This window comes from Tigheibacillus halophilus (assembly GCF_042683165.1).
Classification (GTDB): domain Bacteria; phylum Bacillota; class Bacilli; order Bacillales; family Amphibacillaceae; genus Tigheibacillus; species Tigheibacillus halophilus.
Window position 1 is genome coordinate 895970 of record NZ_JBHUIZ010000003.1, and the last position, 115343, is coordinate 1011312.

The 115343-nt window shown below is 40.0% G+C and carries 118 protein-coding genes, 5 tRNA genes, 1 other RNA gene, 2 pseudogenes and 1 riboswitch (2 of these 127 running past the window's edge); of the genes and pseudogenes, 57 read left to right on the plus strand and 69 right to left on the minus strand.

The window, feature by feature from the left end:
• The 6 genes from dinG to nth all read left to right on the plus strand — a co-directional run.
• Positions 1-638 carry the final stretch of an ATP-dependent DNA helicase DinG gene (dinG, locus tag ACFSMW_RS05045; protein ID WP_390353563.1) on the plus strand. 2158 nt of this gene lie to the left of the window's left edge, so the window shows 638 of its 2796 coding nt (coding positions 2159-2796); its start codon lies off the left edge, out of view; its stop codon occupies positions 636-638.
• Positions 639-872: 234 nt separating this feature from the next.
• Positions 873-1421, plus strand: a complete 549-nt coding sequence (locus ACFSMW_RS05050) for a cell wall elongation regulator TseB-like domain-containing protein (RefSeq protein WP_390353565.1) — start codon at positions 873-875, stop codon at positions 1419-1421.
• A 33-nt stretch (positions 1422-1454) separates the two neighbouring features.
• Positions 1455-2636, plus strand: coding sequence for a pyridoxal phosphate-dependent aminotransferase (locus ACFSMW_RS05055; RefSeq protein ID WP_390353567.1), 1182 nt, complete (start codon positions 1455-1457; stop codon positions 2634-2636).
• A 36-nt stretch (positions 2637-2672) separates the two neighbouring features.
• Complete coding sequence (asnS, locus tag ACFSMW_RS05060; protein WP_390353569.1) at positions 2673-3965, plus strand: asparagine--tRNA ligase; 1293 nt, start codon at positions 2673-2675, stop codon at positions 3963-3965.
• A 104-nt stretch (positions 3966-4069) separates the two neighbouring features.
• On the plus strand, positions 4070-4753 hold the full coding sequence (locus tag ACFSMW_RS05065; RefSeq protein ID WP_390353571.1) for a DnaD domain-containing protein: 684 nt from the start codon (positions 4070-4072) through the stop codon (positions 4751-4753).
• Positions 4754-4756: 3 nt separating this feature from the next.
• Positions 4757-5431: an endonuclease III gene (gene nth, locus ACFSMW_RS05070; RefSeq protein WP_390353573.1), complete on the plus strand. Its 675-nt coding sequence runs from the start codon at positions 4757-4759 to the stop codon at positions 5429-5431.
• A 48-nt stretch (positions 5432-5479) separates the two neighbouring features.
• Here nth and ACFSMW_RS05075 read toward each other — a convergent pair whose 3' ends face one another.
• Both ACFSMW_RS05075 and recU read right to left on the minus strand, forming a co-directional pair.
• Positions 5480-8269, minus strand: a complete 2790-nt coding sequence (locus ACFSMW_RS05075) for a transglycosylase domain-containing protein (protein WP_390353575.1) — start codon at positions 8267-8269, stop codon at positions 5480-5482.
• Positions 8270-8286: 17 nt separating this feature from the next.
• Entirely contained in the window at positions 8287-8868 is a 582-nt protein-coding gene (gene recU, locus ACFSMW_RS05080; RefSeq protein ID WP_390353577.1) for a Holliday junction resolvase RecU, read from the minus strand.
• Positions 8869-9487: 619 nt separating this feature from the next.
• On the opposite strand from recU, the gene ACFSMW_RS05085 reads away from it, so the two are divergent.
• From ACFSMW_RS05085 to ACFSMW_RS05115, 7 genes are all read left to right on the plus strand, one after another.
• Positions 9488-9700: a hypothetical protein gene (locus ACFSMW_RS05085; RefSeq protein WP_390353579.1), complete on the plus strand. Its 213-nt coding sequence runs from the start codon at positions 9488-9490 to the stop codon at positions 9698-9700.
• Positions 9701-9791: 91 nt separating this feature from the next.
• Positions 9792-10145: a DUF1798 family protein gene (locus ACFSMW_RS05090; RefSeq protein WP_390353580.1), complete on the plus strand. Its 354-nt coding sequence runs from the start codon at positions 9792-9794 to the stop codon at positions 10143-10145.
• Positions 10146-10212: 67 nt separating this feature from the next.
• A complete protein-coding gene (locus ACFSMW_RS05095) occupies positions 10213-10611 on the plus strand; it encodes a cytidine deaminase (protein WP_390353581.1) in 399 nt (132 codons plus the stop codon).
• Between the two features lie 133 nt (positions 10612-10744).
• Positions 10745-11053, plus strand: a complete 309-nt coding sequence (gene gpsB / locus ACFSMW_RS05100; protein ID WP_390353582.1) for a cell division regulator GpsB — start codon at positions 10745-10747, stop codon at positions 11051-11053.
• 51 nt (positions 11054-11104) lie between these two features.
• An RNA gene (gene rnpB / locus ACFSMW_RS05105) (RNase P RNA component class B) lies at positions 11105-11483 on the plus strand.
• 203 nt (positions 11484-11686) lie between these two features.
• Positions 11687-12817, plus strand: a complete 1131-nt coding sequence (locus ACFSMW_RS05110) for a THUMP domain-containing class I SAM-dependent RNA methyltransferase (protein WP_390353584.1) — start codon at positions 11687-11689, stop codon at positions 12815-12817.
• A 17-nt stretch (positions 12818-12834) separates the two neighbouring features.
• Positions 12835-14310, plus strand: a complete 1476-nt coding sequence (locus tag ACFSMW_RS05115; protein ID WP_390353586.1) for a carboxypeptidase M32 — start codon at positions 12835-12837, stop codon at positions 14308-14310.
• Positions 14311-14370: 60 nt separating this feature from the next.
• On the opposite strand, the gene ACFSMW_RS05120 is transcribed toward ACFSMW_RS05115, so the two are convergent.
• The 3 genes from ACFSMW_RS05120 to ACFSMW_RS05130 are packed head-to-tail and all read right to left on the minus strand — an operon-like array spanning position 14371 to position 16726.
• A complete protein-coding gene (locus tag ACFSMW_RS05120; RefSeq protein WP_390353588.1) occupies positions 14371-16056 on the minus strand; it encodes a b(o/a)3-type cytochrome-c oxidase subunit 1 in 1686 nt (561 codons plus the stop codon).
• Positions 16056-16559 (minus strand): cupredoxin domain-containing protein, encoded by a 504-nt coding sequence (locus ACFSMW_RS05125; protein ID WP_390353590.1) that lies wholly within the window; start codon positions 16557-16559, stop codon positions 16056-16058. Before ACFSMW_RS05125 ends, ACFSMW_RS05120 begins: the two co-directional genes overlap by 1 nt.
• A 29-nt stretch (positions 16560-16588) precedes the next feature.
• Positions 16589-16726, minus strand: coding sequence for a cytochrome c oxidase subunit 2A (locus ACFSMW_RS05130; RefSeq protein WP_390353592.1), 138 nt, complete (start codon positions 16724-16726; stop codon positions 16589-16591).
• A 261-nt stretch (positions 16727-16987) separates the two neighbouring features.
• Here ACFSMW_RS05130 and ACFSMW_RS05135 point away from each other — a divergent pair, with 261 nt between their 5' ends.
• Entirely contained in the window at positions 16988-18073 is a 1086-nt protein-coding gene (locus ACFSMW_RS05135; protein ID WP_390353594.1) for a type III polyketide synthase, read from the plus strand.
• A complete protein-coding gene (locus tag ACFSMW_RS05140; protein WP_390353596.1) occupies positions 18073-18603 on the plus strand; it encodes an isoprenylcysteine carboxyl methyltransferase family protein in 531 nt (176 codons plus the stop codon). The genes ACFSMW_RS05135 and ACFSMW_RS05140 overlap by 1 nt, the downstream gene beginning before the upstream one ends.
• 127 nt (positions 18604-18730) lie before the next feature.
• Here ACFSMW_RS05140 and ACFSMW_RS05145 read toward each other — a convergent pair whose 3' ends face one another.
• Positions 18731-18931 (minus strand): cold-shock protein, encoded by a 201-nt coding sequence (locus ACFSMW_RS05145; RefSeq protein ID WP_390353597.1) that lies wholly within the window; start codon positions 18929-18931, stop codon positions 18731-18733.
• Between the two features lie 311 nt (positions 18932-19242).
• Between ACFSMW_RS05145 and ACFSMW_RS05150 the strand changes: the two genes are divergently transcribed.
• Both ACFSMW_RS05150 and ACFSMW_RS05155 read left to right on the plus strand, forming a co-directional pair.
• Positions 19243-20910: a formate--tetrahydrofolate ligase gene (locus ACFSMW_RS05150; protein ID WP_390353599.1), complete on the plus strand. Its 1668-nt coding sequence runs from the start codon at positions 19243-19245 to the stop codon at positions 20908-20910.
• On the plus strand, positions 20911-21519 hold the full coding sequence (locus tag ACFSMW_RS05155) for an HD domain-containing protein (protein ID WP_390353600.1): 609 nt from the start codon (positions 20911-20913) through the stop codon (positions 21517-21519).
• 42 nt (positions 21520-21561) lie between these two features.
• On the opposite strand, the gene ACFSMW_RS05160 is transcribed toward ACFSMW_RS05155, so the two are convergent.
• Complete coding sequence (locus ACFSMW_RS05160) at positions 21562-21924, minus strand: DUF2512 family protein (RefSeq protein ID WP_390353602.1); 363 nt, start codon at positions 21922-21924, stop codon at positions 21562-21564.
• An 82-nt stretch (positions 21925-22006) separates the two neighbouring features.
• The gene (locus ACFSMW_RS05165) at positions 22007-23098 is read right to left on the minus strand and encodes a C40 family peptidase (protein ID WP_390353603.1); all 1092 of its coding nucleotides are present in this window, start codon (positions 23096-23098) and stop codon (positions 22007-22009) included.
• A gap of 136 nt (positions 23099-23234) precedes the next feature.
• Here ACFSMW_RS05165 and ACFSMW_RS05170 point away from each other — a divergent pair, with 136 nt between their 5' ends.
• From ACFSMW_RS05170 to ACFSMW_RS05220, 11 genes are all read left to right on the plus strand, one after another.
• A complete protein-coding gene (locus tag ACFSMW_RS05170; RefSeq protein ID WP_390353605.1) occupies positions 23235-24191 on the plus strand; it encodes a thymidylate synthase in 957 nt (318 codons plus the stop codon).
• Between the two features lie 16 nt (positions 24192-24207).
• Positions 24208-24699 carry a dihydrofolate reductase gene (locus tag ACFSMW_RS05175; RefSeq protein WP_390353607.1) on the plus strand — a complete coding sequence of 164 codons (492 nt, stop codon included), beginning with the start codon at positions 24208-24210 and terminating at the stop codon, positions 24697-24699.
• Between the two features lie 17 nt (positions 24700-24716).
• Positions 24717-25295 (plus strand): molybdenum cofactor guanylyltransferase, encoded by a 579-nt coding sequence (gene mobA / locus ACFSMW_RS05180; RefSeq protein ID WP_390353609.1) that lies wholly within the window; start codon positions 24717-24719, stop codon positions 25293-25295.
• 102 nt (positions 25296-25397) lie between these two features.
• Positions 25398-25592, plus strand: a complete 195-nt coding sequence (locus ACFSMW_RS05185; protein WP_390353611.1) for a twin-arginine translocase TatA/TatE family subunit — start codon at positions 25398-25400, stop codon at positions 25590-25592.
• A gap of 25 nt (positions 25593-25617) precedes the next feature.
• Positions 25618-25788 (plus strand): twin-arginine translocase TatA/TatE family subunit, encoded by a 171-nt coding sequence (locus tag ACFSMW_RS05190; protein WP_390353613.1) that lies wholly within the window; start codon positions 25618-25620, stop codon positions 25786-25788.
• A 71-nt stretch (positions 25789-25859) separates the two neighbouring features.
• Entirely contained in the window at positions 25860-26615 is a 756-nt protein-coding gene (gene tatC, locus ACFSMW_RS05195; protein WP_390353614.1) for a twin-arginine translocase subunit TatC, read from the plus strand.
• A 26-nt stretch (positions 26616-26641) separates the two neighbouring features.
• Positions 26642-26863: a YozE family protein gene (locus ACFSMW_RS05200; protein ID WP_390353616.1), complete on the plus strand. Its 222-nt coding sequence runs from the start codon at positions 26642-26644 to the stop codon at positions 26861-26863.
• Positions 26864-27165: 302 nt separating this feature from the next.
• On the plus strand, positions 27166-27681 hold the full coding sequence (gene vrrA / locus ACFSMW_RS05205; protein WP_390353617.1) for a VrrA/YqfQ family protein: 516 nt from the start codon (positions 27166-27168) through the stop codon (positions 27679-27681).
• A gap of 77 nt (positions 27682-27758) precedes the next feature.
• A complete protein-coding gene (gene msrA / locus ACFSMW_RS05210) occupies positions 27759-28709 on the plus strand; it encodes a peptide-methionine (S)-S-oxide reductase MsrA (protein WP_390353619.1) in 951 nt (316 codons plus the stop codon).
• Between the two features lie 149 nt (positions 28710-28858).
• Positions 28859-29062, plus strand: a complete 204-nt coding sequence (locus tag ACFSMW_RS05215) for a DUF6501 family protein (RefSeq protein ID WP_390353620.1) — start codon at positions 28859-28861, stop codon at positions 29060-29062.
• A gap of 217 nt (positions 29063-29279) precedes the next feature.
• Positions 29280-29519: an indolepyruvate ferredoxin oxidoreductase subunit alpha gene (locus ACFSMW_RS05220; protein WP_390353622.1), complete on the plus strand. Its 240-nt coding sequence runs from the start codon at positions 29280-29282 to the stop codon at positions 29517-29519.
• 58 nt (positions 29520-29577) lie between these two features.
• Here the strand turns inward: ACFSMW_RS05220 and ACFSMW_RS05225 are convergent, their stop codons facing one another.
• On the minus strand, positions 29578-29880 hold the full coding sequence (locus tag ACFSMW_RS05225; protein WP_390353623.1) for an acylphosphatase: 303 nt from the start codon (positions 29878-29880) through the stop codon (positions 29578-29580).
• Positions 29881-30156: 276 nt separating this feature from the next.
• Here ACFSMW_RS05225 and ACFSMW_RS05230 point away from each other — a divergent pair, with 276 nt between their 5' ends.
• The 10 genes from ACFSMW_RS05230 (at position 30157) to ACFSMW_RS05275 (ending at position 41615) form a co-directional block, all read left to right on the plus strand.
• The gene (locus tag ACFSMW_RS05230) at positions 30157-30573 is read left to right on the plus strand and encodes a hemerythrin domain-containing protein (protein ID WP_390353624.1); all 417 of its coding nucleotides are present in this window, start codon (positions 30157-30159) and stop codon (positions 30571-30573) included.
• A 15-nt stretch (positions 30574-30588) separates the two neighbouring features.
• Entirely contained in the window at positions 30589-30888 is a 300-nt protein-coding gene (locus ACFSMW_RS05235) for a hypothetical protein (RefSeq protein ID WP_390353625.1), read from the plus strand.
• Positions 30889-30904: 16 nt separating this feature from the next.
• On the plus strand, positions 30905-31156 hold the full coding sequence (locus ACFSMW_RS05240) for a hypothetical protein (RefSeq protein WP_390353627.1): 252 nt from the start codon (positions 30905-30907) through the stop codon (positions 31154-31156).
• A 19-nt stretch (positions 31157-31175) separates the two neighbouring features.
• Positions 31176-34856: a nitrate reductase subunit alpha gene (locus ACFSMW_RS05245; protein ID WP_390353628.1), complete on the plus strand. Its 3681-nt coding sequence runs from the start codon at positions 31176-31178 to the stop codon at positions 34854-34856.
• Positions 34846-36342, plus strand: coding sequence for a nitrate reductase subunit beta (gene narH / locus ACFSMW_RS05250; RefSeq protein ID WP_390353630.1), 1497 nt, complete (start codon positions 34846-34848; stop codon positions 36340-36342). The genes ACFSMW_RS05245 and narH overlap by 11 nt, the downstream gene beginning before the upstream one ends.
• 3 nt (positions 36343-36345) lie before the next feature.
• The gene (gene narJ / locus ACFSMW_RS05255) at positions 36346-36948 is read left to right on the plus strand and encodes a nitrate reductase molybdenum cofactor assembly chaperone (protein ID WP_390353631.1); all 603 of its coding nucleotides are present in this window, start codon (positions 36346-36348) and stop codon (positions 36946-36948) included.
• A 25-nt stretch (positions 36949-36973) separates the two neighbouring features.
• Entirely contained in the window at positions 36974-37660 is a 687-nt protein-coding gene (gene narI / locus ACFSMW_RS05260; protein WP_390353633.1) for a respiratory nitrate reductase subunit gamma, read from the plus strand.
• Positions 37661-37817: 157 nt separating this feature from the next.
• On the plus strand, positions 37818-39344 hold the full coding sequence (locus ACFSMW_RS05265) for an FAD-dependent oxidoreductase (RefSeq protein ID WP_390353634.1): 1527 nt from the start codon (positions 37818-37820) through the stop codon (positions 39342-39344).
• Positions 39345-39434: 90 nt separating this feature from the next.
• A complete protein-coding gene (locus ACFSMW_RS05270; protein WP_390353936.1) occupies positions 39435-40409 on the plus strand; it encodes an NAD(P)H-quinone oxidoreductase in 975 nt (324 codons plus the stop codon).
• A 300-nt stretch (positions 40410-40709) separates the two neighbouring features.
• Entirely contained in the window at positions 40710-41615 is a 906-nt protein-coding gene (locus ACFSMW_RS05275) for a tyrosine-type recombinase/integrase (RefSeq protein ID WP_390353635.1), read from the plus strand.
• A 45-nt stretch (positions 41616-41660) separates the two neighbouring features.
• Here ACFSMW_RS05275 and ACFSMW_RS05280 read toward each other — a convergent pair whose 3' ends face one another.
• Complete coding sequence (locus tag ACFSMW_RS05280) at positions 41661-43079, minus strand: tyrosine-type recombinase/integrase (RefSeq protein ID WP_390353637.1); 1419 nt, start codon at positions 43077-43079, stop codon at positions 41661-41663.
• A gap of 349 nt (positions 43080-43428) precedes the next feature.
• The gene (locus ACFSMW_RS05285; protein WP_390353639.1) at positions 43429-43743 is read right to left on the minus strand and encodes a hypothetical protein; all 315 of its coding nucleotides are present in this window, start codon (positions 43741-43743) and stop codon (positions 43429-43431) included.
• 938 nt (positions 43744-44681) lie between these two features.
• Between ACFSMW_RS05285 and ACFSMW_RS05290 the strand changes: the two genes are divergently transcribed.
• Positions 44682-46124: a hypothetical protein gene (locus ACFSMW_RS05290; protein WP_390353640.1), complete on the plus strand. Its 1443-nt coding sequence runs from the start codon at positions 44682-44684 to the stop codon at positions 46122-46124.
• Positions 46125-46289: 165 nt separating this feature from the next.
• Here ACFSMW_RS05290 and ACFSMW_RS05295 read toward each other — a convergent pair whose 3' ends face one another.
• The 18 genes and pseudogenes from ACFSMW_RS05295 to ACFSMW_RS05380 all read right to left on the minus strand — a co-directional run bounded on the left by ACFSMW_RS05295 (position 46290) and on the right by ACFSMW_RS05380 (position 63833).
• Positions 46290-46964, minus strand: a complete 675-nt coding sequence (locus tag ACFSMW_RS05295) for a hypothetical protein (protein ID WP_390353642.1) — start codon at positions 46962-46964, stop codon at positions 46290-46292.
• Between the two features lie 62 nt (positions 46965-47026).
• On the minus strand, positions 47027-48856 hold the full coding sequence (locus ACFSMW_RS05300) for a UvrD-helicase domain-containing protein (protein WP_390353644.1): 1830 nt from the start codon (positions 48854-48856) through the stop codon (positions 47027-47029).
• A complete protein-coding gene (locus ACFSMW_RS05305) occupies positions 48837-50729 on the minus strand; it encodes an ATP-dependent nuclease (RefSeq protein WP_390353646.1) in 1893 nt (630 codons plus the stop codon). Before ACFSMW_RS05305 ends, ACFSMW_RS05300 begins: the two co-directional genes overlap by 20 nt.
• 292 nt (positions 50730-51021) lie before the next feature.
• Positions 51022-53572, minus strand: a pseudogene (locus tag ACFSMW_RS05310) (type I restriction endonuclease subunit R); the annotation flags it as partial.
• A gap of 20 nt (positions 53573-53592) precedes the next feature.
• Entirely contained in the window at positions 53593-54372 is a 780-nt protein-coding gene (locus ACFSMW_RS05315) for a hypothetical protein (protein ID WP_390353647.1), read from the minus strand.
• 548 nt (positions 54373-54920) lie between these two features.
• A complete protein-coding gene (locus tag ACFSMW_RS05320; RefSeq protein WP_390353648.1) occupies positions 54921-55172 on the minus strand; it encodes a TIGR04104 family putative zinc finger protein in 252 nt (83 codons plus the stop codon).
• Positions 55162-55569 carry a VOC family protein gene (locus ACFSMW_RS05325; RefSeq protein WP_390353650.1) on the minus strand — a complete coding sequence of 136 codons (408 nt, stop codon included), beginning with the start codon at positions 55567-55569 and terminating at the stop codon, positions 55162-55164. The genes ACFSMW_RS05320 and ACFSMW_RS05325 overlap by 11 nt, the downstream gene beginning before the upstream one ends.
• Positions 55570-55860: 291 nt before the next feature.
• The gene (locus tag ACFSMW_RS05330; protein ID WP_390353652.1) at positions 55861-56118 is read right to left on the minus strand and encodes a DUF1572 family protein; all 258 of its coding nucleotides are present in this window, start codon (positions 56116-56118) and stop codon (positions 55861-55863) included.
• A gap of 190 nt (positions 56119-56308) precedes the next feature.
• Positions 56309-56992 carry a VC0807 family protein gene (locus ACFSMW_RS05335; RefSeq protein WP_390353653.1) on the minus strand — a complete coding sequence of 228 codons (684 nt, stop codon included), beginning with the start codon at positions 56990-56992 and terminating at the stop codon, positions 56309-56311.
• Between the two features lie 363 nt (positions 56993-57355).
• Positions 57356-57868, minus strand: coding sequence for an AAA family ATPase (locus tag ACFSMW_RS05340; protein ID WP_390353655.1), 513 nt, complete (start codon positions 57866-57868; stop codon positions 57356-57358).
• A 194-nt stretch (positions 57869-58062) separates the two neighbouring features.
• Positions 58063-58938: a GNAT family N-acetyltransferase gene (locus tag ACFSMW_RS05345; protein ID WP_390353657.1), complete on the minus strand. Its 876-nt coding sequence runs from the start codon at positions 58936-58938 to the stop codon at positions 58063-58065.
• Positions 58939-59314: 376 nt separating this feature from the next.
• Positions 59315-59631 (minus strand): annotated as a pseudogene (locus ACFSMW_RS05350) (VOC family protein); the annotation flags it as partial.
• 21 nt (positions 59632-59652) lie between these two features.
• Positions 59653-60417, minus strand: a complete 765-nt coding sequence (locus ACFSMW_RS05355; protein ID WP_390353659.1) for a DeoR/GlpR family DNA-binding transcription regulator — start codon at positions 60415-60417, stop codon at positions 59653-59655.
• Between the two features lie 293 nt (positions 60418-60710).
• Entirely contained in the window at positions 60711-60917 is a 207-nt protein-coding gene (locus ACFSMW_RS05360; RefSeq protein WP_390353660.1) for a DUF1657 domain-containing protein, read from the minus strand.
• A gap of 94 nt (positions 60918-61011) precedes the next feature.
• On the minus strand, positions 61012-61740 hold the full coding sequence (locus tag ACFSMW_RS05365; RefSeq protein WP_390353662.1) for a DUF421 domain-containing protein: 729 nt from the start codon (positions 61738-61740) through the stop codon (positions 61012-61014).
• 229 nt (positions 61741-61969) lie between these two features.
• Positions 61970-62287, minus strand: coding sequence for a class I SAM-dependent methyltransferase (locus ACFSMW_RS05370; RefSeq protein WP_390353663.1), 318 nt, complete (start codon positions 62285-62287; stop codon positions 61970-61972).
• 60 nt (positions 62288-62347) lie between these two features.
• Complete coding sequence (locus ACFSMW_RS05375) at positions 62348-63178, minus strand: ABC transporter permease (protein ID WP_390353665.1); 831 nt, start codon at positions 63176-63178, stop codon at positions 62348-62350.
• Positions 63168-63833, minus strand: a complete 666-nt coding sequence (locus ACFSMW_RS05380; RefSeq protein ID WP_390353667.1) for an ABC transporter ATP-binding protein — start codon at positions 63831-63833, stop codon at positions 63168-63170. The genes ACFSMW_RS05375 and ACFSMW_RS05380 overlap by 11 nt, the downstream gene beginning before the upstream one ends.
• A 137-nt stretch (positions 63834-63970) precedes the next feature.
• Between ACFSMW_RS05380 and ACFSMW_RS05385 the strand changes: the two genes are divergently transcribed.
• Positions 63971-65104: a zinc-dependent alcohol dehydrogenase gene (locus tag ACFSMW_RS05385; protein ID WP_390353669.1), complete on the plus strand. Its 1134-nt coding sequence runs from the start codon at positions 63971-63973 to the stop codon at positions 65102-65104.
• 1 nt (position 65105) lies between these two features.
• On the opposite strand, the gene ACFSMW_RS05390 is transcribed toward ACFSMW_RS05385, so the two are convergent.
• The 12 genes from ACFSMW_RS05390 to gcvT all read right to left on the minus strand — a co-directional run bounded on the left by ACFSMW_RS05390 (position 65106) and on the right by gcvT (position 80490).
• Positions 65106-65969 carry a 5'-3' exonuclease gene (locus ACFSMW_RS05390; RefSeq protein ID WP_390353671.1) on the minus strand — a complete coding sequence of 288 codons (864 nt, stop codon included), beginning with the start codon at positions 65967-65969 and terminating at the stop codon, positions 65106-65108.
• Positions 65959-69690 (minus strand): dynamin family protein, encoded by a 3732-nt coding sequence (locus ACFSMW_RS05395; protein WP_390353673.1) that lies wholly within the window; start codon positions 69688-69690, stop codon positions 65959-65961. The genes ACFSMW_RS05390 and ACFSMW_RS05395 overlap by 11 nt, the downstream gene beginning before the upstream one ends.
• A 139-nt stretch (positions 69691-69829) precedes the next feature.
• Positions 69830-70288, minus strand: coding sequence for a CBS domain-containing protein (locus tag ACFSMW_RS05400; RefSeq protein WP_390353675.1), 459 nt, complete (start codon positions 70286-70288; stop codon positions 69830-69832).
• A 129-nt stretch (positions 70289-70417) separates the two neighbouring features.
• Positions 70418-71947, minus strand: a complete 1530-nt coding sequence (locus ACFSMW_RS05405; protein WP_390353676.1) for an acyl-CoA carboxylase subunit beta — start codon at positions 71945-71947, stop codon at positions 70418-70420.
• A gap of 65 nt (positions 71948-72012) precedes the next feature.
• The gene (locus tag ACFSMW_RS05410; protein ID WP_390353678.1) at positions 72013-72795 is read right to left on the minus strand and encodes an enoyl-CoA hydratase-related protein; all 783 of its coding nucleotides are present in this window, start codon (positions 72793-72795) and stop codon (positions 72013-72015) included.
• A gap of 117 nt (positions 72796-72912) precedes the next feature.
• Positions 72913-73125 carry an acetyl-CoA carboxylase biotin carboxyl carrier protein subunit gene (locus ACFSMW_RS05415; protein WP_390353680.1) on the minus strand — a complete coding sequence of 71 codons (213 nt, stop codon included), beginning with the start codon at positions 73123-73125 and terminating at the stop codon, positions 72913-72915.
• Positions 73112-74491 (minus strand): acetyl-CoA carboxylase biotin carboxylase subunit, encoded by a 1380-nt coding sequence (locus ACFSMW_RS05420; protein WP_390353682.1) that lies wholly within the window; start codon positions 74489-74491, stop codon positions 73112-73114. Before ACFSMW_RS05420 ends, ACFSMW_RS05415 begins: the two co-directional genes overlap by 14 nt.
• A 29-nt stretch (positions 74492-74520) precedes the next feature.
• The gene (locus tag ACFSMW_RS05425; protein WP_390353684.1) at positions 74521-75663 is read right to left on the minus strand and encodes an acyl-CoA dehydrogenase family protein; all 1143 of its coding nucleotides are present in this window, start codon (positions 75661-75663) and stop codon (positions 74521-74523) included.
• 72 nt (positions 75664-75735) lie between these two features.
• Positions 75736-76356, minus strand: a complete 621-nt coding sequence (locus ACFSMW_RS05430; RefSeq protein ID WP_390353937.1) for a TetR/AcrR family transcriptional regulator — start codon at positions 76354-76356, stop codon at positions 75736-75738.
• Positions 76357-76565: 209 nt separating this feature from the next.
• Positions 76566-78023, minus strand: coding sequence for an aminomethyl-transferring glycine dehydrogenase subunit GcvPB (gene gcvPB / locus ACFSMW_RS05435; RefSeq protein WP_390353686.1), 1458 nt, complete (start codon positions 78021-78023; stop codon positions 76566-76568).
• Positions 78013-79365 (minus strand): aminomethyl-transferring glycine dehydrogenase subunit GcvPA, encoded by a 1353-nt coding sequence (gene gcvPA, locus ACFSMW_RS05440; RefSeq protein ID WP_390353688.1) that lies wholly within the window; start codon positions 79363-79365, stop codon positions 78013-78015. The genes gcvPB and gcvPA overlap by 11 nt, the downstream gene beginning before the upstream one ends.
• Positions 79366-79377: 12 nt before the next feature.
• Positions 79378-80490, minus strand: coding sequence for a glycine cleavage system aminomethyltransferase GcvT (gene gcvT / locus ACFSMW_RS05445; protein WP_390353939.1), 1113 nt, complete (start codon positions 80488-80490; stop codon positions 79378-79380).
• 191 nt (positions 80491-80681) lie between these two features.
• A riboswitch (glycine riboswitch) is annotated at positions 80682-80778 on the minus strand.
• 192 nt (positions 80779-80970) lie between these two features.
• Between gcvT and ACFSMW_RS05450 the strand changes: the two genes are divergently transcribed.
• A complete protein-coding gene (locus ACFSMW_RS05450) occupies positions 80971-82590 on the plus strand; it encodes a DEAD/DEAH box helicase (protein ID WP_390353941.1) in 1620 nt (539 codons plus the stop codon).
• The gene (locus ACFSMW_RS05455; RefSeq protein WP_390353690.1) at positions 82577-83377 is read left to right on the plus strand and encodes a YqhG family protein; all 801 of its coding nucleotides are present in this window, start codon (positions 82577-82579) and stop codon (positions 83375-83377) included. Before ACFSMW_RS05450 ends, ACFSMW_RS05455 begins: the two co-directional genes overlap by 14 nt.
• Positions 83378-83407: 30 nt before the next feature.
• Here ACFSMW_RS05455 and ACFSMW_RS05460 read toward each other — a convergent pair whose 3' ends face one another.
• Positions 83408-83593, minus strand: coding sequence for a YqzE family protein (locus tag ACFSMW_RS05460; protein WP_390353691.1), 186 nt, complete (start codon positions 83591-83593; stop codon positions 83408-83410).
• 26 nt (positions 83594-83619) lie between these two features.
• Positions 83620-84129 carry a shikimate kinase gene (locus ACFSMW_RS05465; protein ID WP_390353692.1) on the minus strand — a complete coding sequence of 170 codons (510 nt, stop codon included), beginning with the start codon at positions 84127-84129 and terminating at the stop codon, positions 83620-83622.
• A gap of 98 nt (positions 84130-84227) precedes the next feature.
• Here ACFSMW_RS05465 and comGA point away from each other — a divergent pair, with 98 nt between their 5' ends.
• From comGA to ACFSMW_RS05510, 9 genes are all read left to right on the plus strand, one after another.
• On the plus strand, positions 84228-85247 hold the full coding sequence (gene comGA, locus ACFSMW_RS05470; RefSeq protein ID WP_390353694.1) for a competence type IV pilus ATPase ComGA: 1020 nt from the start codon (positions 84228-84230) through the stop codon (positions 85245-85247).
• A complete protein-coding gene (locus ACFSMW_RS05475) occupies positions 85201-86247 on the plus strand; it encodes a type II secretion system F family protein (protein ID WP_390353696.1) in 1047 nt (348 codons plus the stop codon). The genes comGA and ACFSMW_RS05475 overlap by 47 nt, the downstream gene beginning before the upstream one ends.
• A 13-nt stretch (positions 86248-86260) precedes the next feature.
• Complete coding sequence (comGC, locus tag ACFSMW_RS05480) at positions 86261-86569, plus strand: competence type IV pilus major pilin ComGC (protein WP_390353698.1); 309 nt, start codon at positions 86261-86263, stop codon at positions 86567-86569.
• On the plus strand, positions 86535-86987 hold the full coding sequence (gene comGD / locus ACFSMW_RS05485; protein WP_390353700.1) for a competence type IV pilus minor pilin ComGD: 453 nt from the start codon (positions 86535-86537) through the stop codon (positions 86985-86987). Before comGC ends, comGD begins: the two co-directional genes overlap by 35 nt.
• Positions 86977-87330: a hypothetical protein gene (locus ACFSMW_RS05490; protein WP_390353701.1), complete on the plus strand. Its 354-nt coding sequence runs from the start codon at positions 86977-86979 to the stop codon at positions 87328-87330. The genes comGD and ACFSMW_RS05490 overlap by 11 nt, the downstream gene beginning before the upstream one ends.
• Positions 87278-87727, plus strand: coding sequence for a competence type IV pilus minor pilin ComGF (locus ACFSMW_RS05495; RefSeq protein ID WP_390353702.1), 450 nt, complete (start codon positions 87278-87280; stop codon positions 87725-87727). The genes ACFSMW_RS05490 and ACFSMW_RS05495 overlap by 53 nt, the downstream gene beginning before the upstream one ends.
• Positions 87699-88076 (plus strand): hypothetical protein, encoded by a 378-nt coding sequence (locus tag ACFSMW_RS05500; RefSeq protein ID WP_390353704.1) that lies wholly within the window; start codon positions 87699-87701, stop codon positions 88074-88076. The genes ACFSMW_RS05495 and ACFSMW_RS05500 overlap by 29 nt, the downstream gene beginning before the upstream one ends.
• A gap of 102 nt (positions 88077-88178) precedes the next feature.
• A complete protein-coding gene (locus tag ACFSMW_RS05505) occupies positions 88179-88871 on the plus strand; it encodes a helix-turn-helix transcriptional regulator (protein ID WP_390353705.1) in 693 nt (230 codons plus the stop codon).
• A gap of 86 nt (positions 88872-88957) precedes the next feature.
• Positions 88958-89200 carry a DUF2626 domain-containing protein gene (locus tag ACFSMW_RS05510; protein ID WP_390353707.1) on the plus strand — a complete coding sequence of 81 codons (243 nt, stop codon included), beginning with the start codon at positions 88958-88960 and terminating at the stop codon, positions 89198-89200.
• A 116-nt stretch (positions 89201-89316) separates the two neighbouring features.
• On the opposite strand, the gene ACFSMW_RS05515 is transcribed toward ACFSMW_RS05510, so the two are convergent.
• A complete protein-coding gene (locus tag ACFSMW_RS05515; protein WP_390353708.1) occupies positions 89317-89955 on the minus strand; it encodes an MBL fold metallo-hydrolase in 639 nt (212 codons plus the stop codon).
• 156 nt (positions 89956-90111) lie between these two features.
• Here ACFSMW_RS05515 and ACFSMW_RS05520 point away from each other — a divergent pair, with 156 nt between their 5' ends.
• Positions 90112-90291, plus strand: a complete 180-nt coding sequence (locus tag ACFSMW_RS05520) for a DUF2759 family protein (protein WP_390353710.1) — start codon at positions 90112-90114, stop codon at positions 90289-90291.
• Positions 90292-90372: 81 nt separating this feature from the next.
• On the opposite strand, the gene ACFSMW_RS05525 is transcribed toward ACFSMW_RS05520, so the two are convergent.
• Both ACFSMW_RS05525 and ACFSMW_RS05530 read right to left on the minus strand, forming a co-directional pair.
• The gene (locus ACFSMW_RS05525) at positions 90373-91338 is read right to left on the minus strand and encodes an ROK family glucokinase (RefSeq protein ID WP_390353712.1); all 966 of its coding nucleotides are present in this window, start codon (positions 91336-91338) and stop codon (positions 90373-90375) included.
• A 19-nt stretch (positions 91339-91357) separates the two neighbouring features.
• Entirely contained in the window at positions 91358-91543 is a 186-nt protein-coding gene (locus tag ACFSMW_RS05530) for a YqgQ family protein (protein WP_390353714.1), read from the minus strand.
• Between the two features lie 271 nt (positions 91544-91814).
• Here ACFSMW_RS05530 and ACFSMW_RS05535 point away from each other — a divergent pair, with 271 nt between their 5' ends.
• Positions 91815-92672 carry a hypothetical protein gene (locus ACFSMW_RS05535; RefSeq protein WP_390353715.1) on the plus strand — a complete coding sequence of 286 codons (858 nt, stop codon included), beginning with the start codon at positions 91815-91817 and terminating at the stop codon, positions 92670-92672.
• A 55-nt stretch (positions 92673-92727) separates the two neighbouring features.
• Here the strand turns inward: ACFSMW_RS05535 and ACFSMW_RS05540 are convergent, their stop codons facing one another.
• The 4 genes from ACFSMW_RS05540 to rpmG form a co-directional block, all read right to left on the minus strand.
• A complete protein-coding gene (locus tag ACFSMW_RS05540; protein WP_390353716.1) occupies positions 92728-94278 on the minus strand; it encodes a rhomboid family intramembrane serine protease in 1551 nt (516 codons plus the stop codon).
• 17 nt (positions 94279-94295) lie between these two features.
• Positions 94296-95303, minus strand: a complete 1008-nt coding sequence (locus tag ACFSMW_RS05545; RefSeq protein ID WP_390353718.1) for a ThiF family adenylyltransferase — start codon at positions 95301-95303, stop codon at positions 94296-94298.
• Between the two features lie 2 nt (positions 95304-95305).
• Positions 95306-95875, minus strand: a complete 570-nt coding sequence (locus ACFSMW_RS05550; protein WP_390353720.1) for a 5-formyltetrahydrofolate cyclo-ligase — start codon at positions 95873-95875, stop codon at positions 95306-95308.
• A 123-nt stretch (positions 95876-95998) separates the two neighbouring features.
• The gene (rpmG, locus tag ACFSMW_RS05555; RefSeq protein ID WP_050353076.1) at positions 95999-96148 is read right to left on the minus strand and encodes a 50S ribosomal protein L33; all 150 of its coding nucleotides are present in this window, start codon (positions 96146-96148) and stop codon (positions 95999-96001) included.
• A gap of 177 nt (positions 96149-96325) precedes the next feature.
• Between rpmG and ACFSMW_RS05560 the strand changes: the two genes are divergently transcribed.
• Complete coding sequence (locus ACFSMW_RS05560; RefSeq protein ID WP_390353723.1) at positions 96326-96556, plus strand: hypothetical protein; 231 nt, start codon at positions 96326-96328, stop codon at positions 96554-96556.
• A gap of 19 nt (positions 96557-96575) precedes the next feature.
• Positions 96576-97142: a hypothetical protein gene (locus ACFSMW_RS05565; RefSeq protein WP_390353725.1), complete on the plus strand. Its 567-nt coding sequence runs from the start codon at positions 96576-96578 to the stop codon at positions 97140-97142.
• A gap of 85 nt (positions 97143-97227) precedes the next feature.
• On the opposite strand, the gene ACFSMW_RS05570 is transcribed toward ACFSMW_RS05565, so the two are convergent.
• The 10 genes from ACFSMW_RS05570 to ACFSMW_RS05615 all read right to left on the minus strand — a co-directional run bounded on the left by ACFSMW_RS05570 (position 97228) and on the right by ACFSMW_RS05615 (position 104905).
• On the minus strand, positions 97228-99315 hold the full coding sequence (locus tag ACFSMW_RS05570) for a peptidoglycan D,D-transpeptidase FtsI family protein (RefSeq protein WP_390353727.1): 2088 nt from the start codon (positions 99313-99315) through the stop codon (positions 97228-97230).
• A 94-nt stretch (positions 99316-99409) separates the two neighbouring features.
• The gene (locus tag ACFSMW_RS05575; protein WP_390353729.1) at positions 99410-100687 is read right to left on the minus strand and encodes an MFS transporter; all 1278 of its coding nucleotides are present in this window, start codon (positions 100685-100687) and stop codon (positions 99410-99412) included.
• A gap of 165 nt (positions 100688-100852) precedes the next feature.
• On the minus strand, positions 100853-101464 hold the full coding sequence (locus ACFSMW_RS05580; RefSeq protein WP_390353731.1) for a superoxide dismutase: 612 nt from the start codon (positions 101462-101464) through the stop codon (positions 100853-100855).
• A 163-nt stretch (positions 101465-101627) separates the two neighbouring features.
• Positions 101628-101700 (minus strand) — tRNA-Phe (locus ACFSMW_RS05585).
• 80 nt (positions 101701-101780) lie between these two features.
• Positions 101781-101873, minus strand: a tRNA-Ser gene (locus ACFSMW_RS05590).
• A gap of 4 nt (positions 101874-101877) precedes the next feature.
• Positions 101878-101954 (minus strand) — tRNA-Ile (locus ACFSMW_RS05595).
• A gap of 32 nt (positions 101955-101986) precedes the next feature.
• Positions 101987-102063, minus strand: a tRNA-Met gene (locus ACFSMW_RS05600).
• A 3-nt stretch (positions 102064-102066) separates the two neighbouring features.
• Positions 102067-102141, minus strand: a tRNA-Asn gene (locus ACFSMW_RS05605).
• A gap of 220 nt (positions 102142-102361) precedes the next feature.
• The gene (locus ACFSMW_RS05610; protein WP_390353733.1) at positions 102362-103999 is read right to left on the minus strand and encodes a Na/Pi cotransporter family protein; all 1638 of its coding nucleotides are present in this window, start codon (positions 103997-103999) and stop codon (positions 102362-102364) included.
• A gap of 273 nt (positions 104000-104272) precedes the next feature.
• Complete coding sequence (locus tag ACFSMW_RS05615) at positions 104273-104905, minus strand: NfeD family protein (RefSeq protein ID WP_390353735.1); 633 nt, start codon at positions 104903-104905, stop codon at positions 104273-104275.
• 67 nt (positions 104906-104972) lie between these two features.
• Here ACFSMW_RS05615 and ACFSMW_RS05620 point away from each other — a divergent pair, with 67 nt between their 5' ends.
• A complete protein-coding gene (locus tag ACFSMW_RS05620) occupies positions 104973-105305 on the plus strand; it encodes a hypothetical protein (protein ID WP_390353737.1) in 333 nt (110 codons plus the stop codon).
• Positions 105306-105342: 37 nt separating this feature from the next.
• On the opposite strand, the gene ACFSMW_RS05625 is transcribed toward ACFSMW_RS05620, so the two are convergent.
• Complete coding sequence (locus ACFSMW_RS05625) at positions 105343-105699, minus strand: hypothetical protein (RefSeq protein ID WP_390353739.1); 357 nt, start codon at positions 105697-105699, stop codon at positions 105343-105345.
• A 179-nt stretch (positions 105700-105878) separates the two neighbouring features.
• Here ACFSMW_RS05625 and ACFSMW_RS05630 point away from each other — a divergent pair, with 179 nt between their 5' ends.
• Positions 105879-106166, plus strand: coding sequence for a DUF2624 domain-containing protein (locus ACFSMW_RS05630; protein ID WP_390353741.1), 288 nt, complete (start codon positions 105879-105881; stop codon positions 106164-106166).
• Between the two features lie 35 nt (positions 106167-106201).
• Here the strand turns inward: ACFSMW_RS05630 and ACFSMW_RS05635 are convergent, their stop codons facing one another.
• The 8 genes from ACFSMW_RS05635 to ACFSMW_RS05670 form a co-directional block, all read right to left on the minus strand.
• The gene (locus tag ACFSMW_RS05635) at positions 106202-107098 is read right to left on the minus strand and encodes a deoxyribonuclease IV (protein ID WP_390353743.1); all 897 of its coding nucleotides are present in this window, start codon (positions 107096-107098) and stop codon (positions 106202-106204) included.
• Positions 107099-107145: 47 nt separating this feature from the next.
• Complete coding sequence (locus tag ACFSMW_RS05640) at positions 107146-108459, minus strand: DEAD/DEAH box helicase (protein WP_390353744.1); 1314 nt, start codon at positions 108457-108459, stop codon at positions 107146-107148.
• A 28-nt stretch (positions 108460-108487) separates the two neighbouring features.
• Positions 108488-109603: a Nif3-like dinuclear metal center hexameric protein gene (locus ACFSMW_RS05645; RefSeq protein WP_390353746.1), complete on the minus strand. Its 1116-nt coding sequence runs from the start codon at positions 109601-109603 to the stop codon at positions 108488-108490.
• Positions 109581-110303, minus strand: coding sequence for a tRNA (adenine(22)-N(1))-methyltransferase (locus ACFSMW_RS05650; RefSeq protein WP_390353748.1), 723 nt, complete (start codon positions 110301-110303; stop codon positions 109581-109583). Before ACFSMW_RS05650 ends, ACFSMW_RS05645 begins: the two co-directional genes overlap by 23 nt.
• A gap of 89 nt (positions 110304-110392) precedes the next feature.
• On the minus strand, positions 110393-110776 hold the full coding sequence (gene cccA, locus ACFSMW_RS05655) for a cytochrome c550 (protein ID WP_390353750.1): 384 nt from the start codon (positions 110774-110776) through the stop codon (positions 110393-110395).
• Positions 110777-111133: 357 nt separating this feature from the next.
• The gene (rpoD, locus tag ACFSMW_RS05660) at positions 111134-112252 is read right to left on the minus strand and encodes an RNA polymerase sigma factor RpoD (RefSeq protein ID WP_390353752.1); all 1119 of its coding nucleotides are present in this window, start codon (positions 112250-112252) and stop codon (positions 111134-111136) included.
• 31 nt (positions 112253-112283) lie between these two features.
• Positions 112284-114098: a DNA primase gene (gene dnaG / locus ACFSMW_RS05665; protein WP_390353754.1), complete on the minus strand. Its 1815-nt coding sequence runs from the start codon at positions 114096-114098 to the stop codon at positions 112284-112286.
• A gap of 642 nt (positions 114099-114740) precedes the next feature.
• Positions 114741-115343 carry the 3' portion of a pyruvate, water dikinase regulatory protein gene (locus ACFSMW_RS05670; protein WP_390353755.1) on the minus strand. 216 nt of this gene lie beyond the right edge of the window, so only the last 603 of its 819 coding nucleotides appear in the window; its start codon lies off the right edge, out of view — the gene reads right to left on this strand; its stop codon occupies positions 114741-114743.

The window sequence follows — 115343 nt, forward strand, 5'->3', positions numbered from 1 at the left end:
TTCAGCTATTTATTCCCAACGATTTTCCAGACATCCGCTTTGGTAATCAAGAGGAATTTATAGCTGCAACTTGTGAAGCAATTCTTTCATTGGCTGAAATTACAAAGGGAAGGATGCTCGTACTTTTCACTTCTTATGAAATGTTGCGTAAAGCTCATCAATTGTTGAAAGAGGCAATTTTGGAGCAAGAGTTCATTTTGATTGCACAAGGAATTACAAGCGGCAGCAGAGCCAGACTGAAAAAGAACTTCCAATCATTTGATAAAGCTATCTTACTTGGCACTAATTCCTTTTGGGAAGGAGTGGACATTCCCGGGCAAGATTTATCCTGTCTGGTCATCGCACGTTTGCCTTTTGAGGTGCCGGACCATCCCTTATTTGCAGCAAAATCTCAACAGTTGCAAGAAGCGGGTAAAAATGCTTTTTTTGACTTATCATTGCCAAATGCTGTTATTCGATTTAAACAAGGGTTCGGCCGGTTGATCCGATCCCAAAGCGACCGCGGTATCGTTTTCGTCTGTGATTCCAGGATTATAAAAGCGAAATATGGCAAGTTTTTCACAAAGTCCATTCCTGATGTCCCGGTAGTCTTCGATTCCACGCGTGAAATAATGGAAAAAGCCCGCTCTTGGTTTTAAAATAGAAAAAGTACTGATGCCATTTAGCATCAGTACAAGAAGAGGTAAGGGTTGGGTTATTTTGTTGAAATAAGTTACCGGATTAAAAATGACCCTTTCGGATTTAATTCAACGTTAACCATAGTGTTTGTTATCAGAGACATGATATGACTAGTAAATATTGATAAAACAGCCATTTGTATTGGGGAGGAAAATGGACGTGAAATATATAATGAAAAAGGCTATGATAAACATATGAGTTACAATCATTGGCAAGATGAAACAAAAAAGTGGCCGGCATGGTTGGCTTGGACTTCATGGATTCTCTGTATAGCGATAGTGGCTTCTCTTGCGTATTGTATTTATTTATACAACGATATTCAGCACAGTAAAATGGCTGGAATCACGAGTACTAAGAAGGCAGTCGCAGCTAAGACAGATGTGACAGATATTTCTAAGGTTACTCTTTTTAATGGTTTCGAACAGTATCATGTTGTCGAGGGGAAGACAAAAAAAGGAAAAAAGAAACTTGTATTTGTCCCTAAGAATAAAAAAGATAAAAAAGCAAAATTCGTAGTTGTTCCAAGTGAAAAAATACTTCCCAAAAATGCAATTCAAAAGCAATGGCAGCAACAGTGTGACAGCTGCAAATTGGTTAAAATTACACCAGCTATTTCCAAAAAACATCTGCCATTGTGGGAAGTGGCTTATCATGATCGATCAGATCGTTATATTCTTGATTACTTCAGAATGTCGGACGGAAAAAGATATGAACAATTCGGCTTCAAAAGTTTATTTGATTGACTTGGCTAAAAATAATGCAGAGGTGGTTTTATGATGGAATTAGCAAATAGAGTGCAGAGTCTTACACCGTCTTCAACATTGGCAATTTCTGCCAAGGCGAAAATGTTGAAACAACAAGGGCATGACGTAATCGGCCTAGGGGTTGGGGAGCCGGATTTCAATACACCTTCTTTCATTAATGAAGCTGCCATTGAAGCTATCCACAAGGGTATGACCAAGTATACACCTGCTTCTGGTACAGCCGAGTTAAAAAAAGCGATAGCTGCTAAACTGAAAGCAGACAATCAGTTGATGTATAGTACAGATCAAATTGTCGTGACTTCGGGCGCCAAACACGCCTTATACACTCTTTTTCAAGTTATTTTGAACAAGGGTGATGAAGTGATCATTCCCGCACCTTATTGGGTAAGCTATCCTGAACAGGTGAAACTTGCACAAGGTAGCCCGGTATATGTGCAGGGTCAAGAAGAAAATGGGTTCAAAATTACATCGGACCAGCTTGAAAAAGTTATCTCGGATAAGACAAAAGCGATCATCATTAATTCCCCGAGCAATCCTACAGGTATGATGTATAGCAAAGAGGAATTACAGATTTTGGGTGATATTTGTTTGAAACACAATATATTAATCGTTTCAGATGAAATATACGAAAAATTGATTTATACTTCTGATGAACACGTCTCGATTGCCAGCCTTTCTTCTGAATTACAGGATCTTACGGTTGTCATCAATGGCGTTTCTAAATCACATGCTATGACCGGCTGGCGGATTGGCTATGCTGCAGGACCCACAAAGCTCATCAAAGCAATGAGTGACCATGTATCACATGCCACTTCCAATCCAAATTCCATCGCGCAGCATGCTGCTGAGGCTGCATACAGTGCAGAAAAGGATCCCACAATCGAAATGCGTAGTGTTTTTCAAGATAGACTAGATACCTTATACCGTCTTCTTGATGATATTCCGTATATTACTTGTAAGAAACCAAAAGGAGCATTTTATTTATTTCCTAACGTGAAGGAAGCTGCTCTGAAGTCCGGATTTTCTACTGTTGACGAGTGGGTTGAAGCTTTGCTTGAAGAAGAAAAGGTAGCCTTGGTTCCAGGTTCCGGATTCGGTTCGCCAGATAACGTCAGATTATCTTATGCAACATCCAAAGATGTACTGATTGAAGCTGCAGAGAGAATCAAACGTTTCGTCATTACACATACCTGAGTCATATAAACAGTTTATTTCATGGAGGTAATTTTTTTGAAAACTACTATAGCAAAAGTTTCTAAATATGAAGGACAAGAAGTAACTATCGGAGCCTGGCTGGCAAATAAGCGCTCCAGTGGAAAAATAGCGTTCCTGCAGCTGCGTGATGGTACAGGTTTCATGCAAGCAGTTGTGGCAAAAAATGACGTCGATGAAGATGTTTTCCAGCTTGCAAAAAATATGAACCAGGAATCATCCATGTACATAACTGGAATGATCGTTGAAGATAAAAGATCACCGCTGGGATTTGAAATGCATGTCAAAACCATTTCACTGATTCATGATTCTATTGACTATCCGATCACACCAAAAGAACATGGAACTGAGTTTTTGATGGATCACCGTCATTTATGGCTGCGGTCCAAGAAACAACATGCGATCATGAAAATCAGAAATGAAATTATCAGGGCAACGTATGAATTTTTCAATAACAATGACTTTGTGAAGATCGATTCTCCAATTCTGACTGGCGCATCGGCAGAAGACACAACTGAATTATTTCATACCAAGTATTTTGACGAGGAGGCTTACTTATCACAAACAGGCCAATTATATTTGGAGGCTGCAGCGATGGCCTTAGGCAGAGTATTCTCCTTTGGTCCAACATTTCGTGCGGAAAAATCGAAAACTCGTCGTCATTTGATTGAATTCTGGATGATTGAACCGGAAATGGCCTTTACCAGTCATGAGGAGAGTCTCGAGATTCAGGAACAGTATGTGACACATATTGTACAGTCGGTATTAAAAAACTGCGAGTTGGAACTTTCTGTATTGGATCGTGATGTTTCCAAACTTGAAAAAATCCAAGCACCATTCCCGAGAATTTCTTATGATGATGCGATAGCATTGCTGAAGGAAAAAGGCTTCACTGATATTGAATGGGGAGATGATTTTGGTGCTCCTCATGAAACTGAAATCGCAGAAAGCTTCGACAAACCGGTTTTCATCACGAATTACCCGGCAGAAATCAAAGCATTCTATATGAAGCCTGTGCCAGGACGTCCGGAAGTCGTACTATGTGCAGATTTGATTGCACCGGAAGGCTATGGTGAAATCATCGGCGGCTCCGAACGTATCGATGATCTTGAATTGATGGAGAAAAGGTATCAAGAACATCAATTAACTGGACCTGCTTACGAGTGGTATCTCGAGCTCAGAAAATATGGCAGTGTACCGCATTCTGGCTTTGGATTGGGGCTGGAAAGGACAGTCGCATGGATTTCCGGTGTCGATCACGTACGTGAAACTATTCCATTCCCACGCTTGTTAAATCGCCTGTATCCATGATCAACAAGGAAAGCATGAAGAATCCCTTGCTTAAAGCGAGGGATTTTACCTATGCTGTAAATAAAATATTTTTACTTATGTTATATTGAAATAGAGGTGCTAATATGACAAAATCATTCCAGTTTCAACATGAAATGCTTCATCAGGTACCTATTCCGGTCAAACTGCTAACGTCTTATGCTAGCTTCGGATTGACAGAGCTGGAACTTGTTGTCATTTTACAGATACATCGTTTTGCATACGAGAAGAATTTTTTTCCTACCCCTAATGAGTTGATTTCTTGTTTGTCCATTGAAGAAACAACCTGTTCAAAGGTGCTGCGCCAATTGATTCAAAGGCAGTTTCTTTCTATAGAACAAAGGGAAAATGATCTTCAGCAATTAACGGAGGTTTATTCCTTAGAGCCATTATGGAAAAAGTTGTTCTTGGCTGAGCCTCAACCAAAAAAAGATGACAAAAATGAAGGAACCATATTTGTCTTATTTGAACAGGAATTTGGAAGGCCATTATCTCCTTTTGAAATAGAGATGATCAATACATGGCTTGATGAAGATCAAATATCCCCCGCACTGATCAAAGCAGGACTTAGGGAGTCCGTACTAATGGGGAAATTGAATTTCAAATATATCGACAGGATATTGAGAGAATGGAAAAAGAAAGGCATTCACTCTGTTGAAGATGCAAGGGAGGCGAGTAAATCATTTCATAAGTCACGTACACAAAAAGAGGAGACTGTTTCTGACAGAGATACCTCATTTTATTATAATTGGTTGAATGAGGAGGACTAGCTTTTGCTGAATAAAAAAGAAATCCGTTTTTGTCTGGATAAAATGCATGAAATGTTTCCGGAAGCTGCATGCGAATTGAATCATGAGAATCCTTTTGAGCTTTTAGTCGCTGTCGTATTATCTGCCCAGTGTACTGATAACCTTGTAAATAAGGTAACAAAGGAGCTGTTCCAAAAATATAAGAAACCGGAAGATTATGTTGCTGTGCCGCTGGAAGCGTTACAACAAGATATTCGTTCCATAGGTCTTTACCGAAATAAAGCGAAGAATATTCAAAAGCTTTCTCAATCATTGTTGGATCGCTACAATGGTGACGTTCCGCGGACAAAAGAACAGTTGATGGAACTGGCTGGAGTAGGCAGAAAAACCGCAAATGTGGTGGCTTCTGTAGCTTTTGGAGAACCGGCCATTGCTGTCGACACACATGTTGAAAGAGTATCTAAACGGTTAGGCATTTGCAGGTGGAAGGATTCCGTGAATGAGGTGGAACAAACGCTGATGCGCAAGGTTCCGAAAGATGAATGGAGCGATACCCATCACTTAATGATTTTCTTCGGCAGGTATCATTGCAAATCGAGGAATCCTAATTGCCCGGAATGCCCATTGTTGCAATTATGCAGAGAAGGCCAGAAGCGAATGAAAAAACGAGATGCAGCAAACACAGCTGTTTTAAAATAAAAAGAAGGACTTTTCCGCCGGGAAAGTCCTTCTTTTCCTATTTCAATTTTAATCTTGGTTACTGGAGCCATCATCATTTTGGTTGTTTCCATCATCTTGATCATGGTCATTTTGCTGATTGTCTTGGTCATGTTGGTCACCTTGATCTTGGTTACTATCACCATCATGATGCTCATTATCATCTTGTTTTTTCTCATCATCATTTTGGTTGCCATTCGTATCAGATGAGTTATTGGCATCCGGAATTTTGATGCTCGTGCTGCTTTCAGGACCTTTTTTATCATTGTCTTTACCAACTGGGGTGACTTTGATGGTATAATTTTCCCCTGGTTTAGCACCACTTATTTGAATGCCGTTGGAATGGACTTTCTGATTCTGGCCGTTGACGGAAACTTCAAAATCGGCATCCGGCCCATCGTAATTCCAGTCTACATCAATGATATCATCGCGGTATTTTGCTGTTAGTCCTGTAACTGCAGGCATGTCTTTATCATCTTCATCATCATCTCCAGGAACTTTCACAGACGTTGTTTTCGCTTCACTCTGGCTCGTGCTGTCATCTTTGCTGACAGCGACGACTTGAATTGTATAATCCTTTCCAGGCTCCACAGATGAAATATCCATCGATGTATCGCCGGTGGAGGAGAGTGATTTCATTTCACCGCCATCAATACTCGCACTGATTTGAAATTCAACATTATCTTTATCATCGTAATCCCACTTGACTTTAATCGATTCATCATCTTTATCATAATCTGCTTTGAGATTTTTGACCGGATCCAGTTTATCGTATTTCTCAGAAGTTTTATTTGGTTCATGCCCCTTGACAAACAACTCATTGACTATATTGGAGCTTGGTGTATACTTGCTTGGCAAGGCGGCAGGATTAGAGCCTTTTTCCACACCGACACTGACTACAGAGTCGGGTTTTTCAAAGTCTGCTGTGTCGATATTTTTGGACAGTTCTTCCATCGTGTTTCTGAACAAATCGAGTGATATTTTTGTATCTGGCATCACATCCCGATTACCTTCTTCGTCTTTATATCCGCCAGTCCATACTGAAATAGTATATGCTGTAGAATAACCTGTGAACCAGGAATCCGGGCTGCCGTCTTTCCCTGACAAATTTGTCGTACCGGTTTTTCCAGCCATTGGCACACCTGGTACATTGGCTCTTGTCCCAGTACCGGAATTCACTGCCGTTTTTAACATATCAGTAATCATATAAGCCGTATAATCTGACATTGCTGCCTTTGGTTCAGGTTTTAAATTAACCGTACGGCCATTGGGATAAACCACTTTTGTAACAGCATATGGTTCATTATAGACTCCGCCATTACCAAATGCTCTATAGGCTCCAGCCATTTGCAGAGGACTTATATTGGTGCTTGATCCGCCAATTGCGTCGGTAATTTCGATATTATCCTTAGCAAATTCGATTCCTAATCCTTCTGCGAACTTTTTAGCATTTCCGAGACCTGTTTCCTCCAATGTTTTGACAGCAGGCACATTCAATGATTGCGCAAGCGCATACCGTATGCTTTCCAAGCCGCCGTAAGAACTGTTCCAGTTACCAATTGATCTATCGCTTCCTTTGATCTGATATGGTTTATCATCATCTATTTGGTGATAAGTCGACCATTTATTATATTCAATAGCGGGTCCATAAGCAATAAGTGGTTTAGCATTTGAGCCTGCCTGGTAGTGACCCTGTGTCGCATAATTATATTCGCTCATATTCTTACTATTTCTTCGACCGCCGATTGCCCTGATAGCACCCGTTTTGGTATCCAGGACTGTCATGCCGGCTTGCATTTGATCATCTGGATAATTGATCGGATTTTGATCACTGTCTTTCAGCAAAAATTCAACATGCTCTTGTGCGCTTCTGTCTAACGTCGTGTAAATTTTCAGGCCGTCTTTATAAATATCAGCACCATCTACTTTATCTTTAACCTCTTTTTGAACTTCCTGTAAAAACGCTTCGTATTTCGTTGTTTCTGGACGTTTGCCTTTTAAAAGAGATTTGATATCGACTTTTAATGCTTCATCTGCCTGTTTTTGGGTAATTTTGTTATGGCGGACCATCAGTGTCAAAACCGTCTTCATCCGTCCTTTTGTCAAGTCAGGATGCTGGTATGGGTCATAGGCTGACGGGCGCTGCGGAAGTCCAGCCAAAATGGCAGCCTCTGGAAGGGTCAGCTTTTTCAAATCGGACTTGCCAAAATAGATTTTCGCAGCTTCACCGACTCCCCAAGCTCCGCTTCCATAGTAAATTTTATTTAGATACATTTCCAAAATTTGTTCTTTCGAATACTTTCTTTCTAATTTCAGCGACAGCCAAGCTTCCTGCACTTTCAATTTAAGCTGTTTTTCCGGTGAAAGAAATGATTTTTCCACTAGCTGCTGCGTGATTGTACTGGCTCCTTCAGAGCCATAACCGTTTTTGATATTAGCGAGCACGGCACCGCCGATACGACGGACATCTATGCCATGGTGTTTGAAGAATCGAGAATCCTCCGTTGCGGTTACTGCATCAACAAATGATTGTGGCAAGTCATCATACTCGATGCGAGTACGTTTTTCTGAACCGATATCCGCAACTTCTTTTTTATCCATATCATATACTTTAGACGAAAAGTTGTCCTGTAATTTTGCTGCATCAATCTTGGGTGCTGTGGCAACATAATAAGTAAATACCGCACCTACACCAATGAATAATGCCAACCCAAGGATAAGAATAGTAAGCAGGATCTTTTTCCAAATAGGTTTTTTCGTTGTTTTAGTGTTTTTTGTGTTTTGTTTTCTTCGCCCCATGCGGGTTTGGCCATTTGCCATGCTTGTTACCTCCGTGATTAAAAGTATAAATGATCGATGATATCCAAGTAGTTCACCTTTGCTTGATACTGAAATGGGATCAGAAATCCTTTTTCCTGGATCAGGCGATAGGGAATCGACTTTCTCCCGCCTGACAAGCTAATTTGCCAAGACTGCAAAAGGATCTCCGCGGGGACGTAATATGTCTTGTCAAGTTTACTGAAACGGATGATGATAAAACAAACTCCTCCGTGAGAAATGACCTTTTCCATATGTTTTATTTGATGTGCGTGTATATTGGCAAAAGGGAACGAAGTCGTATTTTTCGTTTCTTTTGCTTCAAAGTCGATATATTTCTCTTTATATATCCCATTATAATCTGTAGTAGACGCCTGTTTGAAATAGGCTTCTTTGATCACCGCCGCACTTCTTTTAGGGTAGTCCACGTTTACAATTTGTATTGGTGTCGGTTTTTTATGAATGACTGCACGATCTGTTTCCAGATAAAACTTGTTTGTGTCATTGATATCATTTTCGAGTGTCATACCTCTATTGCCGTAGCCTTGTTTAAATATAGGCCGGCTTTTTGGACCAACACGGCTTCCATTCGGATAATTCACTATAGCTCCCCCTATTGGCATTACATGTATCATATCAAATTAAAAGCCATATGATAACTTCAATCAAGTAATTGTAACATTATTGCCTATAATATCAAGAAGCAAGCGTGCATCACTTCACATATATTTTACAACAAAACAGCACTAAAAAGACAATGCTTGCCCTATGACTGGATAGAAAAACATACGGCCTCCAAAGTATTCGCAATTGAAATTGAAATTAAGGGGTTTATGTCAGTTAATAAAAAAACGAGAAAAACATGATATAGCTGTTTTTCTCGAAGTTATAGACATAGGACTTCATGCTGTTTAAAACCGTCTGTTAGATTAAGTGGAAGGACGGTTCGGTCCGTTGCGTTTTTTGTCTCCAGTCTGCAAATCCTTAAAAGAATGATTTTTATCTTGTTTCTTAGAAGTGTCATTTTTTTTCATGAAAAAACCTCCTTGAAATTAGTTTGCCCAACTGTTTTATTTTGATCAATGATATAGGGTATTACTTCGCTTCACGCGATTCTTCACTAGTTTTGTGTTTTCTATACTAGTTTTGTCGAACGTGCAGGATATCATTCATCCATGGAGAAATATATGCATAAGGAATTTCTCGAATGGAGTGATGATAATGGGATTGGCGAATAGAAAAGAAATAGGATATTTTGAATTCGGTATGACGAACAAAGAACTGGCCCAAAGTCTTATACATTTAAATAGTAAACTCCGTGCGGCAGAACAAAAACTGATGATCTCAACGGATACAGCGATCATGGGATACTACAACCATGCCCAAAATGAATTGATCTATCTGCATTCCATACTCGAACGCACGAAATTTTAAACAGTTTTAAACAAAAAGGGCGGTCCAGGGCTCGATGTATGACTGTATATGCTAAAATAGAAGGAGGGTGTTTTAGAAAGGTGTGTTATCGTTGCATGAATTATTGCTGCAGACAATAGAACTGAAAAAACAGCTGGCACTGTTACAGGAGTATTATGAAAATAATCAGGCTCCTGAAAGCAGAAAGGACAAGCAGTTTTTTGCATATGTAAGAAAACAGACAGATCCCATTTATGAATTATTGGCACGTTGGGAAGATTTAGCGCTAGCTACAGTGAAAAACCGACAAGTAAAAGTTCATCCGAAGCAAATCGTTTCTACCAGAGAGAATATGGAGCTTATTTTGATGCATAGTTATTATATTGATGTGAAACGCAGAAGATATATGCAGCTGCATCAGGCTTGCCTTTATGTGTTCGATCTGCTTGCAGATCAGCTGGAATAGCTTAATAAAGCTTTACATTTTATTTGCTTTTATCTATAATTGTCTTCCACATATAGGGGGGAGAACGATGGATAAACATTTTTTATTAGCGGAAGCAATCAAGATCAGGTCAAAGGCATACGTACCTTATTCCCGGTTCCCAGTTGGCGCTGCGCTACTGACGAAATCGGGTAAAATTTATACTGGCTGCAATATTGAAAACGCAGCATATCCAGTAACCTGCTGTGCGGAACGGGTGGCAATATTTAAAGCAATTGCCGATGGAGAGAGTGAATTTCAGGAAATGGCAGTTGTAGCTGATACACAAAGACCTGTGCCGCCATGTGGTTCCTGCCGGCAAGTAATGAGTGAGTTCTTCAACAAAGATATGCAGATCCATTTATCCAATTTAAAAGCAGAAGAAGTCAAATCTGTAAGGGTGGAGGAGTTACTGCCATTTTCCTTTCAATCATCCGACATGGACTAGCATCAATCTACATATATTTCCATAAAACAAGGGGCTTATTTTTCAGCTCCTTGTTTTGATGGTATAATGGTTAGCATAAAGTTTTACTGGGTTAATAAGATGAAAATGAAGTGATAAAAAAGAGGTGAAAAGGATGGGTGCATACCAAACAAAATTGACTACAAAAGAAATTTTGGAGAAGGACTTCAAAGTCACCATGAGAGGCTACCATCAAGAGGAAGTAGATGAGTTTCTGGACACGATCATTCAGGATTATGAGGTTCTCCAGCAGGAAATCAACAGACTGCAACAGGAAAACGAACAATTGCGAAAACGTTCCGACGAAGGCCAGACAAGAGTGCAAAATACTGCCAGTACACAAGTGAATTATGATGTCTTGAAACGTTTATCCAATTTAGAAAAAGCTGTGTTCGGAAAAAAAATTACAAACGCCGAATCCTGACGCGCTGGATAATTAATTAAAGTTATGCTATAATGTATCTCGGCATTATTGAGTGTTTCTGTAATCGCTGTATGAAAATGCAGAGGAAAGTCCATGCTCACACAAACTGAGATGTTTGTAGTGTTCGTGCTTGATGAATTCATAAGTCAAGGTAGCTGGAGAAACGGCTAACGGCAGCAAAAAATTCTAAGTCCTGCGGATATGAATGAGTATGCTTGAAAGTGCCACAGTGACGAAGCTGGATTGAAAAATGCCAGGTGGAACGCGGTAAACCCCACGAGTGAGCAACCCAAACAATGGTAGGGGCATCCTTGATTAGGGAATTCAACCGAAAAAGGGACAAGCATTGGCTTGTAGATAGATGATTACAACCTGTGTACGAGGCTGACCACCGTTTGGAGTACCAGGAAACAGAACATGGCTTATAAACACTCAATAGGTTATATGTCATGATATGATAAAATGCAAGGCTTTTTAGTCCGGCCATGACTTTAACGCACATGATGAGCAAGCTTGTCTTTGTGCCTATAGTCATGGCCTTTTACATAAGTAATGTCATTCAGACGGTTAAATACAATACCAGTGCATGAAAATTTGTTTGGCAACTGCCAGAAAGATGAAAGGAAACTATGTATGAAAACATATACACTTATTGCTACAGCTGCGATGGGGCTGGAATCCGTTGTCGCTGCTGAAGTCAAATCGCTTGGGTATGAGCCACGTGTTGACAATGGAAAAATAACTTTTGAAGGCGATGCCGCCGCCATAGCCAGATGTAATTTATGGCTGAGAAGCGCGGACAGGGTCAAAATTTTGGTCGGCAGTTTTCGCGCCGCATCGTTCGATGAGTTGTTTGAACAGACAAAGGCTTTGCCGTGGGAAGCTTTCATTAGTGAAGATGGCAATATTCCCGTATCCGGGAAGTCGCATAAGTCTCAACTATATAGTGTGCCGGACTGTCAGGCCATCACGAAGAAGGCGATAGTGGAACGAATGAAATTGAAATACGGACTTGTGTCAAAGCTTTCTGAAGAAGGTCCCCGTTACAAAGTAGAAGTGGCTATCACCAAAGATATTGTTTCACTCACGCTCGATACTTCTGGCACTGGACTTCACAAACGAGGTTACAGGACTGGCCAAGGGGAAGCCCCTTTAAAGGAAACAATGGCGGCTGCGCTTGTTTTGTTGACCAACTGGAAACCCGACTACCCGTTAATTGATCCATTCTGCGGTTCGGGAACGATTCCCATTGAAGCTGCTTTGATCGGCCAAAACATTGCACCAGGATTCAATCGTTCTTTTGACTGTGAAAGCTGGCAGTTCATGAAGCAAAGACATTGGGAGGAAGCTTTTACAGAAGCTGAAGATAAGGCAAAATATGAACAGCATTTGGATATTACTGGATCGGATATCGACCACAAAATGGTACAGATCGCTCGTAACAATGCGGAAGAAGCAGGCTTAAGCGACTTGATTTCATGGAAGCAAATGCAGGTAAGTGATTTGTCGTTAAAAAAAGAAAATGGCTATATCATCGGCAACCCGCCATACGGCCAAAGGATAGGGGACGCTGATTACATTCGGCAATTCACTGAGAAATTTGGGCAGATAATGCAGCAGCATCCTTCTTGGAGTGTCTATATTTTGACCGCCAATGAAGCATTTGAAAAACAATATGGTCAAAAAGCGACAAAAAAAAGGAAGCTTTTCAACGGTTTTATAAAAACAGATTACTATCAGTTTTTTGGTAAGAAACGCAAATAGTATATAGGGGGATGCTTATGAATCAAATCAAAGATATGGAAAAGGATTTTTTGCAGCTGCTTAAAGAACAAAGTTTTTATCAGGAAGCGATCAATTTATCACAATGGGACGCTCGGACGAAGCTTCCTGCAAAAGGGGCGGGAAAACGAGCTGAAGTGGCTGGATTTTTGTCAGAAAAATTGCATTTGCTGCAAACCTCTGATCGAATGAAATATTTTATTGATATGTTGAAAGAAAAAACAAATGATGCAGTGATTTTAAAATCAATTGGTGTATGTGAAGATACATATGAACGCAACAAGAAAATTCCTCATGAAGAAATGAAAGAATATGTCACTTTACAATCAAAATCGGAAGCTATCTGGCAAGAAGCAAGAGAAAAAAGCGATTTTTCCCTGTTTCAGCCATACCTGGAAAAGTTGGTCCATTTCAATAAGAAATTTGCGGCATACTGGGGTTATGAAGAGCATATTTATGATGCGCTCCTTCATGACTTCGAACCAGGAGTGACTGTAAAAGTACTTGATAGTGTTTTCCCAAAGTTAAAAGATGCTTTGACCAGTTTGCTTGAAAAAATGGAACAGAGTCATTCGGATACCAATCCGCTGATTCACCATTTCCCAAAAGAAAACCAGCGTGCGTTCAGTCTGGAAATACTCAAAAAAATGGGATATGACTTCGGTGCAGGCAGATTGGATGAAACAATCCATCCTTTCGCCATTGGCATTAATAAAAATGATGTTCGGATTACAACAAGATACGACGAAAATGACTTCCGTATGGCCGTGTTCGGCACCATCCATGAGGGTGGACATGCACTATATGAACAGAACCTTAGTGATATATTATCTCATACGCCGCTTTCCGAAGGGACATCAATGGGTATTCATGAGTCACAATCGTTGTTTTGGGAGATTTTTGTTGGCCGCAGCAAAGCCTTTTGGAAAGCGAATTATAATCTTTTTCAATCCCATGCTCCGGCATATTTTCGAGAAATTCCGCTGGATAATTTCTACGGTGCATTAAATGAAGTCAAGCCCTCTTTTATTCGTATTGAAGCTGATGAACTGACATATTCTCTGCATATTATGCTTCGATATGAATTGGAAAAAGCGCTGCTGAATGGAGAAATCCATGTAAAGGACCTTCCTGAGTTATGGAATGAAAAGATGCGGGACTACTTGGGTGTCGTCCCTGCTTCCGACAAAGATGGCGTTCTGCAGGACATCCATTGGGCCGGAGGAGATTTTGGGTATTTTCCTTCTTATTCATTGGGTTATATGTATGCTGCCCAGTTCGAAAATACAATGAAAAAACAATTCGATTTGAATGAGGTCATTTTATCCGGTGATTATAGACCTATAACAAACTGGCTGAAAGAAAACATACATCAATATGGGAAGATGAAAAAACCGCTTGAAATTTTACAGGATGTAACTGGAGAAGGGCTGAACCCGGATTATTTAATCAGACATTTTCAGAAAAAATTTTAACCACATCATATGATTTCAAAGTTTATTTATCAAAAAACAGGGGAGCGAGCCCCTGTTTTTTTAGTTATTGCCGATTGGCATTGTAAAAGGTGGTGAACCTGGAGGTGAGTTTTGGATTATATCAACGAATGGTATAGTGTAAGCAAATAAGATCAATGCAATCGTTATGCCTACCCACAGTTTCCAATTCTCCAAGAACATCGGTGTCGGCTGTGCATCTTTTTCTTCTTCTGCAATAGGGAATGCTTCCACCCCTTTTGGTGCAAAAAATGCTAATTTGATAAAGATGTAGACCATCAAGATAATCCCGATGAATAAGATGGAACCCCCTATAGCTTGTGCCAGCTGATAATAAGCCCATTCATGCGCCTGTGCAGTTCCACCGTATGTCGAAAAAGCAGACCTTCTTGGCGCCCCGAGCAAACCTTCAATATGCATGGAACCTGACATGATCAGCATACCGACAGTCCAAGTGACAGCCTGTATGATGCCAAGCCGATTTATATTTTTCGTCAGCTTTCGGCCCGTCAAATGAGGCACAAGCCAGTAACTAATTCCAAAGAATGTTAAGACCACTGTTGTCGCTACAGTCAAATGGAAATGTCCAGTAACCCAGATGGTATTATGAACAACTTCATTCATTTGGTGGGAAGCATTGATGATTCCACCAGCGCCACCAGGAATAAAGGCAACCATCCCAATAAATGGTGCAAAGAAACGAACATCTTTCCATGGTAAATGCCTGAACCAGCCAAATAATCCTTTAAATCCTTTTTTACGACCGGTAATTTCGAAGGTTGCAAACATCGAAAATGCTGTCATCAGACTTGGGATCACTACCATGAAAGTTAAAGAAACCTGTATGAATTTCCATGTTGCATCGATACCAGGCTCCGTGAGCTGGTGGTGAAAGCCTACCGGTATGGAAAAGAATAAGAACAGAATGAAAGCCATTCTCGCCAGGGAATCACTGAAGATTTTGCCGCCGATGATTTTTGGGATAATGGCATACCATGCCATATAGGCCGGCAGCAGCCAAAAATATACAAGCGGGTGCCCAAAATACCAGAACAAGGTCCTGCTGACCAGTACATTGATTGTTGCTGAATAGCCGAGTGACCATGGAATAAACTGGATCAATACAGTTGCGGCAACTCCCAGTGTCGCAATGAACCACATAATCATATTGATAACAACCATGAATGCAAGCAGAGGTGATTTTTCACCAGGATGCTGTTTTTTCCATAAATATAATTGCCGCCAATTGACAAACCCCGCTATCCAGCTGCCAATAATCACTAAAGCGAGACCGATATAAAACGCCGGGTGTGCCTTTAAAGGCGCGTAAAACGTGTATAGTACACTTGCTTTGCCAAGCAGTATGGTAATCGATGCCATCAGTGTGCCCGCTACCATTACCCAAAGGCTCAGCCAAGCGGCTTTTCTTTGTTTTTTAGATATGCCGACTGTTTTACCCATCAATGCAAATTGAAAACCGATAATGAAATAAGTTGTCAGGACAAGTCCAAGTATCACACCGTGAACGGTTAGTATTTGATAATAGCCGATTCCAAAAGGCAGGGTGAATTTGCCTGATCTGACAAGTGTTTGCAATAACCCCATCGCACCTCCAACCAGTAAGGCAATAAATGCCACATGGATGAATGACATATACAATCTCGCTTCTGGCTTGGTGATTGTCAGGGTTTTCGCCTGGGTGCTTTCATCTTTCATCGGTATCGCCATTATTCATACACCTCCAAAGTAGCATACATCATGTGATGTCCTACACCGCAATATTCATTACATACGATTGTGTAGACACCAGGTTTGTTTAAAACTGTTTCATAGCTGCTGATATAACCCGGTTCAACGATCATATTCACATTGGTTCCGGCAGCATTGAAACCATGAACCACATCTTTTGTGGTTACCTGAAATAAAACATTTGACCCTTTTGGAACACGAATTTGTTTCACAGGATTTCCGTCTTTATCTTTGCCAAGGTCATAGTTGAACGTGGATGCGAGAATATTGACCACATAACGTTTATCTCCTATTTTATTTAGACCAAGATGTTCTTCCTGGAATGACTCGTTTTGGTCGACATGATTCGGATTGATAGTCTCACCATGGCTTTGAGGGTGGGTTCCTTTCCAAAACGCACCATAACCTAAAATTGCCAAAAAGATAATTAAAGATGCGATGCCAAAAATAAGCCATATTTTCTCATACTTATGCAAATGCATGAATGCTCCCTCCTTTGAATGAAAATCTCTTATCTTGATAAAAATAAAGCAAAAGCTCCAACCCAGCTGATGATGATGAAAATACCAACAAACATGACAGAGATAAAGGTTCCTTTTAAATTAAGCTCTTTGTCAGCCTTTTTTACAGCTTTTTCTTCTTTTGCCATGGTCAACGACTTCCTTTCTATGTGATGGCTGTTTCCTATGTATTCATCATACAAAAATTGAAAAGTGTTTTGTGGGAGGTTAGGCATCATTCACAATTTGTACATTTATTCACAAACGTACTATCAAATGGTTTTTTCGAACCTTTTGGTTAGAAAAGTTTGTGAAAAAACTGTGAAAATCCATGTAATAAAACAGGTAAATATAGACAAAATAAGAACGAGACTGATGAAGAAGAGAACTATAAGAAGATTGGTGAGAAAATGACGGTAATCGGGTCTGTTGGAACGCAGCATGCACGGTATAGTTATAGCCAGGAAGCTGTGAAAGACATCGTAAACGCTTTGTTTGATTATCCTGAGAGAAAGATGCAAAGGTTGTTGCAGGTATTTGATTCTGCTTTGATTAATGAGAGACAGTTTTCAGTAAATGAACAGTGGTTCTATGAGGAGCATCCCTTTTCAGATAGAAATCGGCTTTATTTAACATGCGCATTAGAGGATTCATTGAAGGCAATCGATACATGTTTAACTGACCAGCAATTTCTGCATAACGATATACCCTATGAGGCGGTCGATATGCTGATCTTCGTTTCCAGCACAGGCATCGCAACACCATCATTGGAAGCCAGGATCATGAACAAGCGGCCCTTTCGCCCGGACACCAAAAGGATGCCTCTCTGGGGACTTGGTTGTGCTGGAGGAGCCATTGGCCTTTCGCATGCATCAGATTGGATCAGCGCACATCCGGACAAGACATGTCTGCTGATCTGTACAGAACAATGCAGTCTGACCTTCCAAAAAAGTGACCAGGAAAAAAGCAATTTTATCGGTACCGCTTTATTTGGGGATGGGACAAGCGCTGTTTTACTACTTGGTACCAAGTCAAAATATCTGCACTACCTAAAAGGCATCAAGCCCCATGTTATCTTGTCAAGCTCCCATACTGAAAAAAATACAGAGGACGTGATGGGCTGGGAGATTAGCGAAAACGGTTTGAAGGTGATATTTTCCAAAAGTATACCTTTGTTGGTGGAAACAATCTGGAAGACACACTGCCTGAAATTTTTGGATATGCTCTCTTGTAATGCTGATGAAATTGATTCATATATCGTGCATCCAGGAGGTGCAAAGGTGCTTCAGGCGATGGAAAGCGCTTTGTCCATAAAAAAAGAACAGCTTATCTATTCCTATCAAGTTCTATACAATCATGGCAACATGTCGTCCCCTACAGTTCTGTATGTATTGAAGGAATGGCTGAAAAATGGTATGAAACAGGGTGACAAAAGCATTTTATCAGCACTTGGTCCCGGGTTTTCATCAGAATTAATGTTATTGGAGTGGAGATAATGGCAGCATGGATGTGGATTATTATCATATTTATTATTTGTCAGCGTCTTGCTGAGCTGGCAATCGCCAAAAGCAATGAAAAGTGGATGAAAGAGAGGGGCGGGATAGAAACTGGCAGTGAGCACTACAAATGGTTCATCATAATGCATGGTTTGTTTTTTTGCGGAATCATTCTGGAAACCACACTCAGATCACAGAAAAGCCTCGCTCCGAGCATTGTTATTTTATGCTTATTTATTGCGACACAGCTTGCAAGAGTGTGGTGTATTCAAACACTGGGCAGATTTTGGAATACAAAAATCATTGTTTTGCCGAGAGTCGCCCTGATTAAAAAAGGGCCGTATAAGTACGTCAAACATCCTAACTACTTTATTGTAGCAGCTGAACTGTTTCTTATCCCCTTTTTGTTCGGGGCCTTTTACTCAGCGTTTATTTTTCCGATTTTGCATGTGCTTCTTTTGAAAATCAGAATACCGCAGGAAGAAAAAGCTTTGGCAGCGGTAGCAAAAGAACAAACGGTTAAATTATAAAAGGGAATACAACAAGCAGATAGGACAATGTTATATTCACTTTGAACAAAAAAAGGGCCGTCTCCATGTCTCTTCAAGACTTATGGGACGGTCCTATGCTTCTTTTATTAGTGAATCATGAATTGTATTATTTCTTCATGACATTGGCAGCTTGAGGACCACGCTCACCTTCGACAATTTCGAAAGTGACTTCCTGTCCTTCTTCCAATGTTTTGAAGCCTTCTTCCTGAATGGCAGAGTAATGGACAAATACATCGTTGCCACCCTCGACTTGAATAAAGCCGTAACCTTTTTCTGCGTTAAACCATTTAACTACTCCATTTTCCATGTATTAATCCTCCTAAAACCCATCACGCGAAACGTGTTAATACAAAGCAGATCAGTGACTATCAAATAATGATCCAATTGCATTTCTGCATTAAAAGGTCTGTTTAATAGTACTAAAACTTCTTTGCTTGCCTCAAATATAGCCCATTTGGCTTTTCCAGTCAAGGGATTAATATCAGAAAACACCTGTAAAATCTAAATTGTTTATTTTATCTTGTTTATTGTTTCAAATTTTGCTTTATTGCTGCAACGCAATTCTCTCAAATCGTGCTATGATATAGCCATGGCCAAATCAAAAAGGGGGATTCTGCAATGAAAAGTGATATTGATATAGCGCAAGAGGCTTCATTGAAGCCGATTACTGAGATTGCTGCGGAATTAGGAATTGATGAGAACGATTTTGAACCTTATGGACATACGAAAGCGAAATTATCGGATAAATTACTGCCAAAGTTAGCGGATCGGCCAGATGGTAAAATCATTTTGGTTACATCTATTAACCCGACACCGGCAGGAGAAGGAAAGTCCACGGTAACTGTCGGACTTGGACAAGCATTGAACAAGATTGGACGAAAAGCAATTATTGCTCTAAGGGAACCGTCACTTGGTCCTGTAATGGGATTGAAAGGGGGAGCTGCAGGGGGAGGCTATTCCCAGGTGTTGCCAATGGCTGACATCAATATGCATTTCACCGGAGATTTACATGCCATCACGAGTGCAAATAATGTGCTGGCCGCTCTGATTGATAATCACATGCAGCAAGGTAATGCACTTCATATCGATCCAAGGCGAATGGAATGGAAGCGCGTCATGGATGTTAATGACCGAGTATTGCGGCAAATTGTCATCGGTTTGGGAGGCCCTAAACGGGGCGTCGTTCGAGAAGATGGCTTCAATATTACAGTAGCATCGGAAATCATGGCTATTCTTTGTCTGGCAACTAGCTTGCAGGATCTTAAACAGCGCCTGGCTAAAATTGTTATCGGCTATACGTATGAAGAAAAAGTTGTCACTGTAAGTGATTTGAAAGTGGAGGGGGCTTTGACCCTGCTTCTAAAGGATGCAATCAAGCCCAATTTTGTCCAAACGACTGAAAACACGCCTGCTATTATTCACGGGGGGCCATTTGCAAATATCGCCCACGGTTGTAACAGTATCATAGCAACGAAGACTGCGGCGAAGTTAGCGGATTACGTCATTACTGAAGCTGGTTTTGGCGCAGATCTTGGGGCCGAAAAGTTTCTGGACATCAAGTCCCGTGCAGGTGAATTCGAGACAGCTGCAGTAGTAATAGTGGCAACTGTAAGAGCATTGAAAATGCATGGCGGGGTAGCTGTCGATCGGTTAGAGGAAGAAGACCTTGCCGCATTGAAACAAGGAATGGAAAATTTAAAGAAGCATATGGAAACAATTGATCATTTTGGGCTGCCTTATGTCATTGCGGTCAATAAGTTCCCTTCCGATACAAGGGCGGAAACAGATTTCATTCGTTCCTGGTGCGAAGAAAATGATGCGGAAGTGGCGCTTTGTGATGTTTTTTCAAAAGGAGGCGCGGGCGGTATTACATTGGCAGAAAAGGTTATCCTGCAAGCGGAAAACAAGAAGAATTTCACACCAGTTTATAACATGAAAGATAGTCTGGAAGAAAAAATGAATAAAATAGCAATGAAAGTATATGGGGCGGATGGTATTCAGTTATCACCAAAAGCCAGACAGCAGTTGGATTTTTATAAAAAACAGGGTTGGGACACCCTAGGCGTCTGTATGGCTAAAACACAATATTCTCTTTCAGATAATCCTAAACTGCTCGGACGTCCATCTGGATTCACTATCGCCGTCAGAGAATTGCGCCCTTCGGTTGGAGCAGGGTTCATCGTTGCGTTGACAGGGGATGTATTAACGATGCCAGGACTTCCGAAGAATCCAGCTGCATTGCAAATGGATGTGCTGGAAGACGGCAAGATTGTGGGATTGTTTTAAGTGGATGCAAACAAAAATATCCAGCAGATAACCGACTATGTCCAAAAAAAGTTTAGCACTGATGCAGGAGGACATGATTTTTATCATATGCAACGGGTTGCCAAGCTTGCAAAAGCAATTGCATGCAAAGAACATGCAGACGTTTTCGTTACTGAGGCAGCAGCATGGCTGCATGATGTAGGCGATCACAAATTATTCCCTGACCCGGAAAGAGCATTGGAAGAAATGAATCAATATTTGTATACATTGGATATGGCAGAAGAGCAGATTTCACTTATTAACCAAATTATCGCTGAGATTTCATACAGCAAAGGTGTTAGAATTCCTGATAGCATCGAAGCAAAAATAGTACAGGACGCAGACAAGTTGGATGCGATCGGAGCGGTTGGCATTGCTAGGACTTTTGCTTATGGAGGTTCCAAAGGGCAGCTCATGTATGATTCTGCTTACCCGGAAAATACTTCTTTCCAACACTTTTATGACAAGCTTTTCAACTTGAAAAAAATGATGCATACAACATATGCTAAGCAGCTTGCAGCAGAAAGACATAAGTTCTTGGAAATTTTTGCAAAGCAATTTTTACATGAATGGGATACTGAACAAATATAGAAACAGTGCCAGCAAAACAAAATTTTGTCTGCTGGCACTGTTTTAATCTGCTACGGCATCTTCATCAACTCTTCCGCTGTGAAGAAGCCAATAATGTTGAAACACTTCTGTTGCGGCTACTAGCAGACCAGTAAATACCGCTCCCCAAAATGATACGAAGGAATTGACGAACATCAAGGAACCAAAATAAACGATTGCTGTAGCCATGAAGAAATCCAGCAAAGTTGCAAGCCAATTTGTATCTTTGCGAAGCATGAGTACTTCCATGAAATACCCTACAATTGCGATGACTATCCCTAATACAATTGGCTGATACCAGTTGCTGAAAGTAACATTAGTCAATAGCCAAGATGCGAACAAAACGGCAACGGGACAAAGGATAATTTTTAAAATGAACCCGCCCATATACATACACCTGCCTTTTGGAAGTTGTATTTATTAGTATGTACGTATGTCGCATTTTTAACCCGATGGCAGAAGTTCTGTATTACTGGCGAATCCGTTTTGCCCCTAAATATTTGTCTTTCCAATATGACCCATTCAAATCTGTAATTTCCACTCCACGCGCTTCACCGGCGTGGATAAATTGATTGTTGCCTAGATAAATCCCCATATGGGAGGGGCCAGGTTGATACGTTTCAAAAAAAACTACATCACCCACAGATGGAGAAGAAACTGGAGAAGAAAAATTATATACTTCATTCACGGTTCTTGGCACGGTCATCCCTTGAGATTTGAAAACGTATTGAACAAATCCACTGCAATCAAATCCCTGCGGTGTTGCGCCTCCCCATACGTATGGCGTTCCGATCAGGGAGCGGGCAGCTGCTGTGATTCCAGTCTGATTAAATCCCTCTGCTTTTATCTGACTAGCCTCAGGATTTTGATCGTCTTTTGCTTGGGGTTTATCACGTTGTTTTTTCTCTTTTTTCTCGGGGTTGACGGTATTAGAATTATTTTTTTCTTCTTTAGTTTTTACTTCGTAATCAGTCTGCTCAGGCTGCATATTTTTTTCTTCGGGGGTTTCCTTTAAAGTGATGGAGTTCGGGTGATCTGGTATGGAAAGATGTTGCTCTTCTTTGGCAATATGTAAAGCCTGGCCAGTCATAGGGCCGTAAATTCCATCGATTTCACCCTCATAATAACCAAAATGGCGTAGAGCCAGCTGGACTTTTTTAACCTTGTCGTTTTGCATACCGGGTTGAATTTCTTTGGCAAGCTGTTCTATCTTTTGCTGTTCTCGCTTTTTCAATGAAGCTTCCCTGGAGAATACTGATTTGGCATCTGCATTCATTTTCATTCCATCTGCCTGTTTATTATTTCCTTCCAATTTACTGATATGCCGGTCTATGACAATGCTGAAATCGCTTATTTTGTGATGCTCCGGGAGGGTTGACAGTTTCTGTTGCAGAAACCGGCTGCTTTTGCTATGATTACTGATTGCCAAACGGTTTTTATGCTGATCAAAAGATTTCTGTGCTGCCATTGTGACTTCACCATTGAAAATAAACGGCTGGCTAAGTACAAAACTATATAAGATGGTCTGCTTCACGACATTTTCCATCGTTTCACTTATCATGAATGTTTTTTCCTCCTTATTAGCGCCTTATAGACTAGACTTTATGGAGAAAAAAGTATTTTTATGAATTACGCTTATGTTACAATGAAAGCAATGTCTTGATTTGATTGAAATGAACAAACGGGAGTGATGATTGATGAATGAAGGCGAGAAAGCTTATTTGAAGCTTTGCGAATACATTTTAAAATCAGGTGCAGAAAAACACGATCGCACGAATACCGGGACCTTTTCTGTGTTTGGGCAGCAGATACGTTTCGACTTACAAAAAGGATTCCCATTGCTGACGACAAAGAAAGTCCCATTTCGCCTTGTTGCCAGTGAACTGCTTTGGTTCATAAAGGGAGATACGAATATCCGTTTCCTGTTAGAGCATCGGAATCATATATGGAATGAATGGGCGTTTAAAAATTGGGTGGAAAGTGCTGCGTATGAGGGTCCTGACATGAAGGACTTTGGCAATCGAAGTCAGCAAGACAGCAAATTCAATGAACTATACAAAGAACAAATGGACAAATTCATCGAACGAATATTGAACGATGATGCGTTCGCCCAGAAATATGGTGACCTGGGAGATGTATACGGTAAGCAGTGGCGCGCATGGAAAACATCTCAAAATGACACGATTGATCAGTTGCGAGATGTCATTGATGCGATTCGCAGCAATCCTGATTCCAGAAGGCACATCGTTTCCGCATGGAATCCGGAAGATATACCGAATATGGCTTTGCCGCCATGCCATACACTGTTTCAATTTTACGTTGCGGAAAATAAGTTGTCTTGTCAGCTTTATCAAAGAAGTGCAGATATTTTCCTTGGGGTGCCATTCAATATAGCCAGCTACGCTTTGTTGACACACCTTATCGCGCATGAATGCGGGCTAGAAGTCGGCGAATTCATTCATACGTTCGGTGACGCTCATATTTATTCCAATCATGTAGCGCAAATCAAAACGCAATTGTTGCGGGAACCGAAAGAACTACCCAAACTTATCTTGAATGAAAACAAATCATCTATTTTTGACTTTGATATGAGTGATTTCCATTTGGAAAATTACAATCCTTACCCAGCAATCAAAGCACCGATTGCCGTATGAAAGAGAGGATAATCAGATGATCGCACTTTTGCTTGCAATGGATCGAAACCAAGTGATAGGACTGAACGGCGATATGCCTTGGCATTTGCCAAAAGATTTAGCCTTTTTTAAGAAAAAAACAACTGGACATACTGTAGTCATGGGTAGGAAGACATTTGAATCCATTGGCAAACCATTACCGAACCGAAAGAATATCGTAGTGACCACCCAAAAACAAATTTCCTTCCCAGCTGGCGTAGAAGTGATACATGACCTTTCATCGCTTCAAAACTATCAAGAGGAACATCCAAGTGAAGAAATATTTGTCATTGGCGGAGGACATATATTTGAACAAATTTTGCCTTTTGCAGATAGAATGTACATTACCTATATTGATGAAGCTTTTCAGGGAGATACATATTTTCCGCCATTTCCTGCGTCGGAGTGGAAATTGATTTCTGAAAGGGAAGGTGAGAGAGACAATGCCAACCCGTATAAATATTATTTTCGCCAATATGATAGAAAATAAAAGGGAGGACAGTGGGGATGAAAACTTGCGGTGTAGTCCTCGCCGGTGGTCAATCCAGAAGGATGGGGACGAATAAAGCTTTGCTGGAAATGAACAAAAAGCCAGTTGTTTCTGTCATTGGAGATGAGCTTGCACTTTGTGCAGATGAAGTCGCAGTTATAGCCAATGATGCAGGACCAATGTCATTCCTGCCTTGGCAGATCATCAGTGACAGATTTCCTGGGGATGGACCGCTTGCCGGTATTGAAACTGCCTTATACCATATTGATGCAGATGCGTTCTTATTTGCTGCTTGCGATATGCCTATGATCAATCATAAAATTTATCTGTATATGCTTCAGAAGTTACAGGATAATGATGCTGTTATTCCAGTTTATGAAAACCGTTTACATCCGCTTGCTGGAATATATCGAAAAAATGTATACGCAAAAATTCAACTGCAATTGCAGCAAGGACAACGAAAGGTGACCAGCTTTTTTCAATATATCCACGCAAATTATGAAAAAGAGTTTACTGGTTTTAGCAATGAACAGCTGCAAAAACATTTTTTTAACATGAATTATCCTGAACAATATGAGCAGGCGAAACTATATTAAGCTTGTTTATTTCTCAAAAAACGTGCTAAACTATACAAAGAAATAACAAACATTTTAATTGAAGTTATCGTTTCCATGATTATGATTAAAGAAGGTGAGAGGATGCTTTCAAATATCGGTGTGCCGGGTTTGATTTTGATTCTGCTTGTTGCATTAATCGTTTTCGGACCTAAAAAGTTACCCGAGATTGGCAAAGCCGCAGGTCAAACGCTTCGTGAGTTTAAAAAGTCCACTAAGGATTTGACCAGTGACGTCACAGACGAAATAAAAGAAGCGAAAGAAGTAGTTAAAAAGTAAGCTGCACTGATTGGAGTGATACAATATGCTTAGCAACATCGGTATACCTGGATTGATTCTCATATTGATTGTTGCCCTGGTCATTTTCGGCCCTTCTAAATTGCCCGAAATTGGTAAAGCATTCGGTTCTTCCTTAAAGGAATTTAAGAATGCGGCGAAATCGGATAAGGACCATCAGCATAGTCAGCATTCCTGATGAAAAATACAAAAGGTGTAGGGGAAATCCTACATCTTTCTTTTGCTTTAACGCGGAGGTTATGAACAGAGATGCCAAAAGAAAACGAACAACATATACAGGAAAAAGAAATGAACATGGTAGGGCACCTTTCAGAATTGCGTAATCGTCTGATTTTTATCGCTGTCTGGTTTATCTTATTTTTCGTCCTGGGTTTCATTTATGTCAAGGACATCTATCAATTCTTTGTTTTAAATTTGGATTTCAAACTGGCATCGACCAGTCCTGGTGATATAATTTGGATTTACTTCACGATGTCGGGTTTGGTTGGTTTAGTGGCAACCATCCCAGTCCTGGCATTGCAAATTTGGCTTTTTGTCAAACCTGCTTTGACCGACAAAGAGCGCAGAGCTTCTGTCGCTTATATACCGGCGTTGTTCATCTTATTCATTGCAGGTTTAGTTTTTGGGTATCTTGTTTTCACCAAACTCATATTTCCTTTTTTGCTGGATTTGAATGACGGCATGTTTCACATCATTTTTACAGTGGACAATTATTTCCACTTTTTGTTCCGGGTGACGATACCGTTCGCTATTTTATTCGAGATACCTGTTATTTCTATGTTTCTGACGAAAATAGGTATACTCACACCCGCATTTATGAAAAAGACAAGGAAGTATGCTTATTTTGTTTTGGTTATTGTTGGTGCAGCCGTGACACCGCCGGATTTTGTGCTGCAAGTTGTTGTAGCAATACCGCTCATATTGCTTTACGAAATCAGTATCATTTTGTCAGGGGTTGTCTATCGGAAAAAGCTGAAACTGCATGAGCAATTTATGCAACAATAGTTTTATGGAACAAAGGGGGAAGCAACATGCACACCTTTTATCAATTCATGATGAGCTACCGTGGCAAAAAAAAGCCAGATGACGAAAGCAGGCTGGCAGATTGGATGTTTTACGACACCGATTTTCCCAAGCATTCGCATTCCTATGATGAAGTCAGCGACTATTTGGAATCATTCAGCCCTTTCACAAATGCATTGTATGTCTTCGATGAAATGTGGCAGCTTTATCTGGACAAAGAGTCAAGTTGAGCAATGATATCTCGCTTGACTTTTTTTGTACCATTTTTTAAGTATGGCTCGAGTACTGTATCCGGAGATGTATGATTGATTGCAGTACATGCTATCTTCAGATCTTCGGGGCTTACGTATTCTCTTCAAGAGCCGCTTTCATAAGATTAAATCAAACGTTTGTTTTAATTTTACAATCGACAATATTTTCGCATAACGTAAATCTTTAGGGAGTTTTGCGGTTGCCCGGGAAATATTTCCTTTCACTCTTTGATGTGACACTGCGTATAATATACAAGAACACAAAGAAAGAGTGATGAGGTATGGTTTTTCCGCCACAGCGACCAGGTATGTTCGGCCCGATGAGTCCCTTTCAAAGACCTGGCAATTTCCCAGTCCCCTCGCAAGGTACTGGTAATGGTTTAACCTCCATGCTGAAAGGTATTTTCGGAGCTGGAAATACAGGTTTTACGCAAACAGGCATGCCTTTTTCAAGTATGGCACAAACAGGAGTAGGTAGCGGCGGTTTTGCCGGTTCCCTGCAAAACATCCAACAAATACTGAAGATGGTTGAAACCACGGCGCCCATGATTAAGCAATATGGACCTATGGTGAGAAATTTGCCTGCCATGTTCAAAATGATGAAAGCTCTCAGCAGTATGGAAAGCGGCGATGATGATAACAGTGAGGAGAGCGTGGAAAGCGAAGAAAAGGAAGAAGAAGGTAAGATCAATGAACCACATATCGCATCTGCAGAAACACCAATATCAACCGATCATACTCCCCCTGCCCAAAAACAGAAGCGTACTGGAGAATCTGTGCCGTTGTTATATATATAGATAAAGCATTCTGCTTGCAATTAAAGCCCGAAAGATAAAAAATATAGATAACGAAATGAATTTGGGAGGTGGCAAACATGACAGAAATGTACGCAACTTTTGCCGGGGGTTGTTTTTGGTGTATGGTAGAGCCTTTTGACCAGCAGCCAGGGATTAAATCTGTTGTTTCAGGATATACCGGCGGCCGAACGGAAAACCCGACGTACGAAGAAGTTTGCTCGGAGTCCACAGGACATGTAGAAGCGGTGCAAATTACATTTGATCCGAAACTGATGCCGTATGAAAAACTGCTGGAAACTTTCTGGCGTCAAATTGATCCGACGGATGCAGGCGGGCAATTTCATGATCGTGGGGAATCGTATCAAACAGCTATTTTTTACCACGACAAAGCCCAGAAGGAAGCTGCCGAGAAGTCCAAACAAAAGCTTCAGGAGAGCGGTAAATTCAAAAAGCCAATCGTGACAAAGATTCTGCCCGCACAAACATTTTACCCTGCAGAGACAAATCACCAGGACTATTACCGTAAAAATCCATTTCATTATGAAATGTACAAGCAGGGCTCAGGAAGAAAAGCGTTCATTGAAAATAATTGGCAAGATGAAAATGTCTTTCAATCAAGGGAGCAGTTATCGCCAATGCAATACCATGTTACACAGGAAAAAGGCACCGAACCACCTTTCCAAAATGAATATTGGGATAATGAGGAAGAGGGAATCTATACGGATATCGTATCTGGAAAGGTTTTATTCTCCTCCCGTGATAAATTTGACGCGGGCTGCGGTTGGCCAAGCTTTACCAAGCCAGTCGATCCAGAGGAAACGAAGGAATTACTTGATACTTCTCATGGCATGCGCAGGGTAGAAGTAAGGAGTAAAACGGCAGATTCTCATTTGGGCCATGTATTCCCGGATGGCCCCAAAGAGCACGGCGGCCAACGATATTGCATGAATTCTGCAGCAATGCGTTTTATCCCCAAAGGGAAAATGGCTGAAGAAGGTTATGAAGCATATTTACATTTGTTTGATTAACCTTTTAGGGTAAACATGTTATGCTATAAAAGCACATCGTTCAAACAGCATTTTAATGAGAGAGGCTACTGAAAATTCTCGATTCCCCAGTAGCCCCTGAAAACAGACTTATACTGTTTCTGAGATTTTTTAAAGAGAGGGGTAACGCATTGAATCACCATACTTGGGAAAACAGACCCACCATTAAACAAATTAGATGTGTTCATAATGATGCTAAAAAGTTTGTGGTAAATAACACGCTTACACCTGGGAAAATGTATGACGTCAAAAACGAAACGGAAGAATTTTACTTTATCATTGATAACAGTCACCGTATTGGTGGATTTCACAAAGAATATTTTGATGAAGTTTAAACCTGATCCTTTTAGACTATTCGGATGGTTGCGATGATGTAGCATACAAATAGAAAAAGCACTCAGTAAATGGCATATGCGAAACTCCTTCAGCAGTATGTTAGACGTTTCTGTTTATGGAGCTGCGTATATGCCATTTGGGTGATAATCAAACGGTGCACTGATACATTTGTTTGTAAGGGCCGGTTACACCAGAGCATTAAAGGAGGCGAAAATAGTGGCATTTGTAATTACATCGCCTTGTAAAGATGAAAAAGCCGGGGAATGTGTTGAAGTATGTCCGGTTGATTGCATTGAAGAAGGCAAAGATATGTTTTATATCGATCCGGATATCTGTATTGATTGCGGAGCATGCGAGGCTGTTTGTCCAGTTGAAGCAATTTATATGGAGGATGAAGTACCGGGGGAAGAAGAAAAGTATATAGCACTTAATCGTCAATTTTTTGAAGAACGATAAATCAAAAAGCCGCTGATAAAAGCGGCTTTTTGACATGAATGGGCATGATTGCATTGTTCTATTCAATGGAAAAAGTAGAAAATTCTTTTGATGAATCTTCTTTTTTTTCAATTTCCATGTGTTCGACCTGTATGGAAGCATTCAATCCTGCTTGGACAGAATCCAAGTAGGCTTCAACAGATTCTTTCTCACCGGTAACTTCCATTTCGACGGTGCCATCCATTTTATTTTTAACCCACCCGGTTAAACCATATTCCAATGCTGCCAGTTTAGCCGTGAAACGGAATCCGACACCTTGCACGCGACCACTGATTCGTACATGTGCAAACAAGGTAAACAACTCCTTTTTGAAAAACTTCATATATCTTTTCCCTGTTTAAGCAAAAAAAAATCTCTAAAAAAAACAAAATGCATAAACAATTTTCCCACTTAATAAAAAAACATATTGAAAGCGGTTTAATAACGGAATTATTTGTTAATACATAATATAAGCATCCGACAAGATTTTGAAGATGTGATGATTGTCACACTAATTTGGATTGTTATTGTGACTGGGAATGTTAAGTGCTATTCTAATCATGAAAAGGGCTTTTCTGAATTTAACGATAGCCAATTTCGAATGAAGGAGTGATTGAAAATGTCAGGTCCAGGTTTACGTCATGTCGATAGCCATTCTGCCATTCATGAGGCAGCTTTAAATGAGGCGGTCGAACTTACTGAACTGCTTGATCAACTCATTAAAGATAGTATTTTAGACAAAGCGATGGAAGTCGCTTACGTCATTGTGGAACACTGGGAAACCCGTACACTGCAGCATGCGGCTTCGGAAGAAAAAGGTTTGTACAAAGAACTTGTAGAGGAAGATCCAGCAAAAAAAAATGCGATTGTCGAATTGACCAGGGATCATGAGCTTCTGAGATTGTTAGTGAAAGATATCAAAGGTCTTTTGAAGCAGAAGCTAATAGATGATCAAGTTGTCCAGCGTTTTCAGGCGTTGATTCTAGTCGACAGGTTACATAATGAAGCCGAGGAAGAGATTCTTCCAGAACACTGAGATGGGGTGATGCCAATGGATGCAGAAGAACAGATCATGCGTATCGATTTTCCGGAAATCTATGAACTGATTGCGGAAAACCTTGAAGCTATGCATATTCATTCCTATGATGTACAAGCGAATATAAAAAAAACGGCGAGCGGGTATGAATTGATACTTCATTTTGGGGATGGGTATGCCAATCATATATCAAAACATTTCACTCACGAAGAAATAGCTTCACTTGATGCCTGCATCATCGGGTTTATTAAGGAAGCCGGTGATAAGATTAAAGAAACGATGGTAAGCGATTATTTTAAAATGGTTAAACCATAAGCTTAGGAGGGCTGTTATGTTTATGTTTGAAGAAGATGCAAATGCTGTACAGGATAGAGAGGATCTGCTGACGGTACTACGGATGCGTTTTGGAGAAATTTCTCCAGGCATCATCGATGAGATCTATCAAATCAAAGAAATGGATACACTCGAAAGACTTATACTGGTTGCAGCCAACACCCCCAATCTGTCAACCTTCTTAGAAGAGTTGAAGGTGGGACCAGGTGGTTTTAAAATTCTTGGTGAACGTTTCAACCCGATCAACTAACTCGAAAGAGGTGTTTGAATTGAAAAAGAATCGAAATAAACTGCTTGGATCCTTAAAACATATTAAACGAGGCGAAAAAATAAACGAGGGTTGGACAGAGCAGAGCCCCCGCCCAAGAGCATGGGAAGATATTTATAGAAGGCGCTGGCAACACGATAAAGTAGTCCGTTCCACACACGGCGTGAACTGCACCGGCTCCTGCAGCTGGAAAATTTATGTGAAAGATGGCATTATCACTTCTGAAACACAGCAAACTGATTATCCTTCCACAGGAGATGATTTTCCAGAATATGAACCGCGCGGCTGTCCAAGAGGTGCCAGTTTTTCATGGTATACATACAGCCCGATTCGGGTCAAATATCCATATGTGCGCAAGGATTTATACGAGCTCTGGAAAGAGGAGAGGGCAGCCGGGAAAAATCCGGTAGACGCTTGGGAAGCGATTGTTTCTGATCCAGGAAAGAGAAGCCAATATGTAAATTCCCGAGGAAAAGGCGGTTTCGTCCGGGCTAGTTGGAAAGATATGTGCGAGATTATCGCCAGTTCCACTATCCATACGATAAAAAAATATGGCCCCGACCGTATTGCCGGATTCAGTCCAATTCCTGCCATGTCAATGGTCAGCTATGCAGCAGGTACCCGGTTTCTATCTCTCATCGGCGGGACAATCCTGAGTTTTTATGACTGGTATGCCGACCTGCCTCCTGCATCTCCGCAAGTCTGGGGAGAGCAAACGGATGTTCCTGAAAGTGCAGATTGGTACAACTCCAAATACTTTATCATTTGGGGGACAAATTTGCCGCAAACGCGGACACCGGACGCTCACTTCATGGTAGAGGCCAGATACAATGGTACGAAAGTCGTCGGCGTTAGTCCTGACTACGCAGAGTATGAAAAATTTGCAGATGTCTGGCTCCCTGCTAAAGCAGGTACGGACGGTGCTTTGGCAATGGCTATGACACATGTTATATTGAAGGAATTTTATGTTGATAAACAAGAACCATACTTCATTGACTATGTGAAAAAGTTCACTGACTTGCCATTTTTAGTCCTGTTAGAAAAAACAGAGAATGGCTGGCGCAGCGGGAGGTTTTTACGCGCATCCGACATAGGGAAAGACATGGACTTAAGCGAATGGAAAATGGTTGTTTGGGATGAGCAGACAGATTTGCTTGAAATTCCGAATGGCAGCCAGGGATTTCGATGGGATCGCGACAATAAGTGGAACTTGGAATTAGAAAAAAAGGATGGTACTACAATTGATCCTAAACTAAGTTTCATTGAAGACGCAGACGATACCGTCCAAATCGCTTTTCCATATTTCGCTGAAAAAAACGGTAATGTAGTTGAACGTGGTATTCCGGTAAAGGAAATAAAAGACACAAATGGTGAGGCACTGAAGGTTGCTACTGTTTTTGATTTAATGATGGCACACACCGGAGTCAACCGGGGCTTGGAGGGCAATTATCCCATTGATTACAATGACCCGAAACCGTACACGCCAGCCTGGCAGGAAAGCATTACAGGCGTAAATCGTCATCATGTCATCCAAGTGGCAAGGGAATTCGCGGATAATGCTGCCCGTACGAATGGGAAATCGATGATTGCCATGGGAGGTGGAACAAACCATTGGTATCATAGCGATCAGATTTATCGTTGTATATTGAACCTCGTCTTGCTGACTGGTTCGCAAGGGGTTAACGGTGGAGGATGGGCCCATTATGTTGGACAAGAAAAAGTCCGGCCGCAAGAAGGCTGGCAGCAAGTGGCCTTTGCAAACGATTGGCAAAAGCCTCCAAGACTCCAGAATGGTACATCCTATTTTTATTTTCAAACGGATCAATATCGTTACGAGACTACATTTAATGAGGAAACGACACCATGGGACAGCAAATATAGCCAAATGCATCCAGCTGATATGAATGCTTTGTCTGCAAGACTTGGCTGGCTGCCATCCTATCCGCAATTCACACAGAATTCACTGGACATCGTACATGCAAGCCGGCAAGAAGGTGCGAAAACAGAAGCGGATATTATAGCAGATGTTGTTAAAAAAATTAAAAATGATGAATTGGAATGGGCAATTGAAAACCCGGATGATCCACGCAATTTCCCAAGGGTCTTCTTTAACTGGCGTTCTAACTTGCTTGGGGATAGTGGTAAAGGCCATGAATTCTTTGTCAAACATCTCGTTGGCGGAGATAGCAATATATTGGCGGAACCGGAAAATTCCTGGCAGCCGACAGACGTTAAAACAAATGGCGATGCCCCAACAGGCAAGGCTGATCTGCTGGTCAGTGTAGATTTTCGCATGACAAGTTCAGGATTGTTTTCAGATATTGTATTACCGGCAGCTACATGGTATGAAAAATTCGATATCAGCAGTACAGACATGCATCCATTTATTCATCCTTTTAACGCTGCCATCTCACCTCCATGGGAAGCAAAAAGTGACTGGAATACGTTTAGGGAGATCAGTAAAGTATTCTCGGAACTGGCGAAAGAGCATTTGCCTGCTACAGAGGAACTTGTGACCATGCCGCTGGCACATGATTCTGAACAGGAGATTGCTCAAGCTATGGGGAAAATCAAGGATTGGCGAAAAGGGGAAGTCGAGGCTATTCCTGGTAAAACAATGCCATCCATGAAAATCGTGGAGAGAGACTATCCAAATGTGTACGATAAATTCACCAGTATTGGGCCTTTGATCAAGAAAGGATACGGTGGTAAGGGAGTGCTCATACCTGGTGAAGAAGTGTATGAGGAACTGGGTGCAAGGCTCGGAAAATCGAATCGTGAAGGACTGGGCAAAGATCACCCGGATTTATATACAGATAAAAAGGCAATTGATGCCATTTTATTAATGTCTGGAGCTACAAATGGAAAGCGTGCTGTTGCAGGATGGAAGTCTTTAGAAGCGAAAACCGGACAAAAACTGGAAGAGATTGCAAAGCCTAGGGCAGAAGAAGATCACACGCTTCGAGAAATAACGATCCAACCTAAAAACGCTATTTCCACTCCTGTTTGGAGCGGATTGGAAAAAGATCACAGGCGCTATTCGCCGTTTACGGTCAACACAGAATACAATATTCCATGGCGTACATTGACTGGGAGACAGAGTTTTTATCTTGATCATGAAATGATGCTGGATTTTGGTGAAGCACTTCCACTATATTTGCCGCCATTAAGATATGGGCCATTCCTTAAAAATGAAACAGAACCGGAAGCTATAGGAAAATCGCTGACTGTCCGCTATCTGACGCCACACCAAAAGTGGGGTATCCATACCATGTTCACAGATACCACCAACATGTCGACATTGTTCCGTGGATGGCAAGTGCTCTGGATGAACGAAGAAGACGGTAAATCAATCGATTTGAAAGATAATGATTTTGTGGAAGTATATAACCGTAACGGCGCCATTGCCGCCAGAGTCATACTGACATATCGATTGCCAAAGGGAATGATCTATATGTATCATGCCCAGGACAGAACGATGGGTGTACCTGCGACAAGCATCAATAGAAAACGTGGCGGAACCCATAACAGTGTTACGAGAGTTTCCTTAAAACCTACGCATATGATTGGTGGTTATTCGCAGCTCAGCTATGGTTTCAACTATTATGGCCCCACAGGACACCAAAGAGATACTGTCGCAGTCATCAGGAAGCTGAAGGAGGTAGATTGGCTTGAGAATTAAGTCACAAGTGGCAATGGTGATGCATTTGGATAAATGCATTGGGTGCCATACATGTTCGGTTACTTGTAAAAATACGTGGACTAATCGGCCTGGCACAGAATATATGTGGTTTAATAACGTGGAAACCAGACCAGGCACAGGCTACCCAAAGAGGTGGGAAGACAGAGATCAGTTCAAGGGCGGATGGGTATTGAAAAACGGTAAACTGCAGTTGAAAGCCGGCGGCCCAATTTCCAAGCTTGTAAACATCTTTTATAATCCCGATATGGCAACGATGAAAGATTATTATGAGCCTTGGACGTACGATTATCTTAACCTGATAGAAAGTCCGAAAGTGGATAACCTGCCTGTCGCACGTCCGCAATCGACAATAACGGGAAAATATATTGACAAACCGGAATGGGGACCAAACTGGGATGATGATTTGGCAGGCGGATCAGATGTGGTTTCACAAGACCCGACTGTTGAAAAACTGCAAGAACATATATCGCTGGAATATGAAAAAACATTCATGATGTATTTGCCGAGAATTTGCGAACATTGTTTGAACCCTTCCTGTGTCGCCTCCTGTCCGTCTGGGGCCTTATATAAAAGGGATGAAGACGGCATCGTTCTGGTTGATCAGGAGGAGTGCCGCGGTTGGCGATTCTGTATGAGTGGCTGCCCATATCATAAAGTGTATTACAATTGGAACACTCACAAGGCTGAAAAGTGCAATTTCTGTTATCCAAGAACAGAAGCAGGTCTGCCTACCATCTGTTCAGAAACCTGTGTAGGCCGCATCCGCTATATTGGTGTTGTACTGTACGATGCAGATAAGGTCAAAGCTGCCGCTTCAGTGGAAGATCCAAAAGAACTTTATCAGTCACAACTCGATGTCTTTCTGGATCCGTTCGATCCAGAAGTGATTAAAGAAGCCAGAAAAGCTGGCATCAATGAGGAATGGATTGAAGGGGCACAAAATTCTCCCGTATATAAAATGGCAATGAAATGGAAAATCGCACTGCCATTACATCCGGAATATCGAACATTGCCGATGGTATGGTATGTACCGCCACTAAGCCCGATCATGAACCATATAACAAATGAAGACGAATTAAGTACAGACGGATATATTCCTGCTGTTGATCAAATGCGGATTCCCATGAAATATTTAGCCTCTATCCTTTCCGCAGATGATACAACTGTAATTCGCAAAGTACTGATGAAACTGACCGCGATGCGTGTTCATATGAGAGGAAAAACAGTAGGCGGCGTAGATGCGTTCCGGCAAAGCGAACTATTAAAAGAAGCCGACACGACTCCTGAAGAATTGGAAGAAATGGCCCGCTTATTAGGAGTGGCCAAATATGATGAGCGCTTCGTCATTCCTACTGGCCGAAGAGAAACAGATGACGATTTATATTATGCCCAAGGTGCTTGCAGTCTTGAGGATATCGCCCCGCCGGAAGGACTGGTCACTTACCCATTTGGAAGGGGAGAATGAGTTATGGATCAACAAGCGCGTGCATTGCTACTGGTCACTTCAAGGCTTTTAGAGTATCCTGACATCGATTTGGATAATTTGCAAAAAGAAATTACCGACTATGGAAAAGAGCATTTCACTTCCCCTGAGCTGCAGGAAGAAGTCGAATTGGCGATCACAAGCCTACAGAATGAGAAGCTTTCTGATGTACAGATGCTTTACGTACAAACTTTCGATCTAAAATCTAAACATGGGCTGTATCTCACAGCCCATGAATTAGGAGACAGTAATAAAAGAGGAGCGGCGCTAATTAAATTGCAAAAAATTATCAATAAAGCAGGCTTCGACCGAATTGATGATGAGCTTGCAGATTATATTCCGATGCTTCTTGAATTTCTAGCTGTTTCAGATGATAGTAATGATAATGAAAGAATGTGCAAAAGGCTTGGTGTCGCTCTCAGCCGCATCTTGCGATTTCTGCCATCTGAAAATTTATATCACCCGGTCCTGTCTCTGTTGATGAAATATGTATTTCCGAACCCTACAAAAGAAGATGTGGAGAAACTCGAATTTGACAGGGAAGAAGCTGATTTAGAAGAGTTGCCTTACCCAATCATGTATCACTAAGGAATTCATTTGAGGAGGAAAAGGTATGAAAGACATTTTTTTATGGGTTATTTTCCCCTACATCACAGTAACGATCATGATTTTTGGTCTTCTATATCGGTTTGCATACCGCCAATTGACTTGGGCTGCACCATCTACTGAATTCTTTGAAAAGAAGTGGCTGAGAATCGGATCTCCTCTTTTTCATTGGGGTATTGTGTTTGCTTTTATTGGGCATATCATGGGTATGGTTATACCACAGGGATTCTATTTATCGTTAGGAATCACGGATGAGCTGTACCATTTTGGAGCCATATATGGTGGAGGCATAGCGGGGCTGATGGTAGTTGTCGGATTGATTATTCTGTTCATCAGAAAAATAGTAATCGATCCTGTTAGAATCCATGCCACATTCGCTGACTTCTTCACACTTATCGCCCTGATAATAGTAGCTGGTATGGGAGCGTACATGACACTGGTTTATAATACGACGGTATCTGAATACGAGTATCGGACAACCATTGGTCCTTGGTTCAGAAGTTTGTTCATTTTCCAGCCGAAATATGAATTGATGGCAAGCGTGCCAACCTTATTCAAGGTGCATATACTGGCAGCATTTGCACTGTTTGCTTCTGTGCCGTTTACAAGACTTGTTCACTTTTATAGTATCCCGGTCAATTATCCATCAAGAGCGCCACAGCAATACCGAGCCCGGGCACAATATCATAAATGATCGTTTTGATCGCAGCCGGGAAAAGGTAATATCCTTTTCCCGGTATTTTTAATTTATCTTGATCCTGAAATATTGAAAAAGCAGCTCGCTGCTGGACATTTAAAAATAAAAACAGGTAATACTACTAGCAACCAAGTTAGAAAAAGGTGATATGTATATGAACGAGGAAAAAAAGTTTTCAACTGGCACATCATACTGGATGGATTCTGTAACATTACCGGATTTTCCTTCACTAGAAGAGACAATTGATACAGATGTCGGGATTGTAGGAGCAGGAATAACCGGGTTAACGACGGCCTATCTTTTAGCAAAGAATAACATAAAGACGGTCCTCATCGATGCGAATGGAATATTAGAAGGAACAACTGGACACACAACAGCAAAAATCACTGCACAACATGGACTCATTTACGATGAGTTAATCAACCATTTCGGAAAAGAAAGCGCTTCACTTTATTACAAAGCGGCGACAGACGCAATAAGTATTATCGAGAACACGGTTAGGGACTTGCAGATTGAATGTGATTTCTCCAAGGAAGATGCCTATATTTACACAGATGATGAAGAATATATTTCACAGTTGGAAAATGAAGCGAAAGCTTATGAAAAATTAGATATCCCAGGGGGGATTGTTGATGATCTTCCTTTGGAAATACCGTATAAAAAGGCGTTGGTAATGAAAAACCAGGCACAATTTCATCCATTAAAATATTTGCTTGCTCTAGCAGAAGCTTGCAAACAAGCGGGTGTGACAATTTATACTGACACGCCGGCAATAGATGTAGAACATTACAAGCACCCGGCTATCATCACAAGAGCCGGCCATAGAATAAAATGCAAAAACGTGGTTGTTGCTTCACATTTCCCTTTTCATGATGGTCAAGGACTTTATCCGATCCGGATGTATGCTGAACGTGCTTATGTGCTAGCAGTTAAAACAAAAGAACAATTTCCCGGTGGCATGTATATTAATGCCGAAGATCCTACAAGGTCAATCAGGGCACTTTCTTCAAAAGAGGAAAATATTTGGCTGATCGTCGGTGAAAACCATAAGACCGGCCAAGGTGAACAAATGACAACACATTATGAGGCATTGAAAGAATTTGCCCAAAAACAATTTGGTATAGCAGAGGTGCTTTATCACTGGTCTACCCAAGATCTGACAACATTGGACAAGCTACCTTATATTGGACCAATTACTAAAACAGAAGATGCAGTTTACGTTGGAACAGGATACAGAAAATGGGGTATGACAAGCGGAACCATCGCCGGAAAAATCATTTCAGATGCCATTATCGGAAAAGAGAATGCGTATGCTCATATTTTTTCCCCATCAAGATTCAAAGCTGATCCGTCAGCAAGGAAATTGATAAGAGGGAACACGGACGTAGCCAAGCATCTACTAAAAGGAAAATTGGATTTTACAAAAGAACGGTTTGATGATTTATCTGTTGATGAAGCTGTCATTACCAGAATAGACGGAAAGCGGGCTGGGGTTTATAAAGACGCCGAAAATCAGCTGCATATCGTGGATACTACCTGTACCCACTGGGGTTGTGAAGTTGCATGGAATGATGCAGAACGAACATGGGATTGCCCTTGCCATGGTTCAAGGTTTTCGTATACGGGGGATGTGATCGAAGGACCGGCAAAACGGCCGTTGAAGCACATAGACGGGGAATGAAGGGAAATATTCGCAAGAGTGGATTGGACTACATGAACGTTATCCTATGTTATGCTTAAGATGAATGATTTAAAGGGAGATGAACAAAAAATGCTTGGCGTACATGCGAAAAATCCCGGTGGCCCAGAACAACTGGAACTGATTGATGTTGCTGTTCCGAAACCGCGAAAAGGGGAAATATTGATCAAGGTTCATGCAGCTGCTTTGAACCGGACAGACATTATAACCAGGGAAGGAAAAATGTCATACCTTCAAAACCCCATTTTAGGTGTAGAAGTCTCTGGCACAGTTATCGACTCCAACGGTACAAATTTTGTAAAGGACGAGAAAGTTGCGGGACTTGTTAATGGTGGGGGGTATGCGGAATATGCTGTAATGCCTGCAGAAAGAGCGATGAGGATACCCGACTCATTTACATTTGAGGAGGGGGCAGCAATTCCGGAAGTTTTCTTGACTGCTTATCAAACTTTATTCTGGCACGGCAGGCTGCAGCGGCGTGAATCAGTGCTGATTCATGCAGGAGGAAGTGGTGTAGGTACCGCTGCCATACAGCTGGCCAAACAAATTACAGGAGCTAAAGTAATGACCACCGCCGGATCAAAAGAAAAGCTAGCTGTCTGTAAGGAGCTTGGTGCCGATGTTTTAATCAACTACAAAGAAGAATCGTTCGACCACGAAGTACTAAAAGCAACTGAAAATCAAGGTGCGAATGTCATTCTTGACTTCATTGGTGCAAAATATTGGGAAATGAATACCAAAAGCATCAGCCAGGAAGGCAGATGGGTGCTTATTGGAACACTTGGCGGCAGTACAGTAGAAAAAATGAATTTAATGACGCTGATGTCGAAATGCGTACAAATTACAGGCACATTGCTGACACCAAGAAGCGATCAATATAAAGCAGATCTTACTAAAGAGTTTATGGATGTGGCAATGCCACTGTTTAAACAAAATAAAATCAAGCCGATCATTGATCGCGCATTTTCGTTCCAAGATGTACAGAAAGCACATCAACATATGGAAGATAATAAAAACATCGGTAAAATTATTTTGACGTGGGATTAATTTCTCACGTTATTTTTCATTTTTGTCTCAATATCACAAGTATACTTTAGAGTTGAGACTTTTTATCGTAAGTTCCTATAATATATATTATGTAAACTAGGATTAATTTAGGCCAAGAATAACGTTCTTCCCTATAGTTCCTATAATAACTGTACTTTGGAACATACCTTCGGCACATTCCTTATAATTATTTGAAATATTCATGTGTACGATAATCCCTCTTTTGAACGATAATGTTGAGTTTTTGTACAGATAATGAATTATCGTCTAATCACTTTACTTTTTTAGGAGGTTTTACCATTGCAACTAAAAGCTGCGATTGACGAATTCATTTTGTACATTCAGATTGAAAAAAATTACTCTACCCATACGGTTATCAGTTATGAGTATGATTTAGATCAATTTCTAGCCTTTCTATGTGATCATGATTGCTCTACCGGTTTGGCTGACATTACAACGACCCAAGTACGTCGCTTTATCCAAAATCAACTTGGTAAACAGAAACAAAAACCAAGGTCAATCAATCGGAAAATATCCTGTTTAAAATCGTTTACCAAGTATTGTATACGAGAAAAATTTCTCTCTAATAACTTCATGGACAGCATTGAAAAACCAAAGTTTGATGATAATCTTCCTGTCTATATGACACTAGATGATCTCAAGCAACTATTTCGATCAATAGAAAATGACGATTCTTCTTTATCAATACGAAATGAAGTCATGATTAAATTACTTGCTACGACTGGTATGAGACGCTCAGAATTAGTGGCACTAACATGGGAACAAATAAATTTATCGAATCAAACCATACGTGTTTTTGGTAAGGGGAAAAAGGAAAGATTATTACCATTACATGCAGCCCTTATTCCCTTACTATACGAATATAAAGAAACGCTGAGGGAATTTCAAATATATCCAACAGAGCCTGTATTTTTGAATAAAAATGGCGTTTCACTTAATCCGCGCGGATTACACTTAATCTTTAAGAAAGCATTAGAAAAAGCAGGTCTGCCCCCCTCTCGCTTTTCATTACATCATTTACGCCATACCTTTGCAACGCTTATGCTGCAGGAAAATAAAGAGAATATTGAACTCAGAACACTTCAAGAATTGTTAGGTCATGAAAGTATTACAGCAACGGAAGTTTATACGCATGTCGAGTTTGAACAAAAAAAGAAAGCCATTGATTCGTTTAACATCTTTTAGAACATCATCAACTTGTAGAGAAAATAACTACCTTTTCCGAGGTAGTTATTTTCTTATGAATAAGTAGTTTTTATCCATAGTTGATGGATAAAATCCGTTCGGAACCGGATGTGGTTGTTGTGCATTTACCGCCATTTGCATTCCCATCCCTGCTTGGTAACCATTTTGATATGGATTTGCCATGTATGGATGTGGTTCCATTGATGAATGTCCTTCTCTCATTGGAAACATGGAGGTTACATTATTCGGAACAGCAGCTGATTGCGTTAACGCCTGTTCCATTTTAGACATCGTGAATCGAATAATCTGCTCTTTAAATAAGTGTACCGCGTAAACATTTTTCATCTGATTTTCAAATGCTACAGGTAACTGTTCGTAGATAGCTTCTAAATCCATTTGAACGCCAAATTTCTCATCCATTTCTAATGCTGTTTCCAGTACAGTTTCTAATAAGAGTTGTACCATTCGTAATTGTTTTACTTCCCGTGTATCCCGTCGAAGATACCGTTCCAATGCACCCAACTCCGTTTTCTTTGAATGTAACAAGAGCAATCGAATGGCATTGTCTTCTACACCCATTTCGTGGAATATGGTTGCGATAGTATAGCGTAGTCCATGTGGTGTAAAATATTGATCGGTCTTTATTTCTTTCTTCTTTTTCTTATTAGTCGTTGATTCACTATTCTCGTCATCCTCTACTGAATACTTGAGCCAGCCTAAATGTTCACATATTCTTTTTACAATGTAATTCATTTGTTTATTTGCAAATGGCTTTCCTCTTAGACCGTACAAGAGGGAATCTTCAGGATCGGCTACTTTTGTATAATCGCTAAATACAGACAGTACCTTTGGTGGCAATGGGATGAAACTTTCTCTATGCTTAGAGTTGGGGGTTGTTTCTTCTTGATTATTTTCATCTGTACCTGTTTTCCCAAATTCAATTCGTAGTCCCCCTATCTCAAGATCCAGCGTTCGAACTTTTAATTGCTTCAAATTGGTCGAACGGAGTCCCGTATAGATTTCGATTAACATCGGTAGTAAAACGTTTACCCCTTCTGCTTGTAAATCATGTGCTGCTTTATAAACTTGATAAAGCTCTGTAAGTGTCAGGTCTTTTGATAAGTATTGATCAGCTGTATAATCGCTAATATTTACATTTAAAAATGGATTGCCTTCTATAATATTTGCGTTATTTAAATGTCGGAATATTGATGTCATTGTACTTTTTTGCTGATTTAATGTATTCGGGTTTTTTCCAGCATGATCTTTTTTCCACTGCATACAGTACTGATATGTTACATTCTCAATTGTCGGTTCTAATCCAACACTTCTCATATGCCCCGAGACTTTTTTTACATTTCTACGATATGCATTCTTTGAATTAGTGGACCAATCACTTATTTGTTCCTGATCTTTGTAGGCTTCTTCTAATGTGCTTTTTGGTATAAGACTTATTTTATTCATTGTGTACTCCCCTTTTCAAAGCAAAAAAACCCCAAGCCTAATACAATGGATATTCGAATACGGAATTCGATTACCTTGTATAGCTTGGGGTTCTCCCTTTTTTAAAAATATTTAATTATATTTCTAATCTTGGTATTATATTAACATATTATGATTAAATGTAACAAAAGAGTTATATATTATGCATACAAATATAAGGGACTAGTTTCTTGTTTGCATAATCTGACACTAACCATCACAGATTTCACCTACAATAAATCCCACAATGGAATGAGGTATAGTTGTTTCTTTATATCCTACTGCAAATTATTAATACTACGATAACTTTTTGCTTAAAGAACTTAGTGAATTATATTCCAAAGAAGAATGAATTTAACGGGTTATCAGTAATCAATTTACCTTTCACACAATCAAGAATAATTTCATGATCTAACAGTTCTAACACCTTATCCATACTAACCAACTTCCCATTTAATACTACTAGATTCTTATCACTCTGAATTTCTCCAAATGAACAAATTCTATTTGCTTCTTCCAATTGTAATACATACCGAATAGTTAAATTGCTGCTATTTGACCCAAAATCCACATCTATAATGGAGTCAATTAAAAACATATTTGCCACTGTTGAACTTACCTCTGCTTCGATACATTTAACATTCATTATGAAACCACCTGTTTAATTAGTTTCCATGTATTATGTACAGATAGAAGTATCGATATTCCTACTCATTATATCTACTCTCATTTATTATGAGATTGTGTTTATGGTATTGATTTACCGCTCTTGTCATGTTATTTACCACCAATTGCCAATGAGTGTATCAATGAATTTAATTGCTACAGATACTTTTACCATAGGATGATTCAGTGAGTATTGATACTGATACAGATACTAGCCCCATCACCCTTGACCTTGTTTGTGTCCGTGGTGGCGGTTTTGATGGCGGATGGTGGAAAAACAGCCTTTAGGGCTACATCCGCATCAGCAGCGTACCACGGACAATCACTTCTAAGTTCCGCTGGCGTGGCCCCGCCCCCTTCCAGCGATTACTAAAAAGTGGCACGGCGGTCAAGGGAAAGCAACTAAAGCTGTAGTTAGTAGTAAATTACTAGTGGGTTTGTAAATAGGCATTTAGTGGTAAATTTAATGTCATTCGATGGTAAATAATATGTCACAGGTGGTAAATTTCAATGGCTGTAATCACCTTATTGAAGGCTTAGGTCAGAATCCCTTTTACATCCCCGAAAAGCGTTTCGAATATATTCACATCGACTGATGTCGTTGTTCCATTCTCGTAAGGAACATTTTTTGCGTCTATTTATGATATGGTTCACCGTGGTGGTCTAAGGGGCAAAAATGTATAGACTACCTTCCTTTTTGAGATGTATTTTACATTGTGAGCAATAAATAGCTTATATAGGAGTTAAACGAAACGCTCAGGAATAAACTGAGCGTTTTATATTACATTTTACTTACGTAATACAATAACTATGGTAAAATTTGTATATACTCGAATGTCTGAATACATTTATTAGATTGTTATATTAAATACTGATTACGATTTAATCTATAAAACTAACTAAAGGGAGGATAAAGAAATGAATAATGAAATTTCAACCACCACTTCTGGAAATTTGAAAGAACAACAAGATACTAGTCTGGATCTATTTAAGTTTGAAAAGGGATTAATAACATATTTGCAAGAAAGTGGATTACCTTCTGACTCAGTTCTTGTTCCAGTTCCACAGCGAATTAATGTGTATAGAAATATCCCCGATGCGCTATTTAATCTTAGCCCAGAGTCTAGGAGTAATTCATTATACATATCTAAGTTTGTAGCAGCTGTAACCGCAGGACTATTTGATGCAGCTTTAAATTATCTATGGGACGAAACAATAAATGAATTGCGAAACAGAGTTGTCCATTATGATTTAAATTACTTTTTTGATAATGCGGTTAAAAGCCAAGAAAAAAGAAAACGCTTAAAAGATGAATCTGATTTAGACAAGATAGATGACAGTGAACTTATTCATGGTGCTAAAGAAATAGGATTGATATCCGAATTAGGCTTCAAACATTTAGATTATATAAGGTATATGAGAAATTGGGCAAGCGCTGCACATCCAAATCAGAATGAACTAACTGGATTACAAATTGTATCATGGCTGGAAACCTGTATAAATGAAGTTATATCTCTTCCACTCTCTAATATTACAATAGAAATAAAAAAATTATTAACAAATATAAAAGTAAATGTAATTAGCGAAGAGGAAGCTAAGCAAATTGCTTCTTTCTTTCAGGACTTCTCCCAAGAACAGTCCAATACATTAGCTCAGGGATTATTCGGAATATATACAAGAACAGATACTACTACTCAAGTGCGTGAGAACATACATCGGTTATTACCATATTTGTGGGGACTGGTTGATGAAAACACCAAAAACCTCTTTGGTATTAAGTATGGAAAGTTTGTAGCCAATAATGATCAGGAAGAACAGAATTACGCTAGAGCATTTTTAGAAATTGTATCAGCTGAATCTTATATTCCAGATGGATTGAGGGCAGCTGAAATCGAGACAGCCTTAGATGACTTACTAATAGCACATAGGGGAACTAATAATTTTTATAGTGAACCTCCCCTTGCTAGGGAACTTTCGCGTTTAATAGGTGATTCAAAAATTCCGGAACAGGTTAATAAAAAGTATGTTCTAACACTAGTAGAGGCTTTCTTAACAAATGGTCATGGAACTGCATGGAACGCTGACCCTATTTATACAGGTTTAATAAAGCAATTTGATTCTAATCAGGCCCTAATAGCAATATTATCCTTTAATGACGAAACAATATCTAGTAGTCTTCAATTCAAGTTGTGCCAAAGTAAATTTAGAGAGTTGCTAGAAGTTCTTAAAATAAAGATTACATCTAGTGCAGTAACAGAACTAATTAAGGAAATAGAATCATTTTCTGGACCACTTGATAAAATGAAGGATGATTCCCGTTTTAAGCAAAAGGTGTCAACTTTGAGAAAAATTGTTTCCTAATAAAGATTTAAATAACACAACTTAATACCCATACCATGAGCAGAGATCCATCAAGTTGATGGATCTCATTGTATTCCATTTCACCTTTTAAAAGACTAAGAGCTATTTGCTACTGGTCCATATACATAATACATAATTAGTATTAATCGAAATAAACTTCGTGTGTTATAAACGGTGTTTAGTTCCATATGGACAATCTGGATATGGTAGTCTATCTAAATGATACATGAGAAAGGCTAGGTATTTATTTGTATCAGAGACAAATTCTGAAAAATCCCCGATATCCTTATTCTTAAAGGCATGAATAATATTTCTACGTTGTTGTATTTTTAAAACCCATGCATCAAATTCCTCTGTTTCTATTGACTCCCATATTTTTTTATTAAAAAATTGCCTTAGTCTATCAAACTTGATAGAGTCAGGTTCTACCAGTCCTTTATTATTTTTTATACTATCTTCATCCTCGGAGTAATCATTGAAATATACAGAAAGAAATAACTTTAAAGTTCCCTCTACCAATGCACCAAGATTTACCCAAGCCAAAATTAGATCACCATCCCTTGCTCCATGTTGAGGTGAAATATCCCATCTTTTCAATGAGTAAGATAATGAAACTTGCCAATCTAATCTTGACTTGCTCAATAAATTCGCTGCTTCAATAGGCGCCCAACCAATACTATTAGACCAAAAATTGTTTGCAAAGTTATTTAATTCTATAATCTTATCAACAGTTTCCGCATAATCTAATTGATCAATTTTATCCATCACCTTACAAAGACACCAACCCTTTTTATAACTTAAATAAACACTATATATTATTGAAAATACTTCCATTCTCATTACCTAAGACTTATACAGCTAATAACCATAATCCGCCATACCTTTTAGTAACTTTCTTAATTTTATGAGTAATATTCCTCCAACTGATCTTGATAAAAGCCAAGATCGAGTATTTCTTTATTATTCTTAGGAATAGCTAGCACCAATAGTTCTTGTGGCCTTGAACATGCTACAAATGCAAATCTATTTGCTTCTGTTCCTTGCTGGAGCCATTGCTCAAAATGACCTCCATCGGAGTTTTTTGAAACTGAAGAAACAAATAGAACAGCCTTATAAGATTCGCCTTTTACACCGTGAATCGTATCCACTTTTATCTTTGAATTAGAACTTGCTTTTCGTGCCAAAAGGCTTTTAGAAATTGGAGTCTCAGTAAGTTTATTAGGGGATCTCAATCTTGCAGATACTTTTTCGAAAGTAATTTGAACTTCTTTAAGTTCACTCATATATAGATTAAACTCAGTCTTTAAGACATTTTTAATCCAATCTTTCCATGTCTGCTCTTCGACACCGTTTTTCATGAAGTCACTAGAATCAACAAGCCTATTAAGAAAGTTTTTAAGTATTAAACGCCATTCCATTGGTTGATAAGAATAAGGTGTCTTAATATTCTCTCTCCTAATTCCTTTCCCTTCATAAACCAAATCAACTAATACATTTCCATAGGTTTGTAAAGCATATTGTTTATCTAAAACATTACTTGCTTGCCAGTGTGCCATTGCAGAAGCTATCTTATATGTAATACTATTCTTAACCTTGTTTAAGTTATTATTTTCTTCATAGCCTTTTAGTTTATTTACCAATGAAGAACCTCTAGCAATTACTGCTGCATCCTCGATATTTATATTTCTCATTTTTAATAAATTGATAAAAGCATCTCTGATTTTTTGCATATCTTCATTTTTGTCATAAACCCAAAGCAAACAGCTTTTATTGAGACTTGATTTAGTACCAATTATTTGTTGTTTTTTAGATAACTTGGTAATCACATCACATATTTGTTGCACACTTCTATAATTAGTACTTAATTCTAATTCTCGTAAACCCCATGTTATAATTTTTCCTCTTACATTTTCAGGAAATACGTTCCTAAATTCATATATTGATTGGTCTAAATCTCCCACTAAATGGATTGAAACTCCTGCCTGTTTTAAAAGCTCAAAAATTTCAAGTTGAATCTCAGATAAATCTTGACATTCATCGATAATAATAAATGGGAATCTTTGTGCGATTAAATGCAATATATCAATTCTCTTCTGTAATACCTTATAAGTCCAGTATTCTATATCTGAATAAGTAACAAAACCATCCTTAGCAAACTTTAATTTTCTTTCTAATAATGTATTAATTGTATATGCATTATTGTCAATCCTTATTTTGTCATTGGTAGGCAATAATTCATCATTTTTATCAAATGTATAATCTAATATTGAAACACTTTTATAACTATAATTTTTTATCCACGGACCATGATTTCCTTCTTGAATTAATTTATGAGTGTAGTCATTGTTTTGCCCAATAAAACCGGTAACTTCTTTAGCAAATGGATGGAAAATATATGCATGTATCCAACTATCAATCGTTCCGACAAAGTGAGGGTAACCAACAGACTTTTCTTCAAGATAGTAATTTGCTCTTTTCTTTATTTCATCCGCAGCATTATTTGTAAAAGATAAAACTGCTATACCACTGGCTTTAGAAATCCAATTGTTTATTTCATAGGCAAATTTTAGACTAACAGAATGAGTTTTTCCACTTCCCGGACAGGCACTAAGGAAACAACCATAGTTTAATGGTTGTAATACAAAATCAGCTTGTTGTGATGAAGTATTTAGTATATCCTTATGTTTTAAAACGGATTGTACCAAATCAATTTTATTCGTTTGGTTTTTCAACAGTACTTGATTTACCAGCTGTATTCACTCCCTTTGCTTCAAGTTTACATGCCCATAAAATTGCATTTTCAATATATTTAGGTACAGTGAAATCAATATCATCTTTTGCGAGTTTATAGGCCAATTGTTGTGAAAAAATACCTTTACCGCAAATCCTAGAATCATCTATTTTGTCCAATAAATATTTAGCCATTTTAGCTTTTTCACTATCAGCGGCACTTGGAAATAGTTTCACATTCTCCTTAATTTGTTTTTTTACAGACCCTTCAGTTTCTATGATATCAAGAAGGATATTGGACATTATAGAAAAGTTTTCCTCGTGTAGAGCTAGATCATACTCAAAGGTTTTCAAATTACTAAATAAACGGCAATACTCACTTTTATTTATATTTGTTTGTAGCTTTAAAGCTGAATTATTGCAATCACATTGGTTTTCATAAAAAGGGGTCGAATCCTTTACTGGATCACAGTCTGTAATTCCAGCACATCTAATAGGGATTCCTTCTCCACTTTTTTCTGCATTTATAAATAACTGAAAGAATGAATCAAAATATATGCCTCCCATATTTATTATTGAAACACTATACTCTTCTAATGAGTACTCTGAAATTTTATCTTTTGAGTCTAATTTTTTGTGTAAAACCCTTTTTGCTAACTCCGGAACAACTAGTGCCTCTGCAATCCCCTCAACTAGAATTATACCTCTTGCAAAAAGTAAAGTTGATTTAGTAATATCCATCCATCTCTGTAAAAAGAACTGTTGCTTTGGTTTTAGCCCCACATTCTTTAAGGGTACTATAACGGGGCTTCTATTTAATTCATTTTTATTAACAACAAGCATATTATCAAGATCTATTGAAGCAGCTATTGTAGGGGAATGTGTAGTAACTATGACTTGAATCCCTTTAATCTCTGCTTGTTTCTGAATATATTCAAGAAGTTTTGTCTGAAGTTGCGGATGAAGGTGAGCTTCAGGTTCCTCTATAAGTAAGATTTCATTAGATATCTCTTGTTTACTTACGTCTTCTAATTCAGCAAGAACTGTTGCCAAATATAATAAATTGTTATAGCCCAGACTATTCTCAGACAGTTCTCTATAATTATCTATTGACGTGTTAACATCCAAAAATGGATAAAACAATAACTTTAGATTCTCAATAATTCTTTCAAATCGCGTATCTGAAAATGAAATACTGATATCTTGAGCGAGATTTTCTCCCAATGCCTCTACTAAACGTGATTTAATGTTAGTTTTTGCTTTTACAATTAATTCATCTTTTAACAGTTCCTGATTGTTTTGCTTAACCGTATCAACTAAACGTTCCTTTGCAGTATTTTCTGGGTCTATTTTTGTAATTAACCGGGATAATCTAGATCCCCTTACGTTCCTAAGACGATGCTCTGCATCTCTTAATGGCGGTAAATATGTACATTTAATAGATTTATATGTATCCCACTCAAAACTACTACTAGATGAATTTCCGCCCCATATCTCTTTTTTGTAGTGTTTATTTTGAGTTGTTTTATTCTGTACTTTTAAGTGTAAAGTTGCTGTACTTAAATCCTCCGTTTTTAACCAAGGTAAATATGCAACTTGTTCAATAGATCTCATTCCAGAAAACTCTATATCTATTTGAAAGCTTGCACTAGATTCATTATTTCCTTCATTACCAAATGAGTGCCTAAAGTCTCCTCCAGAGACCATTGATCTGCCAAACTCATCATCATTCAGAATTAATCGAATTGCATCAACGATTGCAGATTTCCCACTACCATTTTCCCCTATAATTACTGTGAGACCTTTATTTAAAGGTATTTCTGTTTTTTCGTTAAAACACCGAAAGCCATCGATAATTAGTTTAGATATGTACACTATTCTCCTCCTTATTTCTCATGTAATATTGCTAGAAAAGCCTTTACTTTAAACCCACAATAGTAACTAACCATCATAACATTGTAAAAAGTTTTAAAAAATTCCAGTTACCATAAAAGTTATTCATCTAACTTTTCTTTAAATGACTGACATTCGCTGTGATAATCTATATTGATCTTTTGAATCTGTTACTAGTTGTAGTTCTCTATCCTTTACTTCTGTATACCTTACTTGACCTAGTTGATAATAATTTTATTCTTTCTCAAAAAACTTTTAATAATCTATTGTTACCTTACACTTCCGAACGCAATGTCTTATAAACATCCGCAGCAATAAATGCATAAACAGTTTTAAAGTACGAATCATCTGTTCCTATTAATCGTTGGTAAGCCTCTGTATCTTTAGTATATTCATCCATTACTCGATCAAGGAACACGTCTTTAAACAAACTATTTTCAAACATTTCTTGGCTATTGTTTTTAGCCATGTTCACTATTTTCGCATCTCGTTCTTCTGTAAATACCTTATGCAATGTTTCTACTATAACTCTATCATATGGTGAAAAGTCATCTGGAAATCGCTCGTTAATTCGGTGGATAATCTCTTCTAACGAATCACGCTCTTCAACTGGTTTTACATTTGCATTAAATTCTTCGGGATGCTTTAATTGCCCACCTTCTTCATTTTCAGCAACAAGCATGATTTCGCCTTCAAAGTCCTTTTGCAGCTTATAATATTCAAGTTTTACTTTATCTGCAATATCCACCTTTTCACGCTTTTCTTTAGGGATAAATTTTAATAAATAACTTGTGTAAATGTTTTCTTCTAGTAATTCCATATCAAATGTACGATCTAACTGTGCAACATAGTTGTACCATTTCCCGAAGTTACGTAATATCACCCTGAACTCATATTTTGTATCTTCTGGTAAGTCCTCATAACGCTGAATGACAGGCTTGAATAAACTAGATATACGACCTAATAAACGCTCATCTTGCTTCTTTTGTGCCTGTTTAACTAGTTTCATCACTTGTGTAATATCATCGTCATTGTACAAAGCAAATTTACGTAATTTACTTTGTGTGTCGTATATTAGATTTAAGTTTACTTCTTCTTTTAATGTTGTCACTTCATAGAATGGTTGGAATGCTTCTAATATCTCTTCTTCTGTGTTCACAAAATCTAATATAAACGTATCTTTCTTTCCTTGCATCGTTCGATTTAAACGGGATAGTGTCTGTACTGCTTTCACACCACGTAACTTTTTATCGACAAACATCGTATGAAGTAAAGGTTCATCAAAACCCGTTTGATATTTCTCTGCAACTATTAATAAATTAAAGTCATCCCCATGAAATGTTTCTTTTAGCTGGTTCTCTTTAACCCGCTCGCCATCTTTCGTTACGTTCATATTCGACTCCGTGTATTCTTTATCATCATCTGTAACAGAACCTGAAAAAGCGACAAGTACATCAAGATCTATATAACCCTTTTCTTTAATATAAGCTTTAAATTCCTTCATATAGCGAACAGCATGGAGACGTGACGGGGTAACAATCATTGCTTTTGCTCTACCACCAATTGCCTTTTTTGTTACTTCTATAAACTGTTCAACCATTACTTCTGTTTTTTGTCGTAATACCCAAGGATGGAATGATTGATACCGCGCAATTGCTCGTACTGCTTCTGTTTTTGGTAATTCAGGGTTTTCCTCAATTTCTTTTGCAATACGATAAGAGGTTTTATACGTCATATAGTTTTTTTAATACATCTAAAATAAATTCTTCCTCAATCGCTTGTCTCATACTATAAATATGGAATGGCATAAAACTACCGTCAGCTTGCTTTGTACCAAACATTTCAATCGTTTTCTCTTTAGGGGTAGCCGTGAAAGCAAAGAAGCTTAAATTATGGTGTTGTCCTTGAGATAATAACGTTTGGACGAGTTGGTCTTGGTCATCTAATGTTTGGTTTTCTATATCTTCTTCAATTTCTTGATACTCTTTAAGTGATGCTTGTTTATCTGCAAGAGCTTGTTTTAACTTTTGTGCGCTTCTTCCAGTTTGCGAGGAATGTGCTTCATCGACTATGATACCAAATCTTTCTCCTTCTACTGCATCGACTTCTTGATAAATGACAGGGAACTTTTGTAGTGTTGTAATGATAATTTTCTTTTTATCGTTAATTGCATTTTTTAAGTCTTGAGATGATTTATTATCACCAATTGTTTCAACTTGTCCCATAGTATGTTCAAAACTTGTAATTGTGTCCTGTAACTGTCGATCTAATACTGTCCGGTCTGTAACGATAATAATAGACGAATAGATTGGGTTGTTCTCTCTATCATGTAAAGAAGCTAAATGGTACGCTAACCAAGCGATACTATTCGATTTCCCCGAACCTGCAGAATGTTGAATAAGATAATTTTTCCCTGAACCATGTTCTGCTACATCTTGTACAAGCTTATTTACGACGTCCAATTGATGGTAGCGAGGGAATATTAATATATTCTTTTTCACTTCAAAATTCATGAACCGTTCAATAATATCCATCAATTGATTACGATGCAGAACTTGTTCCCATAAATATGCTGTAGGATACCCGTCAGTATTAGATGGGTTTCCTTTTCCACCAACTTCCCCAGCACCATTTGATCCTTGGTTAAAAGGTAAGAAGTATGTTTTGTTTTTTTCCAGTTTGGTTGTCATAAATACTTCAAAGTGGTCAACAGCAAAATACACTAGAAAACGTTTATTAAATTGAAATACGGTTTCACTTGGATCACGATTTGTTTCAAATTGCAGTTTTGCATGTTCAACATTTTGTCCAGTATATTGATTTTTGGTAAATCTTTTCGTATCGATTAAAGATTTTTTTCTTTGCACCCAAGGTTAATAAGGTCTTCGACTATTTTTTTTCTGTATATACATAATTGTGCAGCTAAATATTCTTTCCCATTTTTACCTTTGACCTTTTTAGTCTTAATTGAATTATTGGCCTGTAGAAAACCTTTGAATTTTTCTACATGAGATCGATCTCCCTCTTTCAAACAAAATTCAAGGACGTTTTTAAAATTGTCTACATAAGCATCCGCATAAAGCATTCCTAACCAATAAGCTTTAATACTGGTATCAATTTTCTCAAATATTGATTCATCTACTTTATATATTTCCCTTTTTAAATCATAGCCTTTTTCTTCTAAATATCTACTTAGTACATAAAAGCTAACGTTTGCTTCCTTTGCAGATTTAAATAATGCGTTAGTTTTATTAAACAGATTCTCTGCTGTTAACAATTTTCTTTCTAAATCTATTGATTTAAAGTTATTCTTCGCCTTTATTATATGTCCCCTTTGTTTAAGCCAATTACTAAATCCCGCTCGACTAATTTTAAGTTCTTTAGAAGTATTTCTTAAAGACCTTCCCTTTAGGAACATTTCTTCCCCTTTCGTATATTTTGCTTGTATTTCTTCTTTATTATGATTTCCCGCTATAACTTTTACTTTTATATCTTTTGACCTCAAATAAGCAGAAACCTTTTTTCTATTGAGACCTAATACCTGTTCAATCTTCGTACAAGAATATCCTTCTTGTACATATAATTTTTCAGCTTCTTCATAGAGGTTTTCTGGAGTAAATTCCATTCAAATACACCACCTTTTTTATTAAGGTGTGCAAGAAAAATAATGGTATGAATGGTAATTTTTAGTAGTGTTTATTAATTGGATATTCTATATAAGTTTTTTATATAACAGTAATTCTGCAAATATGTATATTTTCTATAAAAGTTGTACAAATTATATTAAACGATAATATGCTTTATCTGTGCAAATAATCAACTATTCTACTCATAAATTATGTGAACGTCCCATAATTTAAAAAGAGTCTCCAAGGTATAAATATTATGTAAACTATAAATAATTAATTTCTTGATTTATACTTTATTGACCATTCTCCTTTTTGCCTTCTTTTTACAGCAATTTTATGTAATTTAAATCATTTGTCCATTAATTAATCCAAGAGAATAACTTAATTGTCCATTTCCACATCTCTATTTCTGTGTTTTGTTTCAAATCCCACACATGATACACCAACTCCTTTAACAATACTTATTAAAATTAGCTTCGCCAGTTAGTATAAAATCTCTGTTTTCGCTCCACAGTCGGCTCTTTTCTGGAATAAGCGTTAAGTCCTACCATAACGGCTCATCTTTATCGCTCAATTTTATACGGCAAATAATAAACGGAACGAATATCAGACTTAAATACCCTAATGTGAACATTCTTTGGGTTTTGGCAGAGACGTATTGTCTATGTCCGCAATTTGGGCAGTCTTTTCCATTCTTTGAAAATCCGAGTGACAAAACTTCTTTGAACTTCCATTCATCATTGCAGTTGGTGCAACGTGACATTGAATCGCTCCTCGTCAATAATTTATTGGGCATAAGATCTATTCATTAATACTATTCGCCAACCGTCTGGGTCTTCTATTGTAATCCCTTGCTTCTTCCAGTATTCATTCTCCGGTTCAACCCCTGTATACCCCATTTTCCTTAACCGTTCCGATACTTTATTAATTTCATTTTTATCAATTATATAAAATACTAAGAGATTATCTTTTGTTGGGGCAGGGCAAGGACTACCATCAATATGGCGGGTGAATTCTAAATGGTAGTCAACATCTGGCAATCCAAATATGACTCCTTCATAACCCCGGTGTCCTTTAAATTGTTGAATTAGTTTAAGCCCCAAGCCATTTTGATAGAAATCAATGATTTCTTCAAATTTATCAGTAGGTCTAGCTATTCTTATCTGTGCTACAGTGAAGTCGTTAAATTCCAAATTTAAAACCATCCTTTCTTAGAAAAATTTTTAACACCAGATTTCTTTTGTGTTCAACTAAATGGCTCGATAAATGAATAAGGTTGTTACACAAACGCACCTTGTTAATGGCAGATTAAAAGTAATAGGGATTCACCGTCCCTCCTATTGAATATTTGACTGTCCCATTATATGGCCCGATTCTGGAGTATAGGCTAATATTTAAGACCGATGTTTATTTAACTTTTCCTGTAGGTACTCTTCTGATTTCCCCTTGAAGATACTAAGGGTTTCCCAACTTTCATCTTTTAATCATTTACCTATATAAACAATTTGACCAACGTGATAAGCATAATGAGCCATTTGTCTTTCAATAGCTCCTAGTACAGTGTGCTTTTCACCTCGAATAGCTATATTCTTTAACAGGCCTTGATTCTCTAATCCATTTAATGTATCAAGAAGTGTGTTCCAGCCCTTTTCCCAAATAATCATCATTTCCTGTTTAGACGAGACGTCATCTTCAAATTCTTGATCGCGATTTCTAGAAGATTTCTCCCCATCAGTTGTCAATTAACCAGACCCCACAGCGCTTTAATGGATAGCATGTTGTAGGATTGGAACCGAATGAACCTGCTGGTAATCTCAAGGGTGAGGCAATATAACTATATTGGGTCATAGAGAATTTTTCCCCTCATAAAACCTTATTAGAAAATCCAGTCCGTTTGTACGATGCTGACAGCCATTGGTGAAAGCGCTTAACCTAGAAGTCTCCTGAAAATGTTGCTTTTTCATTACCCTCCCTGTTTTCAACCTGTTCGTCCAAAAATCTTTTAATTGGAATGTTTGTGTATATAAATAAGCCGGTAATTAAAATACTGAAGAACCAACCTGCAATTTGCCTGTATATTAGCATTTTATCATAACCGTCAATACCATATTTTTGTAGGAGGAGTGTGTTTAATCCAGCCAGAAAAAGACCCCTGACAATGAAACCAAGCTGAATGAACTGAAACCATTTAAAAATTCCTTCTTGATAAAATAGCCAGGTGCTATCTTTTCGTGCGTGCCCTTGCAGATATACAAAATCAACTGCAAAGTATAAAGCAAGAGGGCGTTTAATTATTAGTGCGATAAAATGAATAAATACAAATACCAAACTCAAATATATTCCATTCCACAACATTTGCTCGGCTCCACCAGACAGTAAGTCAACAACCGTTCCTACTACTAATGATCCCAGAATAAACAACCCAGCAATGTTAAATTGTTTCTCCACATAGAAACGATAGCAAGTGTAAATAAAACCAGGTACAGTTGAAATCAGCATTGCAGCATAATCTCCAAAGATATCCCTGCCGTATTTCCATATAATAAAAGGAACTGCTGCATAGAAAATTATATCCATTAAAACTAGCGTTTTACCTTTACTATTTTTCTTTTCCATCTTTGTATAACCTCACCTTTTGCACATTGTCTAGTCAACAACTGCATCTTTTTTGCTATCTAATCCATACTCTTTCATTGCATTCTGTAAATGTCTTTCATTAAAAATACGCCTAGTATTAAAGGAAAAACAATATAGAACCAAAGTGGCTGTCCGTGAGGGACCTTCATAAAAATAGCTGTAACACCTTTATCCCAGATAATAATTTCAAAAGATAATTTTTTTATTAGAATCACCTCTTCAGATTAATTGTCTAGCACCTTCTCTCTCCTTCGTTAAAGCAGATTTCAAGTTTATCATAAAACTCATGAAAGGAAATAATCACCGCGAATTAGACGCCATACTTTTATAACAATTGTGCATTTATTGGAAGTATTTCTTCATACCGCTTGTGTTCCTAATAACTTCGATCTTATTTTCATATTTACCATATTTGCTGAAAAAATTAACCTTAACCACCCTTTCAAAATATCGATTCCATTTAAACATTTTGAAAAATATCTTTACAGATGGTTTGTAATTTGATTTTTCCAATCGAAGTTTTTGTTTAAGGAACCTTTTTATAATTCTGTATATTCTTATCGAATAATCGGTATCCAAAAAGATAATCAACTCTGCATGATGAAAACAATTACTGACCCAATCTTCATTATGTACCCCTTCGATTATCCAATTATCGGATTGTATTATTCTATGTAGATACAGATCTCTTTCTTGACTGGTTCTTTTTATATCTCCAGATTTACACCTCTTCCAAACCACATTATCTAACTCGTAATACGGTATATCTAACCTTGAAGATAGCTTTTTGGCTAAAGTTGTTTTACCACTTCCAACAGAGCCGATAATATGTATTCGTTTAGCATTTGTTTTCAAAAAATCACCTGATCCATCATGAAATGACATTCAGTATAAATAAGACAGTAGCGAAGGATTATCAAGTTAATGTGAGTGAGGAAATTACACTTTTCAAAGCTGTCGAAAATTAATGCACTACATAAAATAATTTAATATAGATGTATAATTTTCTTCGGTGTGCTTCCTTGTCTTATCTTAATAAATAAAGGAGTTTATATATTTTTCTCATACAATGTCAGTTCATGTTCTACAACAAAACCCATTTTCTTATACATATGAATAGCTTGTGAATGATTAGAATTGACACACAGGGAAATTACTTCGATAGTTTCAAATGAAAATAACCATTGTAGCCCTGTAGCCAGAAGAGCATTACCGACTCCCTCGCCGCGTATCGATGGATTGACTCCTAAAAATTCAATGCTTCCATCAAAAAATTCCGGGTAAGCTTCTACGTAAATATACCCTAATACTTCTCCACTTTTATCCACTAAACCAAAAGCAGAAGTTTCTTCACCTAATCGTGCTATCATCTCTCTCCCATTTAGATATGTATCAGGGAAGATTTGGTCGTGTAACATCATTAAAGAACCATAATGATCCTTTGATAATGGGATTATGTTACTGTTTTCCTTTTTCCTTAAAGTTTTCTTAGTACAAGTCAGTATCGTTTGTTCACTAACTGAATTGAATCCAGATGAATTTGCAAAATCATGTACGTTTTTGTTTTGGTGATCGGGAAAAAGGGACACAGTATGGATATCATGCGGAATCTTTTTTATCAGTGATTCCCATAACAATTTCGAAACGTTCAATCCATTCGTTCCACAGACAAATGGGCCCCATATTTCCGCAGTTTCTCGTTCTATGTCAGCGTCAAATCCACAAAGTCCTATAATTTCATTCTCCTGTGTAACCGTCACAAATGCATCTTTCGCTGGTATATCTGTGAAGTCTTCCTGAAGCGTATGGAGAATGCCATCGGTTTTCTTTCCACAGAAACCGATATGGTGTTTATGAAAGGAGTTCATTTTTGCGATAAATTCTGCAACTTCCTTCAATTTAGGCTGTAAATGCGTCGTAGTCAATCAAATCTTCCCCCTCGAATAATGATTCCCTTCACAAAATGGGTATGTTCCTGCGAAGTTGCGTTTATAGAGGTGTGTAGCGTTTAGTTCTCTAATAATTTCTTTATGTTTTGGTTTTGTTTACTCTGCATAAATATTTTTGCTATGAGGCCCAAAACCGATCCCGGAGATGATATAACGTCCTTGCTCCTGAGAAATGATGATCTCGACAGCTAAGCTTGTCCCCCCGCTTCCACCATTCAACATCATTGACGCTTTTCTATTAGCTGTTCCTTCAATAGACGGTTAAATTAGCGTGATTATTTAAAGTTACTGCTGTATTATCTAAATAAGATTTCCGCATGTATTATCAAAAACAGGCTATGGTGACTCCTCACATGTTTGTCGGCTCCATCGTAAACTCCACACCATTTTCCAATAGTCGTTGGTGCTCTTTATGAATATCAACAACGCCGAACATGGTTACGGGAATTCCTTCTTCAAATAACTTTCCTTGATATTCTTTGACAGCTGGATGGTCATTCGGTTCAAGCAAGAGCCCGGTACCTTCTTGATCACCGGGAGAAACCGACGTTATCCATCGGAACTTCCCTAAGGGAACATCATGCTTTTTTACAAAGCCCAGGGTCTCGGTATAGAATTTCAGGGCCTTATCTTGATCTTCTACTATATACTGGTAACAATAATTTTCATACTATGTTTGTGGACGTTCCATCATCCAACAGCAACAATCACTTCGATACCCAAAGCTTTGAAAACGTCCATTTTTTCCTCTGAAATATGCCGATCTGTAATAATCACATCCAGTTTCTCTGCAGGACAAATCTTGGCGAATTTATCTTCATTAAATTTGTCACGCCCTGCAAGTGCCACGATGGATGTAGCATTTTCACATATATGTCGATAAAATAGAGCAATTTCCGGTGTCTCTGTAGTAAGACCTCTTTCCGTCAAAGCCTCTGTAAATAGGAAACAGACGTCATATCTCATTAGGCTGGTAAACTGATGAGCCAACACATCTGTCATGCTGCCGGACTTATTTACTTTACCTCCCATCAAGTAAGTTTCTATATTATTCATTTTCATAGTATAGCATGCGATTTCAACAGCATTTGTCACGATCGTATAGGGGATATCATTCGGCAGATATGAGAGCATTGCTTCATGCTTCGCTGCGCCACCGATAAAGATAGTTTGACCCTCTTTGATAAACCTTGCCGCAATTTTTGCGATCGCATGATCATCCGGACCGCCATTCATCTCTTCATGAGAAACATATTGATCCGGTGTATTGATTTCCTGTAACGGCACAGCTCCCCCGTGTGTACGTTTCAATAATCCCTCTTGTTCCATGCTTCGCAGATCGCGGCGAATGGAATCCATAGAGACTTGATAGTTTACAGCTAAGTCTTTAGCAAGAACCCTCCCCTCTTGATGCAATTTCCTGAGTATATCATTTCTTCTTTCCTCAGAGAACATCGCTGCCCCTCCCTGCATGCATAGGATTTTTCGCGTTTGTTCACATTTTTTCATTAAGTTGCATGTTTGTCAACGTTTTTCCGTTTTATTCATAAATACATATTTTTCTTCGTGTTTGTGCATGTTTATTCCTGATGATCTGCTTATGGGAAGACATCAAGGTTTGTTTATCGCTGCTATTAAAGTCTTGCGTGCAAATTTTTGTGCAAGAGGAACTTAACAAAACAAAAATACGTAAACTTTTCTTTTTTTACTTCAAAAAAGACCATCGCGAGAGATGGTCTTTGAAAAAGTTAGCCCTGTTTAAACTGCGGCTCTTCGGATTGTATATACTGCAAACGGGCATTCAAATTATCGAGGATTGTTTGTTGCTGCTGAGCCATATTTTGAAACATCTGTTTCGCATTTTTATCTTCTGTTTCCAAAGCAAATGTGTTCAAATCGGCTAGGACACTTTGGCAGCTTGCGACTGCCGATTGCATTTGTGTACCTACTGTCATATGAGGTCACCTCCTACATGATATATTTACCCAAAATAAAAATAACATGTAGCAGATCATCCGTGGTACAGTGCCAAAAACAGGAAGTCAACAACTAATTTTGATTGCCGGGTTTATATTGATGAATACCTTGATGACGTCTTTTATCTTTATTCGTATCTATTTCTAAAAAACCTTGTTGATTCAGTGTTGCCAAGGTGACAGAAGAAAGATCACTCATTGCCAATTGATTACCCTGCAGCTGGGATGTCAGCCATGACCTGTCTTTATTTACATATTTCAAATTATGATCGATGATTTCTCCATCAATGATCAGTGGGATCGGTATATATGCCGGGCTTGGCATTAACTGCAAATCCGCCGGCTGTACCGCACGTTTTTCCGATTTGGGGATTGCGCTAATATGGCCGGTCTCTTCCATAATGACAGAGGACAAATCCCCGATATTGGTATATCCCTTTTGTCTTAGAAGCCCCGTCAACCCCTCAACTGATATTCTCGCTTGGTGTAAACCATTTTCATCTATGTTGCCATCTCTGACCAATACAGTCGGTGAGCTGATCAGTATTTTTTTGAATTTATTTTGAATGGACAATAAAGAAAAAGCAACATATATCAACGCGATCGCCAGAACATAATAAGTCGTCAAGCCAAGTTTTTTAGACAAAAGCGGTCCTGTTACAGTCGTGCCTATGATGAAAACAACCAAAAGATCGAAGCTCGTCATCTGCGCAACCGCCCTTTTACCCATAAAACGTAATAAAATATATCCTACCAGAAAAACAGCGATGGGCGTAAATATGTATTTCAGGAAGATTTCCATTTTAACACCTCCATTGCTAGTCTTGACCAATTTGTTGCAATTCATAATCTGAAAAATGCCAGTCACGGGAACAAAAAAACAGACCAGAAACAAATAAACGTTCTGATCTGCTGAGGTTATTTTTGAAACACCGCGGCATACACTGCTTTAGACAAATCCTTTATTTCACAATATCCCGAAAACCGCTGCTCCCTAGCTTCTCTTTTAAATAATCTTACCAAACCTATGATTATAATGGAGGGCTATCTTCAGTCTCTACCTTATTCCACTCGACAATCAGGCATCCCCATTCGGCTTCATCACACGATAGAGCTTTTGAAGACTTTTTTCGTAAGTCCATATGCATCACCATGGAAGCGATCACTTTGTCCACAGACTCAACTTCCGGCGGAATATTTTCAACAGGCTCGTTTAACAAAGAAACGTTGTCGACATGTTCTTGTTTCAGGCGTTTTTGCAATTTCGCACGCATAGCCGTTTTAATATCGAACGTGTAAACAGAGGAATTCGTCCGTTTTGTGACAGTTACGTTCCTGTTTCTAGCCAAGTACTGTATGGTTATTTTTTGTGTACTAAAACGTCATTTTGCTATGGAATCATTCGCTTATTAGTTGTATTCTACAGGCTTATCTTCCTTTTTAGCATCTCTTTTTGTCAGCAAAAATTGTAAATGGTCATTGAAAAAGGCTTTATAAGCAAGATGTAAAAAAATGAGTACGGTGATAGAAACAGTACCGGCGACACCAAGCATCACCGCGATTTGATATTTTACAGCTGTTACTGGCTGCTGTCCCGCAATGATTTGCCCTGTCATCATACCGGGTAAAAAAACGATTCCCATCCCCACCATAGCATTGATTGTCGGCAGCATAGCTGAATCAAAAGCCTGGTTAATGATATCTTTAGTTGCTTGTTTTGGCGTGGCCCCAAGCATCAGTGCTCCTTCAATTGTATGTCTCTGTTCTTTCATGCCGTTGACAAGATTATTAACGCCAAGTGCCACACCGGTCATCGTTTTCCCTATTATCATGCCGCCAATGGGGATGAAATAACGTGGTTCATACCATGGGTCAAGCCGCAGCACTATAAGCATCATATAACAAAAACTCAAGCCAACCCCGACAAACATTGCGACACCGACCATTTTTTTTAGCGCAAAATGCAGCGTCGCTTTAGAACGCTGGTAGACATTGAAAACTGCGAAACTCAGCATAAAAAAAATAATAACTAAAGTAATCCATGGGTTTGGATATTTGAATATATAAACTAATAGGTATCCGACAAGGATTAGCTGTAATGTCATCCGCAGTGCGGAAATGACAATCAGTTTTTCGCGAGGTATCTTTTTTATTCGGACAATGATAAAAACAATCAATAAAAATATATAAGCAGAGGCAACCTGCCATAATGCTAAATCAACCGTCCCGCTATGATTCATGCGAATCCCCTTTCTTGCTATGTATCGCCAAACTGTAATCATCCATATTAATCGTTTCATCAGCGAATTGCCCGACTAAATTTTTATCATGGCTGACCATGATGACACTTCGTTCATTTTCGCTGGCGTTCTGGATAAAACCGCCAATCACTTCTTCCGCAGTTGTATCATCTAAAGCTGATGAAGGTTCATCAAGCAAATAAGCCACTGCGCTTTCCATCAACATCACTCTGCCAAGCGCAACCCGCTGCTTCTCACCACCAGACAAGTCCTCTGCATCTTGATCAAGCTCTTTATCCAGATTTAACTTTTCTAGCGTTTTTTTTAGTCTTTGATCATCAACAGGCTTTATCCGAGAAAATGTACAGCCTATCTGCAAATTATCACGAATGGTACCATCGAAAATGACTGGCGTTTGAGGGACCATGACAACTTGACTGCGCAGCAGCAAAGGATTTATTGCATGGATTGGTTTCTGGTCAAAATAAATTTTCCCTTCATCCGGGTCGTCCAAGCGATTCAGGAGTCTCAGCAAAGTGGATTTACCGCTGCCGCTCTGCCCAGTAATACATGTCACCTTATTTGTTCCAATTTCCATATCTTTGATGGCCAGAATATCGTTCACCTTTATTTTCTCAAGCTTGAAAATAGCCAAATAAAGCCCTCCTTTCCATCTTAGCAATACCCAATTACTAATCCGCTTAAACAAATCTTCGCGCCGGTTTTCATGCATAAAAATGCAACTTTGAAGGGAACCATAAACTCATCTGGAATAATAAAGGAGAGAGTGAGATGCAGGCTGTCACCTATCAAGGCAAACAAGAAATTGTAGTGAAAAAAGTACCGTATCCTAAAATTGAGGATCCGGAAGATGTCATCGTTAAGATTACCTCTACTGCAATTTGCGGATCTGATTTACACTTATATTTGGGGAACTTTCCATTACCCATCAACTACATTATTGGTCATGAGCCAATGGGAATTGTGGAAGAAGTGGGTCCGGAGGTTAAAAAAGTGAAGAAGGGTGACCGTGTAGTCGTCCCTTTCACAGTTGCTTGTGGAAAATGTCCATATTGTGCCAATCATCATGAGAACCAATGTGATAACGCAAACCCGCATTATGATTCAGGCGGGTATTTTGGTTACTCGGAAAAATTCGGTGATTTTCCCGGTGGACAAGCAGAATATTTACGCGTCCCCTTTGGCAACTATACCCCCTTTCTAGTTCCGCAGGATTGCGAATTGGAAGATGCTTCCCTGCTTTTTTTATCTGATGTGCTGCCGACAGCTTATTGGAGTGTGGAAAATGCTGGAGTAAAGCAAGGTGATACAGTTATCGTGCTAGGCTGCGGACCGATCGGATTGATGACACAAAAATTCGCCTGGTTAAAAGGAGCAGAAAGGGTGATCGCTGTAGATCATATCGACTACAGATTGCAGCATGCTCGACGCACCAACCTTACGGAGGTATTTGATTTCTTGGAAGATGAAGATATGGGCGAGACGCTTAAAGAAATAACTAAAGGTGGCGCAGATGTGGTGATTGATTGCGTTGGAATGGATGGCAAAAAGTCACCGATGGAATATATCGGTCAGAAGCTAAAGTTACAGGGCGGTACACTTGGTCCGATTCAAATCGCGACCAAAGCTGTGCGAAAATGTGGCACCTTTCAAATAACCGGGGTTTATGGGGGATTGTACAATATGTTTCCGCTCGGACCGTTTTTTGCAAGAAATGTCAATATCAAAATGGGACAAGCCCCGGCACGTGCTTACATGCAGGAGCTTTATGAGCAAATTGTTAACAAGAAGTTTGACCCGAAACAAATCATAAGCCACCAGCTTCCCCTGTCAGAAGCAGCTCATGCCTATGATATATTTCACGAAAAAGAAGATAACTGTATCAAAGTGATTCTAAAGCCTTAACTCATCCCAACAAACGGGTCAACTTCTCCAATTCCATTTCCCGAAATTTTTCGATTGTCTTTTCTCTTTCAAAGAGCCATTTCGCCTTTTCTATTTCGCATTCCAACGGCACATCACATTTGATTTCCGCAAGATTCCGTGAGAGATGGAGCATATCCATATTATTCTTGATTTTTGTCTGCAAACTCATTGGAAGCTTATCGACATGTTCCAGCAGCATGTCGATGGTTTCATGCTCGGCGAGGAGTTTCATGGCTGTTTTTTCGCCTATGCCCTTCACACCAGGATAATTATCAGCTGTATCTCCCATCAACCCTTTCATGTCGATGACCTGTTTTGGAGAAATGCCTCTTTTCTCATAAAAATTATCAGCAGTGAAAACCTCATAATTTCCTTGGCCTTTGCGCATGATGGCGACTGCGATATTTTGGCTGACAAGCTGCAGGATATCCTGGTCACCGGTCAGAATAGTGATATCATACGAGCTGGCGTATCGTTTTGCAATCGTCCCGATGCAATCATCTGCTTCATAATTAGCCAACCCAACATTCTGTATCCCAAGCGCATCGACCACTTCCTTCACAAGATCGAATTGTGGCACAAGTTCTTCAGGAGGTGCCCCCCGGTTTGCTTTATATCCTTCAAACATATCCGTACGGAAAGTTTTAGAGCCCATATCCCAACAGCAAATGATGTGGGTCGGTCCGAAGGTTTCCATAGCATCCATCAAATAGCGCAAGAATTGATAAACACCATTGGTCGGGACACCGGAGATGGTCCTCATAAAGTTTTTTCGAATGGCAGTGGCATAAAACCCCCTGAATAGGAGTGCCATACCATCAACCAGCAGCAACTTATTTTTCATCAAATCCCTCTCCTTTCAAGATGTTTTTTAATTGTTCCTGTTTAACCAGCAATACATCCTGATCCATCTCGCCTGCCATGGCTGCCAGACTGTTGTTCACATGAGATGTTATCTCGGCGATAAATAGTTGGGCACCGTTACCCAACGCATTCTCGAGCTGTTCTTGATACATTGCAGTCAATGTTTCCTGTGACTGCTGCAAATATTGCTCGATCGGATTGTCAAGCAAGCGGTACATTTGTTCTTTCATCTGTTCTTTTTCTTTCTTAACAAAGAACGCTTTCGTCCCGTTGAAACCTGCCAATGTTTCGCGAAAATTTTCTGATGTCAAAGAAGCAAAAGGCTGTTGGAGATCTGGCGTTTGAAAATTTTGCTCTTCTAGTGTCGACAAAGAGACATGGATATCTATCTGACTCACTTTTTGATGGATGCCGGCGCTATATTCCCGTAAAGTTTCGAGCATGAATTTTTCAATACGGAGACTGGCGGCGCGGACTTCCTGTAAAAGCTCATATCCTGCATAATCCAGCAGATTTTCCGTGGCCAACCGTAGTTCTTGCCTGCCCGTCTTTCCAGAATCAGTAATGGTGGTCGGATTGAACATCTCTTTGAACATATCATGAAAACGAATGCCGAACCGCTGCTTAATATAAAAAAGCTGTTTCTCGATTTTTTGACTGACACGGCCGGCATAAATTTGCACATCTATGTCGTTGATTGTCTGTTCCATTAATTCTTGGTTTTTCAATAACCGTGTACGCTGTTGTTGTTTTTCATTTTCATCCACGCGAGCTGCCGCTAGAAGGTTATCAACTGTACGCTTTGCTCTTTCAATATCAAATAATACACCCTTGACTAGCATGGTGGTCAGATCGTGATGGATAAAACGGAAAAAAGCCTCTTCAAAGCTGGTCATTTCCTGGTTAACAGGGCCACTCGTTTGCTTTTCAACCAGTGACTTCCTGCTTGAAACAGGAAAAATACGCGGAAAACGGATACCAAGCAATGTCAGCTGGTCTTTCACGTAGTGAATGACCATTTCTTCCTCTTCCTTACTTGCGGCAAGGTCTGATGCATTGATCATAAAAAACATCTTATCCAGTTCGAATGCTTCTTTCACCCTGCCAAGCTGCATCAGAAAATCTTTATCTGCCCGGGATAATGCATGATTGTAATAAGTAACATAGATAATCGCATCCGCATATTTGATATAATCAAATGCGACGCTAGTATGCCGGGCATTCATAGAATCAGCTCCAGGTGTATCTACCAATTGAATTCCTTGCCTCGTTATCTCACAGTCATAAAATAAGTCAATCTGTTCCACATAACAGGCTTTTGTTTCATTGGCTGCAAATTCCTGGAATACTTCAAACGTTACTGTGATCTCTGTTCCAAGCTGTTTTTCGCTGGCTGCATATCCTTTTAACAATGCAAGAAGATAACCCTCCTGCAGTTTTGTCAGTCCATTAGTTTCATTTAGAGCATGCTGCTCAGCCCAATTCAGCAGCTCAGCGAACGATTTTGCTTTTGGCGGATGGAGTACTTCAAGCATTTGCATTAAATCTTTATACAATATCGATTCCTGCTTTAATCGAATAACCGCTGTTTGGTGTGGGTGATCAACTGTTGGCGCCAGTATGCGGCTGATTGCAGCTGTTGTCGGATTCGGAGATGATGGTAAAACATTTTTCCCCATCAATGCATTAGCAAACGTGGACTTTCCAGCACTAAAAGCTCCAAACAAAGCTATCGTCACGGTGCGATTCTCCAAGCGCTCCCGTTTTACCTGCAAATCATTGATTACGGAATGGAAACCTTGCATGCCAGATAGGACACTTATTGTCTGATGCAATTTGCTCAGAACAGAAGGGATGGACTGCTCATGTCTTTTTAATACTTCACTCTTGTTATCTGCCATAGACTCAGTCACCTGATTGTTCTGGTTCGTGATGTCCCTGGCCATTTTTACAACAGTTTTTGCTTTTTTAATGGGCTTATCGAAAAATTCCAGCTGCTGATCCATTTCTTTTTCTGCCTGTTGGGACACAACCGGGCGTATAATCGCTCGGTGTACTTCTTCAAGCTGTTCATCCAATGCGGCTTTTTTCTGCGCTTGTTTTTCTGCAGTCTTCGTCTGTTTTTCAGCCACTTCTTTTTGCAGATTCAGTTCATTCACTTGATTCTCAAGCTGCTTTTCAGTCATTTCACCAATTTCTTCAATCAAAGGTAATATAAGCTGCCTGAATTTATTTTTGATATCAGCTGCAACGTCATTCGTATAATGTAATAAATAATTTCCGTTCAGTCTTGCTCCAGGCTTCATTTGATTTTTCAAGTCTTCTTCTTTATACTGCAATGTCAAATTTTGAATCAGCTGTTGCAAATGTTCATCGTGTATATCGAATTTCTGTAACAATTCCAGCATTTTGTCCCGCAGTTTCCATTGAATGGTAGAATCAATGGTTTCCTGCAAAGGCGACAGAAAACTTTGCAATGCTTCCTGTCTGGCAGCCTCTGTCTTTTTATGCGAAGCAAATAATCCAATTTTGAAATCAGGCTGCTGTGTCTTTAGAAAGGAGGCTGCTTTATCTCTTAGAACAGCTGGCATCAGATAAGCATTTTTCAACGTTTGGTTCAATTCATCCTTAACTGCTTCCTTTATTTCGCTGGGTTTCCGCGACAAGATTTCAAGCTGTACCTCGATGCCCGACAGCTTTTCTGCTGCGTCCGGATGGCCAATATTTTCTTCACTATTCGTCCCTTCACAGGCAGACTCTTTCAAAAAATCACGATGTGCATCTGCTACAGCCATTGTAGCGTCTGTGACACGAGTTTCAGTAGCAGTTTTTTGCTGCAGTAACTTCTCTATTTCTTTTTGCACTCGTTTAAATTGATTATGAGCGGCAGTATCTCTGACTAAAGAAGTGTAGTAAATCTCCTGGGGAAAAAGCTTCCACTGGGAGAGTGTATCGCTGATGCTTTTTTCGAACGCAGTAAACGGTAATTCCTGTTCCTCGTGTTTGTCAATTTGATTGATAATGATATAAAATGGCAATTTCATTTCCTGAATCTGCTGCAGGAAATGCAGATTCACTTCAGATTGCACGTGATTATAATCCATAACATAAAACAATGTATCCACTTTGTGCAAAGAGGATTCTGTGATCAGCCGGTCCGCGTCATCGGCAGCATCTATTCCTGGTGTATCAATGATCGCTTTTCCAGAAGGAATAATCGTGTCTTTCAGATGAATATCGATCTGTTTGATATCATCCTTGTCTTTACAATATTCCTTGACCATATCAATATCATAAGGCTCTTCATATTCAACAGGTTCTTCACGTTGGAAATAAACCCGGGCGGTTCCATTTCCTGATGCGATCCGCACAATATTGGCGCTGGTTGGAATCGGGCTTTTTGGTAAAATGTCCCTGTCCAATAAGGCATTGATCATTGAAGATTTTCCGGCAGAAAAATGGCCGGCGAAGCTGATAGTATATTCATTTTTTTGCATTTTATGGTACAGGTCGGCAATCTTTTTCGCATTCACCATATCGCCATGCAGAAGCATGGTGTGATGAAGTGCGATCAAATGGTTGATAGTAATCGAAACATCTGCAGTACTTAAAACCGGCAATTTGCACAAATCCTTTCTTCGTAGAAAACTCGGTACCGCCAAGGCTGGCGTGAATATCTTCGCTGCATAGCCAAAAAGCAATATCCTTCTCCTTTTTGGTTAGAAGAAACACTTCTTCCATTATACGAAATAAACTGCCGTGTATCTACTGAACAACAGAACTTATTTTCAGGCCATGGAAAAGCCCCCTTTCGCTATCCTGAAAAGGGGCTTCCAGTTATTATTTAATTAATTCGTTATTGATAAATCGGATGATGTCTCCTCTGCTGATGACACCGATTACCTTCTCATCCCGATCCATGACGGGAATTTTTTTAAAGTGATGCTTGGAAAAAATTCGCAAAGAACGTTCCAATGGTTCATCGGCATAAACAAATTTCAAATCACGTTTTCTCATAATCGTAGAAACCTCATGATCCAATGTATACGCTAGTTTTTCGGTGAAATCTTCTTTTTCGCTGACCATCACAAGTGATATCGCATCAAATATGGTTGTTCCCTTGGGTTGGATGTAGCGCAGGACGTCGCCGTCACTGATCATGCCGATCAAATGATTTTCCTCATCAATTACGGGCACACCGCCTATTTTATTATTGACCAGTTTTTTCAGCAATTCTTTCAAAGTCGTATCTCCGGTTACGCTAATGACATCGGTAATCATAAAATCGCTGACTTTCATTGTCGCACCTTCTCTTATAAGATATACCTTTATTATAAGCCTTTCAGCCTAAAATAACAATAATTGACAGATGCAAAGGACTTCCATGTAAAACGTGAAGAAGAATTTGTCATGTTAGTGTGCTCTTTTCTATACTGGATAGACGCCATGCTTTCGTTCGGTGAACTGAATCTGTTTGGCATCATAAATGCTGTAACGTTTCACCAGTGCTTTTCGCAGATTGTCCGGATGTATGATATCGTCAACAACCATTTCTGATGCAAGACGATAAATATCGATATCGTCTTGGTATTCTTTCTGCTTTTCTATGATGAATGTCTCTCTTTCTTTTTCAGGAAGTGCCGCAATTTTATTGGCATAAACCGCATTCACTGCCGCTTCAGGTCCCATGACTGCAATTTGAGCAGTTGGCAATGCAATACAGCAATCGACATCGAATGCCGGCCCTGCCATTGCGTAAAGCCCAGCACCATATGCTTTGCGTACAATCACCGAAATTTTTGGAACTGTCGCCTCACTCATTGCCGCGAGCATTTTTGCACCGTGACGAATGATTCCTTGCTGTTCCACTTTCGTTCCAATCATAAAGCCCGGTACATCCATCAGAAATAGCAGGGGGATATTAAATGCATCACATAACTGAATGAATTTTGCCGCTTTGTCGGCAGAATCAGGGAATAGAACCCCGCCTTTCATACGTGGCTGGTTGGCAATAATGCCTAAAGATTTCCCATTAATCCTCGCCAATCCTGTAATCAATTCGCGGGCGAATTTCTTTTTGACCTCACAAAAACTGTTTTGGTCGATAATTCGGTTGATAAAGTCCATCATATTAAACGGAGCATTTTGATTGGCAGGAATGATATCCGCGATCGATTGCTCAAATTGCGCTGGTGAGACTGGTTTTTCTGTCGCCGGCTTATTTCTGAAATTCGCTGGGAAATAGCTTAAATAGCTCCGAGCATAGGAAATTGCCTCGGGTTCCGTTTTTACCAGGACATCCCCACAGCCTGAAATAGAACAATGCATTTTCGCCCCGCCCATTTCTTCCAGAGAGACGTTTTCCCCGATCACTTTTTCGGCCATTCTTGGAGAGCCTAAATACATAGAAGCATTTTTATCCACCATAATCACAATATCACAAAATGCCGGGATATACGCTCCGCCTGCAGCGGATGGTCCAAATAACAGGCAAACTTGGGGAACACGCCCGGATAGCTTGATCTGATTATGGAATATTCGTCCGGCGCCTCGTCTCCCAGGAAACATTTCGATCTGATCTGTGATTCGTGCACCAGCTGAATCAACCAAATACAATAAAGGCAATTCCAGTTTCTCTGCTGTTTCTTGGATTCGGATGATTTTTTCGACAGTTCTTTTTCCCCACGACCCAGCCTTAACAGTAGAATCGTTTGCCATCACACAGACATCCTGACCATTTATTTGACCAATTCCGGTCACTACTCCGTCAGCCGGCAGATCATCAGCCATGCAATTGGCAAAAAAAGCATCCTCTATATCCATCCCTTCATCAAATAAAAGTTCCAACCGTTTCCTGACAAACAGTTTCCCTTTTGCCTCGTTGCTAAGATGATATTTTTCCTTGCCGCCTTGTTCAATTCTTTCTACCCTGGTTCGCAACTCATCTGTATATGTCATAAATGCCCCGGATTGTATTTATTTAATCCGGGGGTCCACCTCCCTGTCCAATATTTGAGGTTAGATCATTTGCCCTCATACACCGGTTTCCTTTTTTCTTGAAATGCTGCTAAACCTTCCAAACGGTCGGAAGTTGCGATCGTCTGTTGATAGCAGTCATGCTCGATTTGCAATCCATGAATTAAATCAGTTTGCACACCCTGGTTGATAGCTGCTTTTGCCTGTATCAAAGCGAGCGGACCATTTCCTGCAATATCCCCAGCAAGATCCAAAGCCCTTTTAAGCAAAGCATTCCCCTCAGTGATTTCTTGTACCAGCCCAATGTTCAATGCAGTCTCTGCATGTATCGGTTTTGCTGTAAAGATGAGCTGTTTTGCTGAACCGACCCCTATCAGACGAGGCAGTCGCTGCGTCCCGCCTGCACCAGGAATGATTGCTAGTGATGTTTCTGTCAAACCCATTTTTGACTCCAAAGCTGCAATGCGGATATCACATGCCAATGCGAGCTCCAGCCCTCCGCCATACGCCGCTCCATTGATGGCTGCAATGACAGGAACCTGCATGTTTTCTATATTTGTGATTGTCTGGCCGATATACGTTACCGCCTCGACAACCTGTTCAGGTGTCATGTTTTTACGCTCCTTCAAGTCAGCACCGGCACAAAAAGCTTTACCTCCAGCCCCGTGAATCACTGTGCAGTAAACATTTTTATCCATATTGACTGCTTCAATTGTCTTATTCAGTTCATCAAGCAACGCCCTCGACATGGCGTTGGCTGCCTCAGGTCTGTTTAAGACGATCTCAGCAATATGGGTATCACGGATATGTAATTCAACTAGTTCTGGCATAAGTTTCCCTCCTTTTCAATTTGGTTGGCAAAATAGGCATTCACTGAACAACAGGGAATGCCAGGCGGGTTATCATACACACATAAGGTTACTGCAGATTATTTCTTCCTGTTTCATTTATTCAAGAATAGCAATGACGTCCCCTTCATTGACAAAGTCTCCTTCTGAAACTTTGATTTCTTTTACAGTCCCGCCATCTTCAGCCGGAATAGGAATTTCCATTTTCATCGACTCCAAAATCGCTACATCCTGATCTTCCTCGACTTCGTCACCAATCTTTACGACAATCTTCCATACATTACCTGCCATTGTTGCTTTAACTTCTTCCATCGTCGTTTCCTCCTCCATTTTTAGCTATTGGTACATAGTAGGTCGGTACAAACGCAGTTGTTGTGTCGCCATTTTCGAAAGCCTCATGGAAGACTATTTTTTTCAACATCGGTATATTCGTTTTGATGCCCCCGACATGGTAGGATTGCAATGTTCCTCGCAATCTTTCTATCGCTTCCTCCCTGGTATTGCCAGTGACAATCAATTTGGCAATCATCGGATCATAAAATGGAGTCACATCATAATCCGCTGCCACAGCAACCTCGTGACGGACATACCGTTCTTTCGGAATATCAAATGTAGTAATGTGTCCAGGCGAGGGGAAAAAAGTGACTGGATCTTCAGCATATATACGTGCTTCGATCGCATGGCCATTGATGAACAAATCTTCTTGACGGATAGCCAATGGTTGCTTATCTGCAATCATCAGCTGCTGTTCCACAATATCCACCCCGGTTATTTCTTCTGTTATCGGATGTTCCACTTGAATCCTTGTATTCATTTCGAGAAAATAGAAATTTTCACTTTCATCAACCATAAATTCGATTGTTCCTGCATTTACATAATGCAACGACTTTACAGCTTTGACTGCTATTTCACCCATTTTACGGCGAGTCGCTTCTGAAATGAAAGCTGAAGGGGCTTCCTCGATAACTTTCTGATTACGCCGCTGTATGGAGCACTCCCTTTCAAACAAGTAAACAGCATTTCCGTAATGATCCGACAAAATTTGAATTTCAATGTGACGACCGTGTTCGATTTTCTTTTCCAGAAACATGGCTCCATTCCCAAAAAAGTTTTCTGCCCTTTTGGCGTTGTTCGCAAATGCTTTCTGCAATTCATCATCCGACTGTACAGCCTGCATACCTATACCGCCTCCGCCAGCGGAGGCTTTCAACATCACAGGATATCCAATCTTATTTGCGATCCGGATTGCATCATCAGCGGTAGTGACTGCATCCTCTGTGCCAGGTACAATCGGCACTCCAGCTTTTTTCATGGCATTCCTTGCAGCGATTTTACTGCCCATCTGTTCCATCACATCACTGCCCGGCCCGATAAAGGTGATCCCCGCAGCTTCACACTTTTGCACAAAGCTGCCGTTCTCACTGAGGAATCCATAGCCAGGGTGAATGGCGTCGACTTTGGATTCCTTAGCAATAGAAATGATTTTATCTGCATTCAAGTAGCTTTCGTTCACCCTGGAACCGCCCAACAGATAGCTTTCGTCGGCCATTGCTACAAAAGGAGCTTTGCTATCTGCTTCTGAATACACTGCAACCGTTTTGATACCCATTTTCATGCAGGTTCTCATCACTCTAATTGCGATTTCTCCACGATTGGCAATCAATATCTTCTGAAACATAACATATTGCACCTCCTAAACTATTCCTATCAGCACCCGAGTTGCCTGGCAATCACCATGCGCTGTACTTCGGAAGTCCCTTCGCCGATTTCCAGCAATTTGGCGTCACGCAAATATCTTTCCACCTCATATTCTCGCATATAGCCATAGCCGCCATGGATTTGTATCGCTTGGTTAGCAGCACGGAAAGCCGTTTCCGTTGCAAAAAGCTTGGCATAGGCAGCTTCTTTGGTAAATGGCTTGTGCTGATCTTTCAACCAGGCTGCCTTATATACCATGTTGCGGGCAAGCTCGACTTCCATGGACATATCGGCAAGCTTAAACTGGATGGCTTGGAACTTGGAAATGGATTTTCCAAACTGGGTTCTTTCTTGTGCATAGGCCAGAGCCTTTTCCAGCGAAGCTTGTGCAATTCCGAGTCCAAGCGCAGCTATGGATATACGGCCCCCATCCAGTGTATGCAGGAACTGTTTGAAACCTTTATCCGGATCTCCAAGCAGATTTTCTTTCGGCACCCGTACATTGTCCAGTACGATTTCTGCTGTATCAGAGCCCCTTACGCCCATTTTGTCATAGCCACTGTTAATGGTGAGTCCCTCTGAATCTGCAGGTACCAAAATAGCGGAAATGATATTCCTGCCATCTTGGTTTTTCCCTGTAACGGCTGTTACAGTAATCGTTTTTGCATAACTTGCATTCGTGATGAAGCATTTTTCACCATTGATGATGTATTCATCACCTTCCAGCACAGCTGTCGTTTTCGTTCCCCCCGCGTCAGACCCTGCATTCGGTTCAGTCAGTCCAAAGGATGCAAGAGCTTTTCCAGCAGCGATCGGTGTAAGAAAACGTTGCTTTTGTTCTTCCGTGCCGAAATAATAAATAGGACTTGCCCCAAGAGAAACGTTTGCAGCATAGCTTAAGCCAGTGCTGCCGCAGACACGGCCTACTTCCTCCACGGCTATCGCATAAGATAACGTATCTCCATTGGAACCGCCATATTCTTCGGGGAACGGAATCCCCATCAGACCGAGTTCCCCCATTTGTTCAAATATATCGATCGGGAATTTAGCCTCTGTGTCAATCTCAACTGTCCTCGGTTTGATAACATTTTCTGCAAAATCACGTACCATTTTCCGTATCATTTGCTGCTCTTTATTCAATTCAAAATCCATCTAATATCCTCCTTTAATCTAAACAAAGACCGACTGGTTGGTCTGTATTATGTATACGAGAATCATGTTTCATCATCCATACAATACAATCTTTTCAAATCTTTCCTGAGTCAACAGGTTTTCTTGCAGGATGGCATGCAAAATCAAATCATTGAATATGCAGGCAATTTCATCAATACTTTTGCTGCCGCTCCGCTTATACCATTTGTATGTCCAGTTCACCATTCCCAGAATTGCCATTGTTGTAATTTCGATGGAGAGATCGGAGCGTATTTCTCCTTTCGCTTTTCCATCCCCGATGGTAGCAGCGATAATATGCTTGAATTGATCTCGTTTTGCTTTAATTTGCTTCTCGTAGTCCGGCTTCAGATACAACTCTTCCTGGTAAAAAACAGCTATATGTGCCTTATATAAGTCAAAAACATTCACAAAGCTTCTGACGATTTCCTGTAGTTGTTTCATAGGAGAATCATGTTTCTCTCTTGCCAGCTGCGCTTTGTCGATTACATAAGTAATAAATGTGTCATGTATAACGAATAATAATTCGTCTTTTGATGTGAAGTGGTGGTAAAAACCACCTTTCGATGTGCCGACACTGCTCACAATCTGATTGACCGAAACGCCATGAAAGCCATGTTCTTCAAACAAGAGTAACGCTTGCTGAATTATCTTTCCCTTTAAATCCGCTGTCAGCACCTCCTTCAACACTAATACATTATAACTCTATCACATTTTTCTGAATAAAGAAAGCGTTTTCTCTCACATTCCCTTGGTTCCTTTCTACTCCATGTAGCCTAAAGATACGACTGGCAACAGTATCACTCGAAACCAAAACGATGCGAATTTCTGCTTGTTTGATAGCAAAAAACCTTGCCGATTCCGACAAGGTTTTTTCTGTTCCGTTACGGATGGTAACGTAAAACAGGTTTTCTAGCAGCGGTCGTTTCGTCCATCCGTTTGACAATGGTCGTATGCGGAGCCTCCTGGATCATTTCCGGATTGGTTTTTGCTTCCTCCGAGATATTTACCATCGCTTCAATAAAACCATCCAACGTTTCTTTCGATTCGGTTTCCGTCGGTTCAATCATCATTGCCTCCTCCACATTCAAAGGGAAATAAATTGTCGGTGGGTGATAACCGTAATCAAGCAGGCGTTTTGCCATATCCAGCGTCCGGGCGCCCAATTGTTTTTGTCTTTTGCCAGAAAGGACAAATTCATGTTTGCAATGCTGTTTGTATGGCAGTTCATAGACATTTTCAAGCTTTCTCATCATGTAATTGGCATTCAGAACTGCGTACTCGCTTACTTTTTTCAACCCTTCTGCCCCCATTGTGCGAATATAGGTGTAAGCACGCAAATAAATTCCGAAGTTCCCGAAATATGGCTTCACTCTGCCGATGGAATCCTTCCTGTCATCCTTCCATACAAATTGTCCATTTTGCTTTTCCAATACCGGTTTTGGCAAGAAACGTGCTAACTCCTCGCTCACGCCGACTGGTCCTGATCCAGGACCGCCTCCACCATGAGGTCCAGTGAAAGTCTTATGCAGGTTCAAATGCACGACATCAAAACCCATGTCTCCAGGGCGTGCGTATCCCATAATCGCATTTAAATTGGCACCGTCATAATAAAGACGTCCGCCGGCTTCGTGAATGATATGCTTCATTTCTAAAATTTCTTTTTCAAAAAGCCCCAAAGTATTTGGATTTGTCAGCATCAAAGCTGCTGTGTCTTTACCAGCGACCCGGCGTAAATCTTCTAAATCGACTAGACCCTGTTCATTCGATTTGACCGTAACGGCTTCAAAACCTGCTACAGTTGCTGAAGCAGGATTAGTTCCGTGAGCTGAGTCGGGCACAATCACCTTAGTACGATTATAATCTCCATTCGCCTCGTGAAAAGCCCGGATCATCATTAATCCTGTCCATTCTCCGTGAGCACCTGCCGCGGGCTGCAACGAAATTTGATGCATGCCGGTGATTTCTGAAAGTGCTTCTTGCAGATCGAACATCATTTCCAGGGCGCCTTGAACCGTTTCAGTGTCCTGGTAAGGGTGAATATGGCTGAACCCTTCCAATCTGGCAATATCCTCATTGATTTTCGGATTATATTTCATTGTACAAGAGCCTAATGGGTAAAAACCGGAGTCTACCCCAAAATTTCGTTTGGACAAGCCTGTATAGTGGCGGATGATATCCAATTCGCTGACTTCAGGCAGCATTGGAGCTGTCTTACGGACATAACGTTCATCCATTTCAGCCTCCAGGTCCAACTCCTCTACGTCCAACACAGGCAGGCTATAACTGGTTCTGCCTTTCTTACTATGTTCAAAAATGAGTGGAAAGTCTTTATTTGCCATGTATATCCCCCAATTCCTTCACGAATTGTTCGATCTCTGTTTTGGTACGAAGCTCTGTAATAGCGATTAGCATGTGATTTGTTAGTTCCGGATAAGCGTTACCAAGATCATAGCCGCCAATGAATCCTTTTTGCAACAGCTGTTTATTCACATCCGCTATACTGCCAGACAGCTTGATAACTATTTCATTGAAGTAGGCCCCTGTGAATGCCGTATAAAACCCTGCTTCCGCCAATCGTTTTTGCATATAGCGCGCTTTATTCATGTTCAACTTTGCCATTTTACCCAGTCCCTCTTTCCCAAGCGAACTCATCGCGACTGAACTAGCCAGGGCATTCAGAGCTTGGTTGGAGCATATATTCGATGTCGCTTTATCTCGTCGAATATGTTGCTCTCTAGCCTGCAGGGTAAGTACGAATCCTCGTCTGCCATTTTCGTCGACGGTCTGGCCGACGAGGCGTCCGGGCATTTTCCGCATCAATTTTTCCGTTGTAGCAAAATATCCGCAATGTGGCCCACCGTATTGCGCGGGAATGCCGAAAACTTGCGTATCTCCCACTACTATATCAGCTCCTAGTTCTCCCGGCGGAGTCAAAAACCCTAAGGCAAGCGGGTTACTTGAGGTGATCAGCATTGTTTTTTTCTGCTGTTTGACGAGCTCATTTATTTCTGCTAAAGGTTCGATTTGTCCAAAAAAGTTAGGATATTGGACTACTACACTTGCCACATCCACATCAAGTAAACGCTTCAGCTCTTCCAGATCTGTCACGCCATCTTTCCAATTAGCTTCGATGATTTCCAGGTGCTGCCCTTTTGCGTATGTTTGAATAACAGCACGCGCTTCAGGATGGACCGTTTTGGAGACGATGATTTTCTTTTTTCTTGTCTGACCGGCGCTAAGTGTTACGGCTTCGGCTAAGGCAGTCGGTCCGTCATACATGGATGAATTTGCAATCGGCAGTCCTGTAAGTTCACTGATCATGGTTTGAAATTCAAAAATAGCCTGCAATTCCCCCTGTGAGATTTCCGGCTGGTATGGCGTATATGCCGTATAAAACTCTGACCTGGAGATAACGTGATCAACAATGGAAGGGATGAAATGATCGTAGACACCGGCTCCCAGGAATGAACTGTACTGCTTCAGATTCGCATTTTTACCAGCCATATCACTAAGCTCTTTTTTCAGAGCTGCTTCGTTAGCGGGCGCTTTCAAATTCATTTTTCTCTTTAAACGTACTTCTTCCGGAATATCAGCAAATAATTCATCAGTCGCAGATATTCCGATATCACCCATCATTTCTTTTTTATCTGTCTCTGTCATTGGTAAATAACGAAATTCCATCTGTATCCCCCTTTATTTTTTCAAAAATGGTGTAGCGATGATCTTCGCCTTGGCTTTTCTTTTACGGATTTGAATGATCAGTTCCTGTCCTTCCTTCGCAAATTCAGACTTGATCAATGCCAGTCCAATATTTTTTTGCAGTGTAGGGGCCTGTGTACCTGTCGTTACAAAACCGATCTCCTCATCCTGATGGAAGACCTGATAACCAGTCCGGGGGATGCCCTTATCGATCATTTCTATTCCAACAAGCTTTCTGGCCGTGCCATTCTCTATTTGTTGTTTCAGGGCTTCCTTTCCTATGAAATCACCGTCCTTACCTATCTTAACGGCAAATTTCAGTCCTGCCTCAACCGGAGTGATATCTTTAGACAACTCTTGGCCATACAAAGGAAGATTGGCTTCAAAACGCAGAGTGTCTCTTGCGCCGAGTCCGATTGGCTCCAAGCCGTATTCCTTACCTGTATTTAGTAAAGCCCGCCACAAATTTCTGGCACAACTTTTATCCAAATATATTTCAAAACCATCTTCACCTGTATAGCCTGTTCGAGAAACAAGCGCATCACAAGATATTCCGGTAAAACGAACTCCTTTTTCGAAACGGAAAAATTTGATGTCAGCCAGATTGGTGTCAGTCAGTTTCTGAAGAATCTCTTCCGCCGCAGGCCCCTGTAATGCCAGCTGCGCATAGTCAGCCGATTCATTCTTGATTTGCAGCTCAGATTCATCGTATTCGTTATTTTGCAGCAGCCATTCGTAATCTTTTTCTGTATTGGCAGCGTTGACAACGAGTAAATATTCTTGCTCGCCAAGCATGTAAACAAGCAGATCATCTACAGTACCGCCATTTTCATAGCAAAGAAAAGTGTACTGTGCTTTCTGCGGTGTCAGCTTGTCGATATCGTTCGTCAGAACCCATTGCAGGAAATCACGGCTCTTTGGGCCAGAAACATGTATTTCTCCCATATGGGAAACATCAAATAGTCCCGCTTTAGTCCTCGTAACTTCATGTTCATGAATGATGCCGGAAAATTGTACCGGCAAATCCCACCCTCCAAAATCGATCGTTTTAGCGCCGGCTACGGCATATTCCGGGTATAAAGGGGTTGTTTTTAATGTATTGCTCATTTGTCCGACCACTCCTTTTTCCGTTTTTTCGGAACCTTTAAATATCTTTTGATAAAAATAAGAGATTTCACCATCAAGCAAGGTGAAATCTCTGTCCTTCAACCAGAAAGTTGCACACCAGGTTCCAAATCGGAAAAAGGTGTTTGCTTCGTGGGCGGTTTATATATGCATATAAACGCTCTCCAGAGGTGCGTCCTGCAAGAGTTCTTTTGCCTGAGAGATTCACAAGAATTTGTTTGCTCCTTCGGCGTTGCTGCAAAAAACAGCAATCTCTCCCCCTGCATTCATTCGCATTTATGAAAATCGACCTTTTTGGCTATACTATGTAGAACTGGTGAAATCACTATTTAATCAACATCATTATAGCATAGGTTCATTTCGTTGCCTATCAAAATCATGGATAAAACACAGCAAGAATAAAGGATGAGTGAATTGAATAATATCCAAATCACATACGATGAAACGTTCATCAATGAACTCATGGAAAAAATGGATAATAATGAAAACATGTCCTCTTGGGAGCTTTTCCGTATGGCATACGAAGCGGAAAAAACGACCATCACTACGGAATTTGACGGTTTGCTTTCATTGAAATACCTGCCACAGATGCATTTTCTGCATCATCAAATCAGTACTGCCAACCAGGTAATTGAGAAAATGCATGGCCGGGCTATTTTGGCAGATGAAGTAGGGCTAGGAAAAACAATTGAGGCAGGATTGATACTGAAGGAATATATGGTAAGAGGGCTCGTTAAAAAAGCGCTGATTCTTGTGCCTGCTTCCCTTGTCAGTCAATGGGCGAATGAGTTGAATCAGAAATTTTACATACCAGCAATCGCTCACCGCAAAAACTACGCATGGGAAAGCATAGATATCATGATTTCATCGATCGATACTGCAAAGCGGTCCCCACACCGGGAAGCGATTCTTGATATCGACTATGATTTCATTCTGATCGATGAAGCCCACAAATTAAAAAATCACCAAACAAAAAACTATGAATTTGTCCGTGCTCTAAAGAAAAAATACTGTTTGCTGTTGACGGCGACACCGGTACAAAATCGTTTGATTGAAATCTTCAATCTCGTTTCAATTCTCAAGCCAGGTCATCTGGGAAACTATGATGACTTTGTCAAGAAATACGGCAAAAACCGCAATCAGCTGAAACGGGATGAGTTGTTGAAACAATTGGTACAGCAAGTAATGGTACGCCATACTCGTAAAAATACAAATTCCGCCACCTCTGATATTAAGAGGTATATCCAAACCATCTGGGTTGATTTTAGTAAAGAAGAAAAGAGAGTCTATAAACAGTTGGAAAATCTTGCTTCAAATTTAGCGGCTTTTACTAAAATTACGCTACTTCGAGAGATTTGCTCATCAAGGGAAGCATGCTATCTATCTCTAAAAAAACTGGCCGACAAAAATCAGCCAACAGATGAAATCAACCAAATCATAGAAAGCATTAGTACATTGCCACAACATAGCAAGGCAGAAAAAGTCGTTTCATTATTAAAAGAACATCAAGATGAAAAAATGATCATATTTACAGAATACAGAGCAACTCAGGTCTATCTCCAATGGTATCTTAAGCAGCATGGTATTACATCTGTGCCATATCGTGGTGGTTTTAAAGGAGGAAAAAAAGACTGGATGCGCCAGTTATTTAAAAACCACGCACAAGTTTTGATTGCCACAGAAGCCGGGGGCGAAGGGATCAACCTGCAATTTTGTAATCTCATGATTAACTTTGACCTGCCCTGGAATCCAATGAGGCTCGAACAAAGGATTGGAAGGATCCATCGTTACGGACAGGAGAAAGATGTGCGTATTTATAATTTCGCTATCCGGGAAACAGTGGAAGAACATATCATGAAATTATTGTATGAAAAACTCCATTTGTTCGAACGTGTCATTGGTCAGCTGGACCACATTTTAGAGAAAGTGGAGATCAAGGATCTAGAGCAGGAAATTAAAATGATCATGGCAGATTCCGCGTCGACTGGTGAACTGAGGATCAAATTAGATAATTTGACCGCGGTGATCAACTCCCATGCGGATTCCTCGGAAGCAAAGGAGCTAGGCTATGGCAATATCTGACTTGAACCGGTTTTTATCGAATTTTTTTGAAGCACATCATTGTCAGGTGACTTCTGACGGTACCAAGGGTACGCTGACAGTAAAACTGACCGAGGAAATGGACAAAGCTCTGATGAACCGCCCGTTTTATTGGCATTATATAAAAAAAATAGGACAGATTGGCGAGCCCAAACAACTTACATTCAATACTAAGCCGGAACAAACACAAACATCGGGGGAGTACATTCACTTTGGCAGCCCGCGGCTGCAGCAGATCATCAGCCATTTGAAAACAAACGAACGCTTTACACGACTTTATCAATATTTGCCAGTCTCTGCCAGAACCCCTCTTTACCCTTGGCTCGTAACGAACATTAAACTGAGCTACATCGGTAAACAAAAAAAAGAGCAGTTGTTTTCCATTGGTTTGAATCTGGTTAATGGTGTAATGAAAACGGAAATGATGGATGAGCTGCGGACAATCACGTTACAGCCCGCGATCTCTGATTTCTGCTATGCCATTTCTCCCATGATCAAGCCAGGGAGCGGCTTCCGAAGGATACTGGCTGTCTTGGAACAGTTCGTCCATGACCAGGACCATGAATGGGCACAACAGTCTTTAAAAGCACTGGAAGATGAAAAACAGCTGTTGCAGGCTTTTTATGAAGGTGAGTCAGAAGAAGCCCGCAAGCAGATGGATCAGGAAATAACAGAAATTACCCAGCGATATCAACCTGAGATCAACATGGAGGTTGTAAACGGCGGAATATTTTATCTTGCCGGCAATTCGACTCACCCACTCAAATAAAGCAGACTTCCTTTACGAAGTCTGCTTTTCTCAACCGGATTTTTTCATGAATAAACGAATTGCAAGCGGGAGAACGCCGAACCAGCGGCTGGACACCCCAGCTTTGTTCCGGTTTTTCGTTTTTCGTTTGATTCGCTCCTCTTTAGGGGAATCCATGTAAGACACAACTTGTTGCGTAATGAATTTGATATAATCGTTTCCGGAAATCCTCACCACTTCCTTTTTGCATCGTATTATTTCTATTATTGGCAATCCTGAACGGGTCTATTCCCAAGCAGAGACACTACCTCAGCAGATATTTCCTCCACTGTTTTATGATCTGTTTCCACAGTTATATCAGCTGTTGATTCATACAATAAGCTGCGCCTTGCGAACAACGCTGCACGGGCTGCGGCCGGTTGTTTCCACAACGGTCTCGATTGGTCATCATGCAATCGGTTTTCAATGACATTTAAAGATGTTGGAAGATAAACGACTACCCCATTATCCTTCATAAAAGAAATATTTTCAGCCGTTTCCACAATGCCTCCACCGGTTGATACGACTCCTGAGGTTATTTCCTTTAGTGCGTTCGTTTCATACGTACGAAACGCTTTTTCTCCTTCTAAAGCGAAGATGTCAGGGATGGTACGCCCCGTCATTTTTTCTATGTATTCATCTGTATCGGTATATTCCATTTGCAGTTGCTCCTGCAGCTTTTCTCCAATTGTCGTTTTTCCACTTCCCATAAAACCGATTAAATAAATGATCATTTCCTAATCCCCAATCTTTAATTAATTTTTGAAAAAAGAAGGATTCTGCCGATGGATGTCGAATGATATATATAAGCCACCTGAAAGGAGGTGACGAATTGAATCCTGCATCCGTATTAGGCGAAAAAATTCTTGCGCATGCCATCGGTCTTCACGCTAGCGATATTCACTTTTATCCTTTTGCTGCAGAGACAAAAATTTACATCCGTGTACACGGGAAACGAATATTTTATCTAGCTGTCCCTACTATCCAATATGAGCTTCTGCTGACATATTATAAGTTTACATCAGGAATGGATATTGGGGAAACAAGAAAACCACAAAATGGTGTATTATTCCATCAAACTCCAACGAACCGGTACCACCTTCGACTTTCAACACTTCCAGTCAATAAAAACGAAAGCCTGGCCATCAGGCTGCTTCCCCAGGAAAAAAATATTGCCTTGAAAAATGCATTTTTGTTTCCCTACCAGTTAAAAAAACTTCAACAATGGATGCAGTATCGTGCAGGTTTGATTTTATTCACTGGACCAACAGGAAGCGGAAAAACCTCTACTTTATACGCACTTTTACAATCTGTCATTCAAGACGGCTCCTACCAAACCATCACTTTAGAAGACCCCATTGAAAAAGACCTTTCTGACATTTTACAGGTACAAATCAATGAAAAGGCAGGCATCACTTATCAGGCTGGATTAAAGGCTGCATTACGGCATGATCCTGATATCATCATGGTCGGAGAAATAAGGGATGATTACACAGCCCAATTCGCTTTTGAAGCTTCTCTTACAGGGCATCTGGTTCTCAGTACGCTACACGCTAAAAATGCACAGGGCACTATCGGCCGCTTGCTGGAAATGGGGCTCAAAGCAGGTGATTTGGAGCAAAGCCTTATAGGTATCGCTTCCTTACAGCTGCTGCCGCTGCATTTTGCCAATAAAGCACAAGGAAGAGCAGCCATCATGGAAACACTGGATGGCGATGACTTGCAAAGGATCATTTTACAATACAACAAAGCTTTTCGCCCGCTTGCAAAGTCGTTCAATCATTTGAGAAAGAAGGCCTATGCTTATGGTTACATTTCTAATGAAGAAATTCAGAAAAAATGGTCTGAGTGACGAGCTGCAGCTCCGCTTTTTACAGAGATTGCAACGCACACTCGCTAATGGTTATCCACTTTTGGAAGCACTGGATACCATTCGTTGGGATCGGCGGCTGGCCAACACTGCCGTGCAAATAATCGATATGTTAAAAAGAGGTCTTGCTTTGGATGAAGCATTGGAACAAACAAAATTTCATCCCTCCATTTGCTCTTATCTGCATTTGTCAAGAAATATCGGGAATGTTGCGGAGAGTCTGGACAAATGTATAGAAATGTTTCAAAAACGATGTGAATATCTCAGGAAATTCCAGCAACTCTCACGATATCCGTTGTTACTGATCATCGTTTTTTCTCTCCTCCTCTTCTTTATCAAAAAGAATGTATTGCCGGCTTTTCTGGATTTATTCCAAACAAGCTCACAAGCTTCGACAACTGTTACTGTTTCATTATTTGTAATCGACTTTTTGATGAATTTGACTGTCGTGGCCAGTATATTAGGAATAAGCGGTATCCTTTTTTGGAAATATGGTGAAAACCGAATCAGCATTGAAACCCGTATTCGTTTCTACCGCTCCCTGCCCATTTATCGCGTGTACCTTAGAATGAACACCTCCTTTCAATTTGCCAGCCATCTTTCTTCGATGCTAAAAACAGGCATGACTTTAAAAGATATACTAACCAGCTTGTCCAATCAGAGAAAATACCCTGTAATCTCCCACTATTCATCTATTCTCACTGCTGAGGTTTCAAAGGGCATGCAGGTACATCAAATTTTGCCTGGATTATACTTTTTGGATGATCAATTAACGTTCATCTTTCACAGACATGCAGATATGCTTGCATTGGAGAAGGACCTTGCTGTCTATACTGATTTTCTGGTGGAGGATTTACATCGTAAAATCATAAAGGCTATCACCATGATACAACCAATTTTTTTCATTGTACTGGCGTTATTGATCATTTTCATCTATGTCAGTCTGATGTGGCCCATGTTTCAACTCATTCAATCCATTTAAAGGAGCATATGTCATGTTTAAAAACGAAAAAGGATTTACATTGATTGAAATGCTGATTGTATTATTGATTATTTCGGTATTGATTATTTTGATTGTTCCCAATCTGGCTAGAAAAACAAAAGATGTAAATACCAAGGGCTGCAATGCACTCGTAACTGTCGTACAGGCCCAGGTGGATGCATATCATCTCGATCATGGTAATGTACCGGCGAGTTTGGATGTACTTCAGCAAGAAGGATATATCAATAAAGATCAACTTAGCTGTCAAGGGAAAGGTGCCCTGGTTTATGGAAGCGGAAAAGTTTCAGCTCCGGCAGAATAACATCTCTAATGGATTCACACTGCTTGAAACGATTTTCGTTCTCGGAATCCTATCTCTTTTCCTCGTATTGGCTATTCCCCTGTCATGGACATTTCTGCAAAAACAACAGGAAAAGCAATTCATTGACACGCTGCAATCTGATTTGTTGCTGATTCAAAGTCTTTCAGCACAGGAAGATGACCAGATAAAAATAATTTTCCACGAAACTGATTACACTGTTCAGACCAGCCGGGCAAAAAAAGAAACTCAGCGTGCTTATCCCCCAGGATGGATGCATCCGCCAAGACTTTATACAACTATTTCTTTTTCGGATGGTCAGGTACGGGAACCTGGCACCATTAAATTTAAAATTAATGATGCCAAGGAGTTAAAGTTTGTTTTTCCGCTTGGGAAAGGACGTGGTTATTTTGCTGAATGAACATTTTCAAAAAGGCTTTACACTATACGAAGTGGCAGCCGCAGCGGCAATTCTATTTACTGCCATCTCCATCGTCTTCCCTACTGTTTCTCTTATGGCAAAAGAACGTCAGGCACTTCAGCAAAAAATTCTGATTGCAAGCAGATTGCACGACGAACTCGAATTGCATACTGGCAAAACAAAAACTCTGCCAGAATCAGAAAAATACACCCTAAAACTAAATGAGGCTCTTGTCGAATTCACTTTTTCAGAGGACAATTCCACAATAAAAGGATGTGCTATCTGGAACAATGGAAAAAACAAACAAGAAACGTTTTGCCTTTATGGCTATTTGCCAGAATGAAGGTGGCTTTACTTTTATACATCTATTCGCTTCCATCGCGATATTGCTTCTGATCCTCCCTTTCATCGCAGGCTTAATCAGTGCATCACAATATCGCAGCAGCTATGAGATGCTTTCTATTCACCAGTTTTTTCAATACTTCCAAGCCGAAATGAATGAAGCTTCTGATTTCCATGTCCATGATAATATAGTCGGAATTCACCTAAAGAATGGAGCTACTGCGAATTTTGAGGAGTATCACCACCAAATTCGCCGTCAGGTTGCGGGAAAAGGGCATGAGGTGTATTTGCGTGATATCAAGCATGCCAAATTCAAAGAAATGCCTGAGGGCATACAGACAAAAATTGAAACCCAGGATGGTAAAGTATATGAAAAAATCATTTTCTTTTATAACTGATCGGCAAGGTTTCATTTTTCCATATGTTATGTTCATTATCGCTATTGTATTGCTGCTTGTGACCACAAGCAGCAATATGTACAAAAATGAGATTCATATTGCGAAACAATTCACGGATAATCTGCAAATGAATACTGTCTACCAAATGGGCTTCGCAAAGTTTAAGGAAGAATACGTTGGCAATCTTATGAATGCTGATTCCGACAAAGTTGACTATGAATTTCCACCTGGCCATGTTGCCATCCATTATTCTGAAAGTGATGAACAGATTAAATTGGATATGAAAATTACTTTGAAGGGAGGTTCTGCCAAAAGAACCATTAAACGGACTTGGGATCCTATTCAATAAATTGCTGGGGATGTGTACAATTTTCAACAATCAGCTGCACACCCCTTTTTTACACCTTTTATCGACTATAATGAATGTAACCATAGTGCAGAGGTGATAATCATGCAGCAAACATTGAAAATAACCAGTGTGTTAAGTGATCCGACCAGGTTCAATATATACCAGTATATGATCGAAAAACATCAGGATACCAGTGTGAATGATATTGCCAACAAATTTGATATCCATCCTAATGTTGCCAGAATGCATCTGAATAAGCTCGAGGATATTCAATTGCTTGTTTCCTACGCAAAGAAAAATGGCAAAGGAGGCCGTCCAAGCAGGCTGTTTCGTTTATCCGAAAAAGTTATCGATCTGCATTTTCCTCACAGGGATTATAAGCTTTTGTCCGCTATTACACTGGAAACACTTGCAGGTATGGGCGAAATCGGTAAACATGCCCTGTTTGAAACAGGCCGAAAATACGGTTATAAACTAATTGCAAACCAATACCCTTTTCAAGATGATTGGACGCCAGAGAAAAAGATAAAATTGCTCGAGGAGGCAAGTTGTATGCTTGGCATGTACGCCAGTTATACATACCTTCCTGATAAAAAAATGATCACTTTCTCCATCAGCAACTGTCCCTTTAAGGAATTGGCAGATATGGATCATGAGATAGTTTGTGAAATGCATCACGATTTTCTGCGAGGGATGTTAGAGGCTTTATTTACGAATATAGAGCTTTCAGAGACCCAAAACATGTTCCATGGCTGCGAAAACTGTGCTTATGTGGCAAAACTGGCAGATGTTTGATGTGTTTTATTTACAATCCCTATTCTCTCGTTTATAATAACAATGATAGGGAATCCTAAACGTAAAGCACTAAAGGAGGGGATAGCATGGATCGAATGTTTCGAGTGCTTAGCTTTTGGACAGGAATTTTCACTGTAATGTTTTATATTGGCGATATGAAAGGTGTTGCCTTGTTATTCCTGATTCAAACAGTCTTTTTCCTTACAGTAGGTCATTTGAAATTGTCTGAACGTATGTATATGTATTTGTTCGGCGCTTATTGTACATTATTCATGGTCGGCTTTACATGGTATTCTGAATTCATCCTTGTCCCTGGATTTGGACATTAAGAAAACCGTGGCAGGCAAAATTGCAATTGTAATATGATTTCGTACATAGCCTGCACAAAAAAACCACACAGCAACGTGTGGTTTTTTTGTGCTTGCTTGCATGACAGCTTGATGTGTTAGTCGTCGCAGTTCTTGGCTTTAAAAAAAGGATTATTGCTTTTTTCAGTACCGATAAAAGTTGAACTGCCATGCCCAGGATAAACAGCGTAATGGTCAGGCAATGCACACAACTTTCCGCAAATCGTTTTTTTTAATACCGTCATATCTCCGCCAAATAAATCCGTACGGCCGATACCTTGATGAAACAATGTATCCCCATCCAGGACGAAATCATTAAATACAAGACTGATACTTCCTGGTGAATGTCCAGGGGTATGCAGGACATGGAATGAAAAATCCCCAATGCTTACTTGTCCTTCCCCTAATGACAGGGGGCTGACCTGAACGGTCACTTCATGATGCAGCATCCCGCTTGAACCATTTTTATGCGGATCTGTCAGCCAACTATGTTCTGCTTCGTGCAAATAGACATTCAAATCATACGTATGTTGCAACTGTTCAACTGCACCGATATGATCGAAATGTGCATGCGTCAGAACGATAGCAACTGGAGTTAGTTGATGTGTTGCGATATAGTTTGTTAGCACTTCTGCATCCCCGCCTGGGTCAACAATTAAAACTGCCGCGTCAATTTCTAATAAGTAACAATTTGTTCCAATCGGACCCAATTGGAAAGTAGTGATATTGATATTCATTTAGGAATCTCCCTTCTCTCTCATCTTCATGTTATGTCTCGACAAAAACGCATTAATATTATAAAATAATTAATAGTGATTAGGTACATATTAAAATAACCAGGCACTAATAAACAATTGTGAAACCTAAAATAACATAAAGGAGGATCAATAACGATGCAACATTTCATTTTAGCAGTAATCTTGCTTATCGTCGCTATAGTATCCGTCATTTCTGTGTTCCGTCAATTTAAGATTAAAAACATGCTGGCATTGTTTTTTGCCGCCGTGTCTGCAGTGACATTCGGTTTTTTCTCCATTGCTACAATGGTTGACGTTATCCAAAAATCGTTATAAAACAATGATTTTCGGCAGTGCTCATAAGGATTGACTATCATTAAAAAAGCTAACAAACGTTAGCTTTTTTATTTTACCATTTTAATGCGGATTTTGGTTGAAAACCAATGACGCCGCACCAATCAGGCCAGCATCATTACCAAGTTTTGCAATTTTAATTTCACAAACCTCAGCCAGTCTCTGCAGAGCATACTTCCTGAACGCCTGTTCAAGCGGCACACGCAATTGATCATTTGCTTTGGAAACACCACCGCCGATCACAATGCACGAGGGATTGATGACAGCTGCAAGACTTGCCAGCGTCCTTCCCAGTACATCAGTTGTCCTATCGATAATCCTTTGGCTTTCTGCATCATTTTCTGCGGCCAATGCGAATACATCCTGCGCCGTGATACCATTTGATTTGTGAAAGATATCAGCTAGACGACTGAAAGGAACTTTCTCAACAATCTCCATCGCCTGCCTGGCAATCCCAGTCGCAGAAGCGATCGTTTCCAAGCAGCCCCGTCTCCCGCAATTACAAGGATGTCCATCAGGGTCAATCGTAATATGTCCGATTTCACCTGCAGTACCGTTGACTCCATCAACAATTTTCCCGTTGACAATGACACCACCGCCAACTCCCGTCCCTAGCGTGATAGCCGCCATATTAAGCGCACTATTTCCTGCTCCAGCCCAGTTTTCCCCAAGGGCAGCGGCATTCGCATCATTTTCAATACTTATTGGCAATCCCGTACGTTTTTTGAAAAGTCCTTTTAGATCTACATCGCGCCACCCAGCGATATTGACAGCCTGGTATATAAAACCCGTTTCTCCGTCAATAAAACCCGGTGCTCCGACGCCTATACCTTCCACATCCGCGAAGCCCCAACCATACTGGTCAAGTTTTTTTTCAATAGAACTGCAGATATCGTCTACTATGGACGTACTTGTACCATTTTGATCAGTAGGGATTTCCCACTTCTGCAATATTTCGCCTTTTTGCTTCACAATGCCAATCTTGATAGATGTTCCCCCAATATCTATGCCAATTGCGTTTTTCTCCATTTTCCAACCCCTCTTTTTTCTAATCTCTTGCTTCCTTTCTCAAAACAAGCAACGCATTTTGATACTCACTACCAGTAATGACCTTTGCGCGATAGAGCTCTGTCAGTTCTATCTCCATCAATTCCAAATCCGCTTTTCTGTTTCCAACATAAATGAATATGCCAAATCTTTTTAACAACTGTTGTACATCATACATCGTTTGCAAATTAGATCACCAGTTATTATTATACCAAAGACAATCGAGAAAACCATCCGCTTCATGCTCATAAATACTTGTTCGGCCACATACAGTGATATCAAGCGGAATGATACAGTGCTCCAATTTTTGATCGGTTACTTTATAACCTGAAATGGATACCTAAATAACCGCGAATGATCGCATGACATTCAACATACGGATAGCAGGAGATATACCAGTAATTTTTTGAGGCTTTTTCCCGCTTACCAAAAACATTTTAAATTAAAGGGAGATTATCATGAAAAAATGGCTGCCCTACCCCATCGTGTTTTTTGCCGTCCTAATGATAGGCATTTGGTATATGGAATCCCTGAAAACAGTGCCAAGTATTACATACTTCCCTGAGAATGAAACAAATCAGTTCCGTTCAGCGTCTACAACATTAAATCTGGTTCCTGGCAAGGATTCTTCTTCCCATATCAGCTGGCAGACAAAATCCACGACTGACAAACCAGCATATTTACGTCAGGATATTACTTTTTTGTTTGCGAATGGTGAGTTGCGTGGAGTGCACAGTTCTTGGAAACAGCATGTCCGGACATTAAGCTATGGACTAAGCCTTCCTGCCCGTGAAGATGCATTTTGGCAAAGCATCTCATTACATCATGCTGAAATACATGAAAGCCCCGATTCCATTACAGGGATACAGCAATCTACAGCGGACAAGCTGTATGTTTATACAGATGCTTCTAAAGAGCATTCTTTCCATGCACCAAACAGCAAGGGGGAAAAGGAGATCCAAACGAAACTTCAGCACTTGACAAGCCAACGATTGGAGTCAAATTGGTCTGAGCTTGCCCGGCATTTCGGTCTGCAATTGCATGATTATATTGTATTCGGACTTACAGACCTGCAAAAATATGAAACAAGTGCTTTACCAGGAATGGGGCAAAAGCAAACCCATGAAATTGTCGGGAAACTTTGGGAAGGAATCTATAAGAATTATCTTCTTCCAGCAGTGAAATATAAACAAAATGGCCTTACGTCACATATGCCATGTATATTACTGGATACAAAAAACAGCGAGATCATCGTACTTTTCGATTTCAACGGCAAGCCCTATAAGTTGATACAACAAATACCCCCGCAGAATTGATCCGCATAGTATAAAAGGAACAGCAGAAAGGCCGGTATCCTTTCTGCTGTTATGACTATCCATCTTGTTTTAGTTGATTATACAGTTTTTCAAAATCCTTGTGATCCGGCTTAATATCATAGGCCTTTTTTGCCGAAATTTTCGCCTTTTCCATCTCTTTCTTATCCATATAAAGCAAGGCCAGATTATAGTATGATTCAGCAAGATCCGGGTTAGCCTGAATACTGTTCTCATAGTCGGCAATTGCTTTGTCGGGTTGTTTTGTGGCTGTATACGCATAGGCTCTTTTAAATAACAACACGGCTTTTAGCTCTTCCTGTGCTTTTTCAAGTCCTTTTGTTGCGTGTCTGATCGCACCGTCATAATCCTGCGCCTCCATAAGCTCATTCACTTGTTCCCATTCATAAACCGCAGAATGCTTTGTCTGATGTGTGCCGTAAATATAAAATGTCACAAACAATACAATACTCAGGATTAACGCAAAAGCCTGATGTAGATATTTTTTGGCCTTTGGCAGCTGAACAACCATCGCTGCAAGAAAGCCTCCTGCTAATCCTCCTAGGTGCGCTTGCACATCTACACCAGGAACAAAAAATCCATACACTAAATTGATGAGCAAGAGAAACAAGATATTTTGTCCCATCGTACGTAAAAATACATGCCGATGGTATAACCCAAAACAAATCAAGGCACCAAAAAGCCCGAAAATAGCACCGGATGCCCCCGCGGATACATTCATATTAAATGCGAAACTGGCTATTGCCCCACCGGCTCCCGCAACCAGATAAATGACAAAGAACCTGCCTGATCCAAACATCTTTTCAACGAGAGAACCAAGGTAATATAAAACAAGCATGTTCATGAACAAATGGAGGAAACCGATATGTAAAAACATCGAAGTCAGAAGCCGCCACCAGTCCCCGTCGATGATACTGACATTATCTTTTGCCCCAAAACGGACCAGATTTTCGGTTGATTGGCTTCCCCCATTGAATTCCATGAATAAAAACATGATTATATTCATTGCCATAAAAAGATATGTAAAGATTGGCTTGCCAAAATCGAACAAGTTTTTTTCTTCTGTTTCTCGTTGGCGTAATTCAGTTTTTAATTCATTCTTCCATTGCTGAGCAATCTGTATCTGATTATCTGGATCTGGAGATTCCCTATCGGTTTTAAGCTGAGTAATGTGTAAATTTGCTTGAAGTCTTTGTAATTCTTCACTGAACTCTGTCCGGTCCAAGTAATATACATGCATCAGAACAGGCTGCTTATCATTCAGCTGCATCGGTTTTTTTAAGATTTCCCAATCATCAAGCGGTTTTTCATCGGCAATATATACATTATGTACTTCAATCTGCTTGTTAGCAAGCAGCTTTCTGGCAGCCCTTATTGCATGGAAAACTTTCGTGATATCTTGTTTCATGTGATTTTTCCAATGAAATTCTCTTGGAAGAAAACGGACAATTTGTGTTCTCTTGCCTATTCTTTTCTCTAGCCACACTTCATCCGTTTCTTCGTCAATCAGCAACACCTGAAAAAAATATTCGCTGACCAACTGCCTGACTAATTTGTACATCAAATACTTTTCATTTTCTGCAGACATTCACTTCCCCCTTTCCTTCATGAACCGATATAGCGATCATACTGCGCTCTTGCCAAAACAATATCCTCTGTCCCTTGGACAAGAACCCTTCCGTCAGGAAAAATGGCAAATTCTAATTGATTATCAAAGAATACCTTCAATAAAAAGGGAGTTTTTTTAACTGTAGCAACGTTGGAAAGTCTTTGTTCCCATTCCGACAAATCCATCTTTTGTTTACGATGGATCTGAACCGTATTCCTGCCGCACAAAACAGTTTCTTCATCAGCCGCGCTCGCCTGTAAAGCGGGATACCGCCTTTGCACACATGTCGGACAACTCGCAGACTGCTCAGAAAACTTCACATCATATTGCTGGTTTTTCCAAATATCAAGCACATGTAAGCTGTTACGCAGACTCTCTTTATTGCAGGTCAAGAATTTTAACGTCTCCATTACTTGGAAGGAAGCGATCATATTGACAGCTGGAGCCAGTACACCAACCGTATCGCACGTCTGGCCGTTGGCCCCGCCTTCTTTCATCAAACAGCGCAGACACGGTGTCTCCCCAGGTATGAAAAAAGCTGTCATGCCGCGTGAGCTGACTACACCGCCATAGGAATATGGAATATTATATTTAAAACATGCATCATTTAACAGAAATCTCGTTGCAAAGTTATCTGTACCATCCAATACGATGTCGATGTCTTGTAATAATTGATCAATATTTTCCTTGGACACATTACCTGTGATTGCTTCGATATGTACGCCACTGTTAGCTTTTTCCAATTTCTGTTTCGCTGCTACTGCTTTTGGCATCGTGGCTGCTACGTCATCTTCATCAAATAATGTCTGCCTTTGCAGATTGTGCAGTTCGACATAATCTCTGTCGATCATGCGGATGTACCCTATACCTGCTCGAACCAGCTGGTCACAAATAACTGTCCCCAAAGCTCCGGCGCCGACGACGAGAACAGAAGATTTCGTGAGAGCTTGCTGGCCCGCTTCCCCAATCTGAGGAAACAGCATTTGTCTATGATAGCGATTCATATTTATCCTTCCTTTATGTACAATAGCTTATTCTCTGTGAGAATGTATGAAACAGGTATGTCGAATGATTCCCGGGGTATTTGATCCATCAATTGCATGGAATGGATGATTGATATCGTATCATTGGGAAAATCAGTTAAGAACCGATCGTAATAGCCACCTCCAAAGCCGATGCGATAACCCTTTTTATCAAAAACGATTCCTGGAACCAGCAACAAATCAATAACATTTTTTGAAACAGTTTCTGTCACTTCCGGGATAGGTTCCAATAAATTGAAATGTGCTTTTTCCAATTCAGAAAAACTAGTCAATCGATGAAATGCCAGCTTTTTTTCCTGGGGAAGGCATTTGGGAACACAGACTGTTTTTCGAGATTGCCAGGCAGCTTGTATGATAGATTTGGTTTCCCATTCGAATCCTCCGGAAACCGTAATCCCGATAGTTTTCGCATTTTGCCATAAACTGGTCTGTAACAGCCCTTTTAAAAGCTGGTTTTCAATTTGGGCTTTGTCATCTGCCGACACTTCAAGTAGTTTCGCGATCATCCATTTCCGAAAACTTGTTTTTTCCATATGCATCCCCCCTTCATTCTATGTAAGACAATCATATCCCATAAGCTGCGTTGTTTCCAATTTGCGGTTTTTATGAAAAAAACTCCTATCTGTATGAAGGATAAGAGTTTTTGGTTGAAAGATTTATTTTGTTTCACGATGCAACGTATGTTTTTTAAGACGTGGGCTGTATTTCATAAGCTCCAGACGCTCTGGGTTAGTACGCTTGTTTTTAGTAGTGATGTAATTACGATCACCGGTTTCAGTGCAAGCCAATGTAATATTTACACGCATGGTTTTCCCTCCAGACTAACAAAACTTGTTTTCACTGTAGTATTCACTTCAGACCTACTTATCATAGCAGAAGTTTTCCATTCAATCAAGAAGTACAGTGTAGAAATTTGGTGTTTTCTCTTTGCTTCATATATGATATAACTATTAATGGGAGAGAAAAATTGGAGGTAAAGTTAAATGATTTATACAGGAATTACAATCATTGCCATTGGTATCGTCCTGCTGATTGCGTCTTTCTTTATGAAGGACAAGCTGGAAGATTTGGAAAGTGAGATTGAACATCTGACTATCACCACATCGCAGGATGTATATCAGCTGAAAAAGAAAGTCAAGACACTGGAAGAAGAGCTGCTTTCCGACAGCATGCCAGATGAAAAATATTTTACTGAACCACACAACAAATATTGAAAAGTCAGGGTGAATAGATTTGAAACACTACATACGTTCTTTCGCGCTGGGACTCTTGGTCAGCGGTGCACTGATGTTTGCTGTCTATTATTTCTTTGATGACTCCGTCAACGCCGGCAAAAATATGACAGTTGACGACATGAAGGAAACGATGGCTGAAAAGGGTTATCGCGTGATGTCGGAGCAAGAATACATCGACTTGTCCGTCCATAAAGACGAACAGCAGAAAGAAAAAGAAACATCCGACAACACCGCCGCTGGTGATAAGAATAGCAAGGATGCAGATGAAGAAGCTCAGAAAAATACTGACAAAGAAAAAACCGCTGATAAAGAAGATAAAACTTCCAAAGAAAAAGAAGAAAAGACAGATAAGGAAACTAAAAAATATACTCTTCACATTAAATCAGGCATGCCTGCATCTGAAATAGGAGATATGCTTGAAGAAAATGGTATTATCAAAGATGCGGATAAGTTCAATGCTTACCTGGAAAAACATGATTACAGTCCAAAGGTGCAACAGGGAAAATTCAAAGTGAACAGCGATATGGACTTTCAACAGCTTGTTAAAAGTTTTACAAGAGATTAATCTAAGAGCTTCCAATGCCGGGAAGCTCTTTTTTTATCGACAAAAAAAGCTCCAGGTGCATTTCTTATGCTCCTGGAGCTTCGCATCATTTCTCTTTGGCTCGTTTTTCTTTTAAATCAAAGTATGTTTTTATTAACCCTTGGCCAATCTTATGGTTAATATCATAGTTCGCTTCCAGACCCGCATTGGGGACGACTATCGCGAAGGCAATTTCCGGATTATCATACGGAGCGTAGCCGACAAGGGAATAGTTTTCAGTATCTGCCAGTTTTTTTCCGTCCTCGTATATCTCATTTTCCGCCGTACCTGTTTTGCCGGCTATTTTATATGAGTTATAGGGTGCGAAATTGAAACGTGAGTACGCTGTCCCTTGCGGGTTGTGAAACACTTCCCAGAAGCCTTCCTGCACCCGTTTCAAATATTTATCATCCATTTGTATTTTATTCATGATGGTTGTATTCACAGATTCTTTTACCGGTCCAAGCTTTTCATCCTCAGAGTTTGAGTCACGCACTTCTTTCAGAAAATGTGGACGAACCCTGTAGCCGTCATTGGCAATTGTCGATACATATTGTGCTAACTGGAGTGTCGTAAATGTATCGTACTGCCCGATAGCGAAGTCAAGCAAATTACCCGCTTTTGGGTGATCCCCCTTATAGCCAGTTGCTTCAAATGGGAAATCGACACCTGTTTTGACCCCAAGGCCAAACTCGCTGAAATAATTACGGAATTCATCCATGGCTTCTGGGTGGAACGTAATGCTCTTGTCACGCTGATAATTGTATTCTCCGCCCATGCGCATAGCAATATTAAACATATAAACGTTGGAAGATCGCCTCAAGGCTTGTACCTCATTTAGCGTACCTAACCCATATTTCATCCAGGAACTTTTCTCTGGAGTACCAGCAATCTTTATCGGTGCATCATGGAACATTGTACCAATGTTGATAACACCCGATTGTAGTCCGGACAACACCGTTGCCCCCTTCACAGCTGATCCTGGCTGTCTTGCGTCGTATAATGCCTTGTAATCAGCATTTTCATATTTATGCTTTTTATCGTTATAATGTGAACCGGAAACCGCTAATAATTCACCAGTCTTAGGGTTCATGGCGACAGCCATAGCATCGGTCATAAATCTGTTCAAATATGGTGATTTATCCTTGGTAGATTTCAGCGCATCTTTGACAATCTTGTCCAATTTCTTTTGGAATTCCATATCTATCGTAAGTACAAGATCCGATCCGCGCTGTCCTTGCACGATTGTTTTGGTGTCTACAACTTCTCCCTGTTTATTGGTCGTATATTGTATCTGTTCTTTGCGACCGCGAAGCAAATCCTCATATTGTTCTTCGAGTCCGCTTTTTCCGATCCGGTCATTACGATTGTAGCCCTTGGCAAGAAATTCTTTCAATTTCTCGGATGGGACACCTTGCTTTTCAGAGGTGATAGAACCGAGCATATTCTTAAATGTATTCTTGTATGGGTATTTACGATCCCAGTCGGTTGTCGCATTGATTCCCGGTAGCTCATGCAGGTGCTCAGATACCTTCGCATATTCATCAGCAGTGACATTTTCATTTTTAATAATTTGCGGTGTCAAAGAATAGGCCTTGTCCATCTCTTTTTTAATCAGCATTACTTTCATGTCTTCTTCTGTAAAATCGCTGATTTCCTTTTTGGTGATACGATTCAAAATCGTTTGATATTGATCCCCATTGTCCATTTTGGATGCTTCTTCACTGGAGAGCCGTTTATCAGCTTCTTTTTGATGAAGCAGGTACCAATATTCTTTTTTATCCCGTTCTGTGATTGTTTTTAATTTCATTTTCTTTGTTTTGCTGTCATACATGGATATGTACTTGGAAAGCTTTTTAGCCACATCCAGTTTTTCTGTCGGCTGCACACCTTTTGGCGGTGTATAAGTGATGGAGTATAATGCTTTATTATCCGCGATCACATCATGATTACGGTCATATATTTTTCCGCGTGGCACAGGTACCTTGGTGACATCTTTCACTGTACTGTTGATTTTATCCTGGAACTCCTGACCATTTAGTATCTGCACGACGCCAAGCTGGACAATCAACACCGAAAACAATAAGAATACTACAAAAAACAGTATATTTAACCGGAAAGGAAGCTGTGCTCTTTTCTTCCTTTTTTTCTTCATATTTCTCCCCCATTTACATTTGACAATAAACATGATCGATAGGTGAATCAAACTTGTTTCATTATAGCATTTTTTGCATAGAGTTCACACGTCATTACCTATTTTTTTCATCAGATAATTGATCTTTTATGGGAATATCCTTTTTATTTTTCGGTAAAGACGTCAGGTAAATGTCTTTTATAAAAATATACACAAGAAAATGCCCCGCACCAAATATGATCAGCAACACTGGAATGATTTTCACTGGATCCATGAACATGATAGCCAGGAGAAAGATAAGAATGGAAACGACGCGCCCGATATTAGCAAAAAGTTCTCTGACTACAATATATTCCACTCTAAGTTCTTTCGCTTTAGAAGCCTTGCCAATCACGTCAAATGTCATCGAAGTATAGGGAACGGTCAAAATCGGATAAGCGATACCGATAATGACAGCATAAATGATCAGTGTCGTATAGTTCATATGGATGAGAATGATAAATAAGGAAAAAAACAACATACCTGCTCCGAACAGTATCGCTTTTTTTCGTCTGGATGGTTTGATATACTTCGTTGCTAAAAAATAAGCAACGAAAGACAGACCTGAACAATATAAATTGAACATACCCAGGGATAGTTCGCTTTTAGTTACCAGATAAACCCAGATTGTAATCACAAACCCGAAGATTCCCTCACGTAACCCTTGGAACAAATGAGCATCTAATATCTTTCGCCAGTTTTTGTTTCGGGATCGTTCTTGCAGCACACGTTTAAAATAAAAATCTCCCTCTGCCTGCCTTCTTTTTAAGAAAAAACTGCAAACAACCGCACCAATGAAAAGTGCAAATGAAACAGCGAAAATCACTGTATAACCGATGTCATCTGATAAATAAACAATGATCATTCCTGCAGCTAAAGGACCAATCATACCGCCTAGGGACTGTAAAACCCCCAAAAACCCATTAAAGAAATCACGCGTATCCGGTTCAGTAATCTCAAAGGTCAAAACATTATAAGCCAGCCAATAGAAGCCATAGCCGATTCCGAGCAAGCCACCTAAAAGGAAATTGTATGTGGCGGATTTTTCAGCCAGGAATAAGACAGCCAAGAAAAAGAGTGACAAAAAAGAAACGCCTAAGCGCAAAACAATGATTCGATCAATTTTTTTGGCAATGATGCCTGCAAAAATAAAAGTGATTGGCTGAAATATGAAAATAGCCAGGTTATAAACAGCTATTGTGGTGTAATCGCCTGCTTGCTTCCACAAATACACATTCACGAATGTATTGGATAAAAATATCCCCAGTGAATACAATCCGCCAATCACAAGTAAAAAAATTAAGTCGCGATTTATCTCTGTTTTTCCTAATATGATTTCCATACCTTTACGCATACGAATTGCTCCTTCGTCTTTCATCTTAGTGTTACGCAACTCGCTGCTAGTTATTCAATTCACTTTTGTGTCATAGACATTCAAGGTTGGCTAATATTAATAATAATGAATGAAAAAAGGCATATCACCCAAACGGGCAATATGCCTTTCTGACAATTCCATCAATTACTTAGCTTCGTTGTAGTTTTTAGCCACTTCATCCCAGTTAACGACGTTCCAGAATGCTGAAATATATTCAGGGCGTTTATTTTGATATTTAAGATAGTATGCGTGCTCCCAAACATCCAGGCCAAGCAATGGTTTTTTGCCTTCCATAACAGGATTGTCCTGGTTTGGTGTACTAATGATGGAAAGCTCTCCATTGTCAAGAACAAGCCAAGCCCAGCCTGAACCAAAGCGTCCAGCCGCTGCTGCTGCAAACTCGTCCTTGAATTGATCGAAGCCTCCAAATTTATCGTTGATTTTATCAGCAAGTTCACCTGAAGGCTCACCGCCGCCATTTGGTGAAAGCAATTTCCAGAACATGCTGTGGTTGGCATGTCCGCCGCCATTGTTGCGAACTGCAGTGCGGATATCTTCTGGAACAGCATCCAGATTGCTGATCAATTCCTCCAATGATTTTTCTTGAAGATTTGCATGCCCTTCAAGCGCACCGTTAAGTTTTGTCACATACGTATTATGATGCTTTGTATGGTGAATGTTCATGGTCTCTTTATCAATTGTAGGTTCCAATGCATCATAGGCATACGGTAGTTCTGGTAATTCAAATTTAGCCATAATATAACTCCTCCTCGAATAATCATTGTAAAGGATGGAATATTCATCCTTTTAACTTTAGATTATCAAAGGGGACATAGCGTTGCAACATATATGCACCAAAGATTTTCAGATAATCTGCCAATGGTAATAAAAAAACAAGCCTATGCTTGTTGAAAGGAGATGGCTCGGGACGGAATCGAACCGCCGACACAAGGATTTTCAGTCCTTTGCTCTACCGACTGAGCTACCGAGCCATGGTATAAGGAATCAAATTTGTTAATTGCGATTGTACGGCTATTTTTCCATAAAAGATATTGCACTACGAAATTATGTATGGAGGAGGTAGAGGGATTCGAACCCCCGCGGGCTTTGACACCCCTGTCGGTTTTCAAGACCGATCCCTTCAGCCAGACTTGGGTATACCTCCAAAATGGTGGACCCTGCAGGACTCGAACCTGCGACCGATCGGTTATGAGCCGATAGCTCTAACCAACTGAGCTAAGGGTCCCACTATTTTGTGTAAACAATTTATACAATTTTTGGTGGCGGCAGAGGGGATCGAACCCCCGACCTCACGGGTATGAACCGTACGCTCTCGCCAGCTGAGCTACGCCGCCATATGGCTCCACAGGTAGGATTCGAACCTACGACCGATCGGTTAACAGCCGATTGCTCTACCACTGAGCTACTGTGGAATGTTTCAGATATGTAATGAGCACAAAATATAATTTATCATGTTCTACAAATAAAGTCAATAACTTTTTTGAAGTGTCGTCCCTCGGTAACAAAATGCGTCATCCTTCGACAACAATAAATACTATACCATGATGTGATATGGAATTCAATATAATTGATTAAAAAAATAGCGTATCATTTTAAAACCCGGAACTGCCGCCCCGGGTTCAAAGATATTACTTATAGATGATCTATTTTTCCAAGTACCTCCTCAGCGATGTTCACCGCGTGATCACCGACTCTTTCCAGGTTGCTGATTATATCGACAAAAACGATTCCTGCTGCTGGTGTGCACAATCCTTCATTCAAACGTATAATATGCTTTTTGCGGTATGTCCGTTCCATCTTGTCTATTTCATTTTCTTTTTGCAGTACAGATAATGCCATTTTGCGGTCAACATTTTCCAACGCCTTTACAGCTTGTCTGACTGTCATGACAGTCAGATCGTACATATTATTAATATCCTCCTGTGCTGGCTTTGTCAGTATCAGCTTGTTCGATATCTGATAATTAACCAATTCAATGATGTTCTCATAATGATCACCTATTCTTTCGATATCGCGAACCGTATCCATAAAAGATGTATGTCTGTTACTCTCCGCTTCTGACATCGATTTTCCAGACAGCCTGATAAGGTAATCAGTTATTTTCCGATCCAGATTATTTAAAGCTTCCTCTGTCTGGAGTGCGATTTCTGCATGTTTTTGTTGATGGGTCACCAGAAAGTCATTTGTTCTCTCAAGCCCTGACGAAGCAAGCTCTCCCATACGTATAATTTCAGCCTTTGCCTGGTCCAGTGCGAGTGTAGCTGACCGTTCAATAAAAATCGGGTCCAAATGCTTTGGTTTATGTTCAATAATCATGTCTTCCCCAGGCACGAGCTTCGTCACTGCCCATGCTAATGTTCCAATAAAGGAGAACTGTATCAGCGTATTAGCGACATTAAAGCTGCCATGTGCAAATGCAAGGGTCATTTCCGCATTCAAGTGCAAATGCTCCTGCAGGTAAATGATGTACTTTGTAAACCAGCCTAGAACAAGTAAAAATATGATGGAACCTATCACATTGAATAATACATGTGTTAATGCCGTTCTTTTAGCTGCAACAGAAGCCCCGATCGATGCAAGAACCGCTGTAATGGTCGTCCCGATATTATCCCCGAATAAAACCGGGATGGCTGCATGTAATTCAATCGCATTTTCAGCATATAAGCTTTGCAGGATTCCAATTGTCGCACTGGAGCTCTGAACTATCAATGTTAATAGCGTGCCTACCAGTACCCCTAGTACAGGACTGTCGCTCATATCCAACGTCAGTTGCTGGAACGCCTGCAAGCTGCTAAGTGGTTTCATGGCTTCTCCCATTAACTCCAGTCCAAAAAATAAAGCTCCAAATCCAAATAACGCTTGTCCAATCGCAGTAATTTTCTTATGTTTGAAGAAAAACAGCAAAAAACATCCGATAGCGAGAACTGGTAATGCATACTCCCCCACATTTATCCCAATGATAAAAGCTGTGACGGTCGTGCCGATATTCGCCCCCATAATGACACCGATCGCTTGACGCAGCGTCATGAAACCGGCATTTACCAAGCCTACTGTCAATACGGTTGTACCTGAACTGGATTGGATCAGAGCCGTTACAATAATACCAGCCAGCACTCCCATGAAGGGATTACTCGTGAATCTATCCAGTATGTCGCGGAGACGATCGCCTGCGGATTTTTGCAGTCCTTCTCCCATATATTTGATGCCTAGTAAAAAGATACCCAATCCACCTAAAAATTCGAAAACAAGCTTTTGTACATCTACATCCACGATGATACCTTCCCTTCAACAACAAGTTCTGTAACCAATTATGAATGAATTTAAGAAGTTGTAAATATGATTGCGTATATCTTTACATAAAATTTACAAACAAAAAAGCAGCCTAAGATCCTATCTGAAGCATGTATCTCCATTTCCTGCCAGTACAATGGGCGCTTAATTTTCGGTTACTTCATAAATGGTGTGTAGTCTTTATCAACGCATGTGCAATGGGCTGTTTACATAAAACAAGCGTGCTCCCCGTATGACGGAAACACGCTTGTTTCAAAAATGTTTTGCTTCTATGAGTATCCTGGTACCATCCACCTGAACAATGACCACATTTGTCCCTTTGGCAATCCATTGGCCATTAGACACAGCGCTGTAATCTTTATTGCCAAGCCTGATCGTACCAACAGGACGAAAATCTGTCAGAGTTACAGCCTCTCGACCTACGAGCTGCTCATAATCAGCGTTCATGGAATTATATCCCGCTTCTTTCGTAAGTCTGTCTTTTAACGTGATTTTCGACCACATATCCCTGCGTTTGAATACTTTCAAAAAAAGAAAAGAGCCTGCAGCACCGATTAGAACGCCAAGAACTGCATATACTCCTGCAACAACGTTAGGAGCTGGTAATGCAACAGCCAGTAACATACATGCGACTCCGATTGTAGCCAGGGTGCCATCATTTAACAGTTTTCCGTCGATGATTATAAAAGCAATTCCAATAAAATAAATAGCAAGCATCAACATAAGCGAATCAGCTTCCACATAAACTGAAAAATATACAGTCATAAATCCAATGCCAAGCAGTGCGAAAAGGCCGCGCGCGTTCACTAAAATTTCGCCGATTAAAAATAAAGTTCCTAAGCAAGTAATAACAACAGCAATCCAATCATAGGTAAAAATATCCATATGCTGCCCTCCTCTTATTAACTTATACGTTTCACATTATACAATGTTTCATAAAAGGAGTCCCGAAATGAGCTTTTTTAAAAGAATTTTTGTTTATTTCATTATTTTTCTTTTCATATGGAGTATACGCGATGATCTGACTAATAAAACCATGGAGCCAAACACGGATTCTGTCCACCACGTACAAACCATTTCCGGCGGGGAAAATACACAAATGAATGAGGTGGTCAAATTTAAGACAAAACATGGGGATACGGTATTGTCAGTTGCAGAAAAATTGAATGGGGGTTCCCTTCCTGTTTCTGCTGAACAATTGATGGCGGATTTCAGAATAGCGAACCCCAAAATCGATCCTTACCATTTAGAATCGAATACAATTTATTATTTTCCAGTATATTAAAAAGGCTGTCTAAAACTTGATTAGACAGCCTTCGTGTTTATACAAACGGTCTGATGAAAAGAGCTAATACGACAGATATTGCGCCAGCTGCAATCGCTATATTGCCAAGCGTGTTGGCATCTCGTCCCCTGGCAACAAAACCTACAATGATGCCTGCCGCCCCTAATATAATCGGCAGCCAGAAAAAGGAAATCACAGACAAAGCCAAGGCTATCCATCCGACAGCTGCACCACCAACGTGAATATCATCGTCATCATCTACATCAGCGGTACGAAAATCGTCTGCTGTGATTTCAGCTGCAGTTTCTTCATCACGATCATTATAAGAAGAAACAGTATCGGCCTCATCAGCCCTTTTTTCTTCGATATGGTTTTCATGATCATTTTTATCCAACTGCAAGTCCTCCCTTACACCTTAGGTTTGGTGCACGCTTAGTTTATGGAGAGTTACCAAGAATACTTACGTTATTTTTTGCCAATGGATAGGGGCTGATTCAGGTACAGATACTGTTCAACCTGCATAGGCTATAGGAAAGCACGGCTGATTTAAATTCATTTTAAAGGAGACCGAGTATGTCCATTTTGTTTAAAGAACTGATTAACCAGCGGCTTAGAAAGATCACTGTCACCGAATTGCTGGATTATAGTAACCAATATGGTTTTTCACTGGACAGAAGCCAGGCAAAGGATATTGTTTCCTACTTAAAGACAAATAATATTAATCCCTTTACTAAAAAAGAACGACAAAAAATGCTGCGGCAGCTTGCCGAAATAACGGATGGGGAAACTGCGGAAAAAGCGAACCAGTTATTTATACAGCTAGTCGAGTCCTATGGGCTCTCAAATTTATTCGAGTCCTGATGGCTGATAAAAAAGGATAGCATCCGCTATCCTTTTTATTGTTCCATGATTTTCGTTTTCAGGTCTTCATCAAATTTTCCGGATTTGATCATGTTTATTTCAAATTTATAAGGTGGTTTTTTATTCTTCTTATCCTCACCAACATATGGGGTTTCAAGAATTTTGGGCAGCTTCTTCAGCTGCGGATGATGAATGACATAATGGAGTGCCTCGAAGCCGATGTGGCCGAAACCGATATTCTCGTGACGGTCTTTATGGGCTCCACATTCGTTTTTACTGTCATTGACATGGACGACTTTGATACGGTCTGTCCCGATAATTTTATCAAATTCGTTCAAAACACCATCAAAATCATTCACAACATCATAGCCGGCATCATGCAAATGGCAAGTGTCAATACAAATGGACAGCCTGTCGTTATGTGTAACACCATCTATAATGCGGGCAATCTCTTCAAATTTCCTGCCGACCTCTGAACCCTTCCCTGCCATCGTTTCAAGAGCAATTTGAACATCATGGGAATTATCCGTCAGGACTTCATTCAAACCTTCAATGATTTTGTCTATTGCTGCATCTGGTCCTGCACCAACATGCGCACCTGGATGAAGCACGATTTGCCTGGCTCCGATTGCAGCGGTCCTTTCGATTTCACTCCGTAAAAAATCCACACCAAGTTTGAATGTCTGTGGCTTCGTCGTATTTCCAATATTAATGATATAAGGAGCATGCACAACGATATCAGAAATACCATGTTCTTTCATATGCTCTCTTCCGGCCGTGATATGGAGTTCGTCAATATCCTTCCTGCGGGTATTTTGTGGCGCACCTGTGTAAATCATAAACGTGTTTTCTCCATAACCAGCAGCTTCTTCACTGGAACCGAGGAGCATCTTTTTGCCGCTCATAGAAACATGTGAACCTATTTTCAACATTTAACATTACCTCCCCAATTTATTTCTATCATTGCGTGTTACCGTTATTACCTTCCACGCTTTTCTTTCCTGATTAAATTCTTTTTTATTTTCTCTTGTTCCTGCTTCATTTTCTTTTTATAGCCAGGTTTAACCTTCTTATTTTTTCTGACGTGTTTCCATGCCTCTGTTTCAGCGTTTGAAGATGTTTTGGGGCGCAGGTTTCGTTTATTCCAATGTTTTGCCTCGCGCCACTCACCGTCTGCAATATCTGTAAAAATGAATGGGAGGCCTTTCTGTTCAAGTTTATCGATGAGCCTTATATCATCTTCCTGGTAAAGGCTGATAGCTGTTCCTTCCATTCCTGCCCTGGCGGTACGGCCCACTCGGTGGATATAAAAATTTTCATCCTTCGGCAGCTGGGCATTAATGACATGGCTGACACCTTTTATATCGATGCCGCGCGATGCCAAATCGGTCGCCACAATATACTGAAAGCGCAGACTTTGTATATCTTTTAAAACGCGTTTTCTTTCTCTGGGCGTCAGCCCTCCGTGCAACAGTCCGACATTCAATCCCCGTTCGTTCAACGCAGCATAGAGTTTATCTGCCTCTTCCTTGCCATTAGTAAAAATAATCGCCAAGTACGGCTGAATCACGGTTGTTATTTGCATCAACACATCTATTTCATTACGATGCCGAACTGGAATCAAGCGATGTTCCATCGTTTCAGGTGACAGTTCCTGCTTCACTTTTACATGTAATGGATTTTCCAAATACTTTTTGAAAAAATGAGCCAGTTTTTCGGGTATGGTTGCCGAAAAAACCAGTAGCTGAACATCGGACTTACAGCGAATAAGCAATTGATCCACTTCGTTAATAAAGCCTAGATCGAGCATTAAATCTGCTTCATCAATCACAAAAGCAGAAGCCGAAAAAATGGATAGTGCCTCCTGCTTGACCATATCCAAAATTCGGCCGGGAGTGCCCACGATGATCTGCGGTGTTTCTTTAAGCTTGTCCATCATACGCTGCTTATCAGTTCCCCCGATCAGAAGCTTCGCGGTAATTTCTTTTTCTTTTTGGGCAAGACGCAGCATCTTTTTCACTTCTTCATGGATCTGCATTGCTAGTTCCCTGGTCGGCGCAGTGATGACAAATTGCACTCCTTTTACATCTTCACGCAGTTGATTAAATAATGGAATTAAATATGCATGTGTTTTGCCCGAGCCAGTCTGGGATTGTCCAATTATACTTTTTCTTTTCATAGCAGCTGGAATGACTTTCGCTTGAATTTCCGTCGGTGTTTTAAATTGTAATTTCTCGATTATCTGAAGTAATTCAGGTTTTAGTGTAAATTCTTGAAATGAGTGTTTCTTCATGATAGGACTCCTTTTTATGTCAAACCTTTTAAATGAATTGAAATGGTTCAGTGTCCACTTTTGATGTGATGATTTCCACTTCGTTATTGGCAAATTTATTTTGCAAATATTCCTGTGTAGCTGTCTTCATGATTTTTTCCACGTGATGGCCTGGATCAATCACAGCAAGACCGGCCTGCTGAGCATCTTGCGCCGCGTGAAACGTCATATCTCCTGTAACAAATGCATCTGCACCTTTTTGTTTCGCCTGCATGAAGTATTTTTCTCCACTCCCGCCAAGAACAGCGATGGTTTTGATCTTTTTTTCCAGATCCCCAGTGACGCGGACTGTCGGCACCTTTAATGCTGTCTTGACATGCTCGCAGAATTGCCGCAAAGACATTAGTTCGTTCAACTGCCCAATTCTCCCTATCCCATTGTCATCACCTTTATTTTCCAGTGGATAGATATCGTAAGCGACTTCTTCATAAGGATGTGCTTTCTTCATTTTCTTTATAGTTTTCGACAGATATTTTTCTGGTACAATTGTTTCCATACGTACTTCGTTCACAAATGCTAATTCATTCTGTGTGCCAACATATGGATTGGTTCCTTCCAATGGCTTAAATGTACCTTCTCCTTTTGTACTGAATGTACAGTGACTATATGCACCAATATGACCGGCTTTGGTTTCGGCCCATGCCTCCCTGACCTGTTTTTGATGTGATTGGGGGACATATACAACTATTTTATAAAGCCGATCAAAGCCTGTACTTGAAAGTATTTCTGTATTTTGCAGGTTTAATGCTGCACTTAACATATCGTTCACACCGCCTTTTGCAATATCGAGATTGGTGTGTGCAGCATAGACGGAAATCTGATTAGACAGCAATTTTTGGATGGTACGCCCTTTAGGCTGGTCTGTATCAAGACTTGATACAGGTTTGAAAAGCAGTGGATGGTGAGCGATGATCAGATCCACTTCATTTGCTATCGCCTCATCCGCAACCGCCTCAAGCACATCCAGTGTGATCATTACTTTTTTGACAGACCGATTATTCGAACCGATTTGCAATCCGACATTATCCCAGTCGTAAGCTAAGTGTTTAGGGGCCCACGCTTCCATGGCCTCGAATATCATCTTATTTGTCATCTGTCCGACCATCTGAAAGCACCTCCTCAATCCATTCTAATTCCTTTCGGTATTGTGTCATTTTAACATGGTCTTTGACTTTGGCCTTGCTCATTTGCTCAATGACTCTTTGGTAATGTTTTCTTTCTGCAGTCCACTTTTGATAAAATATTTCTGACCTTTTTTTTAGCAAAAGCGGACCGAAAAGCATTTCCTTTTCGGAAGGTTTTATAATAATATCGTCTGTTATAGGTTCTGCTACAATGACCTCATAAATGTGGCCATTTTCTTCAACAATTGTTTCCGTGCCAATTTTGAATGAATGATTTATAAGAAATTCTCTGACATCCCGCCCATCTATGTTCGGCTGAGCAATGATCCGGGATATATTTCCCATTTTATCCATGCCTTTTTCCAGGATGGAACGAATAAGAGATCCTCCCATCCCAGCAATAACAACTTGCACTATTTCCCTATCATGCAGGATGTCCAAGCCATCGCCGAGCCGAACATCCACCTGTTTTTCGAGATTAAGTCTTTTTACTGTGTGCCTGGCACTATTAAATGGTCCAGCATTCACTTCTCCGGCAATCGCCCGGGCTCCACTGTTTTGCTGGCAAATGTAGCAAGGCAAATAGGCATGATCAGAGCCGATATCGGCGCATAACTGATTTGCATCCACGAAAGACGCCACTGTTTCCAATCGCTTAGATAAATTGATTTGTTCTGTCATTACAAATTCCCCATCCAGATTATTTTTCGAATGACTGCTATAAGAAAAGCTTTCTGTTTATGGCAGAAAGCTTTCTCAGTCGACCTTTTTTATTTTTTTTCACTTAACCATTTAGCCAAGGTTTTCGCTTCGTCATCGCCAACCTGGGATTGCGCAGGCATATTCCCTTTACCTTTATGGATGATATTTACAATATCATCCGCAGAAAGCTGGGAGCCGATCTTAGTCAAATTCGGGCCGACCTGCCCAGTCAAATCTGAGCCGTGGCATGCTGCACAATTCGCTTGGAAAATGTCATTTGGATCTTTTGATCCACCTTCGTCTTTCTTATCCTGCTGCTCTGTGTTCTCTGAACCTTTATCTGCTTTTTGGATATCAGCTCGCTGACCAACACCTGCAGTAGATAAAACAATAACAGCTAGTATTCCGATAATCGCAATAATTGCATAAGGGATGACCGGATTTTTTTTCATTATGTTACCTCCTTAAGTAACCCCTATGATCTATGTAGACAAGCTATTTATTATTGTACTTCAAAAAGCTTTATTTTTAAAGTATTAGCTAAAAATATCTTTTTTTGTAAAATAAGGGATACCATCCGTTGGACTACTGGAGCATACATGCTCCAGATGAACCACCGGATCCCGGCATCTGCAGGTCAAGTCATAAAGAATCTGTAAATTTAGTTGCAAACGGAACAGAAATTGCGTAAAATAGAATCAAGAAATTGAAAACGCTATCACGCGATCAGCAATGAGGAGACTCCCGTCATTTAGTCTCAGCTTGCCCTGCCAACAAGCACGAGGCTTGAAGGATAGTAAGGACCTCAATCAATCCATAAAATCCTTCAAGCGTTTGCTTCTGCTTGGGTGACGCAATTTACGCAAAGCCTTGGCTTCAATTTGACGAATTCTTTCTCTCGTTACGCCGAATACTTTGCCAACCTCTTCCAATGTTCTAGTTCTTCCATCGTCCAGACCAAAACGCAACCGAAGTACGTTCTCTTCTCTGTCAGTTAATGTGTCTAAAACGTCTTCCAGCTGTTCTTTCAACAATTCGTAGGCAGCATGATCTGAAGGGGAGATTGCTTCCTGGTCTTCAATGAAATCGCCAAGATGAGAATCATCTTCTTCGCCGATTGGTGTTTCTAAAGATACTGGCTCCTGGGCGATTTTCAGAATATCACGTACCTTATCAGGAGATAGTTCCATTTCTTCTCCGATTTCCTCCGGAGATGGTTCCCGTCCGAAATCCTGAAGCAGTTGACGTTGTACGCGAATCAATTTATTGATCGTTTCAACCATATGGACGGGTATACGGATTGTTCTTGCCTGATCCGCAATGGCCCTTGTGATAGCCTGCCGAATCCACCAGGTTGCATACGTACTGAATTTGAACCCTTTTCGGTAGTCGAATTTTTCAACAGCTTTAATCAGACCCATGTTGCCTTCCTGGATTAAGTCCAAAAACAGCATGCCTCTGCCAACATATCTCTTGGCAATACTGACAACCAAACGAAGGTTCGCTTCTGCCAATCTTTTTTTGGCTTCTTCATCACCTTTTTCAATCCTTATCGCCAGCTCAATTTCTTCTTCAGCTGAAAGCAGGTTCACTCTGCCAATTTCTTTCAAGTACATTCTGACCGGATCATTAATTTTGATACCAAGCGGAACACTCAAATCATTCAAATCGAATTCTTCTTCTTTTTCGATTTCTTTCATATTCGGGTCTTCTTCTGATTCCCCGATTACTTCGATTCCTTGTTCCTGCAAGTATTCATAATATTCGTCGATTTGTTCGGAATCCAAATCGAAGTGGGAAAGACGATCAGCTATTTCTTCATATGCCAATGTGCCGCGTTTCTTTCCGATCTCCAACAGCTGTTCTTTCGCCTGTTCAAGCGTCAATTCACTTCCGTTTGCTGCCTGTGAAGCTTTTTCTTCAGCCATCAGTCCGCCTCCTTATACTATTTACCCTCATTTAGGATTGCCTCAACTTTTTTTGAAGCTCTATTATTTTCACAGCAATTTCTGCTGCTGCAATCGGATCACTTTGCTGTTCTGCCATTCTCTGTTGCTCTTTTAGAAGTCTGATATCATTTTTACTTCCTGATTGAACTCTGATGGCTTGAACATAGTCCCTTAGTTCCTGTTCACCAATTTCAGTATCGATAGGCATCATAGCGATATCGATGGCCATCTGCTGAAGTTCCTGCTCTTCAAGTCGGTTGATGAACAAGCTTACATCTGCAGGATTCCCTTCTTCATAATATGCATACAAATGGGTTGCAATTATCTTATGTTCATCAATATTGAATGAAGCGCCCAATTCATCACGTATTTTTTCAGTGATAACAGGGTTATGAAGCATGTGGGCAAGCAAATATTTTTCTGCATTATGGAACGCAGGAACCAGTTTCTTTGGTTGGATGAAATTGATCTGTTTAAATTTCTTGTTGCTTTCTTTCTCTTTTGTGACGTTTTTTCCATGTTTTTTTTGCAGTATTTCCATTTCACTTTGCAGTGATTGCATTGAAAGATTGAATTCACCGCTCAGCTCCTGTAAATAGGATTCCCTTTCTATGGAGCTATCCAGCTTGGCTATTTCTTTCAATATAATATTTATATAATCCATGCGGTCCGCTTTCAGGCTCAAATTATAGTTCCTTTTTAAGAATCGCATATAGAAGGATATATAAGTGTCACTCGCTTTGATAATTTTTTCGATGAAAGTCTCTCCGCCATATTCCCGGATGAAATTATCCGGATCCAACCCTCCTGTCAGGTTAGCTACCCTGACCTGACAGCCGGTACCCCGCAATATATTCGCTGCCTTATAGCTCGCTTCTATCCCGGCATCGTCTCCGTCATAACAGATAATCACCGTATCGGCATATCTGTTCAGTAGACGGGCCTGTGATTCAGTCAATGAAGTCCCCATTGTTGCCACAACATTTTTAATGCCTGCCTGATAAGCAGATATGACATCCATATAGCCTTCGAATAAGACCACTTCGCCGGTCGATCTGATCTGTTTTTTTGCCAAATCGAAGTTGTACAAAATCTTGTTTTTTCGGAAAAGCTCGCTTTCTGAGCTATTCAAATATTTAGGTCCATCGCCAGTGATAGTTCTGCCTGCAAAACCCACCGTCTTACCTAGATGGTTTCGTATTGGAAAAACGATCCTCCCGCCGAAACGATCAGCCGCACTGCCATCATCCCTTACGGACAGCAATCCAGCCTTTGCTAAGGGCTGCGGCGGAAATCCTTTTTTCTCAAGGAAAGAAGCAGTGAAATTTGCAGTGGCAGGAGCGTAACCAAGCTTAAAAAGATCTGCTGTATCATCAGAAATGCCTCTGTCTTTGAAGTATTGGTACCCTTCTTTACCATCCTTTGCATATCTTAATAAATGATGGTAAAGTTTTGTAAGCCAATCATATGCCTGCAAAACCTGCTGGGCTTCATCAGATAAATGGCTTTTAACCGGTTGTGAAGCTGACACCGGCAAATCTATGCCGCCACGATCGGCAAAATGTTTCACAGCTTCGAAGAAAGAAAATCCTTCCATTTCCATTAAGAAACCGAAAATATTACCACTTTTTCCGCAGCCGAAACATTTATATATTTGTTTGTCCTGGCTTACTGAAAACGAAGGTGTTTTTTCATCATGGAAAGGGCAAAGTCCCAAATAATTCTGGCCCTGCTTTTTTAACTGTACATACTCCTCTATGACTTCCACAATATTATTAGACTTTCGGATTTCCTCTAAGACTTCATTTGGGATGTGATTAGCCATAAAAACCACCACTTCTATATAATTCGATATTCAAAGTGAAAAATCCTTCATTTTTCGACATATTTTTTGGGGAAGCCGAAAAAAATTCCTTCTTCATAATAAACCAGGAGAAGGCACTGTTGTTTGAGGATTTCTCTTTATTACGTTATACCCGTCATAAGCATTCAGATAAACGCTTATCATCCATCTCCTCCTCTTGATCTCAAACCAGTTATACGGAAAGAAATCTTACCTACCTCTTTCATGTATAATCTATATTTCCTTATATAATTAGTTCTACATCAAGGAGGTAAAATCCTTCTAAAAAACGGATGTTTTATTTTTCAGAATACCAAATCCTTCATCAAAACTGAAAAAACGGGAAAAATAGACATGAATAAGTAAATTTGTTCGTATGATATTTATAACACTATTTTTACACAACAACATATTTTAATACATTTTACGTAGATTTTCCAATAAAATGTACGAATTGAGGATAAAAACTCAGCGTAACATCGACTTTCCCACAATGATCCGCTGAGTACTCACTGCCACTTTTTTGTTTCCTTAAACAAGAGATAGTATCAAAATTGCCAGATTATAAAATAGGTCAGAGCCGCTTTATTTTCTCATGCCATTTTCACTGTTTAAAAGAATGCTTCACATCCGATTGGTATTCTTATGGTACGCTTGCAAAATTACGTTTGCAGTTTCTTCAACAGCTTTATTAGAAACATCAATAACTGTACAACCTATTTTTTCAACAATCTTATTGAAGTAAGTCAATTCTTGATGAATCCTTTGCAAATTAGCGTACGTTGCCTGATCCCCAAGTCCTAATGATTTTAATCTCTCTTTTCTAATATCATTCAGTTTTTCGGGACTGATTTGCAATCCAATACATTTACGCGGATCTACCATGAACAACTCCTCTGGCGGTTCGACCTCAGGCAAAATTGGTACATTGGCCACTTTCAACCTCTTCAGTGCAAGATATTGAGAAAGTGGCGTTTTTGATGTCCGCGATACCCCAAGTAATATGATATCCGCACGGGAGATTCCCCGTGGATCCCTTCCGTCATCATATTTCACAGCAAACTCAATTGCTTCCACTTTTTTGAAATACTCTTCATCCAGCTTATGGACAAGCCCCGGCTCCATTCTTGGTTTTGTTCCAAATACTTTTTCCATCGCCTGCATCATCGGCCCCATGAAGTCGATTGCTTCAATGCCTGCGATAGCTGCTTGTTCATTAACATATTG

What these genes read in the sequence shown, in the direction of transcription:
- ACFSMW_RS05505 (WP_390353705.1), top strand. Translation starts at nt 88,179, where the DNA reads ATGCAGCAAACATTGAAAATAACCAGTGTGTTAAGTGATCCGACCAGG.
- ACFSMW_RS05295 (WP_390353642.1), bottom strand. Translation starts at nt 46,964, where the DNA reads ATGAGAATGGAAGTATTTTCAATAATATATAGTGTTTATTTAAGTTAT.
- ACFSMW_RS05475 (WP_390353696.1), top strand. Translation starts at nt 85,201, where the DNA reads ATGGTTACATTTCTAATGAAGAAATTCAGAAAAAATGGTCTGAGTGAC.
- gcvPA (WP_390353688.1), bottom strand. Translation starts at nt 79,365, where the DNA reads ATGGAATTTCGTTATTTACCAATGACAGAGACAGATAAAAAAGAAATG.
- ACFSMW_RS05535 (WP_390353715.1), top strand. Translation starts at nt 91,815, where the DNA reads ATGAAAAAATGGCTGCCCTACCCCATCGTGTTTTTTGCCGTCCTAATG.
- ACFSMW_RS05150 (WP_390353599.1), top strand. Translation starts at nt 19,243, where the DNA reads ATGAAAAGTGATATTGATATAGCGCAAGAGGCTTCATTGAAGCCGATT.
- ACFSMW_RS05545 (WP_390353718.1), bottom strand. Translation starts at nt 95,303, where the DNA reads ATGAATCGCTATCATAGACAAATGCTGTTTCCTCAGATTGGGGAAGCG.
- ACFSMW_RS05520 (WP_390353710.1), top strand. Translation starts at nt 90,112, where the DNA reads ATGCAACATTTCATTTTAGCAGTAATCTTGCTTATCGTCGCTATAGTA.
- ACFSMW_RS05455 (WP_390353690.1), top strand. Translation starts at nt 82,577, where the DNA reads ATGGCAATATCTGACTTGAACCGGTTTTTATCGAATTTTTTTGAAGCA.
- ACFSMW_RS05130 (WP_390353592.1), bottom strand. Translation starts at nt 16,726, where the DNA reads ATGGCAAAAGAAGAAAAAGCTGTAAAAAAGGCTGACAAAGAGCTTAAT.
- ACFSMW_RS05575 (WP_390353729.1), bottom strand. Translation starts at nt 100,687, where the DNA reads ATGCGTAAAGGTATGGAAATCATATTAGGAAAAACAGAGATAAATCGC.
- ACFSMW_RS05450 (WP_390353941.1), top strand. Translation starts at nt 80,971, where the DNA reads ATGGAAAAAATGGATAATAATGAAAACATGTCCTCTTGGGAGCTTTTC.
- ACFSMW_RS05630 (WP_390353741.1), top strand. Translation starts at nt 105,879, where the DNA reads ATGTCCATTTTGTTTAAAGAACTGATTAACCAGCGGCTTAGAAAGATC.
- comGC (WP_390353698.1), top strand. Translation starts at nt 86,261, where the DNA reads ATGTTTAAAAACGAAAAAGGATTTACATTGATTGAAATGCTGATTGTA.
- ACFSMW_RS05175 (WP_390353607.1), top strand. Translation starts at nt 24,208, where the DNA reads ATGATCGCACTTTTGCTTGCAATGGATCGAAACCAAGTGATAGGACTG.
- ACFSMW_RS05645 (WP_390353746.1), bottom strand. Translation starts at nt 109,603, where the DNA reads ATGGTCGGACAGATGACAAATAAGATGATATTCGAGGCCATGGAAGCG.
- gcvPB (WP_390353686.1), bottom strand. Translation starts at nt 78,023, where the DNA reads ATGGCAAATAAAGACTTTCCACTCATTTTTGAACATAGTAAGAAAGGC.
- ACFSMW_RS05290 (WP_390353640.1), top strand. Translation starts at nt 44,682, where the DNA reads ATGAATAATGAAATTTCAACCACCACTTCTGGAAATTTGAAAGAACAA.
- ACFSMW_RS05550 (WP_390353720.1), bottom strand. Translation starts at nt 95,875, where the DNA reads ATGGAAAAAACAAGTTTTCGGAAATGGATGATCGCGAAACTACTTGAA.
- ACFSMW_RS05120 (WP_390353588.1), bottom strand. Translation starts at nt 16,056, where the DNA reads ATGGCGATACCGATGAAAGATGAAAGCACCCAGGCGAAAACCCTGACA.
- ACFSMW_RS05515 (WP_390353708.1), bottom strand. Translation starts at nt 89,955, where the DNA reads ATGAATATCAATATCACTACTTTCCAATTGGGTCCGATTGGAACAAAT.
- ACFSMW_RS05065 (WP_390353571.1), top strand. Translation starts at nt 4,070, where the DNA reads ATGACAAAATCATTCCAGTTTCAACATGAAATGCTTCATCAGGTACCT.
- narJ (WP_390353631.1), top strand. Translation starts at nt 36,346, where the DNA reads ATGGATCAACAAGCGCGTGCATTGCTACTGGTCACTTCAAGGCTTTTA.
- ACFSMW_RS05135 (WP_390353594.1), top strand. Translation starts at nt 16,988, where the DNA reads ATGACGGTAATCGGGTCTGTTGGAACGCAGCATGCACGGTATAGTTAT.
- msrA (WP_390353619.1), top strand. Translation starts at nt 27,759, where the DNA reads ATGACAGAAATGTACGCAACTTTTGCCGGGGGTTGTTTTTGGTGTATG.
- ACFSMW_RS05165 (WP_390353603.1), bottom strand. Translation starts at nt 23,098, where the DNA reads ATGATAAGTGAAACGATGGAAAATGTCGTGAAGCAGACCATCTTATAT.
- gcvT (WP_390353939.1), bottom strand. Translation starts at nt 80,490, where the DNA reads ATGAGCAATACATTAAAAACAACCCCTTTATACCCGGAATATGCCGTA.
- ACFSMW_RS05495 (WP_390353702.1), top strand. Translation starts at nt 87,278, where the DNA reads ATGGAAAAAACAAACAAGAAACGTTTTGCCTTTATGGCTATTTGCCAG.
- comGD (WP_390353700.1), top strand. Translation starts at nt 86,535, where the DNA reads ATGGAAGCGGAAAAGTTTCAGCTCCGGCAGAATAACATCTCTAATGGA.
- ACFSMW_RS05145 (WP_390353597.1), bottom strand. Translation starts at nt 18,931, where the DNA reads ATGGAAAATGGAGTAGTTAAATGGTTTAACGCAGAAAAAGGTTACGGC.
- ACFSMW_RS05420 (WP_390353682.1), bottom strand. Translation starts at nt 74,491, where the DNA reads ATGTTTCAGAAGATATTGATTGCCAATCGTGGAGAAATCGCAATTAGA.
- ACFSMW_RS05360 (WP_390353660.1), bottom strand. Translation starts at nt 60,917, where the DNA reads ATGACAGTAGGTACACAAATGCAATCGGCAGTCGCAAGCTGCCAAAGT.
- ACFSMW_RS05465 (WP_390353692.1), bottom strand. Translation starts at nt 84,129, where the DNA reads ATGATCATTTATTTAATCGGTTTTATGGGAAGTGGAAAAACGACAATT.
- ACFSMW_RS05095 (WP_390353581.1), top strand. Translation starts at nt 10,213, where the DNA reads ATGGATAAACATTTTTTATTAGCGGAAGCAATCAAGATCAGGTCAAAG.
- ACFSMW_RS05170 (WP_390353605.1), top strand. Translation starts at nt 23,235, where the DNA reads ATGAATGAAGGCGAGAAAGCTTATTTGAAGCTTTGCGAATACATTTTA.
- ACFSMW_RS05510 (WP_390353707.1), top strand. Translation starts at nt 88,958, where the DNA reads ATGGATCGAATGTTTCGAGTGCTTAGCTTTTGGACAGGAATTTTCACT.
- ACFSMW_RS05615 (WP_390353735.1), bottom strand. Translation starts at nt 104,905, where the DNA reads ATGGATATTTTTACCTATGATTGGATTGCTGTTGTTATTACTTGCTTA.
- gpsB (WP_390353582.1), top strand. Translation starts at nt 10,745, where the DNA reads ATGGGTGCATACCAAACAAAATTGACTACAAAAGAAATTTTGGAGAAG.
- ACFSMW_RS05640 (WP_390353744.1), bottom strand. Translation starts at nt 108,459, where the DNA reads ATGAAGAAACACTCATTTCAAGAATTTACACTAAAACCTGAATTACTT.
- ACFSMW_RS05280 (WP_390353637.1), bottom strand. Translation starts at nt 43,079, where the DNA reads ATGAATAAAATAAGTCTTATACCAAAAAGCACATTAGAAGAAGCCTAC.
- ACFSMW_RS05185 (WP_390353611.1), top strand. Translation starts at nt 25,398, where the DNA reads ATGCTTTCAAATATCGGTGTGCCGGGTTTGATTTTGATTCTGCTTGTT.
- ACFSMW_RS05635 (WP_390353743.1), bottom strand. Translation starts at nt 107,098, where the DNA reads ATGTTGAAAATAGGTTCACATGTTTCTATGAGCGGCAAAAAGATGCTC.
- rpoD (WP_390353752.1), bottom strand. Translation starts at nt 112,252, where the DNA reads ATGGCTGAAGAAAAAGCTTCACAGGCAGCAAACGGAAGTGAATTGACG.
- ACFSMW_RS05110 (WP_390353584.1), top strand. Translation starts at nt 11,687, where the DNA reads ATGAAAACATATACACTTATTGCTACAGCTGCGATGGGGCTGGAATCC.
- ACFSMW_RS05320 (WP_390353648.1), bottom strand. Translation starts at nt 55,172, where the DNA reads ATGCCCAATAAATTATTGACGAGGAGCGATTCAATGTCACGTTGCACC.
- ACFSMW_RS05500 (WP_390353704.1), top strand. Translation starts at nt 87,699, where the DNA reads ATGAAAAAATCATTTTCTTTTATAACTGATCGGCAAGGTTTCATTTTT.
- ACFSMW_RS05200 (WP_390353616.1), top strand. Translation starts at nt 26,642, where the DNA reads ATGCACACCTTTTATCAATTCATGATGAGCTACCGTGGCAAAAAAAAG.
- ACFSMW_RS05190 (WP_390353613.1), top strand. Translation starts at nt 25,618, where the DNA reads ATGCTTAGCAACATCGGTATACCTGGATTGATTCTCATATTGATTGTT.
- ACFSMW_RS05050 (WP_390353565.1), top strand. Translation starts at nt 873, where the DNA reads ATGAGTTACAATCATTGGCAAGATGAAACAAAAAAGTGGCCGGCATGG.
- ACFSMW_RS05410 (WP_390353678.1), bottom strand. Translation starts at nt 72,795, where the DNA reads ATGCCAGAACTAGTTGAATTACATATCCGTGATACCCATATTGCTGAG.
- ACFSMW_RS05240 (WP_390353627.1), top strand. Translation starts at nt 30,905, where the DNA reads ATGTTTATGTTTGAAGAAGATGCAAATGCTGTACAGGATAGAGAGGAT.
- rpmG (WP_050353076.1), bottom strand. Translation starts at nt 96,148, where the DNA reads ATGCGTGTAAATATTACATTGGCTTGCACTGAAACCGGTGATCGTAAT.
- ACFSMW_RS05375 (WP_390353665.1), bottom strand. Translation starts at nt 63,178, where the DNA reads ATGAATCATAGCGGGACGGTTGATTTAGCATTATGGCAGGTTGCCTCT.
- ACFSMW_RS05315 (WP_390353647.1), bottom strand. Translation starts at nt 54,372, where the DNA reads ATGGAATTTACTCCAGAAAACCTCTATGAAGAAGCTGAAAAATTATAT.
- ACFSMW_RS05115 (WP_390353586.1), top strand. Translation starts at nt 12,835, where the DNA reads ATGAATCAAATCAAAGATATGGAAAAGGATTTTTTGCAGCTGCTTAAA.
- ACFSMW_RS05235 (WP_390353625.1), top strand. Translation starts at nt 30,589, where the DNA reads ATGGATGCAGAAGAACAGATCATGCGTATCGATTTTCCGGAAATCTAT.
- ACFSMW_RS05390 (WP_390353671.1), bottom strand. Translation starts at nt 65,969, where the DNA reads ATGAAAAATAAGTTGCTGCTGGTTGATGGTATGGCACTCCTATTCAGG.
- ACFSMW_RS05055 (WP_390353567.1), top strand. Translation starts at nt 1,455, where the DNA reads ATGGAATTAGCAAATAGAGTGCAGAGTCTTACACCGTCTTCAACATTG.
- ACFSMW_RS05265 (WP_390353634.1), top strand. Translation starts at nt 37,818, where the DNA reads ATGAACGAGGAAAAAAAGTTTTCAACTGGCACATCATACTGGATGGAT.
- ACFSMW_RS05425 (WP_390353684.1), bottom strand. Translation starts at nt 75,663, where the DNA reads ATGGATTTTGAATTGAATAAAGAGCAGCAAATGATACGGAAAATGGTA.
- ACFSMW_RS05405 (WP_390353676.1), bottom strand. Translation starts at nt 71,947, where the DNA reads ATGACATATACAGATGAGTTGCGAACCAGGGTAGAAAGAATTGAACAA.
- ACFSMW_RS05285 (WP_390353639.1), bottom strand. Translation starts at nt 43,743, where the DNA reads ATGAATGTTAAATGTATCGAAGCAGAGGTAAGTTCAACAGTGGCAAAT.
- ACFSMW_RS05225 (WP_390353623.1), bottom strand. Translation starts at nt 29,880, where the DNA reads ATGAAGTTTTTCAAAAAGGAGTTGTTTACCTTGTTTGCACATGTACGA.
- ACFSMW_RS05270 (WP_390353936.1), top strand. Translation starts at nt 39,435, where the DNA reads ATGCTTGGCGTACATGCGAAAAATCCCGGTGGCCCAGAACAACTGGAA.
- narI (WP_390353633.1), top strand. Translation starts at nt 36,974, where the DNA reads ATGAAAGACATTTTTTTATGGGTTATTTTCCCCTACATCACAGTAACG.
- ACFSMW_RS05125 (WP_390353590.1), bottom strand. Translation starts at nt 16,559, where the DNA reads ATGCATTTGCATAAGTATGAGAAAATATGGCTTATTTTTGGCATCGCA.
- ACFSMW_RS05650 (WP_390353748.1), bottom strand. Translation starts at nt 110,303, where the DNA reads ATGACAGAACAAATCAATTTATCTAAGCGATTGGAAACAGTGGCGTCT.
- ACFSMW_RS05160 (WP_390353602.1), bottom strand. Translation starts at nt 21,924, where the DNA reads ATGGGCGGGTTCATTTTAAAAATTATCCTTTGTCCCGTTGCCGTTTTG.
- ACFSMW_RS05085 (WP_390353579.1), top strand. Translation starts at nt 9,488, where the DNA reads ATGGGATTGGCGAATAGAAAAGAAATAGGATATTTTGAATTCGGTATG.
- ACFSMW_RS05075 (WP_390353575.1), bottom strand. Translation starts at nt 8,269, where the DNA reads ATGGCAAATGGCCAAACCCGCATGGGGCGAAGAAAACAAAACACAAAA.
- ACFSMW_RS05560 (WP_390353723.1), top strand. Translation starts at nt 96,326, where the DNA reads ATGATTTATACAGGAATTACAATCATTGCCATTGGTATCGTCCTGCTG.
- tatC (WP_390353614.1), top strand. Translation starts at nt 25,860, where the DNA reads ATGCCAAAAGAAAACGAACAACATATACAGGAAAAAGAAATGAACATG.
- ACFSMW_RS05365 (WP_390353662.1), bottom strand. Translation starts at nt 61,740, where the DNA reads ATGGAAATCTTCCTGAAATACATATTTACGCCCATCGCTGTTTTTCTG.
- cccA (WP_390353750.1), bottom strand. Translation starts at nt 110,776, where the DNA reads ATGAAAAAAAATCCGGTCATCCCTTATGCAATTATTGCGATTATCGGA.
- mobA (WP_390353609.1), top strand. Translation starts at nt 24,717, where the DNA reads ATGAAAACTTGCGGTGTAGTCCTCGCCGGTGGTCAATCCAGAAGGATG.
- ACFSMW_RS05525 (WP_390353712.1), bottom strand. Translation starts at nt 91,338, where the DNA reads ATGGAGAAAAACGCAATTGGCATAGATATTGGGGGAACATCTATCAAG.
- ACFSMW_RS05385 (WP_390353669.1), top strand. Translation starts at nt 63,971, where the DNA reads ATGCAGGCTGTCACCTATCAAGGCAAACAAGAAATTGTAGTGAAAAAA.
- ACFSMW_RS05540 (WP_390353716.1), bottom strand. Translation starts at nt 94,278, where the DNA reads ATGTCTGCAGAAAATGAAAAGTATTTGATGTACAAATTAGTCAGGCAG.
- ACFSMW_RS05400 (WP_390353675.1), bottom strand. Translation starts at nt 70,288, where the DNA reads ATGAAAGTCAGCGATTTTATGATTACCGATGTCATTAGCGTAACCGGA.
- ACFSMW_RS05570 (WP_390353727.1), bottom strand. Translation starts at nt 99,315, where the DNA reads ATGAAGAAAAAAAGGAAGAAAAGAGCACAGCTTCCTTTCCGGTTAAAT.
- dnaG (WP_390353754.1), bottom strand. Translation starts at nt 114,098, where the DNA reads ATGGCTAATCACATCCCAAATGAAGTCTTAGAGGAAATCCGAAAGTCT.
- ACFSMW_RS05230 (WP_390353624.1), top strand. Translation starts at nt 30,157, where the DNA reads ATGTCAGGTCCAGGTTTACGTCATGTCGATAGCCATTCTGCCATTCAT.
- ACFSMW_RS05415 (WP_390353680.1), bottom strand. Translation starts at nt 73,125, where the DNA reads ATGGAAGAAGTTAAAGCAACAATGGCAGGTAATGTATGGAAGATTGTC.
- ACFSMW_RS05620 (WP_390353737.1), top strand. Translation starts at nt 104,973, where the DNA reads ATGAGCTTTTTTAAAAGAATTTTTGTTTATTTCATTATTTTTCTTTTC.
- ACFSMW_RS05140 (WP_390353596.1), top strand. Translation starts at nt 18,073, where the DNA reads ATGGCAGCATGGATGTGGATTATTATCATATTTATTATTTGTCAGCGT.
- ACFSMW_RS05580 (WP_390353731.1), bottom strand. Translation starts at nt 101,464, where the DNA reads ATGGCTAAATTTGAATTACCAGAACTACCGTATGCCTATGATGCATTG.
- ACFSMW_RS05355 (WP_390353659.1), bottom strand. Translation starts at nt 60,417, where the DNA reads ATGTTCTCTGAGGAAAGAAGAAATGATATACTCAGGAAATTGCATCAA.
- vrrA (WP_390353617.1), top strand. Translation starts at nt 27,166, where the DNA reads ATGGTTTTTCCGCCACAGCGACCAGGTATGTTCGGCCCGATGAGTCCC.
- ACFSMW_RS05335 (WP_390353653.1), bottom strand. Translation starts at nt 56,992, where the DNA reads ATGGAAAAGAAAAATAGTAAAGGTAAAACGCTAGTTTTAATGGATATA.